Genomic DNA, 115,343 nt, shown 5'->3' with positions numbered 1-115,343 from the left:
ACTTTCTTCCGTTGAGTTTGATTGCGGTTGTTTTATTGTCGCCTATTTTATGGGATATGGGTGGAGGCAACTGGGAATTCTCCTTATTGGAGCGTATTGTACTAGAGGTAGTGATATTGAGTTTGATCGTTATACCGCTGACAACGGTTCTGATTGGCAACGAAATGAGGCTGATTTCTCAGCAAATGTATATTGAAAGCGCAAGGATATTGGGAGGGGACGACCGGCATATTCTCTGGAAGCATATCTTCCCTCATCTTGCCTCGAGGCTGTTTATCCTATTTGGCCAGCAATTTATACAAGTTCTGCTCATATTTGTACACCTTGGTCTATTTCACTTATTTTTCGGAGGAACCCTTGTCTCAGTCAGTGAAACTCCTGATCCGCCACGAAGTGTAACTTTCGAGTGGTCTGGGATTATGAGTGATGCTAAGGATGCAATTGGATATGGCAAGTACTGGCTGGTCGTACCTGCTCTGCTCGCTTTTATGCTTTGTATAATTGCTATGCAGCTCATCGTTCAAGGAGTCAAGGAAGTGCAGCAAAGAAAAGTTGGGGTTCTTGTACCGAAACGAATCAGAGAAAAGCAGGAAAAGACAAGTCAACAGCAGGTTCCATCTGAAACATCATTCTCTCTGCTGGTCAAAAATCATATGGATATCAGTGGCTGATTGGCGCCAGTGAACTTCATAAAAGAATAGGGGGACTATATTTTTGGGTTTGATGGTAAAAGCTATTAGAATTCTTTTCTATTATATACTAGGCATAATCGGTATCTTGTTTGTAAGTATTGTACCAACTGTGATAGCATCCGGTAATATCTATAACATTCCTGTTTATTTACAAAAATTCTATGAGTTTGTAAAAGTGTTCCTGAAGAGTGAAAACTGGATCTATTATTATAAAAACGAGCCTATGCCGATCATTGGATTTCTAAAGGAGCCTTATATTTACTCCGCAAAAATCTTTATCAGTGCCATCCTGATAGGGTTTGTCATAGCTTTATTACTGGCTTTTCTGACGTTTTTACTGCCCGCTTACGTTATGAACCCGGTTAAACGTATATTAAGTATTCTGGAAGCTATGCCGGATTTATTAGTTGCTGTTCTTCTGCAGCTGTCAATCGTTTTTATTTTTAAGAAGACTAATATTCTCCTGTTTAAGTTTGCAGTGGTCGGCGAAGAAACCATTTATATGGCTCCCATCCTAACTCTTTCCATTCTGCCGGCCATTTTCTTGTACCGATTAATTTTGATGCTGGCTGAAGAGGAGTTATCGAAGCCGTATACAGAATATGCATCAGCAAAAGGAATGGGGAGGCTGCGGATATTAAGGGTTCACATATTTAGAAACATCTTTCCTTCCATCTTCCATCATTCTAAGATCGTCATTTGGGGTACTATGTCCTCTTTATATATTGTTGAATATATTTTTAATACAAGGGGGCTTACTTACTATATTGGGTTGGATTTTAAGCCGATGGTGCTGGCAGTAGCACTGCTGTTGATTTACACCCCTTTCTTTATTCTTTATCAAGGCGGGCAGGAGTGGCTGGACAGCCTTGAGGAGAAAAGGAGTTCTGGCAGGGTCAAAAGAAGATTTGCAATTAGCAGCAGCTTTAACCTTAGAAATGCCGTACACTTCCTTTTGAAATCATTGTTCAGCCAGCGGAAAATCATTGCTATGGTTGCTTTATTTGCTGGTTATTGTGCAGTATATCTTCATAACAATGAAGACCCTGTTAAAAAAATGCTTCTTTCAGCAAGTGCCAGAGTGCAGGCGGAGAGCTCCGGCGATCAAAGTATGCTAGTTTCAAATAGTAAAATTAAAAAGCAGCTCCAGCCGATGCTGACTGCAATAAATAAGAATGATGCCAAAACATTTTTATCTTTCCAAAACAAATCCAACAAAATCTTTTATAAAGAACAGAAAAGCTGGATTCGGGATGTAATCAATTTAAAGAAGCATGGCTGGGAGTTTTCCGTTGATATAGGAGCGGTGGATGTAATGTCGGCCAGGCGGGGTACTATTGAGCTGATAGTCGGTTTGAAGGCAAAAGAATCCGAGCCGCAAAACTATAAAGTGACTTATTCTTTAATTAAATCGGATAAAACTTGGAAACTAAACGATCCTCCGTTTAAGAAAAAGTCCTATAATACAATATCCGTCTATTATAGTAAGGATGTTGAAGAAAAGGCAGATAAATCACTTATGGAAGCGATATCGTTAGTCCGCCTGTACGAGCAGGAATTTGGATGGAAACCTGGGGAAATTACAATCAAACTATATCCAACAGTAGAGGAATTGTCCGCTACCGTTCCAACCTTTCCTGCAGATCGATACAGCAGGCCGGGCGAATCAATCAAAGTTTCAGTGGATGAAGAGCAGGGTATGGAAACCACCCTGGCCATACTGGCGGATGAGCTCGCTGATAAAATGCTCGCTGATTTAACGAATGATAATGCCTCAGTCTATATGGAGGAGGGATTTGGGACATTCTTAAAAAATGTTGTTCAAGATGATGGGAATGGGTTTTCTTTTAATTTTGACTTTATGGATGTAACCGAGTCGGACGCTCTTAGAACTGTCAAAATCCCTGTGCCAATAGACCAAATTAATACGCTTACTGGTAAGAATATAGGGAAAATGCTTTCATCGGGCACATTACTAACCAGCTATTTAGTAAGAGAGAAAGGAATTGAAAAGTTCACAGCCTTTGCTGAAGAATTAAAGAAAAATAAACATATCGACAAAGAAGGCTGGGAGAAGGCTGAGGAAACGGATGCGCTCACATTAAAAGCAATAGAGAAAGTATACGGTCCTCTTGATCAGTTATCTGAGGAATACAGGAAGTATTTCATCAGCAAAAGAGCTAATTCATATTAGAAGTTTAATAGTGCAGAGATGTTAGGGACCTATGAAAGGTCCCTCTTTTCTTGGTTCCGCTGTTGGATTCTGTCGTAAAATGTTTTACATTTCGTCGGCTCTTTAAGAAGGACAATATACTTATAATAAAGAATTAAAAAAGTGTTCGGTAATAGGTATTTTATACCAAGGGGGAGAAAGAGATGAATTACAAACAAAAAGCGCTTGGCTTACTGACTGCAGGGGCATTGCTTGCCGCCCTGCCATTTAATGCTGTTGCTAAAACACAGGCAAAGGTTGAAAAACCGCCTGTGCAGGTGCAATATGTAGCTCTAGGAGATTCACTTGCAGCTGGGCAGACGCCTTACAAGTATGTAGATTATGGCTACACAGATTTTATTGCAGATTATTTCGTGAAAAATAAGTACAAGCTGGCTGATTTTGATAACTTTGGAGTACCTGGTTATACTTCAGAAAACGTGAAAAATGATGTTACCAAGAGTAAAAAAATCAGAAAAGAAATTAAAGAGGCGACACATATTACAATCGATATAGGGGCAAATGACCTTTTGCCGAAATTATCTACTGATCCGGCTGGAGCTATTGCAGCTGTGAAAGCTAATCTCCAAACAATCCTAAAGACCATTGATTCGTTAAATCCGCGGGTAAAAGTGTATGTCATGGGATATTACAATCCTTATCCGGGTTTGTCTGCAGCGGAACAGGCTAAACTTCTGCCACTGCTAAAACTATTTAACGCTGAAATTCAAAAGGCTGCTAAAGATAACAAAGATACTTTTGTAGCCACAGACATGCTGATTGCAAAGAAAACCGCTGAATACCTTCCTAACCCGCTAGATATCCATTTAAGTGAAGCCGGATATAAAGCTGTGGCGTCAGAGTTCTGGAAATACATTGCACCAGCTAAAAAGAAATAAGGATTTAATGGATAAAAGCCAGTCTCTAATGGACTGGCTTTTATCGTTGATGAGGTTGGTATTTTTTTCCTAAAATAGGCTTGATAAACGACATCCTTGTCGTTTATAATAACGACAAGGATGTCATTTTATTTAGGGGATGAGAAAATGAAGGCTTTGTTTAAAAGTAAAGAGTATGTATATCTAATCAGCTCACAGGTGGTTTCAAGTCTCGGCGACTGGCTGGATATACTGGCATTAATGGCGCTAGTCAGCATTAATTGGCAGGCAAGCCCGATGGAAATGACCTATTTGATGCTGTGTTTTTCAGTACCTATGATTGTATTCGGCCCTTTTGCAGGTGTGCTTGCTGATAAATATGACCGAAAAAAACTGATGATTATATCAGATATTGTTCGTGCCATTATGGTTTTCGGGGTTGTTTTTGCACCTTCATTGTGGACTGTCTATATACTGCTTTTTATAAAAAGCTCATTCTCAGCATTATTTTTCCCGTCGAAGAATGGAAAGATTAAAGAAATCGTATCTGAAGAGCATATGCAGCAGGCAGTTTCTCTGAGTTCAATGATTGATAATGGGAGTAAAATCATTGGACCAATGATAAGCGGCCTGGTGGTGGCCTCTGTTGGAGTGAAGCCTGCGTTCTATATAGACGCAGCAACCTTTTTGATATCTGCTGTACTGCTTTTAGGAATGAACAGCAGTAACATAGAAAAAGTAAAAGAAAATAAAAATGTAAAAAAAGCTGGAATGTTCAAGGAAATGAAAGCAGGCTTTGCCTTCATTAAAACCATGCCTGCGGTGTTATTTGGATTATTAATCTTAAGTTCGGCTTTGTTAGTGTTACAGATTGCAGATACACAGATCATGATTCTGCTTCGGGAAATTCCAGGAGAACCTGTTAATCTTGTAGGGTATGCCATGTCGGCATCAGGTGCTGGCATGTTCGTGATGTCAGCCTACCTGGGCAAAAAAGAAATTTCATCGGTGAACGGGTATTTGGCATTCGGAGCCATCGGAGTGGGTGCAGCTTTTGCTTCCATCGTCTTTTTAGTTAACCTGCCGATTATTACATTAAATATCGTGATGCCAGCTGTTTTCTTTTTAGCAGGTTTTGCAGCGGCGTCCGTGTTTATTCCATTTAATGTCATGGCTCAAAAAAATACACCCGTGCACATGAGCGGACGGACTTTTGGTACTATTAATAGTGTAGCTACAGCTGCTTCCATCATTGGAATGATTCTAGGCGGGGTCCTTGTGGAAGGAATCGGCGTTAAAGCTGCGTTTATTTTATCCGGCGGACTGCTAGTCTTAATAGGAATTGGGACCGCTATTGTAAAACCAGGAATAAAAGGAAGTGTCACCTTTGCCGAAAGTGAGCCAGGAATACAAAGAGAAGCGTAGGCAGGAGATTCTGGATACCGCAAGAAAAGTGTTTATCCAAAAAGGGTTCGATCAGACAACAATGACAGATATTGTGGAAGCTTCAGGTTTAAGCAGAGGCGGAGTGTATCAGTATTTTTCCAGTACAGATGAAATGTTCCGGCAGATTACGGACCGTAATGATGAGGGATTTGAAAATTGGATAAAAAAGATTATTGGTGAAAGTAAAACGGCCTGGGCTGCTATCGAGAATTACTTAGCAGAAGTGGAGGCCGGATTGTTAGAACCTGGAGTGGGTTTTGGAATTGTCCAATTCGAATACTTTGTTTTTAGTACTCGAAAAGAAGAGCGCTCTTCTTACCTTTTAAAAAGGGGAGAAACTGCCATTCGGAATTTTTCACTTTTAATTGAAAATGGCATGAAGACAGGTGAGTTTAAACCTATCCAGCCGACTGAAGCGATTGTTATGTTTATCATAAATATTAATGACGGGCTTTTGCTTCAGAGTTTAACGTTAAATAAGTATGAGCATGATAGAGTTTATGTTAAGGAACAGATTCAGGGTCTAAAAATGTACTTAAAACAAGTGCTTCAAGTGGAATAGGCAGATGCAATGAAAGGAAAACCTTCTATGTAATTAGAGGGTTTTCTTTGTGGATAAGCAGAACTTTGCCTTACTATATAAAAAACAAAATGAACCAGCTGAGTTGAATGATGCTAAACGATTGAATCGGCAGCCCCATAATAACATTCTTGAAGAAGGAGGGCAGAAATGTAAAGGACTTAGATGCCGTGCACGGGACACCGGTGATGGACATCAAATCAGTGATGAAGAAATTCCTGCCCGGTTGGAGAAATTAGATGCCAGGATGGTTTCAGAGTTGATGAAGAATTATTGGAATTAATCTACTATATAGGGAGTTTTTTTATGGTGGAGATTAAATTAGCGGAAACGGCGGACGTACCTGATATTACTAGGCTATTAAATAAGGTTACAATGGACTTGCACCAAAGAGGAATAAATCAGTGGACCTACCCCTGGGAGAAAGAAGAGATTGAGCGCGATATTAAGCAGGGGAATTGTTATAAATTATTGAACGATTTACAGCTGGCTGGTACCTTCTGTATGAGGGGAATTGACCAATTAAAGTATCTGAACATACCGGCAGACAGTCTATATCTTGCTCAAATAGCTATTTTGCCGCGTTATCAGGGAAAAGGAGCTGGTGCCCAGATCATAAGCTTTGCCCGTACTGCTGCCGAGCTTTTACATAAACCGCTTTTTTTAGATTGCTGGGCCGGCAATGAAAAATTAAAACGATTTTATGTGCGGAATGGATTTTCATATTTAGGGGATTATCCGGAAGAAGATTATTTTGTCAGTGTTTTTAAAGGAAAAAAAGAGCACGGAAACTGGGTAGCTGAAGGACAAAGTGTGCGATTAAAGCATCGATTGATTCATAAGTACCGCCCGAAGTACATGGTGCATGACGGCCTAATAATCGCACGTAAAAATGTAGCGGCACGCTATCCCAAACAACTTCACACCCTTTGACATTTCTCTTAAGATATATTATGATAAGTACAAATAGTCGAATATAGTTCTCCTAAAGGGGAGTAGCTTTTACAGCAGAGTCGTCATTTCGGAGATTTTCTCCCGGCTTTGCTGGCAGCGTATACGTTGTTAGCAAGACCTTTACCCACCCGGTAAAGGTCTTTATTTGTATCCAAAACCTTTACCACACCGCTGGTAGAGGTTTTTTATTTGACTAAATCGCTCTTTTCAGGAGGGCAATATTCAAACATATAATGCGTGATTAATAAAATTAACATGAATGGGAGTGTAGTTACATGAAAAAAAAGAAATTATCTCTGTCTCAGCTTGTAAAGAAAAACAAGGAAGAACTGCTGCAGGATAAAGTTCAGCTTGAACAGCTTGAACGACGCATTGATGACAAATATGTAAGCTATAAATAGTTAGTATCTGTAAAAGTCACTATTAATAATGGAGGAAAACGAATGTTGTTAAGAAAATATATGTCTTTAATAGGAGTAGGCTCAGCAAAGATTGATCTTATTTTACAAAAGGACACGTTTAAGCCAGGTGATGCAGTTCACGGATATTTTCTTATAAAAGGCGGTACAATCGAACAGCAAATTAAACGGATTGATTGTGATTTGGTCATGACGGATAAAGCGGCTGATGCTGAAAACGTGATTGATTCAGCAACCATACTGACAACACAGCTTATTAAAGCAGAGGAAACTAATAAAATATCATTCACATTTAAACTGCCGGATTCTGTTCCTATTTCATCAAAGGAAGTTTCGTACCGATTTAAGACGAAGCTAACTTTTGACGAAGGAGTAGAGAGCCGGGACCTCGATAGGATTCAGATCATTGAATAAACACGGAAGGGGCGATCTATATGTTTCGGTTTCTAAAAAGAATTAAATTTGTTCTGAAGTTTTGGAAGTTCATTCCGTTCTTAAGAGATTTCTTTTTGACAAAGGAAGTTCCATCTAGCAAAAAAGCTTTCGGATTATTATTAATACTCACCTACGCCTTCTTTCCTTTTGATTTAATTCCTGACTTCCTAAGCATTTTTGGAATAGTGGATGATGTCGTGCTGGCCGGTTTTGTTGTAGACCGGATGATTAAAGCGGCTCCCCTGTCCTTAAGAGAGAAACATGGGCTGACCGGCAGATAGTAGTTTAGTGCCAAGAAGAGACGTGCAATAAAGAAAAGAACCAGCATATCCGGGTAATAAGGTTATGCTGTTTTTTTCGTGAATAGAGTTTCCAATTTCTTTGAAAACAGCTATAGTAGGTAAAAAAGAGGTGAAGAGTTGTGTATCTTACGATAAAAGAAACAGCAGACTATCTCGCTATGCCTGAAAATTACATAGAGAGTCTGGTGCTTCAAAAGAAAATCCGGGCTTTGCATGACGGGGAGCAGTATCTCATTAACAAGGACCAATTCTCCACACACCTGGAACAACTGGAAAAGTATAAAAGTCTTTTTGCAGAGTGGCTGAATGAACCGATTCCTGAGGATATGGATGTAAAGGATGAGGATTAGAGTCTGTTGAGAATGAAGCTGGAGGCATCTAATAAATCTATACTGATTATGAGCAGCTTTTCTAGTGTGCATTAAGGTTTAGTTGACATCGCAGGACATTAATGGGCAGCACAACTTGCAGACTAATCGTTAAGTATAGGAGGTCATGATCCATATGCAGCTTGATGGTTCAGTGGATATATGAGATTATTGGTGAACATGATAGGTTAGGAATAAACGTAGACTATAAGAGTGACGTGATAAGCATATACCGTAATATCTAAGCATAACAGGTCCTTGATAAGCATAAAACCATATTCTTAAGCATAAGGGGCTCCTAATAAGCATAGAGAGCTTGCCTATAAGCATAAACCCTTCAAACATAAGCATAAAAGTATGGAAGTTAAGCATAAAACCTGAAAACATAAGCATAAACCTCTAAAACATAAGCATAAGATTCTGCTGTTAGGGTTATTTTGAAGATAACTATACAGATGGAGCGTATTTTCCATTACCCGATTTGCAGAGACAGTCCGAAATGAATAAAACTTTAGGATTTCAATATAAAATCGGGTGTTTAGCCGCTTTTAGCACTCTTTTAGCCCCATTTTGTATATGTAATGGCTGCACCCTCAGATTCTATCACTTCTAGAGCCGGTTACTTAATAAAGGTACAGAGACAGGCGGAAATGAATTATACTTAGGATTTGAATATAAAATCGGGTGTTTTTGCTGCTTATAACCCTCTTTTAACCCTATTTTGGTATGTATAGCTGCACCCTCAGTTTCTATCACTTCTAGAGCCAGTTAATTAATGATAGATATATACTTTAGGAGGAAAATAATCATGAGTACACCAGCTTTTGTGTACGTAACGTACATTGCGGCTACAATAGATGAAGTCTGGCAGAGGATTACGGATGGTGAATTTACCAAAAAATATTTTTTTGGCAGAATCGTTAAATCTGATTGGAAGGAAGGTTCTCGAGTTGCCTATCTTCTTGAAGATGGCGGCCTTGATGTCTCTGGGAAGATACTAAAAATTGAGCGGAATCGCCTTCTTTCTTTTACTTGGGAAGGGGCAGCGGATGATACACCGCGTGAAACGCCTTACGTGGTGACTTTCGATTTAAAGCCTCAGAGTGGGGCCGTTAAGTTGACCCTCAGGCACGAGAATTTACTGCCGGTAGATTATGTGGAAGCGGATGATACGTTTGCCGGGTTAAATAATGGCTGGCCTGCTATTCTAAGCAATCTAAAAAGTCTGCTCGAAACTGGTAAAACCATGCCGGCTATAAGTGTGTAAGGTTCAAGATGTCTAAATTATCAAAAAACATTTGACAGATCTTTCAAACCTCACTATAATCAAGAAATACCTTTAATTATTCTAATAAAATATTAATAAAGCGTTGATGGGAATTATAGTAGTTTTAACTTCACTGTTATAGAGAGCCGGGGGCTGCGGGAAAGCATTCCAAACAGCATGGTGGAAGCCGGTACATATGTTAAGATGAATTTCACTCCTGGAGCTTTCTTCTCTCACTTACTAGGGAAGACGGATTAAACCGTTATTGCAATCAAGAGGTAAACTGTGTTTACAACTAGGGTGGTACCGCGATCATAATCGTCCCTGCTGATTCTTTTCAGCAGGGATTTTTATTTTTTAGAAATTAATGGTTTACTGATACTTTTGGATACAGGAAAAGCAAATCAAATCTATTTACGTGAATAGGGTGGTGTCACATGCAAAGTGATAAGTTACAGAAACAGCTGCTAGCGCGTCATGTTCGAATGATCGCCATGGGTGGCATGATAGGAACCGGAATTTTCAAAGGGAGTGCAGACACAGTTGGGCTGGCTGGTCCGGGGGTCATCTTTTCCTATTTATTTGCAGGCCTTCTGCTCTTGATTGTCATGGCTGCTCTGGCTGAGATGGCCATTGTTTATCCAGGGCAGAATATGAATCAGCTGATCGGAAAGGCACTGGGAGAAAAAGTATCGTTTGTAACGGGCTGGCTGTATGTTATTTTATGGCTTGTGGTTTGTGTGATTGAAGTGATTGCAGCGGGAAGCTTCCTTCAATATTGGTTTACGGATACTCCGCTTTGGGCGCTGAGCCTGCTATGCGCTCTTGGTATCATCCTGCTGAACAGTTTTAGTGTAAAATATTATGGAGAAATAGAGTACTGGTTTGCTGGTCTAAAAATCTTCGTCATTATTGCGTTCATATTATTAGGAACCGCCATTTTATTTGGGATCATTCCAAGCCAAGGGGAAACTCCGTATCTGCAAAATTATGCGGACTTTGTTCCGAATGGATGGGGAGCCGTTTTTTCTACCTTGCTGATTGTGATGTTCTCTTACGGAGGTTCCGAGCTGATCGGTCTTACAATCACTGAAATGAAGGATGCAGAGAAGTCGCTTCCCGGAATCGTGAAGGGAGTCATGTTCCGCGTAGTGTTATTCTATACTCTGCCGATTCTTATCATCTGCGGATTGATACCATGGGATTCAATCGATCAAAGCGGCAGTCCATTTGTACAGGTATTTAAAACTGCTGGGCTGGAAGGCGCATCGCATGTTGTGAACTTCATTCTGATTACAGCTGTTCTATCAGCAGCAAATTCAGGTATATATGGAAGTACGAGAATGATGCATTCTCTGGCTGTTACAGGTGTGGCCCCAAAAAGCTTAAGCTTTGTTTCTAAGCGGGGGGTGCCTGTTGTAAGTTTGATCATCAGTGCGGTCGTCCTGATAGCGGGCGCATACATTGCTTACTTGGAACCTGACAGGGTGTTTGGATACTTAATGGCCATCCCGGGATTTGCCGTTTCATTTATCTGGATCAGCATTTGTCTTGCACAGCTAAGGCTGCGCCGTACTTACAGAAAAGAACCATATTTTAAAGTCTGGGGTTTCCCATTCGCAACACTGTTCGCCATCATTGGTTTAGGAGTAAGCTTTATAGCTTTAATCTTAAGCGAAGCAAACAGGCTAAGCTCCGCTGTCTGTATTGCAATACTTGTGATCCTGACGGTTTTATCGTTTATTATAAAACCTTCTAAGGGCCGCGAATAATAAAAAGCAGGAAACTCTGATTAGGTTTCCTGCTTTTTTACTGTATACATATAAGGAGGCAGCATCCGTTGTGGAAACTGTCTTAATCAACTACGGATCCGCACTTACTATTCTTTTTCCACTCTTCGGCAAGCATACTATAAGTTACAAGATCCTCATAATGGTCATATAGCCATTGTCCATCACGTTTGATGCCTTCTTTCACGAACCCGAGCCGTTCTGGGATGGCTTTGCTCCGTTCATTGCCTGCCGCACATTGTATTTCCACACGGTTCAGTTCAAGATCTGTAAATAAATATAGTAAAAGTCCGTGTACACATGTAGTAATGATTCCGCTGCCCTGGGCTTCCTCTGATAAGAAATACCCAATACTCGTGCTTTTATTTTTCCAATCAATATAATGAAGCCCGATCATACCGGCCAGTTTTCCTTTGTAACGGATTCCAGCATCGAATCCATTATTGTCTGCGTAGTTCTTCAGCCAGATTGGGAAAATTGGTTCAAGATCCGCGGCAGATTTTCTCTTATCTACCCATGAAAGCCATTTGCGAAGATGCTCACGGTTCTTGTCAATCAGCAGAAATAATTCCTCTTTGTGCTGCTGCTGTAAAAGCTCTATGGATATTTCTTCATTGACTTTAAATGAGAACATACAAGTACCTCCAAATTAAGACACTTTTTGGGTGTTTTTCGGTGTAGCCACTTCTCCGCGAGACGATGCTTTAAACAGTTTATCGAGAACTAAACCAAGAATTGCCCCGGCGATGGCCGGCAGAATCCATTGAAGGCCGCTTGCGGAAAGCGGAAGGAAGTCCCTCAAATTTTGTACAAGTCCTAAATCAAGGCCGAAAACCGTTAACCCATCAATTAAGGCAAATACGCCTGTGAATAACACAGTGCTCGCATATACTCTCCGTGAATCCTTGAAGAAGCGGCTGAAGAAAGTAAGAGTGATCAGTACAATTGTCAGTGGATAAGCCATAACAAGAAACGGTACGGATATTTTTAAAATTTGGTTTAACCCCAGGTTAGAAAGAGTAAATCCAACCAGTGTGACTGCTAATACAACTAATTTGTAACTGACTTTTGGCAGAAGGCGGGAGAAGTACTGGCCGCAGGCAGCAGTCAGTCCAACTACAGTCGTAAAACAGGCCAGTGTAAAGATCACACCGAGAAGCGCCGTACCGCTGTTTCCTAAGAGAAGGACAGATGCAGCTGAAAGAAGTTCTGTACCATTAGCGGAGTTTCCTGCAGGCATCCTCGCGCCCATTAACCCGAGTGAAACATAAACAAGAGCAAGCAGTACACCCGCAATCACTGCAGCTTTCAACGTATATGTCGTTAATTGTTTTCGATCGCTTATTCCTTTTTGCCCAATCGCTGTCAGAATAACAATCCCAAATGCTAAAGAAGCAAGAGCATCCATGGTGTTATATCCTTCAAGAAACCCTTTAAAAAATGCACCCGAGGCATATGCGTCAGCTGGTGCCTGTAAAGGAGAATCAAGTTTAAGAAGTCCAGTCACACATAGAACAACCATTGATAGAAGAAGTACTGGTGTAATCCAGCGGCCCATATATTTTTCCATAGAAGAAGGGTTCAAGCTGATTACATAAACAAGTGCAAAGAAAACCAGTGTGAAAATAAATAAGGAAAATCCTGATGCTGAGCTGCCCAAAAATGGCTTTAGACCCATCTCATAGGCCACATTTGCATTTCTTGGTATTGCCAGGAATGGTCCGATGCTTAAGTAAACGATCACCATAAAGGCGGTGCTGAATACAGGATGCACTCTGTTTCCGATCGTTTGGGCTCCTCCTTTAACAAGGGAAACAGCTAACAGCACTGCAAATGGAAGTCCGACGCCAGTTAAAATAAATCCTGCGATAGCAGGCCAGAAGGAGGTGCCTGATTCAGCTCCTAAGAATGGAGGGAAGATAAGGTTACCAGCTCCAAAAAACATGGAAAATAGCATAAGGCCAATAAATAATGTGTCTCTTTTTTTCAATGTGATCGCTCCTTTGATGTATTAAAATAAGAGGCTGTTTTCAAAAAAGATGTTGTTTATTGATTAATTGTTTGACCACAACCCGTTGTCAAATCAAGGTGATTGGAACGGTAGGTGCGAGACTCCTGCGGGAGCAGCGGGTATTGTCCAGCTCCGGACTATCACCTTCGGTCATAAGCCAATCGTCATTAAAAGGCAAAATCGGCCTTTTACTGCCGCTAGTCTTATGCCGGGCTAACGCACGAAGCACAGGATGTGCGAGCCAGGCGGGGCCACAGGACGTGGCGGTTGGAGCGTGGTAAGGGCGACTAAGCTTCTGTCTTCGCTATCGCTAGCCAATCAGCAAGTCTTCTTTATCAGGTGTCTGCTTTTCTTTTAGCGTTTTGCCTCTAGTAAAAAAGATCATCATTCAGCTTTTGGATGGATCTTTTCTTGAAAAGCACCGTCCTCCGCTTTTCGATCAGGTGAGACCCCACAGGCGATACGCCGAGGAGGCTCACCGCACGCCCCGCGGAAAGCGAGCATCCTGGAGTGGAAATAACCTACTTGTTCATTAGCAGACAAATTTGAGAAAACAGCCAAAAAAATAAAAAACCCGCCCCTGTTAAACAGGGACGAGTTTACGCTCGCGTTACCACCCTAATTCTGCATTACAAATCATGCAGCACTCAGTCAACGTACTATCATACGTGTCCCATGGTAACGGAGGAAAAACCGTCAAAGCTTACTAGCTTCAGCTTTGCATCTCAGAGATGATCTTCGGATAAGGACTGAACACCGGCTTTCACCAAGTTGCCTTTAGAAAGCAACAGCGCCGATTCTCTGGGGAACAGAATACTTATCTTACTCTTCTCGTCATTGATTTTAATATGTATTCTAATTTATCAGGGCATGATTGAATTGTCAATCTCTTTTGATGATTTCGTTTATTTTTAGAAAAAAAGAGGCCGTGATTCGGCCTCTTTTTCGGTTACTGTCCTTGCTGTTGAGCTAATTGCTGCTGCGCATAAGCAATCATACGCTTCGTCATTTCTCCGCCGACAGAACCATTAGCACGTGCGGTCGTATCTGCACCAAGCTGAACTCCAAACTCATTAGCAATTTCTTGCTTCATCTGATCTAGGGCATTACCTGCACCAGGAACCAAAAGTTTGTTTCTTGCCAAGATACATCACTCCCGACGGTTATTGAGCATACCATCATGCTCATTAATAAGGTAACCGTTTTGGGTGCAGAGAATTCACCCTGAGCGTGTTAAGATATTTAAAAATCCGCTACGTCCCCTACATTCTCTGCAGGAGCCGCATCGACAGCAATTTGGTACGCTGCTAAAACGTTATCCCGCTCCTCGGGATCATCAATGTTTGTGATATACTGCTCTCCATCTTCTTCCTCTACACCAACAAGAATCGTGTCGTCACCAGAGGTTAACAGAGCATAAGATTGATCCTCCATATCAAATAGTGCTTCAACCGCATACTGCCGTTCTATACCTTCTTCATCTTCGATTGTTACAAAATCCCGTATTTCAGGTTGTTGTTCCAATTCACGTCACCTCCGCATTTTCTTTATTACTTTTTCCAATCAGCTTAAGATTTATGATGTTTTTGAAGATATGAGAGGTTTTCGGGAAGAGAACGAGATGAAGAGGTGGCAGGGGCAGGTTGAAAACCGGGTCTATGAATAGTTCTGGAGATGACTGTAAGGAAAACCAAGTCTTTTGAGCTTGGAACTTAAGTTTCAGCGTCAAATATTTAATTTTATCGGGAAATCCTCAATAATGACTGTTTTCATTGCAATCTCCATCAAGCCCATATCGGAGAGACTCCTAAAGTATAAGTTACCTAAGTTAAACAGAAACACTTATCAAACCACAGTCCAGCTTAAAAAGAGCCGTACTTAAGTTCAGTACGGCCTTTGCCAATCATCAGCATCGGCGGGCAGCAAGATTTTAACCTCGGTACCTTTGCTGACCTCACTATTAAATTCAAGTTTTCCGCGGTGAGCTTCAATGATACGGTAAGTTACGGTCAATCCTAGGCCAGTGCCTTTTTCCTTCGAGGAGTAAAAAGGTTCCCCAAGGTTCTTGATTCTTTCTTTTTCGATGCCGCATCCATCGTCTTTAATCAGAATTGAAACCATGTCCTTTTCCTTTTCAACACTGATTTTGACTTTTTGCGCGGATGCTTCAATAGAGTTTTTAATAATATTAATAAATACCTGCTTTAACTGATTGGCCTCACAGGAAATTAAGGGTAATTCGTTTTTGACGGCGATTATGATTTCAGCGCCGTCATAGTTTGCCTGAGGTTCGAGCAATGCCTTCACATCCGAAAGGAGATGGACCACATTGTGCTTCTTGAACTCTTTTTCCTGCGGCTTTGCCAGAACAAGCAGTTCGCTGACAATCTGATTGATACGGTCCAGTTCATTGAGCATGATACTGTAATAGGTTTGATAGGTCTCATCACTATCTTTTAGCAATTGGACGAATCCCTTCAGCGAGGTTAATGGATTCCTTACTTCATGTGCCACGCTTGCAGCGAGCTCGCCTACAACGGAAAGCTTTTCCGTTTTCCTCAAGCGCTCTGCAGTCTCCCTGATGACCGTGACATCCTTGGCATATCCAATAATTCCAGTGATTTCACCGTCAATCAGCATCGGTACCAAGGTACAGGCGAGCAGGAGCGTTTTGCCGCTGGTAGTAGCAAACTTAATATCTCCTGTTGTAATACCCTCCTTATTTCTAAGGACATATGCAAAAGAATCCCGAAGCTTTTTATCGTCCAGCTCATATCCTGAAACGAACTGGTTAATAGACCTTCCGACTAAACGATCCTGGGACAGGCCGATGGTATACTCGAATTGCGGGTTAATATTGGTGATATTGTTGTTCAAGTCAATCATGAATACTGGATCAGGATTGTATTCGAATAGGGATCTATACTGCTGCTGGCTGTCAGAAAGTTTTTTCTCTGCATTTACTCTTTCCGTAATATCCCGGCCTATGACAACAAGGGCTTTGCGGGAACCATCCGGGTTAAACAGTGGTACCTTAATGGTATCAAATGTTTTCTGATCTCCATTGGGCAGCGGGATAATCTCTTCGCATCGTGTGATTTCTTTTTCAATCCAGGTTTCCTCATCAGACACTTCACAATATTTAAGGGCTTCATTATAAAAATCTGTATATTCCGCCAGTTCAGAATCCTTCAGGCCTATATAATTTACTTGTTCCAGCTGAAATAGCTTAAGGCCGAATGTATTGGCTTTGATCCATCTGCCTTCTCCATCCTTAAAGTTAACAAAGTCGACCATGGAATTAATTAGTGTAGACAGACGCTGTTCTTCTTCCTTCAGCTGTGAAAACTTCTCGTTTTTAGAGAGAAGAACATAAATGAGTGCACCTGTGAAAAATATGAACAATAGGCCTTTTATCTTTTGAATCCACATATATACTGAATGATTTGTTATATATAAATCCACAAGGAAGTCTGTTGCAACGATCCACGTAATACTGGTTAAAAAATAGATGATTAACACCTTTTGTTTTGACATATCTGGCTCCTTCATCTCAAAAAGACTCAAAACATTATATCAGGAATTGTTCAGAAAATATATGTTCCGTGGAAAAGGATTTATTTTTATCATAATAGTATCAGTTTTTTCCATACTTCCTTAATAAAATAGCTATGCCTAAAGGTCATTGTTGATTTTTGCACGATGTTGATTGGAACGGATATGCGAGACTCCTGCGGGAAAAGCGGGGCAAGGGAGACCCCACAGGCGTCAATGCCGAGGAGGCTCCCGGAACGCCCCGCGGAAAGCGAGTGCCTGCTAGCTGCAATCAACAGCCATGTTTAACAGAGTTAATAAAATAAAAGAGCTGGCTCAAGTTTGCTGAGTCAGCTCGTGTTGCAATGAATGATTAAGCTTTTTGTTCATACAGTTTAATGATTTCAATGATTGTTTCGGCAGCTTTTATCATATTATCCACGGAGATATATTCATACTTGCCGTGATAATTTTCCCCACCTGTAAAAATATTCGGTGTCGGAAGCCCCATATAGGAGAGCTGTGAACCGTCTGTTCCTCCGCGGATAGGCTTTACGATGGGCTGGATGCCTAAATTCTCCATCGCTTGATGAGCGATGTCAACTATCTCTATAACCGGCTCGATTTTCTCTCTCATATTATAATATTGGTCCTTCAATTCTAGATGAATGCGGTCTTTGCCGTATCGAACTCTCAATTCATCTACAATCTTTTCAAGGGCTGCTTTTCTTCCGTTGAACTGCTCCCGATCAAAGTCCCGGATAATGTAGCTAAGTTTTGTTTCAGAAACATCTCCTTCTACGGATGAGAGGTGATAAAAGCCTTCGTAGCCTTCTGTAAACTCCGGTGCTTCTTCTGCAGGCAGCATGCTGTTAAGCTCCATCGCAATCTTAGCGGAGTTCACCATTTTATTTTTCGCTGATCCAGGGTGAATGTTACGCCCTGTAATGGTAATCCTTGCTGAGGCTGCATTAAAGCTCTCATATTCCAGTTCTCCAAGTGGTCCGCCGTCCACCGTATAAGCGAATTTAGCATTAAAGGCATCCACATTAAATTTATGCGGCCCTCTGCCTATCTCTTCATCCGGAGTAAAGGCTACTCTTACTTTTCCATGCTTGATTTCCGGATGCTTAATTAAATAATCCATGGCTGACATGATCTCGGCAATACCTGCTTTATTATCAGCGCCAAGGAGAGTGGTGCCATCGGTTGTTATTAAGGTATGTCCTTTATAGCTGCTTAGGTTTGGAAAATCATTTGGTGATAAAACAATATGTAAGTTTTCATTTAAAGTAATATCTGTACCATCGTAATGTTCAACAAGCTGTGGATTTACATTTGCTCCAGTAAAATCAGTGGCTGTATCTACATGGGCAAGAAAGCCAATGGTCGGTACTTCTCCGTCTGTATTAGAGGGAAGGGATGCCATAACATACCCATTCTCATCAATCGTCACTTCTTCCATGCCGATTGATGTTAATTCTTCGACAAGCATATTGGCTAGAGTAAGCTGTCCGGGTGTTGAGGGAGTACTCTCGCTGCTATCGCTGGATTGAGTGTCCACTTTTACATAAGAAGTAAATCTTTTAATGATGTCATCTTTCAAAACTTCCAGCTCCTTTAAGATATTCTTACAGTCTGCCTGGTGATTCCAGAGGAGGTACACAAGGCTGCATCTTTTGTGAAGAGAGTTAATGGAAAATGCGGGGGTGATCTACAAATTCAGAAGCACCCCATTAATTATGAACTAGATTTTTTCGAAATAAAAGAGAATACAAGCCGAAATCACGTATCCTCAATAAATAATAATATCAATTCAGGCAGATTATGCTCAGGAGTCAAAATGAGAGGCGTCCTAAATGCTGCCGGACGCCTGTTCCTTGAAGGAAAGATTATTATTATTAGCTTGTTCCTTCTAAGCTTATTTTAATGTAGCAATCGTAATACCTGATTCCTTTAGGGCAGCTGTGATATTCTTTGCAAAATCTAATGCATGTATTCCGTCTCCGTGAATGCAGACTGTATCGGCCTGGATGGAGACTTCGGTCCCTTGAAGGGAGGTTACGCTGCCTTCCTTTACCATCCGGACCACCTGCTTTACAGCAGCATCATGATTTGTAATAAGTGCTCCCTCAGCACGCCGGGAGGTAAGTGAGCCATCGTCTTGATACGTCCGGTCAGCAAAGACCTCGCTTGCGGAACTCAAGCCTATCTTCTGGGCAGCACGGATCAGTTCACTGCCGGCGAGCCCGAATAATATAAGTTCAGGATCCACTTTGTAGACAGCTTCTGCAATGGCCTCTGATAATATAGCACTTTTCGCAGCCATATTATACAGGGCTCCATGAGGCTTCACATGCTGCAGACTCCCGCCTTCTGATTTAACAAAAGCGTATAGTGCGCCAATTTGATAGATAACAATGTCATATGCTTCCTCGGGCGAAATGTTCATATCTCTTCTTCCGAAGCCGGCTAAGTCCTGCAGCCCGGGATGAACCCCGATTCCAATGTTCTTTTCTAGTGCCAGTCTCACTGTATTTTTCATGGTACGAGGATCGCCGGCATGAAATCCGCAGGCAATATTGGCAGACGTTATATAATCTAATATCTCTTCATCTCTGCCCATCTTGTATGCGCCAAAGCTTTCACCCATATCACAATTAATATCTACAACAACCAAACCAAACTCCTCCTAGCTGGTAAACTTTAGAATAATGCCTTGTTTTAAATGCTGAATTTCTTGTTCTCTTTTAAGGTAGAGATTTTGAGCAGCTTCCAGCGGGATTTCTTCGAATGCAAGGCTATCACCTGGCTTAGCCTGGGCCAGCAGCGGCAAATCGACGGCTGGAACCTGTCCGATTTTTGGATATCCTCCTGTTGTCTGCCGGTCAGCCATAAGTACAATCGGGCTGCCATTGGAAGGAACCTGCACCGTACCGAAGCTTACAGCTTCTGAAATCATTTCTGCCTTATTTTCTACTTCCAGCTTGGAACCATTAAGCCTATATCCCATCCGGTCGGACTGTGGTGTAACTTGGAAAGGGACGGAAAAGAATGCTTTCTGGCTGTCTTTTGTAAACCAATCAAATTGGCGGCCTTTGATGATCCTGATTTTTGTATTCGATTTATAGAAGGAAATCAATCCTGAGGATACGGACCAGTCAAGCTGGCTGAAAGGCTGGTCTGTTTGTTGTTTTCTAAGATAATCCATCATTTTGGCGGATAGAGAACTCTGCATCCCGAAGAGTACCTCATCACCCGTATTAAGGGAACGTCCTTCAAAGCCGCCGATTCCGGCTCTTAAATATGTAGATTTACTGCCCATTACATCTGGAACGGAAAATCCGCCTGCAGCTGCTATATAGGCTCGGCAGCCTGACTGATTTCGGCCAAAAGTGAGCAGACTTCCGCTCTTTATGTATATGGTTTTCCATAGCTGAACAGGAATGCCATCAATTGCAGGGCTTAAATCTGCACCGCATATCGAAATAAGGGTATCTCTTTCGAATCGTAAAGCTGGTCCAATTAATGTGAGTTCCAGTGTGGCCTCGTTTTCAGAGTTTCCGACCAATAAATTGGCAATGCGGTGTGCCAGCTGATCCATCACGCCGCTTGAGATGACTCCGTATTTTTGATAGCCATACCGGCCTAAGTCCTGAATGCTTGTAAGAAGGCCAGGCTTCATTATGCGGATCATTGGCTTTCCTCCTCAAGCGATTTATATTCTTCTAAGCTGATTGGTTTAAATTTTATCTTATCGCCCGCCCTCAGCAAACTTGGAATGTTCTGATCTGGACGGAACAGGGGCAGGGGGGTACGGCCGATCAGCCGCCAGCCGCCTGGCGTCTCAATTGGATATATACCTGTCTGCCTGCCGGCAATACCTACTGTACGCGGCGGGATTTTGAACCGCGGGGATTCTCTCCTTGGTGCAGCAATCGTTTCAGGCATTCCACCCAAATAAGGAAAGCCGGGAGCGAAGCCGATCATATATACGATATAGTCGCCATCAGCATGAATATCTATTACTTTTTCTGGAGTTAATCCGTTATGTTCAGCGACAAACTCGAGATCAGGCCCGAACTCTCCTCCATAGCAGACTGGGATTTCGACGACCCTCGGGGCAGGTGTTTCTTCGATAGTCGCACTGCTTAAGAAGCGCTGAAGCTCGTTACAAACCCATTTATAAGGAGGCAGCCGGTCTTGTTTTGTCAGAGATGAAACCAGCAGGGGGTCGTAAAAAACAGTGACAGTTGAGAAAGCAGGTATGAATTCAATCATCCATTGGGCCGAATGGTTCTCTAAAAGGGAGGATACCCTTTGGACTTTTTTGTGGATATCAATAGTTATTTCTTCTCCGAATTCGATAATGATGGCATTATCCCCTAACGGATGTAATCGAACTTTCATTGTTACACCCTTCCTAATAATTAGTCTATACTTAAAATTCCCATCGTGAGTAAAAGTATTATAGCTCTATGAGTCCGGCTTGTATGTACCGTTTTAAGCTTTGGTGAAGGAGTTCATCTTTTAGTTTCGACATCTTTCGCCATGGTTAAAATTCATTATACTTGAGTAGGTAGAATAGTCAAAAAATTTGAATTCAGGCAGGCAGCGGGTCCGCTCATGCAGACTTGTATTCACGGACAAGAAACGTATATGATGAGAGATAAATGAGGCTGTTTGAAGGATGGAAATTGTGTGAAGAAAACCATTAGGGTTATCGGTGCTGTTATAGAGAATGATAGAGCTTAAGTATTATGCGGATTAAGATCTCCTGTTATGGCGCAGCCGAATGTATGGGAGTTTCCGGGAGGGAAAGTTGAAACAGGTGAAACGGACCAGGAAGCGCTGATCAGGGAAATTAGGGAAGAACTTGGATGTGTAATAGAAGTCTTCAGCCAAATAACAGAAGCAGCCGAGGAATATTCTTCGATTATTGTTCAGCTAATTACATACCGCTCCAAAATAGTAAGCGGTCATCCTTCTGCCAAGGAACATTCTGAATTGAAGTGGGTTCACAAAAGTGAGCTGTCTCTTCTGAATTGGTCAAGAGCGGATAGACCGACCGTAAGGATACTGTCACAAGAATTGTAAAACGCAATTAAGTTTGCAAGGAAGTTGAAAGGAAAATTGCTATGACATTTAAAGAAAAATTATCGCCGCATCTGAAGTCGGAGGATGAGATTGTAAGACTCTTCATCCTGCAGGCTTTGAGAGACTATCCTCTCATTCCTGAAGAATGGACCGTGCAGTTAATCAAAAATGAATCTGCTGCTGGTAGAGATTTAGCTTCTCTTTCATATGAGCTCCAAGGTCATTCACTTAATGAAGAAGCTGTGTCATTGATTATTAAGCATGTAAAAGGAAAAAAAGACTTCGAGCAATATGAGAGTCTGGTGAATCTCATTCCACCAAATAAAGCTCTCCAATATAAAAGTGAGCTTTCACCCTTCATTACTTCCAGCCAATGGGCATTATATGAAGTGCTTGTTAATGGGGAAGAAGATCAGGTATGGGAGGAGTATGGTTCGCATTTAGCGCAGCTTGAAGCTCAGGAAACGTATGATGATGCTTTATATAGGAAAACAAAACTCATTGCTAAGACAATTGCCAAAAAAGGCTGGGTGGATGACAACGAAATTAAATTTCTGCTGAATGAAAACTTAAACGGAGACTGGTTTAATTTTGCCGGCATTTTTGCCGTGTATTGGATCGGTTTACTAAAGAAGAATGAGTATATAAACCTGCTGGCTGGTATGCTTTCGCGCGAAGAGGAAGACTTATTGATGGTAGAAGTGGCGGATACCCTTAATCAATTTCAAAATGATGATGTGATAAAGTCTGTGCTGCCTTATGCAAGGCAGGGAAATGTATATGCACTTTCTGTACTGGCTGAAACAAAATCGTCTCTGGCCGTAATGGAATTGAAAAAGTTATATCAGCAGTTTACACAGCCGGAGGACAAGGAGCTTGTGATTGAAGCCTTAGCCCATCAATTATCGCTTGAAGGCAGGCCGGAGATCGATCAATTTATGAAAAATGAAAGCTATCAGGCAGTAATGATAGACTTAGAAAAGACCGTATATGGTTTTTACAAGCTAGCAGGAATCGTTCATCCGCGTCTTGAATATTGGAAACGGGCAGCTGAACAAAAAGAACTCAGCTATCAGGAATATGTCAATAAACCCGCTGTAACCGAACGAGAAAAAGTGGGGCGCAACGATCCCTGCCCCTGTGGAAGCGGTAAAAAGTATAAAAAATGCTGTGGTCAATAAAAAACAAGGCAGGCACCGGAACCTGCCTTGTTTATTCAATCCAATTCAATTGGAGCCTGTGAATTTTTCCATGCTTTAAAATCGTCTAGATCACTTACCAGCTGTTTGACTGCAAAACCGATCACAGCAGCATCATCAATGAAACCAAGAGCGAAAACAAAGTCCGGTATAGCATCAGTAGGAACCACAAAGTAGAGAAGGACGGCAAGGATAGTCAGGATCGACTTCTTTGGGATCTCTTTGTAGTCCCCCTTTACCCACGCTTGAACCATTTGAAAAAGCAGCTGAAGATTGTCCCATGCTTCGTTCAGGCTGCCCTTTTTATCAGCAGCCTTTACCGCTGCTTCTTTTAATAAACCTTTAACGCGGTCCTTACTGTCCATATATTCCTGTGCTTTTGACAAGAAAACCTTATATCCGCCTGCGAATTTCCTGCTATCTTTCATTTTTCATACCTCCACCGCTGTCTATGAATAACCATTAGGCACGAATACCAAACCAAAAGAGTAAGAAAAATTCAATGGGCCTTATGTTCATAACGTCATAATTCTAGTTTCAAAAGGATGAACAACTGCTAAAAGAAGTAAAAACAAAGTAATCCTTGATACAAGTGATAGCTGTCTTTGATTTAATCATACACACATGCGTGTGGGTGTGTCAATACATTATACATATTTTGGTTATGGGGATTAAAAAAGCTCTGATCAGTAAGTTGCAATGATCGGAGCTTTACAAACTATTATTCGTATTCTTTGCTGAGAAGGGTATACTTTTCTATTTTTTCTAAATTAGGCTTGTAGCCGATTCCAGGTAATTTGGGTACCGAAATCAGTCCGTTTTCTGCTATAACTTCAGGAGTGATTATATCTTCTTTCCAGTACAAGGCAGAACCTGCAGTGTCGCCTGGCAGGATGAAGTTTGGAAGGGAAGTGATGGCAATGTTGTGGGCACGTCCGATCCCGGCTTCCAGCATGCCGCCGCACCACAGCGGAATTCCGCTTTCCATGCAGAGATCGTGGATTTTCCTTGCTTCTGTTAATCCGCCGACCCGGCCTACCTTGATATTAATTATTTTGCAGCTACCTAGTTTTATCGCTTTTCGCGCATCGTCAAGGCTATGGATGCTTTCGTCTAAGCAAATCGGGGTAGAAAGAACAGCCTGAAGCTCAGCGTGATCTATAATATCGTTATGGGCAAGCGGCTGCTCGATCATCATCAAGTTATAAGCATCCAGCTGCCTTAGGCGGTCCATGTCAGACAGCGTATAGGCAGAATTGGCATCAGCCATTAATGGGATCTCAGGATAGACCTGACGCACCCGGTCAATAAGCTCAACATCCCATCCCGGCTTAATCTTTAGTTTAAATCGCTTATATCCTTCCTTCAGCCTTGCTTCAATCACCGAGAGGGAAGCATCTATGGATTCCTGAATGCCAATAGAGACCCCTACCTCAATTTTTTCCTTGGTCCCGCCGAGTGCTTGTGCCAAAGATATTCCTTTTTCCTTTGCATAAGCATCCCATACCGCCCCTTCAATCGCTGCCTTTGCCATATAATTTCCCCTGATATGCTTAAAGAGCTTTTCAGAGACTTCATCCGGATGGCTGATACCTGATTTAAGAATGATAGGGATTAAATAATCTTCGAGTATATGCCAATTGGTTTTTACCGTTTCTTCATTATAAAGAGGATCGAGCATCGCAACAGATTCAGCCCATCCTGTTGTTCCACTTTCAGTCACAGCTTCAACCAGGATAAAATCTTTGTCGTATTCAATGCCAAAGCTGGTTACGAACGGGGTTAAAAGGTCAAGTTTCATATGTCTTAATGTGATCTTTTTAATTTTCATCTGTTTTCACCTCTTTCTTGGAAAGAACATAAAAATGAACAGGACTTTTTTTGTCCGGCTGCTTTAAAAAACGGGAAACCTGCCATCCATTTTCGAATAGCGCTGTAAATATAGTCCGGGTGTGGATCCGCCAGCCCAGGGCCGCTTCTTTATTTATTTCGCGGATGGACCTGTAACTGGAAGGGACAGCGACATACACATATCCATCTTGGGCAGATGGTGCTTCAAGCACTCTTGAAACAACAGGCAGAGAATCAGCGCCCATTTCCCATTGAATCAGTGACTTTGTCTGTGCAGTTTCGAACTCCTGGGGGATTTCTGGAATTTTTGCTTTTATGTCTGTGATATGCCACTCGACTAGGAAACGGTCTGATGGAATGCCGCTGTTTAATAGGTCATCCATCTCTCCATAGCAATTATTGATATAGGTGGAACTAATTCCCCCAAGCTTATGGATGTTTAGGTATCCATTGATGCTTTCCAAAGGATCGTACGTCCAGGTAATCAACGAATAACCGAGCTTTACGGCTTCTATCCGCTGAGCTGCCTTTAATTTCTCACCAATGCCGCGGTTACGGAAGTCTGGATCTGTACCGAGGATATGAGAGCAAAGGTATACAGTCTTTCCATCGTAGCCAGGAAAGCTATACTGAAATCCTGCCAATTGGTCATTATAATAAGCTCCGAGCACCAATCCGCCATTTTTTACAGCAGTGAGCGTTTGATGGGTGGGAACTGAATCCTGCACGCCCCATATCTTTGATTCTAATTTTCTGACATCTTCTAAATCTTCTATGCTGGTAAGTCTGCGGATTTCTATGTCCATACCGTTAGGGTCACATCCTTTCCTGTTCTGAAGCCAGCAGAACGGCTGCAGTTAAAATTTGAGCTCCATAAATTAATGCGTCCTGGTTAAACGTCATTTGCGGATGATGCAGGCCCGGGGACAGTCCGCATCCTAATCCAATCATAGTGGCTTTGATCCCTGGGTTTTCGAGAGTGTAGAAGTGGAAGTCTTCTCCGCCGGGTGAGATACAGGAAGGAATCAGATTTGCGCTTCCTAGAATACTCGTTATTGCACTTGCTGCAAGGTTTTTCGCTGCTTTGTTTTCTATGGCCGCCGGTACGTATTCATCCATTGACCAGCTGATAGTTGCCCCCGTTTCTAAAACAACTTCATCAATGGCTGTTGTGGCAAGCTGCTTAAGTTTGTCCATGGCATTATTGGTCTGTGCTCTTACATCCAGTGAAAAAACAGCGGTTTCCGGGATGATATTGGTAGCATTATTGCCGGATTGCAGCTGCGTCATTTTAATGGAACCGGTTTCTTCTTTAGGAAGCTTAATTTGCTTAAGCTTATATACAAGAAGCGCAGCAGCTTCAATTGCATTGATGCCATCCTCCGGCCTGGCAGCATGGGCCTGGACGCCTTTGATCGTTCCCTTTACCGTACCGGCAGAGCTATGGATGATGATGGGGGAGGCTTTACCGATGGGGACTTCAAAGCTTGGCCGGACATGAAGACCGAATAAATATTGAACGTTTCTTAATGCACCATCTTTCATCATTTGCAGAGCGCCCTGGCCTTTTTCTTCAGCTGGCTGGAAGATAAAACGAAGCGTTCGTTTTGGTATGATACCGCTCAACGCAATCGCCAAAGCTGTGTGCATAACCATCGTGCTATGAGCGTCATGCCCGCATGAATGGTTCGGTCTGACCACCCCGTCCACCTCTTGCAGGAGAGCATCCATATCAGCCCTTAGCGCTACTACTTCTTCTGTCTCACCCGGAATTTCGGCAATGAGCCCATAATGTTGATCAAAGGTACGAACGGAAATCCCTGCATCCGTGAGCCTCTTTCGAATATAAGCAGATGTTTGTTTTTCCTGCCAGCTTGGTTCGGCAAGTTCGTGAAGATTGTGATACGTTTTAAAAAGTTCACCCTGCTTTTGTTCTAAGTAATGAATCGGATTCAATAGCTCTCGCACCTCTTTCATTCGATAAAAATGTCCTGTTTTGAATAAAGTTCTTCGAGCTGCTGCTGATGAGCAAGCACACTTTTGGGAGCCCTTTGATAAATACCCTGTATGATTAATTCAGCTAAACTTATCGCTGAAGCGATAGAATTAGGTGCTGCTTTTGCATCCTCTTCTGTCGTTAAGGCCAAACTTGAGATGCGGCCGACAGGGGACAGAAGACGATCGGTAACAGATATTAATGTAATGCCGCGATCAACTGCGCATTGTGCCATTTCAAGCGACTCACGTGCATACCGTGGCAGTGAGAAAATGAAAACAACAGACTCATTAGTTAAACTGTTGAATTTCTCATAGAAATCTCCTGCGGGGGAGCTTAACACCACGTTCCCCCTAAGCATGCTGATGGTGTGGGAGAACCAGCAGGCCGCTGCAAAGGAAGCACGATATCCCGCAATCAATACCTGATCTGCCTGCAGTAACGCATCGGCAGCCTTCCGAATCAATTGCTCGTCTAAATGCTCCAGCAGATTATTTAGAACATGAATTTCTTTTTTGATCATTTTTGAATAAACATCTGTTTCGTCTGAAGAGGTCAACAGAGACCCAGAAAAAGCGGTGGTCTGAAGCAGCTGCTGCTGAATTCTTGCCTGCATATCTGTATAGCCCTCACAGCCGAGAGCGTACGTTAACCGGATCACAGTTGTTTCACTTACATCCACTTTCCTGCCTAACTGAAAGGCTGTTAAAAAAGCAGCTTCTTCCAGATGCTTGCTTAGATAAAGGGCTACTTTCTTCTGGCCGGCGGATAAACTGTCAAACTTACTTTTTAATAAAGCATGAAATGTTAGTGAATCCATGTTCGTCCCTCTCTTTGAAGTTATTGCTTCATTATTCTTTAAAAATGAAGTTAATACTTTATCTATACTTATATCACAGTTTTTATAATAATTAAATATTAAGAATATTCTCTGAGGGAGTGGTCCTGCTGAAGCTGGTAACAAGTGAATTAGATCATGTACGGGATATAATGAAAAATTGGACGTTTCCCTGGTTGATTTCAGGAGGATGGGCGATAGACCTGGGAATAGGGTACATTACCCGTCAACATGAGGACATCGATATCTGTATATACCGGGAACATACCCGATACTTGCTCGATTACTTTTGTGGATGGGATATATATGCTGCTGTACCAGGGGAGCACCGCCTGGAAGCCGTGAAATCAGCTGCGGATCTCGCGCCACCCGTTTTTTGCCTTCATTTATTCAAAGAAAAACAATTCATTGAAATTCTATTAACCGATAAGATTGGTGACAACATTCTATACAGAAGAGATCCGGACATTCGGATGAGAACAGAAATTTTTGCCAGAACAGATAGGTACGGCCGGGTATTCACAGCTCCCGAGATGCAGCTGTTATATAAGGCCAAGGAAGGAAGAGAAAAGGACCAGCAGGACTTCCTAAACTATTTGCCCTATATGAATTCAGACTCAAGAAGGTGGCTTGGGGCTGCACTTCAGAAGCACCTGCCAGGATCTCCATGGATTCCAGTACTTTCAGCTGAAACATAACTTCGATGCGGGCTAAGAAAAGTGCCACATATCCAGCTTAAAATCGATTCTTTATATATGTTCGCCTAAGTAAAAAGGAAACTATAAAAGTCCATGCAGATCGTAGATAATGTTTAAATATAATGAAAATAATGACTGTCTTCCTTCTTAAAGGGCCTAGATAGTGGATAAGGACATGCATGTAAGACTGTTAAGGGTGAGGTTTATTTATGGGGAAACTTTTCTTTTATAGTGACCAAGTAGTTGAATCGCCTGGTAATCGAAGGTTGGATCATTTACTATTTGATGGAAGGAAGATTTAAAGTATTATGATAGGATATATTCCATCTACCGAAGACGTGGATAGGAAGTATTTCAATACTAAAGCATAATATTATCGTGATTATGGCATTCAAAACATATTGTTCTTTGATCTATATAGTGAATTTAATCCCTTGAAAAATAAGGAGTTACTTAAATGTGACATTATTCATCTTTCTGCTGGGAATCCAATAGAATTCAGAAGGGCGATTAAAAAACGCGAAATGGAAGAAGCTTTACGAACGTATTTTAATCAAGGAGGGATTATTGCAGGTGTAAGTGGAGGGGCAGTTCAACTTGGAAAGTCTGCAAAATTATTTCAGATGTTTATAGGAAATTCTGATGAGAATGGATTAGTTTTTGCCTCATTACAATCGCTGGAATGAGGATTATAAAAGAAAGGTACGTAATTATGCCAAATCAAGTGGGACAACAGTATATGCTGGAAATGATGGAGATGGGATTATTGTTGAAAATAATAAAGTCCAAATGATAGGCGACATCGTAGCGATTAACGGGGACGAATAGATTAAATTCTTATTACATTAAAGAGTACACTTTAATGTAATAAGAATTATGTAAATCCAAGCTTAGAGTGATATTTACTTTGAGCTTTTACGTGTGCTGCGTATTGTGTAAAAGAGCCTATGAATTCAAATGTTAGTTAGTCCATTATTTTAGCGACAAAAACTGACTACTTTCATTATAAGGACTGTTTTTTATTTAGGGGTTTGTGGACCATAGTCCAGCTGTTTTTACAAAGATTCTCGGGTTCATCTTTAATTGGGCGACCATAAATTCAGCAAGATCTTCGGGCTGCATCACTGTTTCTGGATCTCCCTCTGTCAATTTGTTCTCAAAGGCCAGGTCCGTTGCGACAGTGCTTGGAGTCAGGGCAGATACTCTGATATTGTGTTTCCTCACCTCATACATGAGAGATTCGGTAAGGCCGAGCACTGCAAATTTAGACGCGCTGTATGCACTTGTGACAGGCGCACCCTTTTGGCCGGCAGAGGACGAAATATTAATGATATCACCAGACTTAGCTTCTACCATTCCAGGAAGAACTGCACGTGTTACATTATAGACGCCCATTAAATTCACGCGGATAATATTTTCCCACTCCTCTGGGCTTAACTCCAAAAAGCCGCCAAACTTAGCGATCCCCGCATTATTTATGAGGATATCAATCGAACCAAGATCAGACTTGATATGTTCTACCGCACTTGTCACCGATTCCAGGTCGGACACGTCTCCGCGGGCCGCGGACGTTGTTACGTCATAGGCATCTAATTCTTCCGTTACCTTCTCAAGATTCGACATGTTCAAGCCAAGCAGACCTATGTTCACACCTTCTTTTGCCAAAGCTATGGCAGCGGCGCGGCCGATGCCCCGGCCAGCTCCGGTAATAAGGGCATTTTTTCCTTGTAATGAATGCATCCAATCACTCCTCTATTCATTTTACCTTATTAATATACCCCAAGAGCATTTTTTTGTACCCTGATTTGTTTATCCCGTTATAGATCTTAGATGCAAAAGCTGGTTTTAGGGCAGCTTCAAAATCTATTGTGGATTTTTTGGCACTTTGTACCTGCAGGGTCGAATCTTTGTGCAAAAGGACAGGGCGGCCCTCGGGATAGACGAAAAGAGGAGGCTACCAGAATGAGAGTAACAGCTTGGTCTGCCAGAGCCTTTTTTAGAATAAAACAAAAAAAAGCCACCCTGAAAGAATGACTTCCACAATGTTATTTACTTAAGGAGAACAATTTTAAGAATGGATTCTTGCGATTGTCAGTTATTTTTAATTCGTCCAGCAGCAGCTTTTCTTGATGGTCCTCAATCCATTTCTTAAGCTCTTGTTTACCCTGGCATGAGGTATGGTATGTTTCTCCGCCTTTGCCTGTAGCATTAATAACATACCTGCAAGATGTAGTCCCCATAAAGCCCACCTTTTTTAATGTTGTGATTTCATAATGAACATTATAACAAGGTTAATTTTATTTTCCATACTTTTTTTGTAAAAATACTTAAAAAAATAATAGCAGATTTTAACAACATTTGCGCTGCCTAAAATTCTTAAAAGTGACTGCGTTTTCAACTTTATTTTACCTATATAAGCTTTGTATATTTCGAATTTTTGAGAGATAAATTTTTACAAAAAAAACATTTACAATAGGACAAAACGGGAGTAAGATAATCATCAGTTTCATATTTCTATATCGCTTAATCCATTATTGGAGCGGGGGACCCACTTTTGTATCTGGGGTGAATCCTAAAAGTTAGGTAGGGCTACTCTTTAGTCCGAATCCGGCAGCTAACCTCGTAAGCGTAAGAAGAGAGGAAGGTGAGGCTGTGAGACACTGTCATTTAATGTCCGCAGGGCTTCTACACGCCTTGTGGCTTTTTTGCGTCTAGGCTTCTAAAATGTTTTAATTTTGGAGTTACATTGGGGCAGATGGGGAAAATAAAAAAAATATCAAACAATTGGTGGGTGCAGCATGTTATCTTCGATTAAAAGGTTTTTAATCGGGCGTCCCCTGAAATCAACAGAACTCGGGGAACAAAAACTTAATAAAACGAAAGCTCTAGCGATCCTTTCTTCGGATGCGCTATCGTCGGTGGCATACGGTCCCGAGCAGATCCTGATCGTCTTAATTACAGTAAGTGCAGCTGCTTTTTGGTACTCCCTCCCTATAGCATTGGGGGTCCTGTTTTTATTAGCAGCACTCATCCTTTCTTATAGACAGATCATATTTGCGTATCCCCACGGAGGAGGAGCGTATGTCGTTTCCAAACAGAATTTGGGTGAAAATCCGGGTTTAGTGGCAGGCGGTTCATTGTTAGTCGATTATATCCTGACAGTAGCAGTAAGTGTCTCCGCTGGTACGGATGCAATTACATCGGCGTTCCCAGCTTTGCATGAACATAATGTTTTGATTGCAAGTGTCCTTATCGTGTTTATAACACTTCTGAATCTCAGGGGAATTACTGAGTCTGCTTCCATTTTGGCCTATCCGGTCTATTTGTTTGTGCTGGCTCTATTTATTTTAATCGGCGTAGGGTTGTATCATATTTTTACAGGGCATGTACCGGCAGACCTGCATTCACCTGTCGGAACACCTGTAGCCGGAATCTCTTTGTTCCTGCTTTTGCGTGCTTTCGCATCAGGAAGTTCAGCCCTGACGGGTGTAGAGGCCATATCTAATGCGATTCCTAACTTTAAAAGTCCTGCACCGAAAAACGCCGCTGCAACTTTGATGGCGATGGGACTCCTGCTTGCTCTTCTTTTTTCAGGAATTGTATTCTTAGCCTATTACTATGGAATTACGCCAACAGAGAAGGAAACGGTTGTATCCCAGATCGCTTCAGAAACGTTTGGCAGAAACTTTATGTATTATTTCATTCAGGTCACAACGGCCATGATTCTCGTTCTCGCTGCTAATACCGGATATTCCGCATTTCCGCTGCTCGCTTACAGCCTCGCAAAGGATAAATATATTGCGAGAATGTTCACTATGAGAGGAGACCGTTTGGGATATTCAAACGGAATTATCTTCCTGGGCATTACATCCATTCTGCTGATCGTCGCTTTTAGAGGACAGACGGAACAATTAATACCGCTCTATGCAGTGGGGGTTTTCATACCTTTCACCCTGTCCCAGACAGGGATGCTTGTTAAATGGATCCGGGAAAAACCGAATGGATGGCAAGTCAAGCTAACCATCAATGCTATTGGGGCCTTAATCAGCTTCCTGGTAATGATGACATTCTTTATCACCAAGTTTGCTCAAGTGTGGCCTGTACTCATCTTTCTGCCGCTTCTAGTCTTTTTGTTCCATCGAATTAAAAGACATTATGATGCAGTCGGCGATCAATTACGAATCACAACCTGTGAACCGGCTCTGCCGATTGAAGGAAATGTCATCATTGTACCGGTGGCCGGTATCACCCATGTTGTGGAGAATTCTTTAAATTATGCTAAATCTCTAAATGCTGACCAGATTATTGCTGTGTATGTGGCGTTTGAAAGGGAACAGGAACGCACTTTTGAGGAGAAGTGGAAAAAGTGGCAGCCTGATATCAGATTAGTAACGCTGCATTCTTATTATAGAAGCATAATCCATCCGTTAACGAAATTTATCGATACAGTCCAGCATAAAGCGGAAGATTCTAACTACCGAGTAACTGTGCTGATCCCGCAGTTCATTCCTAAGAAGAGCTGGCATAATATTCTTCATAATCAGTCCAGCCTGCTTATCCGTGCGTTTCTTCTATATAGAAGGAATGTCATTGTAACAACTGTTCCATATCATCTTAAACAATAAAGGGAAAGGGAGCTGGATGGATCCAGCTCCCTTTTTAAGCTTATGGAGACATTCTGCTGGTTTTTAATAAATTGGGGACTATTTTGGAAGGTGATTCCTGTTGAATTTGTTGCATGATCCTTCTTAAGGTACTCATGCGTATTGGGGAATTTGTTCGATTCTTTTTTTTGCTTGAAACTACAGCCTTACTACGTATGGTTCGGTCTTGAAATCGGTAATACCTCCATTCATTGTGACTGCCAGACGATACGAGGGGGTTCGGCCATTTTTATGCGGATATTGACTCTAATATTGGCTGCATCATACGTTTCGATCCCTTTTTTGTATGATTTTTAACATGGGCTGCGTAAAAGTAAGTGTGATAAAGGAGGTTTTTACCAAAATAAAAGTATTTAAGAAAGAAGTGAAAGGTTTATGCTTAACTTTAGGGAACTTATGCTTAGGTTTGGGTAGTTTATGCTTAGGTTTTAAGGTATTATGCTTATGTTTTCCATGTTTATGATTATCTCTCTTCTTTCTATGCTTATGTATTTTTGGTTATGCTTATCCTATTGCCTTTATGCTTATCCGGCTCCTTTTATGCTTATACAGCTACTTTTTTTCTTAGTAGTTTCATAAGCATATCGTCAAATTGAGACTCCAGGCACTTTACTCAAACTGCACACGTAAAAAATCCGCCGAGATTTTCTCGGCAGTCTGAAAAGGGGCTGGATAAATCCAGTCCCTATTTTATCAGAGTCCGTCCTTGTTTGGCTCTGTGTCTTGATTCTCCATGCAGCCGCCATACAGCTGGTTGATTTCCTCCTCGAGGGCATCTAAGAACTCGTCACTTAACAGCGGTTTATTATGCTTATCCATAGAACCTCCTGCAATACTTTTGATATATGTATTGTTTACCAGGAGTGCAGGTTTGAAACCTTAAACCTGTTGTTGATAGGCTGTTTTTAAAAACTCTGCTGCTATTGAACAAGAAGTTGATTTCCGCTTCAGGATGCTCGCTTTCCGCGGACTGATTTAACAATAGGGTGATATAACAAAACTTATTAAAAAAAACAATCTTTTAGAAAGGCTGTTTTCGCAAACTTTGTTGTTTTTGAACATGGGGGTTGATTTCCACTACAGGATGCTCGCTTTCCGCGGGGCGGGCGTTGAGCCTCCTCGGCTTCGCCTGTGGGGTCTCACCTAATAGAAAAGCGGAAGTGCCTTGTTCAGACCCGACAAGCATAAGACAAGCGGGCCGTGGAAAGCGGTTTTCCTTTCCATGGACCGATTGGCTTATGACTCGAGGGTCTAGGCGCTGGAGCCGGACATTGCCCGCTGCTCCCGCAGGAGTCTCGCACCTTACGTTCCAATCAACCTGTTTAACAATAGGGTAGGTTCACCGAACTACTAAAAAACAACAATCTTTTAGAAAAGAGCCTTTAGAAAAGAGCCTTTTGATTAGCCAGAAGTTTCCAGGAGGACTTCATCTCTTGTTTAAAAATCAGTATTTGCTAATTCAAAAATGGCCCGGGCATAAATAGAGGATGCTTTTATCAAGTCATCAACTGCTGCGCATTCGTCCTTCTGGTGGGCTGTATCCGGTCTTCCTGGGAACAAGGCACCGAAGGCAACTCCGTTTTGGATTGTGCGTGCATAGGTATTTCCTCCGGTCGTCAAAAGCACGGGCTCTGATAAAGTTTCTTCCTGGTACACCTTCTGCAAGGTCTTGATAAGAGGATGTTCTGCATCCACATGGTGGGGCTTCCTTTCACGAAGTTCATTTGTTTCAAAACCGTATTTGGCCGCTTCTGCCTCTAATTTTTCATACAAATGTTTATAGGAGGTCTTTACCGGACATCTAAGATTCAAGTGGACAAATGCTTCATTCGCATCATATTGAAGAATGCCGGGGTTAACCGTGAGAGGTCCGGTAATGTCATCGCGAAAGGCTATGGATAGCTTCTTCCCGTAATGATCCCCATCCAGGCATTCAGCTAGAAAACGAAGATAATTATGCCCGGTCAGCTCTAAATCCTGTGTCACTAGAAATCCTGCAAGCTTGGTCCCTGCATTTAAACCTTTTTCAGGTTCCATTGCATGTGCAGATTTACCCTTAATAGAAAGCGTAAGAATCCCCTGATCCTCGACACTTCTCCCTTCCAAATTCTGGTCCCTGCAGAAAATCTCAAAAGCAGCCTTCACAGACTCCAAGCCAGCTCCGCTTACACTTGCTACCGCCAGATCAGGTACCACATTTGCCCTCTCCCCGGCCTTAAACGACACCAAGGTGGGGACAGTCCCCATTTCCCGGCCTTCAGCACCCGCGCCAATACTGGAATTCACGCTGTTTTGGGCGGGGACAATCCCTATTTCCCGATTGAATTTCAGACGTATGTTGATCTGCCCCTTTTCAGCATAAATAATGGGGAAATCAGCATCCGGGGCAAAGCCGGCGATAGGATGCGGTTCAAGCTCCATATATTTCTGCATACAGCTCATGCCGCTTTCTTCATCAGTACCAAATATAATACGGATTCTGTGCTTCAGCGGCAGGCCTAATTCCTTCACAAGCTTACATGCATAATAAGCAGCCATGGTCGGTCCTTTATCATCAATGGCGCCTCGTGCATAAAGCATCCCATCCCGTACTTCCGGAACAAAAGGGTCGGACGTCCAGTCCCCGGAGGAGGCCGGCACCACATCAACGTGGCATAATATCCCTATGTAATTTTCTGCATTCTCAGGGCCCATCTCGGCATAACCCGCGTAACCCTCTATGTTTTTAGTCCGGAAGCCATCTTTCTCAGCCTTATCCAGCATAAAGCTGAGTGCTTCACTTATAGCCGCTCCCATCGGTGCCTCCTTGGAAGCTGTGGATAAATCTTTAATACTTTTGATTTTTAAAAGTTCGGTTAAATCAGCCAATAATTCTGATTTTCGGTTAAGAATTTGACCATGCCAATTCAAGATATCTTCCTCCTTATCATTCGAGTTTAATAAATCGTATAGAAAAATTGTAATTTATTGAGGTTGAAAAAGCACGCTGAGTTTCTTTACCGGACGGCTTATTGTGTAAACATGCATTTTGTTGAAGCGGACCTCAGTTGATTTTTAACAAAAGTCACCTATTTGGAAAACAAAGGCTATTTCAACTAATGTATAATAAAGGATACAATGAATGTACTCAAATGAATTTAGCTGATGGAAGATATAAATAGATAAGGGTGATTTATTGAATATGGAGAAGAAACTGGGTCTTGTAGTGGATGTGGAGACGACCGGATTAGGGCCGGACCGCGATGAAATCATTGAGCTTGCCTTAAAGCTGTTTTCTTACCGGGAGGATACCGGGGAGGTAGTGGAGATTATTGAAAAGGATTCATTCTTAAGGGAGCCTCTTTCCATTTCAGCTAAGCGAAACTATAGCAGTGCCTATAGAGTTCACGGGATTCCTTATGATATGGTGGAAGGGAAAAGCTTTCTTGATGAAAAGGTAAGGTCATACTTTGATAGAACAGAGACGGTTTTTGCCCATAATGCTTCCTTTGATAGAAGCTTTTTATTCAGGATGTATCCCGAAGTGAACGATCTTAAATGGTATTGCACCATGAGAAGCATTCCTTGGAAAGGCTACGGCTTTCCAAACAGCAGGCTGCTGACCCTGCTTCAAGCACACGATATCACCAATCACCAGACTCATAGAGCACTTGATGATATTACATACTTGATGGAACTATTAAAGCAGACAAGTCCAAGAGGCGCATTATATCTTAAAGAAGTCATCAACAGCAGGCCGATGAGGAAGTATCAGCCAGAGCCGCCTAAGCGAAAGTCCGTTTACTATTAATGAGAAGCTTAAATATTTTTCTAATTACCAACTTTAAGGTATTTTAGAATCATAGATAAAAAAAGCTTGGGAAATAAAGTATGGACCCCGCAAAACATCAGGAATATCAAGAATTATGTACTGGGAAATGGGGGACAGTCCCCCGAAAAAAGGAGTGATTTTGATGATTGATGTGTTGAATCCGGCGACAGGTGAGGTTGTTGGCGCTGTTCAGAATGGCGGAAAGGCGGAGGCTCGCGCTGCTGTAGATGCTGCTTACGAGGCGTTTAAAAGCTGGTCAAAAAAAACGGCTGGTGAACGAAGTACGCTGCTGATGAAGTGGTTTGACTTGGTAGAGGCACATACTGTTGAGATTGCTGAGATCATGACCAAGGAACAGGGAAAACCGCTGAAAGAAGCAATCGGTGAGGTCACCTATGCAAACAGCTTCATTTCCTGGTATGCCGAGGAAGCGAAGAGAATTTACGGGCAGACCATTCCCGCTTCACACCCAAATAAACGGATTCTTGTACAGAAACAGCCGGTTGGGGTGATTGCCGCAATTACTCCTTGGAACTTTCCGGCCGCGATGATTACAAGAAAGGTAGGTCCTGCTCTAGCGGCAGGCTGTACGGCCGTAGTTAAGCCTGCCGAACAGACTCCCTTAACTGCTATTAAAATCGTAGAGCTTGCATATGAAGCAGGAATTCCTAAGGAAGTTCTTCAGGTGGTCACCGGAGACGCTGCTGAAATTGGGGATGCTTGGATGGAAGATACAAGAGTCCGGAAAATTTCCTTTACAGGATCAACTGAAGTGGGCAAGCTTCTAATGAGAAATGCAGCTCAGACAGTGAAAAAATTATCGCTTGAATTAGGCGGGCATGCCCCTTTCATTGTGATGGAAGATGCGGATATTGATCAGGCAGTACAGGGGTTAATTGCTTCTAAATTCCGAAACGCCGGGCAAACCTGTGTATGTGCAAATCGTGTATATGTTCAGGAAGGAATTGTAGAGGAGTTCAGCCGGAAATTTGCCGAAGAAGTTTCTAAGCTTAAGGTCGGGAACGGGCTTGATGAAGGAGTCGATATTGGTCCGTTAATCGATGAGCAGGCGATAGAGAAAGTGAACAGGCACATACAGGACGCAATTGAAAAAGGCGGCAAAGTTATATCTGGCGGTCAATCCCAGCAACAAACCGGAAGCGGTCTGTTCATCGAGCCTACTGTGATTTCAGGGGCCACTGATGAAATGCTTTGCATGAGCGAAGAAACATTTGGTCCGCTGGCACCGATTGCGTCATTTAAAACCGCCGATGAAGCCGTGGAGCGTGCCAACAATACTATTTACGGATTAGCGGCATATGTGTTCACCAAAGACCTGAGCCAGGCATTTAAGATGATGGAAGAGCTTGAATATGGAATTGTCGGATTGAATGACGGATTGCCGTCTGTTGCTCAGGCTCCTTTTGGAGGATACAAACAAAGCGGTCTGGGCCGGGAAGGCGGACACTTTGGAATCGAAGAATATCTGGAAACGAAATATATCTCCCTGGGCCTATAATCATCCAGGACAGGTTTTTTAAAGCAGGACCCCGTTCCAAATGAAACGGGGTCCATTCTTTATGTAAGCTGAAGCGGAGGCTTAATCCAGATATCCCGGAAGTCCGCCCAGCCAAATGAATTAATAGAAACCCCTTCGAGCAGGCCGTGATATCGCTTCATTCTATCTGAATGGTAATTAAAGATAAAAAGATGTTCCTGCATGATCCATTCTTCAATCTCCCTCATTAAGAGCCGCCTTTTCTCTAATGAATGCTCACTAATAAACTGATTTACTTTCTCGTCAGCCATGTGCCGGTAGGGTTCGGTTAGAAAACGATTGATAAAGCAGCTTGAGTTTTTGAATGCCGCTGTAAAGGAAAAATCGATGTCAGGCTGAAAAATTTCACCCATTAAAATAAGATCGGCAGATTCGGTTTCGGTTTCTTCATAAAAATGTTGAATCGAGAATGGCCTCAGCTCTACATGAATGCCAAGAAAGCGGCACCGTTTCTGGAACCAGGAAGCATCCTCACTGCTGTCTTTCATATCAAAGAAATACAAATAAAGAGTCTCGCCATGATAGCTGCTTTTCTGTAAATACTCTTTCGCCTGTTCAAGGGATTTTCTAATGTTATCCTGCCTGCTGATCCACGGGAAGAAGCTGGATGCGGGAAGTTTTAGCTCTTTTCCCAGTTCGTCTATGAGCGCTTTTGAATCTAATAGTTCAAAGATTGCTTTACGGAAATAGAGATCACGAACAATTCCGGTTTTCTTAAAATTAAATCCGATATATGTACAGCCTACTTCAGGTACAGACAGTTCCCTTAACTGTTCATGGGTGGCTTCATTTCCTGGAAGTTCATAATGAATATCCACTTTTTCCTGTACTGGAATATACCAAAATTCAATTCGATCTATAAACGCTCTTTCTTTAAAATAGGAATCAAAAGCTCCTAAAATGAGGCCGTGTTCATTAAACGACTTGATGAAAAAAGGACCGCTGCCGATTATTTTACTTTGATCAAAGCCCTGGCCGGCTGGAAGGATTGAGGCGTTAGAAGCACATAAATAATGTAAGAAAAGGGTATTTTTTTTGTTCAAAATAATATGGACTACATAAGGCGTCGGTGTTTGAATGCTTATTACGTCTTCCATCAGCCATTTATTGGGAGAATCGATTTCCCTCAATCGTGTAAAGGAATATGCAATATCTTCTGATGTGAGTGATTTTCCATTATGGAACTTGATTCCTTTTCGTATATAGAAGGTCCAGATATTCTGCTCCTCATGGTACTCCCAGGTATGGGCAAGGTGAGGCTCAATAGTTGAAGTCTTATCATTAAAAATAACAAGCGTATCAAAAACCTGTTTAACAATATGACTTTCGGTTGAAATGGATACAAAGGCAGGGTCCATACTGGACAGAGGCCTTTTTAATGAGGTACGGATGACATCCAGTGACTGCTGGCTTGACAACGAGTTTACGTGCCTATGTAATTTTTCTGTCAAAGATTCTTTGAAACTAGCCGGAATGGGCATTTTTAATAGGGCGAGTGCTTCTTCAAATTTTTCTTCTTTTATATAGCTCTTTAGCTGACTTTTTAAATAGTGTTCAAGAGAACAAGTGAATGTGATTGTCGACTTGTTTCCACGGCCTCTTCCTCTGGAATAAATAATGGATTGATTGTCTTCAAGCTTGGTAAGTATCCTTTTTGCATTTTTAGTACTGCAGCAGAGAACTTCAGCAATTTCACCCAGAGATTTAGTGAGCATCCGGTCCCTTTCATCCGAGTAAAACGCAAGCCTCATTTCTAAGTAATAATGATTTGACTTCATAGCTTCCCTCCCAAAAAGGGGACATAATTAATATAATTTTATCCTTTTTATTCCTCTTTTTCTTCATTATATTGTGGATAGGAGGTTGAAAGCTATGACATTTTTTAAATTACACCGCAATATTCAGATAAGAATTCTTACATCTTTTTTAACAAGAATAGTGGGTTCCATGATCTTTCCATTCATGGCCATTTATTTTGCACAGGAGCTGGGCAGCTCTTTAGCAGGTATTTTACTTCTCATAAATGTGGCTGCATCCATTATCTCAGGATTTTACGGAGGCTACATTACCGATAAAATCGGCCGTAAAAAGGTGCTGGTCATGGGCCAGGCCCTCACAACGATATCATTTGTCTTCATGACCTTTTCTAATTCACCCTGGTTTGAATCGGTGTGGCTTACGTTTTTCATGATGCTGATCAACAGCTTAAGTTCAGGGTTTGTCAATCCTGCAGCAGAAGCTATGCTGATTGACGTCAGCACAAAAGAAACAAGGTCCTTCATGTACAGCATTAACTACTGGGCAATCAATGCATCCATTATGATCGGTTCACTGATGGGCGGATTTCTTTTTAAGACCCACAAATTTGAACTATTCATATCGTTAACAGGAGTTTCCGTGCTGACTCTGCTTTTGATTGTGTTTCTAATGACAGATGGATATAAACCAGTCAAAACGGCGGAGAAACTAAATGTATGGAAGGATATGGCCCTTAGCTACCGTACAGTCATGCATAATCGGGCATTTCTTATCTTTTCGCTTGCCAGTATATTTATTTTAGGATTAGAAATGCAGAGAAACAATTATATTTCGATCAGACTAGAGGAAGGCTTTACTCCCGTTTCCCTGGCCTGGCTTGGAACAGACGTCTTCCACATTGATGGAATCAGGATGTTTAGTTTTCTGACAACGGAAAATACACTTATCATTGTTTTATTTACGGTATTCATTGCGGGCTGGATCAGAAAATACCGGGAAAAAGACGTATTATATATCGGAATCATCACACAGGTCATTGGCTATTCAGTTCTAGCCGCTAGCAATTCCATTTGGATTTTGCTGGCTGCTGGTCTTGTACAGACGATTGGGGAAATGATGTACGTTCCCGTAAGGCAGACGATGATGGCAGATTTAATGGAAGAAGATGCGAGAGGTGCCTACATGGCATTAAACGGCCTTGTATTCCAAGGAGCCAAGCTGATCGGGGCCGCTGGAATCATTCTTGGGGCCGCTATTGGATCGTGGGGGATGGCTGCGGTTTACATCCTATGCGGAATCGTGGCAATGGGGTTATTTACTATCACAATAAAAGGCCGTGGAACTGAGGCTGCAAAAAATACTGGTAAGACAAGCAGTGCAACATAACGGATACAGGAAGGACCAGCGGATACCATCATGCTGGTCCTTCAATATGAATTAAAATTCCGTAAGCTCGTCCAAATTATTTTCCTTAATTCCATCGGGTTCACTCCGCAAAATGTCCCGTCCGTACTTGTGGAAAACATCCACATGTGAAAGCCTCCCTGCTTTTGCTTCAGTAAGAGCGGTTATATAATCCAATTCCCTGCCCGAATTAGTTTTAACGGCTATAATGTTGCCCTCTTCATTTTTCCTTACGGCAATGATTTCTTCCTTGTCGGCATTAATGCGACGGGATTCATTTAGGGCCTGCTGTGATCCTTCCTGCATATAGTTGTTATAAGCTTCTTCAAATTTATCCATGTGATCGCCTCCATGACTATATAGTAGGCGGCAGGAGTTAAAATATACTTATGATCCGGAAACTTAAGCTGGGTCAAATTTTTTACACTGTCATCTAACCTGCTTCGCTCTCATAAATTTAATAATCAGGATATTGAGAGGATGATGATATGTTTCATGCGCGGCTCATACAATATAAACTTGGGACAGGAAAAAGACAGACTGCTGAGAATTTAACTAAAAAATTTGACGAGGTAAACAGAGGGCTGTCGGGCTTTCGGGGAAACGTATACTTATTTGATGATCAGAACGGGGAATACCAGGTAATTAACTATTGGGATACGAAAGCAGATGCAGAGAATGCCCAAAGCTTCTTATTTCCTCAATTAGAAAATGAATTAAACGGCATCACCCAAGAAAAACCAACATATAAGTTCTTTGAAGTATATGATCCTTTTGAGAGCGGAGATTTGGTTTCAAAAACCCGATCGTAACGAAACAATGAGGCCAACTAAACGTGTTGGCTTTTTGTTTTAGGCTGTTTTCGCAAACTTTGTTGTTATTGAACTTAATAAGTTCTGGGAACTTATCCTATGTTAAACAGGTTGATTGGAACGTAAGGTGTGAGACTCCTGCGGGAGCAGCGGGACAGGTGAGACCCCACAGGCGAAGCCGAGGAGGCTCGGGCGTCCGCCCCGCGGAAAGCGAGCATCCTGTAGTGGAAATCAACCGAAACATCAATCTTTTAGAAAACAGCCTTGTTTTGTAATAATAAATGTCATATTTTAGAAAAGTAAAAGTACTAGTATGGAGGAGAAACCATGCGTGTTACCAAATTCGGATATAATTATCAGCTTACCACTTTACCCTACCTATTCCCGGTAAATTGTTACTTTGTGGACGAGGGCCACGAATTGAGCCTGATCGATACGGGTCTTTCTTTTAGTTACAAAGGGATATTAAAAGCGGCTGACAAACTGGGAAAGCCAATTACCAGGATTATATTGACTCACGCCCATGAAGATCATCTCGGGTCGCTTGATCGGTTAAAAGATTATTTGCCTCAAGCTAAAGTGTATATCTCTAAGCGTGAATCGAGAATGCTGAATGGAGATACTTCTTTAGACCCCGGGGAACATATGGTGCCTATTCGTGGCGGTGCACCCAAATCGTTAGCAACTAAAGCCGATATCCTTTTAGAAGAAGGCATTAATGGCCTATTCTGCACCTGGCCATACGCCTGGTTCGTTAGCTTTTCTGGATAAAAGAACAGGTGCATTATTTGCGGGAGACTCGTTTCATACCGTTGGGAGCGTGACGGTCGCAGGCAAGATGACTGTAAGATTTCCTTTTCCTGCTTGTGGCACCTGGAGTAAACCAACCGCCATGGCGAGTGCTTGTAGACTAACTGAACTGAAACCTCTATTCCTGGCGGCAGGCCATGGTGCGGTGATAAAAGATCCGGTCGGTGCCATGAATCAAGCAATAATTGAAATTAAGAAAAACTTGGATGAACCTACAGAAAACAAGAAGACCAGTTGACGTTAATGCGCTCTTTAAAAAACGCGGCTATAGAAGTCTCCTTCTCAGGTTTGGATCATTACGAAATGAGTCATTAATTTTGTATGACAGTGGATCCGTCTGTTAGTCGAAAAGTAAAACTTGAAACTTTTATGCCGTGTGTAAAACAAGGCAGCAAATAAAAACTAAGCGTTTTATATAAGCACAAGAGATTACCAAATAAGGTTCCTGTACATATTACATATATGGTATATTTAGCAAAGCGAAATAATTTCATTCCATGAATCTTCCGCTAAACGAGAAGATTTTTTTTTTTGGAAAGATGGATGTTGTTTCTTGCTAAATGGAAGGAACATTGAATTCTAATATGAATAGGGAGGGATTGTAATGTCTATTGAAAAGAAAGAGCGTTTGTGGACGAAATCGTTTATTATGCTTATGATTGGGAATTTATTCGTTTTTATGTCGTTCCAGATGCTGATTCCTACTCTTCCCCCGTATATCAAATCTATTGGAGCTTCAGGCCTACAAATAGGACTTGTAACCTCACTTTTTTCGATCGGGGCGGTAATTGTCCGGCCGTTTGTCGGGTACATGCTGGAGTACAAAGCTAGAAAAGGACTCGTATTAATAGGGGCAGCTGCTCTCCTGCTGATCACAATAATTTATCCGTTATCGCAGATTGTGGTTATATTTTTAGCAATTCGTTTAGTTCATGGGATTTTCTGGGGTCTGTCCACGACGGTAAATGCTACAGCGGCTGTTGATATTGTTCCGAACTCTCGGATTGGAGAGGGAATGGGCTATTTTGGTCTATCTGTGACGATTGGAATGATTATCGCGCCCAGCCTGGGAATTTTCTTGTTTAAGATCACCTCTTTTTCAAACTTAATATACATATCTGGCGTTTTAGGAGTTATTGCATTTATTCTTCTTGCGGTGGTACATTACCAGACACCAGAAGCCGTAAAAAATACAAAGAAATCGGATTTAAACTTTTCTTATCTGGGGTCACTCATTGAAAAAACAAGCTGGTACCCAGCTTTCATCACCTTTATAGCTACTTTTGGCTACGGCGCTATTGTGACTTTTATTGTCATTTTCAGTGAGGAAAGAGGAATAGATCAAATTTTTCTCTTTTATCTGTTTAATGCCATTATGGCTTCGATCATCCGTCCCATCTCGGGGAAATGGTTTGATAAGAGAGGACCAGGGGGATTGGTTGAGATCTGTCTGCTCATCACATTTGCAGGCATTTGGACTCTTTCCCTATCACACTCAGATGTCGGGATAGCAGCTGCTGGAGTGCTGTTTGGAATAGGCTGGGGCTCCCTGATTCCAACTCTTCAATCATGGACTCTTGCCAGTACACCCGCGGAACGCAGGGGAGTGGCGAATGGCATGTATTTCTCTGCAATTGACCTCGGAATTGGAGTAGGCGGGCTGGTATTTGGTTTATTGGCCAGTTCCTATGAAATCGGCACGCTTTTTCAAATATCCAGTGTATTTATCCTTGCTGCAGTTGTTCTTGCCACAGTTGAAAACAGAAAAGTCAAGATACAGAAGCAGCATACACTTTCAAGCTGACATAATACAAGGCTGTCTAAGAATGTTGATACTTAGCGGCCTTTTTATTTAGTTTGGGGGAGGAAACAGTGATTATAGCGGGCAGCACCCAACTTGAATCAGCTCCTGCGATTATGATTTTACCGAATTATCAAATCGAATATGCTATTTGAATAAAATGTTATATAATGTACTCACATTATCTATTGGAGGGTGAGCTTCATTGGCCTCGGTAACAGAAATTGCACAATATCTTAAAGACAATGCCCCTCAGCTCGCCAATGAGTTTGTGGATGATATAGCTCAACGATTTAAGGTCGATGTACCAACAAGCGATATTAATCAAGCGAAAGAGATATATACAGAATTCTTAGGTTTCCTCGGGGAGCTGCTTGCCTGCAAGGAAGAAAAGGTCCCGGATGGCCTTTTAAAATGGAGTAAAGAAAACGGTGAAAGAGAAGCTGCCAATAAAGGGAAAATATCAGATATCATTATCCGATATCCTGATACGAGAGTTGTTTTCACTGAACAGATTTCAAGAATATGCTTTAATTACGGATTATCCTCTGAAGATTTGGTTTCCATCATCACAAGAGTGAACTATTTTCTGGACTTAAGTATAAATGAAACGGTATTTGCCTTTGAACGGTATACAGACCAACTGCTAAAACAAGTTCAAGAGGAAGTGAATTATCTTTCTGCACCGGTAGTGCCGATACAGGATGGAATCGCCATACTCCCGCTGATTGGTTCTATTGATTTAGATAGAGCCACAATGATTCTAGAAAAAGTAGTTCCAAAGGTTACGCGTCTAAAAGTAAACTGCCTCATCCTGGATTTCTCAGGAATACTAACTATAGATGCTGCAATCGCAAAACATATTTTCGATATTCATAATGTCCTGCGGCTGATTGGTGTGAATACGATAGCAACCGGGATTCGGCCTGACTTAGCCCAGCTGGTAGTGAGCGGGGGAATTAATCTTTCTGCCATCACATCGTTTGCAACGGTCAGGCAGGCCATTGACAGTATGAACTAAAGATATAGAAGTGGGAGGCCTTCATTGCAGATGGAGGCTTTTTTCTTTTTATCATTCTCAGGACCTCAAATTAAATTTATCAGCCTTGCAGCCCTTTGAGCTGCAAGGCTGGCAGTTACTTCTTTTGCTGATATATGAATGGATTGCCGCTAATCATTTTTCGAATTTCAGGAGTCATTTCAACAGATCCTGACTTTCTAGGCGAAGTTGGAATGATAAGCTTCCCGCTTCCATCATAATAACTTGGTTTTTGTTGTTCCATCAAATGGCACCTGCTTTTTAAGTTTTTTGTAAGGACTATGCAATTTCTTTTTTAGTGGAAGCTTGGGAAGTATCCTTAAGCTTGAAAAGAACGTTGATCACAAAACAAACAATACCGATGGACATAATACTTGCACCAATGGCAATCACAGGTTCTGCAGATGTAACTCCAGACTCAAGTAAAATTAAACCGGCCATCATAATGGGAAGCCCAACATTGTGCAGCCAGAAATGAATCTTGCCAAGCCTGTTGTCTGCAATAGCAGGAAATAGATAATAAATGATGCCAGCCAAAGCCAAAGAGGTCCAGCCCAATAGATTAATGTGTGCATGAGAAGGAGCATACTGAAACTTAAGGGTGCTTGACATAAAGATACCGAAACCAATCCCAATAAAAAAATAGACCACCGAGATTTTCAGGAACTTAATACCCATAAATAACCTCCTTTTTACCTATTCATATGGTAATTATATAGGTCTTTAGAATTGTTGTATAGAATTTTTTGGGAAATTTAGTTTTTATCCTCTTTGCGCTGGGGTGTGCAAGTTTAATAATCTATTTAGAAATTTTTAAGGATTTAATTATTCTTAGAGCGGTATGACGGGAGGAAAGGTGGAGGAATCTGCAAAGATCAGAAGAACTTAATTTTTTTTGGAATAATAACATAAAGTCTTCCAATCCCTGCAGGTGTGCTTCTTTATCTTTTATATTACATTTTGTGCAAATCCACGTTCCGTGAGATCGAATAAGTGGGAGATGCGAACAGTATCTGCATTGTGCTCCGGTAAGAAGATCACTAGGAACCAAGGAGTAAAGAGGAAGGATATCTGAACCCTCGGTTGAATCAGCTCGTAGCAGAAGTTTATTTAATTTTTTAATTTCCTTTGGCTGCAATAATATAGGTCTATAAACTTTTTCAAAATCAGATATTTTGTTGATTAGATCTGCTGAATGAGAAATTTTGTTAACATATGGGGTAGTTGAAGCATTTTTTATTATTGTTGAAGGATTGCTGATTATAATGAGATATTCTACAGGCAGACGCTTAAAACCATTTTCCTCCAACCACTTAGAAAGCTGCAGCTTATGTCTCTTTGCTTGAAGAATAGGGTCTGGGAAACCTTCTTCTTTTTCATTAATTATCCGAATTAACTGGTTAATGGGTCTATCGAAAAATAAAGTTCCTGCAATATTCTTTATTTCAAGTATTAAAGCATAATGCTGGGAGATTAGAGTATCTATTTGATAACTGAATTCTTTCTTCCATGGCAGTCGAATATCATGAAAAATGAAATACTTTCCTTCCTGAAGAAAACTCAAATGGAAATCAATTGACTATTCTCCTCGAAAACCAGCCCTTCTTTTAGCCAATTCGGTTTCGATATCCCGCTTTTTTATATGTTTGTACGGAAGTCGCCGTAAAAGAGCCTCAAGCTGCTTAATCTTTAGAGAAATTTTTCGTTCTTTTATTATCAAAGTATCACTTCCTTATTTAATTTATTCTACTTTTTCGGTGAGAAGCATAGATATTCCTTCCGGTGGCCAAAGTTTATATTATTAAATTGAGGCATACTAGAGCTCTGCTCGAAAAAATAAAAGTTCCGCGCGAAAACTAGATGGCTCTGCGCGAAATTAGCAAAATAAGCGCGGAAGATTCGCATCTCTGTGCGGAATTTTAAATGTTGGCGCTAAATCGCAAATAGGGCCTTGCCGCAACAACTCCAAGCAGGAATAATTCCCCTATATAAAGAATAGTAAAGTACCTTTTATATAGGAGGTGCAATACTAATGAAATTCTCAAGTTATGAAGAGTTCTGGAAGTTTTATCTCACGCAGCACAGTAAGTCTACTACAAGGGCGTGGCACTTCGTTGGTACTAGTTTCGTGTTTGTGTTCATTATCTGGGCGTTTGTTTCATGGAATTTCTGGCTGGTATTGTTGGCACCGATTACTGCATATGCCCTTGCCTGGATCAGCCATTTCTTTATTGAAGGAAATAAGCCGGCTACCTTTGGCCATCCGGTCTGGTCATTAAGGGCTGATTTTCGTATGTACCGGCTTACACTTTTGGGGCAGCTGAAGGAGGAACTGGACAAAGTCGAATCCCTTTAAGTGCAAATGTAGGCCGGGGCACCATATTACGTGTGAATACTAACAAAAGTCCTCTAGCAGAGGGCTTTTGTTATTTAGTTGACTTCTAATCCAAAAATTTATAAACTTCCTTTGAAACAGACAACCTTCATAAAAAAATTTTTACCGCATAAATTGTTTTGAAACAAACTGTGGTGGAAAAGAAATAGGTAAGAGACTGGAAGATTTATGTACTATCATAGAATATAGCGGAAATCGGGACTATAGCATGGTGTTTTAATACTGTTTCGTAAAATATGTATTGATACTGAAATACTTAGAAATATTTTTGTAAAAAAGTTTTGATAGAATATGGGGATAATAATTTATTCATATTTATTCACTTATTACAGGTACTGTGGAGGTTAAACATGACTTTGGAAAAGCAATTAGTCGAAAAGATATTTTACGAGGCTTTTTTGCAGGATAATAGTTCTGACCATCCCGTTTCATTGCTGGGGGAAGCTCTTTCTCTTAGCCGGCACGATGAGGCCGTGGATGTTTCTAATATTCGTTATGCTCAGGGAGAAGTATACTTCCATAATAAAGACTTTGAATCAGCGATATTCAAATGGCAGAGTGTGTCGAATGCACTTCAATTATGGGCGGGCAAAAATATAGGCGATGCTTATTATGCCCAGGGAGACTTAGCGAAAGCGGAAGAAATTTATCTCTCTATTTCTACGGATGATTTGACACTAAGGTCTGAGATAGCTCTTCAGCTGTTTTCTCTTTATATTAAGGAGGAGAAGCTGGAATCTGCCGATCGAATCATCAAACAAATTGTTGCGGTCCACCCTGACTATCCGACACTTACTGAAATCGCCCGAGTGTTTTATGAGGAAAATAAGGATTGGGATAGTGCAGTTGGGCTCGCAGTCAGTGAATCTGTAAGGACTAAATCTGAAGCTTGGTTTGGAGTGTTAATTTCCTATATTGATTCTGGAGCGGCTGCCAATTTCAAGCCGGATTACTTTAATGAAGCAATCACCACGGCTAAATCTGTAGATTTTACTCTTTTTGAAAGACTGACGGCAGCTTTATGGAGTCTTTACCGGAATAAAACGGAAGCCTTCCTTCCTTGGATTTCAAATATCACCGGCCTTCTGAACGGTTCGGAAGCCGCTACCCATTCTTCAGAACAGTTATCTGCTCATTTTAAAGAGACCTACTTATATTTGGTGAACGGTAACTTTACTCTAAAAATAATTCAGCCCCTTGTACCTGCTCTCGTTAGTAACTGGCTCGGAATGGCTGGGAAATCTGACGTCTTATTTGCATCGGCAGCTGTATTGTCCTGGAGTGAGCTTTTTCCAGAAAGCATCGGTAAGGATGTGATTAACCGGGCTGAAAACCTGATTTATGATTCCGAAAAGCAGTATAATGGCCTTGAAAACGGAATTGAACTGTATCAGTCAATCGTATCCTGGGCAGAAAAGAATGAAGTTGCCATTGACCCTAGAAATGATTGGGTCATACAGGAATTACAGGACCTGGATACAAAACATTTACTGGTAGCCGGTAATTCAGGGAACGGCAAGTTTACTTTCTCCAATTCACTGATTGGGGAATCGATACTGACTCCTGACACGTCGGGAATGATCGCATTTAAAAATCATCAGGATGTGATCATTCAGAGAGTCTCTGACGCTGGAGCAGCGGAAATCACCCATCAAGAATTTTACGATGTGACAGGCCGCAGGCAGAACCGGGACTTGATTGAATTTAAAATTCCTTCTAAATTCTTAAGGGAGAACAGGCTGTCCCTATTAGAATCACCAGCTTTTAATGACCATAATCCTGAAAAGAATCCCGTTTTGAATTACCTTCATTATGCAGATAGTCTGCTTTATATCTTGAACGCAGATGAACCATTTACAGCGAAAGACCGGGAAAATCTTATGTTGTTCAGGGAAAAAGCGCCTGATCTGCCAATCCATTTTATCATTAACAGCCTGGATGCATTTTATGGGAAAGACACGGCCGCGCGTGTGGTTCAGGAAACAGCAAGCAGTATAAACGCTTATTTCCCTAACGCCAATGTTTTTGCTTATTCATCTGAGGCAGGCAGCTTTAAAGATTACAGGGAATTAAGTGAATTCATTCAAGCGGGCTTTGCTCCTGTCAGCCTGGAAAAAGAACGCACCGCAAAACTGCTGTTCTTTATCCGCCAGGCTCTTAGAGGGCTTATTGATAAGAGGCTTGAACTTGAAAAAGGGCTGGATCACACAATCGGCTGGGACGTAGATATGCTGAGCAAGCTGAAGGGCGCCAGCAATCAGCTTAACGATCTTGAGAAAAGTAAGGCTGCCCGGATCCAAAAGTCTTTCTCCTCTATTAAAAGCAAGGTCAGGGCGGAAATGGAAGAGAGAATTCCAAAGATCCTGAGTAAAACGGCTGATATCATTACGGATTCTATGGACGTAGCAGCTATTGAAGCAAAAACGAATGATGAGATGAATTTAAGAGTTGAAAGTTATATTGACCGGGATATCCTGCCTAGATTTTATCTATCGCTTCAGGAATGGATAAAGACAGCTTCTTCAGATTTCAATGAGAGCCAGGTTTTTCTTGATGAAATGAAAGCCGGCTTCAATAAGCTTTACGAAGAAGATCGTTTAGAACTAACATGTGATTTCAAGGTTCTGGATGATTGGCGGCGTGATGCTGACCGCATGACCGGCGGCTTCCGGCTTGAAAAAGTAAACTTCATAAAAGCGTCGCCGCAGGCATTTCTGCTGAAGAGTGCGGGCAAGCTGTTTGGTGCGCTCTCTCAGAACAATTCGATGCTGCATAATAAATATAAACAGTATGTAGAAAATGAAGACTATAGTGAAGCAGCGAAAAGAGTGACCGACAAGTTTCTGATGCAATTCGATATGTTTGAGAAATCAATGGAGCGTGATGTGAAGATGTTCTTTAAAGAACCAAATAAAGAACTAAACAGCACCATTGATGAAACAGAGAAGACTATTGCGAAAAATACAGCAAAACTCGAAAACTTAAAACAAAATCCAGCAGCCTACTTTGATCCGCTTACCTTATTTGAGGTGAGACTCCGTTCGTACGAATGGATTATGATTGTGGATAAAGAAGTTCAATATATATATTAAGTTCAAAAAGGGTGACCCATGTCACCCTTTTTTTTATGAAAAAATTCTAACGCCAAAATAAAGGAAAACAACTTAGGTGACCGAAATATATAAGTGGGAGGGGATTTTTGTGTTCAAGCAATGGAGAAAAATCATAGATCAAGAGTTTTCTGGCAGGCAGGCGTATCGGTACGCTGAACGCATCGGGCAGTATCACAGAATCCAGGCATCGCCAGGGTATAGGGCTGCGGCGAATGAAATCATACCCTTATTAAAACGGGATGGTGTGGATGCTGAGCTGGTCTCCTATCCAGCTCGATATGGTGATAGATTTTTATCTCATTATTCGTTTAAGGAATGGCATTGCCGCTCTGCGGAATTATGGATTGAAACACCGGAGAGAGAAAGAATCGCCCGTTTTGAGGAAGAGGAAATTTCTTTGGTGCAGCGCAGTGTATCGACTCCGAAACAGGGGCTTACAGCGGAGTTGATCGTCATTGAAAATGCCCAGGAGGAAGAAAGCTATAGGAATACGGACATAAAAGGGAAGATAGCCCTAGTACAAGGCATTCCATCACTGGTTCATGCACTGGCAGTAGAGAAGTATGGTGCAGCGGGCTTGATCTTTGAAAATTTAAACGATTATCCGCCGCTGCGGACGAGGATGGACATGCCGGATACCAGGCAGTACACCTCCTACTGGTGGAATACCGATCAGGAGCAGAAGTCATTTGGCTTTGTAGTGTCTCCAAGAATTGGCAGCAGGCTCAAAAGTCTAGCAGGCAGACAGACTGTGAACCTGACAGCCTATGTCGATGCAGAGCTCTATGAAGGAACCTATGAAAATATAGAATATTTTATCCCAGGCAGGAAAAAGGAGGAGATTCTCCTCGTAAGCCATCTATGCCATCCATATCCAGGAGGACAGGATAATGCGTCTGGCCCGGGAACTCTGATGGAAGTGATGCGTACCTTAACACGCTTGATTAAGAATGGAAAGCTGCCGGCTCCGGAGCTTGGAATCCGCTTCTTAATGATGCCGGAGATGTATGGAACCTGCGCTTATTTGGAGCAGCATCCAGAACGAATTCCGAATACGATTGCGGCATTGAATCTAGATATGATAGGTGCCGACCAGAACAAAGGCGGCGGCCCGCTATGTGTGGAGCAGCCACCGATGACTGCTCCGACATTTGTTGACCGCTTTGCATACCAATTAATAGACGAGCTTGCAAAAAATACCGGGAATTTCACCGGTACTTCTACATACAGTACGGTGCACCATTTGAAAACGCGGTTCTCCGGAGGCAGTGACCATTATATTTTATCCGACTCTACTATAGGGATCCCATGCCCTATGCTGATTCAGTGGCCGGACCGTCATTATCATACAACATCAGATACAGTCGCAAATCTAGATCAAAACATGATGAAAATAGCAGGAATGGCAGCAGGTCTCTATGCTTACGGCCTGGCAGAAGGAGCAGAGGAAGACTGGATTTCTTATCTGTTTTTCCATGCTGGAAAAATACAGCAGGAACTGAACGGTGCAAAGGAGTGGATCTTCAAGCAGGAATTTACGGCAGAAGAAACCAGCCATGCTCTCGACTTATTCATTTCATATGAGCAGTATGCAATAGATCAGCTCGAGAAATATGGTGATGTCCGCGGATTCACTAAACTCCGAGAGCTTGCTGTATGGGCTAAAGGTGTGCAGGATGCCGCGGCTCAGACCATCCGGGATATCGCTGAGCAGCAGCTGCAATTCCATGCTGGAAAGTCTGAATCACAAGCTGTTATAGAACCCTGGGAAAAAGCTGTCAATTCCCGTTCAATAATGGGACCCCTTCGGATCACAGATGAATTAAAGGAATATCAAGAAAAAATGGCATGGGTAAGGGATTATGAATCGAAAGTTCCACTCGGTTATTCCGATTTTATTTTTAACTGGATGGATGGGACGCGGACTGCAGGAGAACTGGTTAGAATGACAAAACTCGAAACTGGTTTGTATGACCCTCGATATGTGGAAAAATTACTAGAGCTGAGTTTGGAGTTACACATAATTCAGAAAGTAATGGTACAAACCGAATTAATTGGTGAATTGAAATGAAAATAAGAGACCGTGGAATAATAATCGGCACATTGAAACCGGCCGGTAATAACTGCATAACAGACGTGCCGGGAGTTAAGGTTGGTCACGTAACTCTGGATGAAAAGTTGGAAGGAGAAGAATATGCAGCTACAGGTGTAACCGCCATTCTTCCGCATGGAGGGAATTTATTTCAGCAGAAAGTCCCAGCAGCAAGCTATGTTCTGAATGGGTTCGGCAAAACGACCGGTCTTGTCCAGGTGAATGAGCTGGGGCTGCTGGAATCTCCGATTATGCTCACGAATACATTCGCTGTCCCTGCAGTAACGGAAGGAGCGCTGAAGTTTATGCTTGAGCAGAATCCGGAAATCGGAGAAACAACTGGGACCATCAATATCGTAGCAGGGGAATGCAATGATAGTTATTTAAACTCAATCCGCCATTTTTCTGTGAAACCAGACCATGCGTATGAGGCTATTCAAAAGGCGGGCGGTGGACAGGCACAGGAAGGGGCTGTTGGCGCAGGTAAAGGGATGATCTGTTTTGGACATAAGGGAGGAATCGGATCCTCATCAAGAAAAGTCGATGAGTATACGATGGGCTGTATGGTACTGAGCAATTTTGGCAGGAAGGAAGAGTTTCAAAAAGAACGTTATCGGGCAGCTTCGAGCGTTGAAGGAATCCCTGAAACCTCGGATGGTTCCATTATCATTGTGCTTGCAACAGATGCCCCGCTAAGCGACCGCCAATTGCTAAGGGCTGCTAAGCGGACCGGAATCGGACTTAGCAGAACTGGGAGCCATTTCAGCAACGGAAGCGGAGATATTGTGATTGCTTTTTCCACTGCTCAAACAAGTTCTCACTATTCAGGTGAAAAACAGGAAACCCGGATACAGCTCAGGGACGATCATGCTATAATGAATATGATTTTTACAGCTGCATCAGAAGCGGCTGAAGAAGCTATTCTTAATTCACTCTCACAGGCAGACACGACCAGGGGCAGAAAAGGAAGAGTGGTTTCGAGTTATCCTTTTTAAAAGAATTTAAGGGTGAATGTCTGACTTGATTGTGTGTTGTTACCAATTAAGCCAGGACATCCTTACAAGAGTGAAGGGAGATAACTATGGAAAATAACAAACGTTACAGGGAAGAATTATTAAACAGCGTTGGTACACTGACTGATGAGCAGTTAAATCTTCAGATTGATGAGGGAAGATGGACGATTGCACAGGTATTGGAACATTTATACCTGATGGAGACTTCTATCACAAAAGCAATTGTGGAGGTACTTGCCAGCGAGGATTCCCAGCCTGCAGAGGAAAAGCCGATTCATTTATCGGTAAACAGAGAGCATAGGGTAAAAGCACCTTTATTTGTCACTCCAACCGATGAGTATAAGACCCTTCATGAACTGACGGAAAAATTGAACTCTTCACGCCAGCTTCTAATCAGCATCGTTAATACTGCTGATGAAGCACAGCTTAAGCAAAAGTCTTATCCGCATCCGATTTTCGGCCGCTTAGGTCTCTATCAATGGATTCCATTTGTCGGTTACCATGAAAAGCGGCACATTGAACAGATCGAAGAATTAAAGGCAAAAATGATCAATTAATAACAAAAACCTTACAGTGAAGTAAGGTTTTTTATTTAGTGTAGATGTTCAGGCACTCGGAGTCGATGGTGCAAGATTTCCTTTTAGAGATTGGGGAGATCGGAGAACCTGGAGGAATCCTGCCCGAAAGAGTCACCACTGCGAAAGGACTAGTGCCTTTCGATACAATCAATAAGAATCGCTTTTAGGTTAAATGGTTACATGCAAAGTCTGAAACGACGGATTTAAAATTGCTTTTTAAATCGGCAAATTGTTTATGTCTATGCCCATTGGCTCCTGACGGGTGCGGAAAGTCCCATAAACAGGGAACGGGGCATATGCATTCCTGATCGATTAAGTTTCGCACACAATCTGATACGCCTTTTCCAAGAGGGATAAGCAGGTACGAATTCTCAAGCTGGTTTATTTCCTGTGGGAAAACTTCATATGCATATCTTTTTAAAAGAGGTGAACGTTCGATCGCTGGAGCGTGGCCAGTGTAGTTTTTACCGTTTGAAAAAACAGGATACTTGATGATAGAAGTAGTGTGCAGTAGACGGCCGTGATCACTGAAAAGCTGCTGGGAGCTTTGTATGCCCAGCGCTTCTGGAATTCCGCATAAATCCAGCATGTGAATTAAGTTTTTCCGCATGGATCCTGCAAAACGTGCAGCTTTTTTGACCTCATATGAGAGGTTCGCCAATGAGGTGCCCTGATCTAAGCACACTCTTGCCTGTTCAAATGCCAGCCTCATTTGATTCCAGCCAGGAGTGATGCCGGCAATCACAATCCTTGCCTGCTTATTTATGTATTCATTGTGAGGGGCATAATAGATGTCTAAGCTTCCGCTTTTATCCAGCAAAAAGTCAGGTATGAGCAGATCACTTTTATCAAGCTTCCGATTAGGCAGGCTCTTGATATATGGCAGAAATGTTGCTAGGGATTCAAAAGCACACACAGAAATCACCCTTCAATTTATTAGATAGATAAAAATTTTCAAAATTCTATTGACACATTCGCTTTATGGCCTTAAAGTAAGTTTATCAGTTTTTACAGTAATTAAATAGTTTACGTTCTCTTATCAAGAGTGGCAGAGGGACTGGCCCGATGACGCCCAGCAACCGTTCCTATGGAATTGGTGCTAAATCCTGCAAAACAATTTGTTTGTTTTGAGAGATGAGAGAGGAAGAATCCTGCTAATATGCGATGACACCTCTCTTGTGAAAGAGAGGTTTTTATTTTGTGCGAATGACAATTTTTCACAAATACCAACCTCTCCTATCGAAATAATATTAAAAGGAGAGTTTTTTGATGAAAAACACATTTATTAAGAAGGCTGCAGTGTCAGCTCTGGCTTTGTCACTGCTATTAACAGGCTGTTCATCCAGCCAGGAATCATCACAATCCAAAAAAGCAAACGAAAAGGTTTCCTTAGAAGGAGTGCCAGATAGATTTAAAAAAACGGATGATCCTGTAAAAATCAAAGTGATCCGCAAAATCGGCGGAGATGATCATACGGCCCAATTCCTTGCTGGGGCAAAAGCAGAAGGAGAGTCATTAGGCTTTAAAGTCGATGTGTATACAGCAAATGGTGATACAGCAAAGTTCCACGATGCCATTTCGCAGGCACTAGAAGATGATTATGACGGATTCATAATTTCCCACGGTGATGACGCAGCTACCGTAAATGATATTAAAAAAATTAGAGAACAGGGAAAAAACGTTGTAACATTTGATTCGAACGCTGACCTTGCTAAGGTTGACGGAGTTACGCTGACCTCGCAGGATGATGAGGAACTTGCAAAGCTTGCTTTAGACCAGCTGGTTAAAGACCATGATGGCAAGGCAAACATTGTATACCTTTGGGTTGACGGCTTCCCTCCAATGGTAAGAAGAAATGCAGTATACAAAGAAACGCTTGCAGCAAATCCGGGGATAAAAGAACTAGGACGCTTTGGAGTTGCTGCTGCAGATACTTCAGTCCAGACACAGAATGCCGTGTCAGCTATGCTGAACAAATATCCAAAGGGTAAAATAGATGCCATTTTTGCTACTTGGGATGCCTTCGCGATTGGCGCGGCCCGGGCTATTAAAGAAGCAGGAAGAAACGAAGTGAAAATTTACGGAATTGATGTTTCTAACGCTGATCTTCAGGCTATTCAAGAACAAGGAAGCTCATGGAAGTACACTTCTGCGGTAGACCCTAAATTGATCGGTGCTGTAGATATGAGAATCCTAGCTAAAAAGATTGCAGGTGAAGAGACACCTCAAACCTACGACCTGGAAGCTTCTCTCATTTCACAGAAAGATCTGCAAAGTACAAAAGAGGCAGTGAACATGACCAGCCTTTCAAACATTATAGATGGCTGGGGTAAGTCGGACGCATTCGAAGAAGACTGGATGACGACTCTTAAAAAGGCATATAAATAATGATTGCTCATGCACTCTCTTCCTGTTTCGCAGAAGGAGAGTGCATCCTTTTGTAATCAGCAGGGAAAAGGAGAAGTAAATGATGCTGGCAGAGATGAAGGATATATCAATAGACTTTCCTGGTGTGAAGGCACTGGACCGTGTGAACTTTTCAACAGCCACGGGCAGTGTGCATGCCTTGATTGGCGCAAATGGCGCTGGCAAATCCACTCTAATGAAGGTACTTTCCGGTGCTTACGGACACTATACTGGAGAAATATTGCTGGATGGCACAAAGGTTTCAATCCGGTCTCCTAGAGATGCGGATGACTTTGGGATCCAGACAGTCTATCAAGAAGTGGATACAGCCCTTATTCCCTATTTAACTGTTGGCGAGAATATCCTGCTAAAACATGACCGGACATTCATTAATTGGAAGAAGCTTCACAGGAAAGCCAATGAAATCTTGAAGGATATGAATATACATCTCTCGTCCAAGAAGCTTGTCAAAGATCTGACACTTGCGGAAAAACAAATGGTGCTGATCGCAAGGGCTGTGTCCACAGAATGTAGATTTTTAATTTTGGATGAACCGACTGCACCGCTCAGCCATACAGAAACACGGGAATTATTCCGGATTGTGAACGACCTGAAATCACGGGATGTTGGAATTATTTTTATCTCACACAGACTGCCTGAGATATTTGAGATTTGTGATCAGATTACGATCATGCGGAATGGCAGGCTTGTATCAAAGGATTACATTTCTAAAATCTGTCAAAATGAAGTAATTGAACGGATGCTCGGTGAGAAGCTTGAAGAGCAGTTTCCGGAGCGGAATCTGGATATCGGCGAAACGCTTTATGAAGTAAGAGGGCTGGCGGATTCAGGGAAAGTCCAAGATATCACTCTTACTGCCAGAGCAGGGGAAATCATTGGAATTGCCGGACTTGTAGGAGCAGGCAAAACAGAACTATGCAAGACCCTGTTCGGCTCTGCGAAAATAACGGCCGGTGAAGTATGGCTCCATGGGAAGAAACTCCGTCTGCGCTCACCTCATGAAGCGGTCAAGGAGGGGATTGCCCTCGTTCCTGAAGAACGCAGGAGGGAAGGGATTCTTGTCGAGGAATCCGTTTCGGCTAATCTTTCGGCTGCGAGCCTGGGCCAATTTACGAAAGCGTTCGGCTTTCTTAACGAAAAAGCAGAGAATGAAAAAGCTTGGGGAATAGTCAAAAACTTGGGCATCAAAACACCTGGGCTTGAGACAAAAACGAAAAACCTATCTGGTGGCAATCAGCAAAAAATTGCAATTGGAAAATGGCTTCTGACAGATGCAGAAGTTTATATATTTGACGAGCCGACAAAAGGTGTGGATGTCGGTGCTAAAAAAGACATATTTAAATTAATTTCCGCTCTTGCGAAACGAGGAAAAGCGGTCATCTATGCATCCTCAGAATTATCCGAAGTGATTGGGATTACAAACCGCCTTTATGTGTTATACGACGGGCAAGTCGTAAAAGAACTCCAGACGGACCGCACGAACGAAGAAGAAATTCTATTTTATTCGACAGGGGGGGAAATAAGTGGAACTATCAAAAAATACCCAAACACAGCAAAGAACATTCGACCTTTTTGATTTCTTATATAAATACGGAACCATTCTAACTATTTTAATCCTGATTGCCGTATTTGCTGCTTCCAATCCGGCCTTCATACAAGGAAGTAATGTGATAAATATCCTTCGTTCGATCTCAATTGTCACCATCATTGCAATCGGTATTACGATATCTCTATCAGTGAATGGTTTTGATCTCTCCGTCGGCTCGGTTGCCTCGTTATCAAATGCCATTGTTATCTCAATGTTTGTCTGGTTTTCACAGAACACAGTTATCGCGATCATTTCGGCGCTGGCAGCTTCCCTTATCGTCGGATTGTTGAACTCATTCATGATTGTAAAAATGAAGATTCCAGACATGCTCATGACGCTGGCAACCATGTTTATCATCCAAGGTATCGCACTTACCTATACCAAAGGGGCCACCATCTCCCAAAACATGGTTATGCCGGATGGAACATTCTCAGAGGGCATCATCAGTCAAACCTTCAAGAAAATCGGCCAGGTGCCATGGATCATTGTCATCATGGTCATCGCCGTCGTCCTGGTACACATCTTTCTTACCTATACGAAGCACGGACGATACATGTACGTCATTGGAGGCAATATCGAAGCGGCCAAGCTATCAGGAATCCCAGTGAACAAATACAAAATACTGGCCTACGTACTATCCGCCATATTCGCATCCATCGGCGGCATCGTCCTAGCATCCCGCGTAATGACAGCCGAAATCAACGCCGGATCCCCATACCTCATGGATTCCGTAGCAGCCGCCTTCATAGGATTCTCCGTCCTCGGTTCCGGAAAACCTAACGCAATCGGCACATTTGTAGGAGCCGTCTTAATCGGAATCCTGCAAAACGGGTTGGTCATGATGAGTGTCCCTTATTACTCCATGGATATTGTGAAGGGAACCGTACTCGCCTTTGCATTGGGACTTACTTATTATAAGCAAAAGCATTGATTGCTTGGACACACTGGAGAAATTCAGTGTGTTTTTTTTAGGCTCTTTTCTAACCCTATTGTTTGATTGGAGCGTAAGGTGCCGAGACTTCTGCGAGAGCAGCGGGTATTGTCCAGCTCCGGACTGACACCTTCGGTCATAAGCCAATCGCCATTAAAAGGCAAAATCGGCCTTTCACTGCCGCTCGTCTTATGCCGGTCAGGTGTCTGCTTTTCTTTTAGTGTTTTGCTTTATTTAAAAAAGATCATCATTCAGCTTTTAGATGGATCTTTTCTTGAAAATCACCGTCCTCCGCTTTTCGATCAGGTGTTACGCCACAGGCGAAGCCGAGGAGGCCCAGGCGACCGCCCCCGCGGAAAGCGAGTATCCTCTAGTGGAATCAACCCTTTTTTCAAAACAACAGCTTTTTTTACTAACAAATGGGACTAAAACAGCCGAACTATTGATCAGAATGAGAAGGGGAGAAGGGGGAGTGGTAGACTCTGCCTTTGTTTGTACCTGTATAAGATAGATTTAGGGAATTAAGGATATCCAGAGCAGTGCTTCTTGAAGATAGTTGCAAGAAATGACGAAGCTGCCTGTTTGTTAAACTGGATTGTAACAGTAGAAAGTAATCAGTTATGGTTTCCTCATAGGAGTCTTTAAAGCTCTTGTTACAATTTGGACAGTGCCATTTAGCCTTTTTTCGAATTGAAGGCAAATGACGGCAGGCGGGGCAATGGACGCCTGTTAATATTTCTGAAGGATGAATCTTGTACAATTCGAGAACGTTGGTAGATTGTAATCGGCAGCTGCTTATTAAAAAATTATTTATTTCCTTAAGCTGTTCTTTGGTAAAAAGGTTTGTTTTATAGGAATCTTCTAGTTTATTTATTCTATCAATGAGGCTTGAAGCATGGCATACCCTTTTTACCAGTTCGGGATGATTATTTTGAAACTTTAGTATCGTGGAAGAATTACTTATTACAATCAAGTATTCCATTGGAAAATCGTGCGTAACATAGTCTGCAATAAATGACTTTAGACTCGAGCGTAAACGTCTTGCTTGAGAAAGTGGGTCACGGAAGCCTTCTTCTTGTTGGTTGACACTTCTAATTAATTGATTTGTTTTGGTTTCAAAATATAAAGTTCCTGCAATATTTTTTATTTCAAGGATTAATAAAAATTTAGATGAAAGGAGGAGGGTATCGATTTGGAAGAAGTACTTATCGAAGGGAAGCCTTAAATCGTGTAGAATCATATATTTTTCTTCTGGCATATGGTCAAGATAATAATCTACATCCCGCTCACCTTTGTAACCCGCAGTCCATTTAGCTAAATCACTTTTAATATCAGGGCGTTTTGAATGGGTGGAGGGGATGCGCCTTAGCAAAGCCTCTAAACTCCTTATTCTTAATGGCACTTGTCTTGGCTTTGTGATCAAATTATCACTCCTTATTAAATTCTGTTTAATAAATTCATCCTAGTAGCTTTAAATTCCTTCTATATAATTGGCTTTTGCAGGATTATTTGAACTTATGCAGGATTATAGAAATATTTGCAGGATTTTTGGGATATATGCAGGATAAAAAACTTTTATGCAGGATTTTCGAACTTTTTGCAGGATTTCTTGAAATAACATAAAACCCCGCCAACCAGGCGGGGCCCTCCAAATGTATTATTCGCCTTCACCGCTCGGGCGCACACTTTGCTCTGGGAGTGTGTCCCAAAAGCTGGTGTCTGCTTTTTCGATTGATCCGTCAGCGATGGAGCGCACTGTGGATTCGAGTGTGGTAATGGTTTGTTTGATTAGGTAGCCGTTGCTTTTTTGGCCGAGTACGTAGTCTTCTCGTTCGTGGTCAGACATGCCCCGCATTTCAAAGAGAAGGGTGGAGATCCCGTATTGGACTGCAGCTCCATTCCGGCCGATGCGTTCCTCGGATCCGCCGACATATTTGCCTAGGTGGCCCCAGCCTGTCCGGTCAACGTTTTGGTAAACGACCGCACCAAGTTTCTTCGAGCGCTCCAGTACGTCCGCCTTCACGTTGGGATTAGTCGGGTAAAGGATGGATCCTGATACATATTTACCGTTAATTTGCTGTTCTGCACCTTGGTGGTGAAGGTCAATCATGTAGTCGATGTCGTATTTTTTAAAGACGTTATTATGAAGAGCCTGGGTCTCCGGCTGTGCCTTATCTACATGGTCACGGTTCAAATCTACTCCTACTGCATTATATCTTGTTAAATGGCGGCCGCCGTCTGCAGCGTATTGATCAAGAGGGAAGTTTACATCTCCCATTGCACCATCAGCATTCAGCATCGGAATAACGAGGACGTTCACTTTATCAAGGACACTGTTTAATTTTCCAGTTCCGAGATGCTTGATGAACTCTAGCGCACCTTCAGTAGTAAGCTGTTCATTTCCATGCTGCTGCGTTAGAAACAAAATTGTAGGATTTGCTGGATTGGATATGAATTTCGCCAGATGAATATCACGGCCTTTTACCGTTTTCCCGATAACCTCAAGCTTCATCGCTTCTTGTTTAGCATCCTGTGTCTTCAATTCATCTACAAGATCTGAGTATGTATGTAAGATCGATGTATTTACTGTTTCGTTTCCGCCGTAACCTGGGCCATTTCCGACCGCCAACGCTGGCTGTGCCATAACGTTTACTGCACCCAATGCCATTAAACCGGTGAGTGATATAGACAAAATTTTCTTCTTCGTCATATTCCTCCATTTTTAGAATAATTTGACAACTCCCTTTAATAGTAAAAGAGTTCCCTGATTCTGTTAATAGAGAAAACAGCCTGTTTAATAGAATGGGGAACCTCCTACTAAATGACTAATAAACCTAGGTGAATCAGCCTTTTATGTTTGATAAACCAGTGTGAATTTCATATTTTAAGAACAAAAGTTAAAAATACCTTTAACAATCGGATTAATTTTATAGGACAGAAAGCACACTATAACACCCTAAATCGATTGTAAGATTGTTTTTTCAATAGACAACTTCAATCTATACAGTGAGCCTTTTAGAGCATCTAGTAATTACTTGTAAAATCCATTTCATATGAAGGCAAAAAAAGTGTAGTGTGTATTTGGGATTTAGCATATTTAGCGGAAACTCATTAGTCTCAGGTCAGCCATTACAAAAGTGCAGGTTATGCAGACTGCAGGGGCAGAAGTCAAATTCAAATCAAAAGTTCCTGGACAAATCAACTGAATACTTTATGTACGTCTGAATAAAATAGTAATGTCACTGAATTTTAAAAAAACGGACAAAAAAAGTTCACAATATTGGAAGAAAAAGTTTGACAATATTGTGAACGGGGTAATATGATATATAAAAAAGGAGGATGTTGGAAATGAATATGAATAATAATTTCCTTAAAGCTGTAACGTATGCTGCTGCCCCTATTCTTGTAATTGGGATTGCCCTTTTCTTAAAAGGTTTTTTTGAAAACGGTTCCAGCATATGGACTCCTATTGGTATCGGTGCGGTCATGGGTGCAATTTTTATCTTCGTAATGGGTATGTTTATGATAGCGACGGAAGAGGTCCTGGAAAAGTCATATAAAGGCAGTAAGCTTATATTGATAAAGAATAAAAACGGAGCGCCTTCGTAGGCACTCCGCTTTTTTTTTTGTTTAGATATATCCCCAGATCATACATAGCAGTGTACCAAGAATGGTTACCAGCGCTACGAATACTCCGAAGTAGATGTTGGTGTAAATCGATCCTTTATCTTTGGTTTCCCCAGCGTGCATGAACACAATCAGCTGAAGTCCAGCCTGGATAAATGCAGTAATGAGCAGCAGTGTCATACCTGCTGTAAATGACATGTCCAGGTAGTAAACCAATAGGGCTGCAATAGTCAGGATGAGTGAAAATACAAAGCCCATGACTTGTTTAGCTGGAAATAGCTCTCTCATAATTACATCATTCCTTTCAGGTAGATGAAGCTGAAGATAAAGATCCAAACTACGTCAAGGAAATGCCAGTAAAGTGAAAAGATGAAAGCTTTGTTGGCGTTTTGAGGAGTAATCCCGCGTTTTTTCACTTGCAGGATGATAAATAATCCCCAGAAAAAGCCGAGTGTAACGTGCGCTCCGTGTGTTCCCAGTGTAGTGAACAGGATGGAGGTAAATGCACTGGTTTGTATAGTTGCTCCTTCATGAACATACATAACGAAATCATAAATTTCAACGCTTAAAAAGCCAAGCCCTAAAAGAAGGGTGATTCCAAAGAATGCCATCATGGCTTTCTTTCTGCCAAGACGCATAGCGTGAATTCCAAGCCCAATGGTGAAACTACTTGCTAAAAGCAGGAATGTTTCAATAAGGACCGGAGCAATTTCAAAGAGTTCAGCGCTGTCTGGGCCGCCGGCTGTACGATCAACTAATGTGAAGTATGTTGCGAATAGTGTACCAAACAGCATGATTTCGGCACCAAGGAAAATCCAGAAGCCTAAGACTTTTAGGCTGTTTTCCTCAGTACTGTATTCAAGTGGAAGCGAGTTATCTATTTTCATTAGTTAGCACCTCGCAATTTTGTTTCAGTCTCTTCTATTTCATCAACAGATATATAGTGGCCGTGGTCGATTTCAAATGAACGCAATGCCATACATACAAAGATACCAATTGTTGTAAGAATTAATGGAACCCAAATTCCGAAAACGAATGAGAAGCCCCAGGCAAAGAAGATACAGCCCATGATAAATGGAATTCCGCTATTATTTGGCATGTGAATTTTTTCATAGCTGCCTTTAAATAGTTCTTGTCCTTTTTTCTTTGAATCCCAGAATGGTTCAATTGAAGCAACCTGTGGAGAGATTGCAAAGTTATATTCTGGAACCGGAGTGTGAGTAGCCCACTCAAGTGTACGAGCATCCCAAGGATCGGAACCAATGTCTCTAGAAGCATAACGAATACTGTAATAAATGTTGTAAACGATTAAAGCAAATCCGATTGCCATAATTCCGGCTCCAATGAAGGATGCCATATTCCAAGGTCCATATCCAGTGGATTCAGAATAAGTGTACATACGTCTTGCCTGTCCGTCTAAACCAGTAATATACATTGGCATAAAGGCTAATAGGAAGCCGATGGAAAGCAGCCAAACGGTCCATTTACCGATTCGTTCATTTAACATGAAACCAAACATTTTTGGCCAGTAGTAAGTTAGACCGGCAAGCATAGCATATACTACACCAGGAATAATAACGTTATGGAAGTGGGCAACCAGGAACATTGTATTATGGTACTGATAGTCAGCTGCTGACATCGCAAGCATTACCCCAGTGACACCACCGATAGTGAAAAGCGGTATGAAATGTATGGCGTAAAGCATTGGAGTAGTAATTTCAATTTTTCCTTTATAAAGCGTAAACAGCCAGTTAAAGATTTTAACTCCAGTCGGAACAGCAATTGCCATTGTCGTAATGGAGAATATACTGTTGGTTAATGCTCCCTGGCCCATTGTGAAGAAATGGTGTGCCCATACTAAGAATGAGTATCCAGCGATAACGACCATTGACCAAACCATTGATTTATACCCATAAAGGTTTCGTTTAGCAAAAGTTGAAATGATTTCACTAAAAATACCGAATGAAGGCAGGATCAAAATATAAACCTCAGGATGTCCCCATACCCAGAAAAGGTTGGCCCAAAGCATATCCAAGCCGCCGGCATCCGTAGTAAAGAAATGAGTTCCGAACAGGCGGTCCATGGTACCCAGCGCAAGTGCAACTGTCAGTACTGGGAAAGCAAATACGATGATTACGTTAGCAACAAGGGAAGACCAAGTAAACATTGGCATTTTCATTAATGTCATACCAGGTGTTCTCATCTTAAGAATGGTGGTCATGAAGTTAATACCAGTCATAAGTGTTCCGATACCAGCAATCTGGATCGCAATCATATAATAGTTGGTTCCGACAGATTCGCTGAATTCATTGCCTGCAAGAGGGAAGTAAGATGTCCAGCCTGCATCAGGAGATCCACCGATTACAAAAGAGATATTGAAAAGCATTGCACCCATGAAGAACAGCCAGAAGCTAAGAGCGTTCAGTCGAGGGAATGCTACGTCACGTGCTCCAATTTGAAGCGGAACAACAAAGTTCATAAGAGCCATTATAAATGGCATAGCCATAAACAGGATCATGACAACCCCGTGTGTTGAGAAAATTTCATTATAATGCTGTGCATCCAGAAGTTTGGCTTCAGGAGTAGCCAGCTGTGCTCGAAGCATGATTGCATCGACCCCGCCGCGGAAAAGCATCAATAAGGCGGAGATCAGATACATAATACCAATACGTTTATGATCTACGGTAGTCAGCCATTCACGCCATAGATATCCCCATTTTTTAAAATAGGTCAATCCTGCGATTATGGCGATAACAGTAAGTCCGATGGCAACCATAGATGCATAAATTACCGGGCTAGGATGAGGTATCGCAAATCGATCAAAGAAATCCATGATTTTGACTCCTTCCAGGAAGTATATTTAAATCGGAATTAAATTCTAAATATGATTATTCGTTCATGTCATCCATGTTCATATCTTCGTGCTCCATATTTTCATGGTCTGCATGATTCATGTCTTCTTTATCAGCTTTAGTTGAATTGTGTTCGTGTCCGCCATTTTCAGCTGATGGAGGAGGACTGAATTTTAAGTGAGTTCCGTTATAAGTCGATCTGCCAAGATGTCCTGGTTCTAACAGCTGGTCAAACTTCTTCTCTGAAAGAGGTTTTGCTGTTTCTTTGACTTCCTGTACCCATTCATCATATTCAGCCTGGGACATAGCTTTAACATCGAACGTGTTCTCAGCAAATCCTTTACCGCTGAAGTTAGCATTTCGACCCATAAATTCACCAGGTTCATCAGCTGCAAGATGAAGTGTAGTCACCATGTCACTCATCGCATATTTCTGACCGCCAAGCTGCGGAATCCAGAAGCTTGTAATCGGTCCGTAAGAATAAAGCTTAAATTCTATTGGACGATCAGCTGGGATATACAAGTAGTTAACAGTTTCGATATTTTCTTCCGGATAACTAAAATGCCATTTCCAATCAGATGAAGAAGCGTAAACTACCAGTGGTTTTTGATTCTCATAGCCCTTAGGTGTAGCTTCAACCTCATAGTTTGATTTAACTGACATAATAGAAAGGAATGTAACGATGATAATTGGTACCCCGATACAGATTGCTTCAACAAGCTTGCTTCCCTCAATATGAGGTGGTTCATAATCTTTACTTTGTTTGGAAGCACGGTATTTTACTAACATGTATACTAAGAGTGCAAAAACGACAAGAACGATAAATGCCATAATCCAGATTGTCATGATTATATCGTCTGCTTGAGTTTTGGCCTGCGGTCCTTTTGGATCGAGAACCAATAATCGGTCACATCCCGATAATACGGTAATTACAGTGAACACGATAGCTAATATAGACCATTTAAATCTCATGATATACCCCTTTCTTCCTTTACTAAGGTAAGATGTTAATGATTTGTTAAGTGTTTCACAAACAACGTCTGAACCCAGTTTTTATAAAAATAAGTTCATACTTATATGTGAATAGCACCAGCTGATATGGATTATATGTGAGCAATCCCCACCATCTAGTGTTGCTAATCCATGGATGGAAGGACTAATTACCAAAATAATGCAATATCGAAATAGTGTTAATTTGTTCACATACTCTCTATACATATATTAGTAACTTATAAGGAAAATAACAACTCAAAAAAAGTGACAATTTGGTGAAGGTTCTTGGCTTTGCAGGGATTAAAAGGATAAGGTGTGACAGATTTGTGAACCGGTGTGACAATTGTGTGAACACGTGCCAGTTTCAATAAGAATTCATTTTTTGACTAACATTATTATTCTAGAATAATAATGTTAGTCAAACTAATTGTTTGCTAATCCTAGTGGCCAGTAGTATTATGGAATGTTTGTTTACTTCAGGATGAATACCCTTTATTAAGAGGGATAAAACATAAAGAATAAAGGATTACAGTATAAGTATAACGAGGGAAAATAAGTATTTTTTCTTCTCTATTATTCTGTTAACCATTATAATAAAGAAAAGATTTTGACTCCGATTCAGAGTGAAGCTTTAAGAGGGGGATATCAAGAAATGGAACGAAATTTGAGTAAAGAAATCATATCCTGGATTAAATCAATATTACTGGCTGCAGCTATAGCTTTTATCTGCCGGCAGTTTTTATTTTCACCTGTCACTGTGTATGGTGAATCTATGTCCCCAACCTTCGAGGATAAGAATAAAATCATAGTAACCAAAGTAAGCAAAATCCAGCATTTTGACAATGTGGTGTTTCATGCTCCAGATGCAGAAGAGAATTATATCAAACGGGTAATCGGCCTGCCTGGGGACTCGGTCGAGGTGAGAGATGACGTACTATATATCAATGGCAAAAAATATAAAGAACCCTATTTAGATGAAAATAAGAAAAAGGTTTCCCCAGATGTGAAGCTGACTGGTAATTTCAAACTTGAAGAGCTCACCGGCAAATCAAGGGTTCCCGCAGGCTGTCTATTTGTAATGGGAGATAACCGCTTAAATAGTTCAGACAGCAGAAGATTTGGTTTTATAAAAACAGATTCTGTCATAGGTGAAGTAGTATTTCGATTCCTGCCATTTGATGAGTTGGGAAAACCAGAATAAAGCGAGAAAGACGTCCTTTAGGACGTCTTTTTTTAGAGTGCTTTTTCAATATCGACCCGCCCTGAGAAAAATACGGCGCCGCCGCCCATATCGGATATCCGGTCGGGAGTGAGGGAGTTAACCAGCTGGCTTGAGCCAGGCAGATCGGCCCATAATCCTAAGGATATAACAGCTCCTGGTAAAACGTCGCGGCCCACAGAAGCTTGAAGGGTACACTCGCCGCGGTCATTCCATATTCTTACTGTATCGCCATCCCTGATTCCACGCTGACCTGCATCATCCTCATGTATAAATATTTGAGGTGTTTTCTCCATTTTGATGTGCTTTTCATTATTAGAAAAAGTAGAGTTTAAAAAGTTATGATTTGGTGCTGGAACGAAAAGCAATGGGTAATTTTCTGCTGGAATCGGCATATATGTCGGCAGCGGAGGGTATCCGTCCCGTTCCATTTTTCTTGAGAACAACTCAATTTTACCGCTCGGTGTCGGCAGGTTTTCCGGAAAAAGAGTTTCTCTATCAGCTTTCACAAATTGGTTCTCGGCAAGAGACTCAAAGGTTATGCTGTCCAGATAGGGATTCCCGGGGAAATCTAGAGCCTGACGGATCATCTCCTCCTCGCTATCCTTGAAGCAGCTGTCTGTGAAGTTCATGCCCTCAGCCAGCATGCGGAAAACCTCAACATTTGATTTTGATTCACCCCATGGCTCGATTACGGGCTGCTGCAGCTGCATATAGTGATGCCAGTATGACGTATAAAAATCGGTATTTTCAAAGGATGAAGAGGCAGGTAGGACAATATCGGCAAGCGCCGCTGTTTCTGTTAAAAATAAATCATGAACCACTGTAAATAAATCTTCGCGCAAAAGGCCCTCTCTAACCTTATTCCCTTCTGGAGCCACAACGGCAGGATTGCAGCCGTAAATAAATAGTGATCGAATAGGGGGATCGAGCTCATGCAATGCCTTTCCAATCAAATTCATATTGATGATCCTCGTGTTATGAGCGCTTAGATCCGGTCTTTGAAGGGCTTGAGAGTTGTGTTCTAGGAAAGCTGAGTTTCCTTTAATGGCACCGCCGCCTTTTTTTAACCATTGGCCGGTTAAAGCAGGGAGGCAGGATATGGTGCGGATGCACATTCCACCATTATCGTGGTGCTGGGGGCCATTCCCAATCCGGATAAAAGATGGGGAAATTTTGCCGTACATCCGGGCGAGCTCGTATATATCCTGAACCTTAACACCGGTAATCAGAGAGACGGATTTAGGGTCATATTGAACAACATGCTCTTTCAGCTCTTCAGATCCAACGGTAAACTCTTTCAGGAATGCTGGATCGGTTAAATTTTCTTTAAAGAGAATATGCATGATTCCAAGGGCTAGAGCCGTATCGGTTCCCGGCAGGATGGGAATAAACCAGTCGGCCCATTTGGCGGTCCGGTTATTATGTACATCAATGACTACGATTTTTGCCCCATTTTTTCGTGCCTTCTGAGCCAGGGCAATCTGATGCATATTTGTGCTCACGGCATTAACGCCCCAGAAAATAATCAGTTTGGCATGTACGGTTTCCTCAGGATCAGTTCCGATGCTTCCGCCCATTGTATAGCGATAGCCCGCAGAGCCAGCTGAATTACAAATCGTCCTGTCCAGCCTGCTTGCACCCAGCCGGTTGAAAAAACGCCGGTCCATGCCTTCAGCAGTCAAATTTCCCATGTTCCCATAAAAACTGTAAGGAAGAATACTTTCCGCCCCATAGGATTGGATAAGAGCTTTCCACTTATCCGTAATCGTCTCGATTGCTTCCTCCCAGCTGATCCTTTCAAACTGGCCTGAACCTTTTTTCCCGACTCGTTTTAATGGAAATTGCAGCCGCTTTTTATCATAGAGACGCTCAGGCATATTCCTCACCTTATTGCATATACTTCCCTGAGTCACAGGGTGGTTTGGATCACCCTCGACCCGTACAATTCTCCCATTCTCCTTATAAACAAGCAGCCCGCATTGATCCGGGCAATCCAGCGAACAAACAGAAGGAAACACACCATTCTTTTCATCAACATAAGAAGCCATCATTAAAACCTCCCGTGGGGGGACCCCCCCCATTTCCCGATTATTTCCCAAACATCAATAAGTTAATGGTAAATGACTATGAAGGCTGCATCAAGCAGGAATTGCAGGTTAATAGGTTGAAAGGATATAAGAGTATACTCTTGAGTTAAAGGAGGTAATGAGGATTTGGATGTTAACTTAATAGCGGCAACCCGCGATAATTGGCTTGAGGCAATCGCTCTGAATGTGCATCATGACCAGGCTGACTTTGTACCGTCTGCGGCGGTGTCTCTTGCGAAGGTCCATATTAAACCAGATGGCGATGGTGTCACGTATCTTCCCTTTTGTATTTACCATGAAGAGCATATGGTCGGGTTTATTATGCATGCTTTTGAAGAAGATACAACCAACATGTATTGGATTAACGGCTTTTTTATAGATGCGCGGTACCAGAGGAAAGGATTTGGGCGGTCCGCACTTCTTCAAATGACCGCTTACATACGATCGAGTTTTCCACAATGTGAGGAAATCCGTCTCACCGTCCATAAACATAACAGCAATGCACGCAGGCTGTATGAACAGGCGGGTTTTCAAACCACCGGGGAAGTGTGGGATGATGAGGTTGTAATGGCATTGGACTTGGGGGAATAGTAAGCGTACTGCGACGCGGTCAAGCTTTTGAGCTGCCTTGCCACGTCAGAAGGGAAAATAGAACCGGTCGGAACAGAAGGGTAAGCATAAGGAACAGAAGGTAAAGAATAAGAATTTGGAGGATAAGCATAACACTATAAGGATAAGCATAAAACGTTAATTAAAAGCATAGCGAACTGGATATAAGCATAGTGCAAAGGAACATCAGCATAAACCCTTGAATCATAAGCATAAACTTATCAGACTTAAGCGTAAAACCTTGAAACATAAGCATATATCGAAAAAAATTAAGCATAAGCATGCTGAAAGTTAATGTAAAAGCCAGCTGGCATATAAAGTGATTAATTTACTGCCGGAAAATATAAATCCATACTCAAAAAGGGGTGATTTTTAGATTTTTTTCTAAAATTCACCCCTTTTTTGATTAAAGATTGTTTCTGGCGCAGATTACCTCGAAGACCAACTGGGCTCCTAATTTGACAGTGCGGTCACCTATATCCAGTTTAGGGTTTACTTCCGCTATATCAAAACTCTTAATCTTCGGGTTTGCCGCCAAACGACCAAGGAGAGTTCTGACGAGTTTGGGATGCAGGCCGAAGGGAGAGGGCGCACTCACTCCAGGCGCTGAACTGGCTTCCAGCACATCGCTGCAAAGGGTCAACATGGAAAAATCACTCTTTTTCACAAACTCGTCCGCCTTCTGCAGGCAGTCCTGGATAGATTCCTGGTGGATTTCATCTTCAAGAATGTATTCACAGCCATATTCAGCGGCAGTGTTAAATAAGTAAGAGGTGTTTCCATTTTTCTGAATGCCTGCACAAAAGTAGCTGGCATTTGGATTTTCATCAAGTATCTGACGAAACATGGTTCCAGAGGAAGTCTGATCAGTATATGGCCGCATATCAAAGTGGGCATCGATATTTACGATTCCCATTTTTAGATTGGAGAGTTCCCATTGTTTATATCCCAAGTAATGGCCATAGGCAACTTCGTGGCCGCCTCCTAAAATAATGGGAAAAATATTTTGCTGGAGCAGGCGGGAGACCGCTTCGCCCAGCTCCTTTTGAGCGGCTTCTAATCTTCCATCTTCGCAGATTATATTTCCGAAATCATAGATTGAAGCACCTGGTGGCATGGGAAGCGAAGCTAGATTTTTTCTTAATGCATCAGGGGCTTCAAAACTTCCCGTACGCCCCTGATTCCTTCTCACGCCTTCATCGCACTTGAAGCCTATAATACCCATGCTGTTTTTCCCTAAAACCTGAACATACTCATAAACGCTTTTACACTCTACAGATTGATGAAGGCGGAACATCTCTGGCCTTTCAGTGCTGTCAATACGCCCGCTCCAGATATGTGGCTTAGTCAATTCATACATGATATCCTTCCTTTATAAAAAATTATTAGAATAGTAAAATTTCATATACTAAAATTATAAACTGCCATTGACTATGCTGTCAGCTTTTGGGAATGAGGACTGCCCCCGCAAAAAATCCAGCCGTATCAGCATCCGGACAGCTTGGGAAATAGGGGACAGTCCCCGCAAGAAATCCAGCCGTTCCAGCATCTGGGCAGCTCGGGAAATAGGGGACAGTCCCCACAAGAAATCCGGCCGTACCAGCCTCCGGACAGCTTTGGGAAATAGGGACAGTCCCCGCAAGAAATCCAGCCGTACCAGCATCTGGGCAGCTCGGGAAATAGGGGACAGTCCCCCATCAAAAGGGTGTTAAATGTGTGGGAAAGATTGTATGATTAGTGTATGTGATTAATAGTTGAAGTTCGAGATATTCGTTCGGCTAAGGAATTTAGGTTTGGAGGCTATTGTTATGCGTTTTATGTTTAGATTTTTGAAGGCTTATCGTGCATCTGCGGCAGTGGCCTTGTTTTTTATGCTGGTTGAGCTTGTTGTGGAGCTGTGGCAGCCGCTTATTATTTCAAAGATTATTGATGAAGGAATTATGAATAGTGATATGCCCTTTATCTTTAAGTGGGGAGCAGTGATGCTCGGGATTTCCGTGTTTGCTTTTTTGGGCGGGATCGTCAATTCTTTTTTCGCTTCTCATGTCAGCCAGAGTTTTGCTTATGATATCAGAAACAGCCTTTATGAAAAAATCCAAAGCTTCACATTTGCTAATTTTACCAAATTCCCTACATCATCACTGATCACCAGAATGACAAACGATGTGACCCAGCTGCAAAATACGGTATTTATGGGCCTCCGTATTATGATGCGTGCTCCCTTGCTGATCATAGGCAGCACGATTATGGCATTTACGGTAAATGCTAAGCTTGCTCTAATCCTTACAGCCGTTATTCCGTTCCTGACTCTCTTTCTTGCCTGGATTATGAAAAAAGGCGGAGCGATGTTCCAATCTGTACAGGGAAAGCTTGATAGCGTAAACAGTGTAATGAGAGAGAACTTAACAGCAATCAGACTGATTAAAGCTTTTTTAAGGCGGAGTTACGAAGGACGGCGCTTCAGTCAGGCTAATGCCAATTTAAAGAATGAAACGGTATATGCCCTCCGGATCATGGAAACAGTCAATCCTTTTTTGCTCGTCTTTATGAATATCTGTGTAATGGTTATTCTTTGGCTTGGCAGTGAGCTGGTTCCATCGAATGGAGCAAAAGTCGGTGAAGTAGTAGCCATCGTGAATTATGCAGCCAGGATTACATCAGCATTTTCACCTTTATCCTTTATTATTGCCGCGTTTTCAAGGGCAAGGGCTTCTGCAGGAAGAATTTCCGATGTGCTGGAAACAGCCAATGAAATGGAGGATGCAGATATCTCCATCCATTCGAATAGAGTTATCTGTGGAGATGTAACATTCAATGATGTGTCTTTTGAATATCCCGGAACAGACCGGCCGATCCTTCAAAATTTATCTTTCCGGGCGGATGCGGGAGAAACTATCGCGATATTGGGTGCAACCGGTTCAGGAAAATCTACATTGTTCCAGCTGATTCCCCGGCTTTACGATGCAACGGCTGGATCGGTCTTGATTGACGGATATGATATCCGTTCATATAGACAGGAAAGCCTAAGGAAACAAATTGGCTTTGTGCCGCAGGAAGCTTTGCTTTTTACCGGTACTGTAAAAGACAATATCGCCTGGGGCAAAGAGGATGCATCTATGGAAGAAATCATAAAAGCAGCAAAAGCGGCACAGATACATGAAACCATCGTGAAGCTGCCCCGGAAGTATGAGGCTGTATTGGGCCAGAAAGGGGTCAATTTATCAGGCGGTCAAAAACAACGGCTTTCCATCGCGAGAGCTTTAGTCAGAAATCCTAAAATTCTGATGCTGGATGACAGTACAAGCGCTCTGGATTTAAAGACAGAAGCGATTCTCCTAAAAGCGCTTAAGGAATATAAGTGTACTACATTTATCATCACGCAAAAAATCAGCACAGCGATTGAAGCGGATTCTATTCTTCTCTTGGAAGACGGGCGCCTGCTGGCTGAGGGGAATCATGAGTCTTTATTGAAGGATTCTCCATTGTATGGCCGTATATTTGAATCTCAGTTTGGAGAGGAGGAGCTGGAGCATGCTCAAAGATCTAATTAGTCCTTTTCGATATAAACCCATACTGGATAACGGCGGGATTCAAAAGGGCACTCTCCCTCAAAAGAACAAGCCTAAAGCTAAAAATCAGCAGCAAACATTAAACCGGCTTTGGAAGTATCTTGCTGTATATCGGCTGCATTTAAACTTAGTAATTGCCATGGTTATTATAAGCTCTGTTTTATCCCTGCTAGGGCCATTTTTAGCCGGCAAAGCGATAGACCATTATATTGTAACCAGGGATAGTGATGGGATCCTTACTCTGCTGGCTGGCCTTGCCATTATTTATCTTTTTACTTCTATAACGCTTTTTTTGCAAAACTATTGGATGATCGGCATCGCTCAGAACACTGTTTCGAAGATGAGAAACGATTTATTTAATCACCTGCATAAGCTTCCGATTCCCTTTTTTGATAAAAGACAGCATGGTGAATTGATGAGCCGGGTGACGAATGACATCGAAAACGTCAGCTCTACATTAAACAGCTCAGTAATCCAGGTTATATCTAGTATCCTTATATTGATTGGTACAATCTCGGTCATGCTATACCTGAGCCCTTTATTGACCGTATTGACCCTCATCATTATTCCTTTAATGTTTACAGGGATGAAATGGATCACCAATCGTACGGGAAGGTTATTTAAAATTCAGCAGAGAAACCTAGGTGAGCTGAATGGATTTATTGAAGAAACAATTTCCGGACAGCGGATTGTTAAGACTTTTTCCCAGGAAAAGAAAGTGATTAATGAGTTCATTAATAAGAATGACCAGCTGAAAGGTGCTGGCTTTTGGGCTTCTGCGTATTCAGGATTCATTCCTAAGCTGATGAACGGCTTGAACAATCTAAGCTTTACTGTAATAGCTGCCATAGGCGGCTGGCTGGCTTACAAGGGTCATATTTCGATTGGGACCATTGTGATCTTTGCAGAATATTCGCGTCAATTTACGCGTCCATTAAATGACCTTGCCAATCAATTTAATACCGTCTTATCTGCGATTGCTGGGGCAGAGCGTGTGTTTGATATCTTGAATGAGCAGGAAGAATCGAAGGATGAGCATAACACCACCAATCTATTCTATGTGGATGGTTCTGTAGAGTTTTGCGGTGTTTCCTTCTCTTATGAAAAGGAAGGGAATACGATCTCTGATATTTCATTTTCCGTAACACCCGGGGAGACCGTTGCACTTGTAGGCGCTACAGGAGCAGGGAAAACCACCATTATTAATCTAATCTCTCGTTTTTATGATGCAGATAGCGGCAGTATCTTAATAGATGGAAAAGAGATTAAGCGGATAAAGCGGGAAGAGCTCAGAAAGCATATGGGGTTTGTCCTGCAGGATTCTTATCTCTTCCAGGGAACGATCCGAGAAAATATTCGCTATGGACGCCTCGAGGCCACGGATGATGAGGTAGAAAGGGCGGCCGAGCTTGCAAATGCACATTCATTCATCATGAAGCTTCCAGAACAGTATGAAACTGTGCTAAAGCAGGATGGCAGCGGAATCAGCCAGGGGCAAAAGCAGCTCCTGTCCATCGCCCGTGCCATATTAGCCGATCCATCCATCTTGATATTGGATGAGGCAACCAGCAGCATCGACACGATCACTGAGCTGAAAATACAGGATGCCTTGCAAAGGCTGATGGAGGGAAGAACCAGCTTTGTCGTTGCCCATCGGCTAAATACGATCCAAAAGGCAGACCAAATTATTGTATTAAGTGAAGGACAGATTATTGAGAGAGGCTCGCACCAGGAACTCTTATCCAGAAAGGGCTATTATTTTGGGCTGTTCAACAGCCAGCTTCAAAAAATTTAACCTTTAAGCTCTGTTAAACTTGTTTGTTGATTTCCACTGCAGGCACTCGCTTTCCGCGGGGCGGTCCGGGAGCCTCCTCGGCGTTTACGCCTGTGGGGTCTCCCTTGACCCGCTTTTCCCGCAGGAGTCTCGCACCTTCCGTTCCAATCAACACAGTGCGAAAATCAACAATGAACTTTAACATAGCCAACCTTTAAAAAGAAAGCAGGAGACAAGATGGGTTCCAGGGTGATGCATGCTATTATTTCGGAGAGGATCTTAGAGGAAATCGAAATGAAAGATAAACAGCTATTCTTTCTGGGAGGGATGGCGCCTGATGCGGGAACAAAGGAGAAGACCCACTGGTATTCAGGTAATGAAGAGCAGTATACAAGAATCATTGACTTATCGGTATTTTTAAAACAATATAGCGGTCAAAAAATGAGTCCATTTATCCTGGGATATTTCAGTCATCTAATTGCGGATGAGATTTGGCTGAACGGGTTTTATCTTCCATGGCTGAGTAATCGGCTTAAAGCCGATCCCGCCCTGCTTGCTCGTTATCATGAGGATTTTAAGATTTTAAATGCCAAATTAACGGACATTTATACATTTCAGCTGCCTGAGTATGGAGCATCCCTTTCTCTTGTAGAAGAATTTCCTGAAGGAGTAACTGTCCAGAGTCTGCAGAGTTTATTAGGCGAGCTGCGCCGTGACCTGAAGTTTGATTTAGCTGATATCGGAAAGCCACTGAACGTTTTCACAGAAGAACAAATAATTGGCTATATAGAGACGGCAGTTGAAAAATCGATATTTTATATTAACCAGAATTTGTAGACCTTTTCTCACTTAAGCAGTTCACTCGCTTATGATAATATAAGATGATAAAGTTTTTTATGAAGGAGTCATCAGCTTGTATGAACATAAAAATGATCACAGCTTTGCTTGCGTGTTTCATAATCAGCGGTTGTTCAAATTTACCTGAACAGTTTTCAGGGGATAAAATAGATGCAGGAAGTCAGGAGAAACCTGGATTGAAAAAGGAAATAAACAAAGTACCAGCACCTGTAAAAAAAGCAATCCAGAAAGAAAAAGTACCAGCCAGTAAAATGCTGGATGTGCCGCTTTTTAATCAAATGGATGCACCAAGGCTGTATAATGGATGCGAAGTCACGAGCCTTGCCATGCTTATGAATTTTCGAGGAATACACGTAAGCAAGAATGATTTAGCAGGGGCTATTAAAAGAGTTCCACTCACATTTGATAATGGCCAGAAAGGGAACCCGAACGCCGGATTTGTCGGCAATATGGAAGATGGGCCAGGGCTGGGGGTTTATCATGGACCGATTACAGATCTGGCACGAAAATATGCTGGTAATAAGGTGAAGGACTTAACTGGGAAACCATTTGAAGAGCTTCTTAAGGAAGTGGGCAGCGGTTCTCCTGTATGGATTATCACTACAGCAAATTTTGCGCCTGTCAGCGATTTTATTGAATGGAATACTCCACAGGGTGTTATCCAGGTAACTTATAAAGAGCATAGTGTTGTAATCACGGGTTATGACCAGCAGAACATATATGTAAATGATCCATATGGCCACAAAAATAGAAAGCTTCCGAAAGAAAGCTTTATAAAGGCATGGGAGCAGATGGGCAAGCAGGGGGTAACTATAACAGGATAAGAATCGATTTAAACGAAGGAAGTCATATGATGGCTTCTTTTTTTTAGGCTGTTTTCGCAAACTTTGCTGCTATTGTACAAGAGGTTGATTGGAGCGCAAGGCATGCTCGCGGACCTTAGGGGCGGGCGGTGAGCCTCCTCGTCTTCGCCTGCGGGGTCTCACCTCATAGAAAAGCGGAAGCGCCTTGTTCAGACCCGATAAAGAAGACTTGCTGAGTGGCAAGCGTTAGCGAAGACAGAAGCATAGTCGCACTTATTCGTTAGTCAAGCATAAGACAAGCGGGCCGTGGAAAGCGGTTTTCCTTTCCATGGACCGATTGGCTTATGACTCGAGGGTCTCAGCTTGTAGCTGGATCAAGGAGTCTCGCACCTTACGCTCCAATCAACCTGATTTAACAATAGGTGATGCAACAAAACTTATTAAAAAACAACAATCTTTTAGAAAAGAGCCTTTTTTTATGACCTGGATGAAAATGTTGATATGCGGAAAGGAAGTACCTGGTGAGGTTATCCACAGGCATGTTAAAAAATAACCTAAAAATAGGAACAAGTGTTCTTGTTTTGTGTGCTCGTTTTGTAATACAATAGTAAAAAAGCCGGAAGGAACGACGAATAATGGGGCCCTTGCAGGTGAGTTGATTTACAGGGGATGAGAGGAGCAGGCTAGATGAAAGAGAACCAGCCGCAGTTTACCGAAAAGGAGATTCATAAGCTAGTTATTGCAGAACTGAGGAAATATAAAGTCTTGAAAATTCAGCTGGCTAACCTGAAGGAACGGAACCGAGCCGGAATGTCCGATTTATTTCCTATAATCAGGGAAAGAGATGAAAAAAATTACTTAAAAGTCAATCAAATTGAACGAGCTATCGAGGAGTCTCTTGATACTCTGGAAAGAGAATTAATCGAAAAGAAGTATTTAAGTACGCAGGATCCCACCGACTTGGAGGTTTATCTGGAAATGGGAATTAAAAAAGCTAAATATTATGCTAAGAAAAAAGAAGCATTGAACAGCATAGCAACCGCACTCGGAATGATCTGAGTGTCTTTTTTATGGAGAAATTATGGATATTTTCATGGCCAAACCAGGCACCTTTTATTAAAAAAGAATCTTGTACTATATAGATAAGAACAAATGTTCGATTAAATCTACAAAGAAAAGAGGAGTGCTGGATGGACAAACTGTTTTATTGTGCGGAGGGAATGATTGAATGCGTTGTTAGATTGACCGTTTACCTGTTGGGCGGTCTTGACCGCCTGTTGATTGCCCTGCTGATCCTTGCCGGGTGTGAAGCTGTCAGCAGGACGGCAAAGCTTTGGTATTTGAAGGACACATCTCTTAAAGAAATATACGAAATGATTTTGAAGAAAGGCGCCATGTTTATTCTGTTGATAGCTGCCAACCAGCTGGATCTGGTTATAGGCAGCTCAGATCAATTTATGAGATCGGCCGTACTGATTTTTATGATAGGGAAAGAAGGATTTTTAATTCTTGAGCATATAAAGACGCTTGGTCTGGAAGCACCGGATGTAATGACACACATAGTAGATGAATTCGCTGGAAGCAAAAAGGATGAAGATAAGCCCGAACAGAAATAATGGACAAGCATAATTAAAAGATGGGGTGATGAAGATATGATGAAAATTTTTATTGATCCAGGACACGGCGGGACGGATCCAGGAGCTGCAGGAAATGGACTGCAGGAGAAAAATATTACTCTTTCAATTGCCAGCAGGCTTCGAGATATTTTGTTAAATGAGTATAGTGATGTATCTATCATGATGAGCCGGACGGCGGATACCACCGTCTCATTAACCGAGCGGACCAATGCAGGAAACTTATGGGGAGCAGATTTCTACTTATCCATCCACATTAACTCTGGCGGCGGTACTGGGTATGAAGATTATATTTATCCGGGATCAGGTGCTCCTGCTTCGACCTATCAGAGAGTCATACATGAGGAAGTGATGAAGGTAGTCGCGTTCTCTGACCGCGGGATGAAATCGGCAAACTTTCATGTTTTGAGAGAAACGCAGATGCCGGCATTGCTGACAGAAAACGGATTTATCGACCATGTACATGATGCGGCCAAGTTAGAGAATAGTCCTTTTATCGAGAATATCGCACGAGGTCATGTTAATGGAATTGCAAGGGCCTTCTCGCTTGAAAAAAAGACTACCACTCTCTATAAAGTTCAAATCGGGGCTTTTAGCAGCAAGAATAATGCTGATGTGCTGGCTGCAGATGCCGAAGCCAAAGGTTATGACGCCTATACGGCATTTGACGGGGGCTGCTATAAGGTCCAGATTGGAGCATTTTCAAGTAAAGAAAACGCAGATGCCCTTGCAGAAAGAGCCAGCCTCGCCGGGTTCGATGCAATCGTTGTCGTTTATTAAGACCTGGATCTATCAATGGAATTTTTCGACAAATCCCTCCGGAAGGATTAATGCTTTCTCCAGCGGGTAACTGTATGGTAGAGCAAATTCTAAGGAGGTAATAAATATGAATAAAAGAGTAATCGGAGTTTATGAGAACGGGCACGAAGCGATTCAGGCTGTTGAGAAACTACAGGCTGAAGGATATGCAAGGGATGAGATATCAGTCATTGCCAAAGATCCGGAAGATGCCCGCGAAGTAACTGATGAAACTGGAACTAAAGCAGGGGAGGGTGCAGCAGCTAGCGCGGCGACCGGCGGTGTACTGGGAGGATTGACAGGATTTCTTGCCGGAGTAGGAGCGCTGGCCATTCCAGGTATCGGGCCGATCCTCGCTGCAGGGCCGGTAGCAGCGACTTTAGCAGGTGCCGCAACAGGTGCTGGTGCAGGAGGTATTACAGGAGCGCTGATTGGCATGGGTATTCCGGATGAGGAAGCAGAGCGCTACGAAACGGATATTAAAGAAGGGAAAATTCTAGTTCTTGTAGATGCTGATAAGGGGGTACATGGCGGAACACATGGACTGAGTACCGACGCTTCAATGACGACCGGCACTTCCGGTTTGGGCCGTGATACTTCATTTGCAGGATCAGATAGAGGGAATTCAATGGCAGGCGGTTCAGCAGGTTTGGATAGAGACGTCTCAGCAGGTTTAGATAGAGACGCTTCAGCAGGCCGTTCCGTTGATTTAGATACAGGTGATTCCTATACAGTCCGGTCAACGGGAGTTGAGAATGATTCTTCCCTTAGAAGTCATACGGCCCCTTTGAACAGAGAATCAGATTTGGATCAATCTATGAATGTTGATAATGAAGGTTTCAGGGACCGCACGAACCGTATAGATGACGATGAAATGAATCAACGCCTTGGGCATCTTGAAGAAACAAGGGACCCGCTGATTACTGGAGATCCTGTGGTAGATTCAGCCCGCAGGCCTGAAGATTCCTTAAATCCTTATGATACGAAAAATGGCATTGTGACAGATATAGGCGCGGGACAGGAAGGAAAACCTTTCCGTAAAGACAATGACAGCAGCGACCCGATCGTGTAAGGAATATAATTCAATACTGGCTGGAAAGGGTTGTCCGGATTTTGGACAGCCCTTTTTTGTATGTGATGCATGCTGGGAAATAATTCGGGAAATGGGGGACAGTCCCCACATAAGGGTTTGTTTCTGTACACATAATAAGAGAAAACAGTTAAAGGAGTGCTGGTTTGAAAAGGGTTTTCGCGGCTGGTATGATTATGGTCTCTCTTGGATGCATTATGATGTGGCAGAATGTAATGACTGGATTGGCTTTAGATTCTATTTTGTTCTTTTTTAAGAATTATTTTGTTAATTTAGGAAAAGAGGATTTTCTATCGATCGTGGTATTGCTTTGTGTCTGGATTTTTTATGAGTTTAGAAGCAGGAAACAGGCAAAGCAGAACTGATCCAGTCAAGTTGACTGATTGGTTCTGCTTTTTTTAAATTTAGTTTTAATTATTGCAATGAGCAGCAATAGGACAGGAATGGCGATTTGGAAAGGCAGATGCATGTATATGGGTACGATTTTAAACCCTATATCCATGTGAGTATTAAAGTTTGGTGCTACCAAGACAGCTGATAAAATAATAAGTATCCCCAGGGGGTAAATCATTTTCTTGGGTTCGTTTAAATTAAATAAGTCGCTTATACCTAATAAAGCACAATAAAAGAAGATGAATATTTTTACAAAACCTAAGATCACGAGAATGACCAGCACGATTGCATCCAGGCGCTGAATGAAATTACCTATTTCAACCAACCCTATTTCAGTCAGTATGGGGAAGGTGGACCGGATTCTGACATCTGGACCAATGGCCGCAATATTCATGGCGGTTCTGAAAGATAAATATAATCCACTGACAATAATACCTGCGTACCCTATCTTTTTAGCTGTTTTATGATCCTTTACATAAGGCAGCAGCATGGTGAAAGCAACCATTTCACCAAATGGAACAGTAAGAGTAGAAGGAAAAAAAGCTTTTAAAACAGGCATCCAGCCATTCTCAAGCACCGGAAGAAGATTTGCAGGCTGAAGCAGTTGAGCGGAAAGTTCAAGGATTATGACCGGCATTCCTACAAACAGAAACACAAAGAAGCATACTTGACTTACTCTGGAAAAGACCTCAAACCCTTTAAACATCACATATATTATGGAAGCAATCATATATAACCCCAAAGTAAGGAGGGAAGTGTTATGGTATTGGGAGATAACCAGCAATTCCTCATAGTCCCGCAGTACTCGTACCGCAAGATAACTAAAATAGATCACATAGGCAAACCCTATGCCCCACCCTATATATTTGCCTGCTATCTTCCTTGAATAAGCGGTCAAGGGCAGGTCAGGATATTTCTTGTGAAGGCCAAGATACACAGAGAATAGGATACAGCCGCTCACTATTCCAAATATGATTGTAATCCAAGCAGCCTGCCTGGCTTCCTTTGCCATCCCAAATAGGACCGCACTTCCTAATTCAAAAAGAAATATTAGGCAAAAGAATTGTAAGCTGCCAATTCTGATTTTTTTTTTCATCGTCTCACCGTTGCTTTCTTATTTGTAAGGATAAGGTTCAATCCTCATGCTGGTCCCGTGTAAATTGAAGTTAACATGAATGGATACCTTAGACTTTGAAAAAACATCGTTCCAGCGATTCTCGTTTTTCTTCCATTGCTCAGGATGCTGCCTGTGCAGAATATCTCCAAATCCGAAAATATCACTTTTCTGACTTTTGGCTTGATTTATACCATCTCTTATGTGGCTTAAGATATTATTTGATGTTTTCTGTTCATATTCATGCAAAACATCATAGTCCATGATTTTTCTATTGCATAGCATCTCGTCTAGTACGCCAAGTGCATTCACATGGATGACTATTTCAGGCCTGCCTGAATTCATTCGGACCTTAATTTTACTCCTGGAATCCGTAATACGAACAGAAGTATACTGGTGGCTGTCACATCTGATACTTTCATTTGTTTGTATGATCTGGTTGTTCAGAAACGAAATGGACTTAGATTTTGTTCCGTCCAGCCAGCCTACCAGCTTGCCCTCTTTAATGATTCCCATACCGGAAAGCTTGGTAGCTTTCTTGTTAGGCGAAGACGGGTCCTTCGAAGCAACAACAGAAATTCCCCCGATAGTAGGTTCTGATCCTTTGCTCGAAAGTTGGTTGATGATCTGGTACACTTCCGTTGCTTGATTTTCTCCCTGCATTTTAGCTGAGTTCTTTACCTTTCCGTTAATCGACTCCACCGGATGTTCTGTGGCTGGAATGACTGACAGCACCTCTTTCCCTGAAGTACCCCGGGCAATTAAAACAGGGATATTTGCGCGGATATTAGCATCCCTTTCAAATACATCAAAAATAAAATTTAAGCTTTCAGACTTAGCTAGATCATCTCCTATAATAACGATTCGAACGTGTGAGTAATCCGGCATTCTGGAGAATTTTTTAGATGCCTGGCGGGCAGCCTCGCTTATCGTGCGGCCCTCCGCCATAAATAACGCGCTCCCAGGCGGACCGGAACCTGATCCGGAAGAAGAACTAGACCCCGCGGGACTTGGTGAAAAGGCTTGAAAGGTAATTTGATACCTTTGTTTTTCTTTTAACCAATCAATTCCTATGCCAGCGATAAAGGCAGCATCTCTTAACTCCCGGTAATTAGAACAGCCTGCCAGTAGACAGGCGGTAATGAAAAAGGACAGGATGAATACGAATTTACGTTTCATTCCGGCCGCCTCCTTGTACACGGTTTTTCTCTTCAGGACTTGCAGGTTCTGGCCTTGTCATCTGCTTGGGTAGAGGAAGGCGGATGAACACGTCCTTCTGCGCAAGCAGCTTAAACGGAGTAATAGGGTCAAAGTAGGGAAGTCCAAAACTCCTCAAAGAGCATAAATGAGCCAAGATCACAAACGTGCCAAGCATTATTCCATACATCCCAATATAAGAACCCAGCAGCAGCAGCAAGAATCTGAGGATCCGGGCTGCAATAGCCACATTAAAAAAAGGCATGGTAAAGTTGGCGATTGCAGTAAGTGATACCACAATAACGGTAGAAGCTGAAACAAACCCGGCTTGTACTGCGGCCTGACCCAGGATTAAGGCTCCTACGATGGAAACTGTCTGGCCCACCGCCCGCGGCATCCGCACGCCAGCTTCCCTGAGGACTTCAAAAACCAGCTCCATAATGAGGGCTTCCACGACGATTGGAAAAGGCACTCCCTCCCTCTGTCCAGCAAGGGTAATCAATAAAGTAGTCGGAATCAAGGCGTGGTGATGAGTCATGATGGCAACATATAACCCAGGAATATACAAGGCAATGAAAAAGGAAACAAAACGAAGAATCCTTATAAAAGAACCCATATAATAATTTTGGTAATAATCTTCAGGTGACTGAAAAAATTGTATAAAAGTTGCAGGACCTATTAACACATAAGGAGTTCCATAAACGAATATGGCGAATCGTCCTTCTAGGAGATTAGCAACCACCACATCTGGTCTTTCAGTACTTATAAGAGTTGGGAAAATACTGTTTTTACTATCCTGGATAAACTCTTCAATATAGCTGGATTCCAGAATGGCATCGATCTTTATCTTTTTGATCCGATTTCGAAGCTCTTGTAAAATTGAATCGTCTGCGATTCCGTTAAGATACATAAGTTCAACATTTGTATGTGTTATTTCACCAACATTGAGAGTTTCAATTCTTAACTTTGGATTTGTAATCCGTGCCCTTACAAGGGAAGTATTCGTCCGTAAATCCTCAGTGAAACTGTCTTTTGGCCCGCGGATGACAGTCTGGGATGACGGTTCAGACAATCCTCTTTTATCAATGAGCCTTGTACTGGCAATAAAAACTTGTGAGGTATGGTTGAACAATATTCCGGTATTTCCCTGCAAAATTGAATTAACGACCTTGTCTACATCATTCATTTTTTCTAATTTATTTACTGCTATCAGCCGTCCGAGTACTTCTGCTGAGTTTGGGCTCTCAAGCTGCTCCCTCAGTTGTTCGAAATTCATTTTCGACAGAGGTTCAATGACGGAGAAATCCACTTCCTTTTTGTCAGACATTCCATCCATACGGATCATGGCGACAGAAAAATCGGTGGCAGCATCAATTATAATCTTCCTTACATTCAGGTCCGGGGGGCTGCCCAAGCAATCTTTTATCAAATCGATATTGTCGTCAATGTTATATGTAAGATTCGTAATGTTCGGTTTTATCGTACTTGGCTGACTAGGTGATGACTCCTTTTTAGACTGAATCTTCTTCGTTCCTGTTTTAAAAAAGCTTGGCACAATATCCTGTCCCCCTTACCTCGAGTTTTCTAAATTTTAGTATTTTCCAGGAATTATTTTTTATGTATGCAGCCGTGTCAACCTTGTCTGTTGTTTACAACAAAGGAAGCTTACTTTCCGCGTGTGGTCCGGTGGCCACCTCTCACGTTTACACTGCAGCTCTCTTGATCCTTTCCTTTACAGGAGTCTTTGTCTGCAGCTTATACCAAAATCAACAATGAATTTTTTAAATAGGTAAGTATATACAAGAGCTGAAAAACCAAATAAACGATTCAGCAAGTGCATCTCTTTCGAAAAACAGGTTTGTGACATTTTGGTTAGGGTTAAAATATGTATAAATCTTTTGAGGGAGGGCACAGGCATGCCAAACAATCAAAGCAAGACCGCTGTGGTAACTGGTGGAGGTTCCGGAATCGGTGCAGCAGCCGCCAAAAGGCTTGCAAAGGAAGGGTATAAGGTATGTATCATCGACATCAAAGAGGATAGAGCTGAGCAAGTAAAAGAGGAAATAAGCGGGGCCGGCGGAGAAGCCTTTGTGCTTAATGTGGATGTATCAGACCCGGCAAGAGTGAGCGAGGCCATCGGCAAGGTTCATGAAAAATGGGGCAGCATAAATGTACTCTTTGCCAATGCAGGGATTAATGGGACCGTAACGTCAATCGAAGAAATGGATCCCGATGAATGGGACCAGACGATTACGACCAATCTAAAAAGCACGTTCTTATTTGTAAAATACACAATCCCGCACATGAAAGAGAATGGCGGAAGCATGATCATAACCAGTTCCATTAACGGCAACCGGACATTTAAAAATATTGGCATGTCGGCCTACAGCACCTCTAAAGCGGGACAGACTGCATTTATGAAAATGGCTGCATTGGAGCTGGCAAGATATAAAATCAGAGTCAACGCAATCTGTCCGGGAGCGATTGATACGAATATAGATCAAAATACCTTTACCGAAGAAGGTGTAGAGGAAGTGAAAATTCCAATTGAATATCCGGAAGGCAACCAGCCGCTCGAAAATAAATCCGGATCATCCGAACAGGTGGCGGATCTGGTCTATTTCCTTGCAAGTGACCAATCATCGCACATTACGGGTACGAAAATTTATATCGATGGGGCAGAATCACTGCTATAAGTAAACTGGCTGCGGCCAGTTTTTTTGTGTGCGGGAGTATGGGGCTTGCTGCGATTTCAGCTCAAGAGTCATGGGGGTGACGAAATTTGGTAAATCAGCTTGTGAGGGATTCGAAGGCAGGTTCCGAATGCCTCTGAAGGTGCTCTGCCTCAAGGGGACTCAATGTTTATTGGGGTTGAAAACAGGCTTGAGGGGATTTAATTTTACAGGATTGCGAAATAGTCGGAACCCGTCGTTAGGAAGCTCAGGTGATAGTTGTGGGATTAAAGAGTTTCGGGAGATCAGGATAGTTCCGAAGATAAACGGTGAAGATTATCATAAGCTTCGGAAAAATAATGACGAACGTCTGAGGATACTCATAAGTTTCGAAAGGGTGGGCATCAGTATAAGTTCGAAAACATAATCATATGCTTCATGGGATAAGTTCCGAAACATAAACGGATGGGATTAGCATAAGCAGACAATAGGGTAGGTTCACAGAAACTTATCAATAAACAATAATATTTTAGAAAAGAGCTAAATGAAAAGAACTCCATAAGTATAAGCGCTTTATAGCACCTCGGGAAATAATCCTGGGAAATTGGGGACAGTCCCCATTTTTCGCTCCTCTCCTCTAGTAAAAGACAAATTTCTATTATATTTTGTTAAAATTTATTTTAATAATTCTGAATAATTTGTATAATGGGTAGTGTGATAGTGATTATTTGGGAGGGATTGTGTTGAAAGCGCTTAAATCTATCGTAATCTGGGGGCTTATTTCTGCCCTGGGCGCAGTGGGGTTCGGGGTTCTTGCTTTAAAAAGGGGAGAATCTATCAATGCTATATGGCTGCTCGTAGCGGCTGTTAGCACTTATGCTGTAGCATACCGTTTTTACAGCAGATACATAGCTAATAAAGTTTTTGAGCTGGATGATAACCGAAAAACTCCGTCAGAGCTGCACAATGATGGGAAAGATTATGTTCCTACTAATAAATGGGTCCTCTTTGGACACCATTTTGCAGCTATAGCAGGGGCGGGTCCTCTAGTTGGTCCGATACTGGCAGCCCAGATGGGGTATCTGCCAGGTACGATCTGGATTGTCGCGGGTGTTGTTCTGGCTGGTGCTGTACAGGATTTTGTTATTTTATTTGGCAGTATGAGAAGAAAAGGAAAGTCTTTAGGTGAAATGATCAAGGAAGAAATCGGCCCTGTGACTGGTCTTATTTCCATGGTCGGTATTCTAGGAATTATGATTATATTATTAGCTGTTTTAGCTCTTGTTGTTGTGAAAGCGCTTGTAGGCAGTCCGTGGGGAATGTTTACGATCGCGGCTACTATCCCGATTGCCATCTTTATGGGGATCTATATGCGCTATATCCGCCCGGGGCGGGTTGGGGAAGGGTCTGTCATAGGAATTGTACTCCTGATTCTTTCACTCTATGGCGGGCAGTATGTAGCAGAGCACGAAACACTTGCAGCCATGTTCACCTTCAAAGGGGAAACCATCGCTATCATGATGATTGTCTATGGGTTTATAGCTTCAGTACTGCCGGTATGGCTGCTGCTGGCCCCGAGGGATTATTTAAGTACATTTTTAAAAGTGGGTACGATTGTCGGTTTGGCACTGGGGATTCTAATTGTAGCCCCTGATCTGCAAATGCCTGCAGTTACTAAGTTCATTGACGGTACAGGTCCGGTATTTGCGGGGAATATGTTTCCGTTCTTATTCATTACAATAGCATGTGGAGCAGTCTCCGGCTTCCATGCCCTGGTATCATCCGGTACGACTCCAAAAATGATAGAGCGTGAATCCCATGCCCGTCCAATTGGATACGGAGCCATGTTAACCGAATCCTTTGTAGCGGTTATGGCTATGATTGCTGCATGTGTCCTGACTCCAGGGATCTATTTTGCCATCAATAGCCCGCCCGCAGTCATTGGGGTTGATGCTGCATCGGCGGCTAAAGCAGTAAGTGACTGGGGCTTTACCATTACGCCCAATGATTTAACCACGCTTGCTGATGATGTAGGGGAAGAAAGTATTATCTCAAGAACCGGCGGTGCTCCGACGCTTGCCATCGGAATGGCCTACTTGTTTTCAAATGTTATTGGCGGTAAGGCATTGATGGCCTTCTGGTACCATTTTGCCATTCTTTTTGAGGCATTATTTATTTTAACAACCATCGATGCAGGGACCAGGGTCGGGCGATTTATGATCCAGGATATTCTTGGTCATGTATATAAGCCGCTGGCAAAAACAGATTCATTAGTTGCTAACATCATTGCTACGACGTTATGTGTAATTGGCTGGGGGTACTTCCTGTATCAGGGGGTCATTGACCCGCTTGGAGGCATCAATACATTATGGCCGCTGTTTGGAATCGCAAACCAGATGCTTGCTGGTATAGCCCTGCTTCTGGGTACTACCATCCTATTTAAAATGGGCAAGAAAGCTTATGTCTGGATTACGCTTATTCCAACCACATGGCTGCTGATCGTGACTATGGCTGCCGGCTGGCAAAAGCTGTTCCATGAAAATCCTAGAATCGGATTCCTGGCTCATGGTAAGGTATTCAGCACTGCGCTTGACGAAGGGAAAATTCTTGCACCCGCTGCAAGCAAAGAGCAAATGAAGCAAGTGGTGATGAATGATTATGTGGATGCAGGATTATGTGCGGTTTTCATGCTGGTAGTTATAGCAGTGTTGATCTCTGCAGTGCGGATTTGGATTAAGGTTCTGACCAATAAGAGTGTCACCCTTCACGAAGCACCATATGTCCCGCGGGATCAAGGAGATAAAAAACAATATGCTGGATAAACTGACAAAAGCCTTCGGCTACCGCAAACAATTTATTAGTCTGCTTGTGGGTGTTCCCAGTTATGAAACGTATGTAGAGCATATGTGCGCAAATCATCCAGGGCAGAAAATCCAGTCAAGAAAGGAATTTTTCCGTGAAGCCCAAGAAGCGAGATATAATGCTAAGGGCGGGAAAGTTTCAAGGTGCTGCTAGGAGCCCAGTGTACAGAGTGAATACAAAAAAGCTGATTCGGGAATGATCCTGAATCAGCTTTTTTTGCTTTGGGAAATAATCGGGAAATGGGGGACAGTCCCCATCTTTTAATGCGGAAAATACAGCAGCTGTATAATAAATAGTACGGCGAAAATGTATACCAGCGGATGTACGCTTTTCCATTTGCCCTTGGCGATTTTCATTAATGGGTAGGATATAAAGCCAAAAGCGATTCCGGTCGCGATGCTTGATGTAAGCGGCATGGTCAGTATGACGATGAAGGCAGGGAAGGCTTCGTCAAAATCATCCCATTGAATATGTCTGACATTACTCAGCATCAAGGCACCTACGATTACAAGAGCAGGTGCAGTAATGGCTGCAATCCCTGATACGGCGCTGATTAAAGGGCCGAAAAAGGCAGCTATTACAAATAGGACGCCCACAAAAACGGTAGTGAGCCCTGTACGTCCCCCAGCAGCTACACCCGATGCTGATTCAATGTAAGCAGATGTCGGGGTAGTGCCGAACATTGAACCAATCAGTGTTCCCACCGAATCGGCAATCAGTGTTCTTCTTGCCCTTGGAAGTGTATTTCCTTTCATTAATCCAGCCTGTTTGGTTACTCCGAGCACCGTCCCGGTTGTATCAAAGATTGTGACCAGTATAATGGAAAAAATAGCTGGGTATAAGCTGTACTCAATGACATCTTTCAAGGCAGTGACCGGATTCATGACGATGAGCCCTTCAGGAAGTGTAGGAAGTGAAACGATGCCTTTACTGAACGAAAGCTGCCCTGTGAGACTTGCTATGATACCTGTGATAACAATGCCTATAAATAGGGCACCGGGAATGTTTAGCGTCATCAGGACCAGAGTAATGGCCAGCCCAATTAATGCTAGGACGACTCCTGGGGAATGCAGATCTCCAAGGCCAACAAGATTGGAAGGATGTGCCTTAATGATGCCGGTCAAACGAAGGCCGATAAAGGCAATAAACAAGCCGATACCAGAAGTGATGGCATGTTTTAGGTTTTCAGGAATCACTTCAATCAGGATGGTCCTAAGTTTTGTTAACGAAAGAATGAAGAATAGGATCCCAGTTATGAATAAAGCTGAAAAAGCTTCCTGATAGCCAACGCCATTATTTGACTGGATGACTGTATAGGCAAAATATACATTGGTACCCATAGCGGGTGCGACGGCAATAGGATAATTGGCTGCCAGCGCCATAAATAAAGTGCCGATAACAGCAGCTATGATGGTTGCCGTGAACCCTTGCTCAAATGGGACGCCCACATCTGATAAAATCAGCGGGTTGACCACAATTATGTAAGCCATAGTAAAAAAGGTTGTCAGACCGGCTGTAAATTCGGTTCTAACGGAAGTTTGCTGTTTTTGTAAATTAAACATCTTTATTTCTCCTCTTAGTCAGAGTCGGATATTCATTTGAATAACCCAAATGTATAGATTACCATGAGAGAGAGTGGAGTTCAAGAGAACTCTTAAACGTGAATGGAGAGGGCACTTTCGGTTTACTTATCTGTCCCGCAAGTATATCTTTTCCATGATTATATTAATTAACAAAACTATTATTTCTTGGTATTCTAGAGAGGAATATTGGCTTTTCTATTTAAAAGGGAAGTTTGATATTTTGATATACAATTCTAGAATAGAAAACAGGGGGGGTTTTTATGGATTATGGGATATTGACGTCCATCGGGATTTATATGGTCGGTATGCTCCTGATTGGGTACTTCGCATATAAGCGGACAGCCAATTTAACGGACTACATGCTCGGGGGAAGAGATTTAGGTCCAGCGGTCACGGCTCTCAGTGCCGGGGCATCAGACATGAGCGGCTGGCTTCTGATGGGTTTGCCTGGGGCTATGTTTGTAAGCGGTGTCAGCAGCAGCTGGATTGTTGTTGGGTTAACGCTCGGAGCCTACTTAAACTGGCTTTATGTTGCACCTCGTCTGCGGACCTATACGGAAGTTGCAAATGACTCAATCACCATTCCAGATTTTCTGGAGAATCGATTTAAAGATGGTTCGCATATATTAAGAATTGTTTCTGCACTTGTTATTCTTGTATTTTTTACCTTTTATACTTCCTCCGGAATGGTAGCCGGAGGAGAGCTGTTCAAAACAGCCTTTAACATGGACTATACGATTGGTATCTGGGTAACAGCCGGAGTTGTAGTCTGCTACACATTATTTGGAGGCTTTCTTGCGGTCAGTTGGACTGATTTCGTCCAAGGCACAATTATGGTCATTGCTTTAGTTTTGGTTCCGATTGTAACTCTCGTCAACATCGGCGGGATCGACCGGACTTTTACTGAAATCCATAGCATAGACCCTGCTCTGCTTTCCGTTCTTAAAGGGGCCACTCCAGTTGGAATTATTTCACTTCTGGCCTGGGGGCTGGGATACTTCGGACAGCCGCATATCATCGTTCGTTTTATGGCCATTTCCTCTGTAAAAGAAATGAAGAGTGCCAGACGGATCGGGATGAGCTGGATGATATTTTCCATTGTTGGAGCTATGATTACCGGTCTTATCGGAATTGCCTATTTCCATATTAATGGCCAGACCCTCGATAATCCTGAAACGGTATTTATCGTGATATCCGATCAGCTGTTTCCATCACTTATCACAGGTTTCCTGCTTGCGGCCATTCTGGCAGCGGTCATGAGTACCATATCCTCTCAGCTTCTTGTTACATCAAGTGCTCTGACGGAAGACTTTTATAAGGCCTTCATACGAAGAAATGCTTCTGATCGGGAACTTGTATTAGTAGGAAGACTAGCGGTGCTTGGTATTGCTCTGATTGCCTTATTCCTGGCATTTAATCCAAGCGAAACACTGTTGAATCTTGTCGGTTATGCCTGGGCAGGCTTTGGTGCGGCCTTTGGTCCCGTAATTCTGCTGAGCCTATATTGGAAACGCATGACTAAGTGGGGGGCACTTGCGGGTATGATTACTGGTACCTTAACGGTTATTATCTGGGAACAGATAAAAGCGGTCGAAGAGGTATACGAAATTATTCCTGGCTTTATAGCCTGTGGACTCGCAATCATCCTTGTCAGTCTCTTGACAGCAAAGCCTTCTAAAGACATCCAATCGGAATTTGATGAAGCTGTCAGCAAGCTGAGATAATCTAGATTTGAAAGGCTGCCTGAGGAGACTCGGCAGCCTTTTTGACTCATTGTAAAAATGCTATAGTGAAATTAGTAAGTATAGGGGAGGCGATCCAGTGAACAGTATCAGCCTGCTTAAACAGAATGTAAAAGTTGCCTTGGAGAAGAAAAAACTGAATGGAGTGACTGCCCGGGTAGGCCTTGTACTGGATATATCAGGTTCGATGAGAAAACTGTATAAAAACGGGACCGTTCAAAAAGTAGTAGAAAAAATTCTTGCCGTTGCCAGCCAGTTTGATGACGATGGAACTCTTGATGTCTGGGTATATGATAACGAATTTTCACGATTAAAGCCGGTCACTGAGATTGATTTTAATAATTATGTAGAAGATGTGATACTCTCCAATCCGCTTATACATAAATTTGGCCGGAATGATGAACCGCCTGTTATGGAAGATGTAATCAAGAAATATACCATTGAAACGCAGAGTGCAGAACCGGCTTTTATTGTTTTTATCAATGATGGCGGTTGTAAGAAAACGATAAAAAAACCAGTTGTTGAGTCATCGGTCATGCCGGTCTTTTGGCAGTTTGTCGGAATAGGAGATTCTAATTTCGAAGTTTTACAGAACCTGGATCATATGGAAGGCCGGTTTGTAGATAATGCTAACTTCTTTCACATTGAAGATGTGGAGAAGATAAGTGATGAAGACCTATATAATCAGCTGTTAAATGAGTTCCCTTCTTGGATTGAAGAGGCAAAAACCAAAGGCATTCTATCCTAATAGTCATAATGTAAATGTGAGCCAGCCAAACCAGCATAAAATAAGGGACCTGCCGGAAAGCAGGTCTTTTAGTTTATGCGCGTCAGTATGGCAAAGCTTAATCTTCTTGTATATCAAAAAATGCAGCAATTTTCCTGACCAGGGAATCAAGCTCTTTTTCCTTCCTTAAATTGTGAAGCATCCCTTTAATAACAGGTGCTCTAGGTGCTTCGGAGGATAATTCATTTTCTATCACCTCTAGTGAGACTAAATGCTCCTCTGAATCTTTAAAATCTTCCTTTGCTGATCCTATCGCAATGGTCAGATCCATTTTGTCCAATTTATCAGGGGCTAACGGGAAAGCAATTAAATCTTCCACTTCCTTTGTTGAAAGCATGGGTGGATCTCCGGATTTAAGCAATCCCTCAACTAAATCATCGGTTCTTTTTAAAATATAGGCGGCGAGTTCGTATAAATCTAATTTGGCACTCTGGAAGATTAGCAGCTCAAGATAAGCGGAGAACATTCCTTGCACGAGTATGGTCAGGTCCCACTGGAAGGAGGCTGCTTTTTCACCGTAAAGGGAGCAAATTGTAAATCTGGTATTTTCGGCAGCTTCGATTCTCATATTTTTGATGAATTCCCCGATAGATTCGTTAAAAGGGACAGCCTGCTCGCGGGTCTGCATGATAATAAATTCCTTTTGATTTAAGATAGCCTCGTATTGGCAGACAATATGTTCGATAAAGAGATCTTTAGGAGGAAGGTTTAAGCTTTTTAAATGTTCGATCCTGGCTTTGATCATTTCATAGTTATATTTGAAAATATCTAGGAGTAAGGCTTCCTTGGATTTGAAATGGAGATAAAATGCGCCTTTCGAAATTCCTGCATGGTTGGCAATTTCCTGTATAGAGGTTGCGTCAAAGCCTTTAGCTGCTATTAACTTCATGGCTGAATCCATGATCATTTTTTCTTTTTCTTTCAATGAAATAACACCGCCTAAAAAGCTAGATAAAATTTATTAATTTTTTGTGAATAAGACCGGAGGCGTATTGACGCTGAATGACCGGTCAGATATATTGTTATATATTATGACCGATTGGTCAAGAGGATATCCCATTAGGAGGGTAAAATGAATAGAATTATTAATTTTACGTTGAAAAATAAGTTTGCTGTATGGCTAATGACGCTGATTGTAGTCGCAGCCGGCTTATATTCCGGATTAAATATGAAGCTGGAAACGATTCCGAATATCACAACGCCTATTTTAAGTATAACCACGATTTATCCAGGTGCAACACCTGAAGAAGTAGGCGATAAGATATCAGAACCTATTGAGCAGGCTGTCCAGAGTATGAACGGGGTTAAGGTTGTCAGCTCAACCTCTTATCAAAATGCTTCTTCCGTTCAGATTGAATATGATTTTGAAACAAAAATGGATGAAGCAAAAAATGAGGTAGAAGAAGCAATTTCCTCCATTTCATTCCCGGAAGCAGTGGAGGAACCCAAAATTTCTAAGGTAAGCTTCAACGCTTTTCCAATCCTGTCTCTTAGTGTCTCGAACGACAAGGAATCGCTGGCTTCTTTAACCAAGACGGTTAAAGAAAAAATTGCGCCTGCTCTTGAAGGGATTGATGGTGTATCCTCAGTCCAGATTTCTGGACAGCAGGTGGATGAGGTAGAGTTGAAGTTTGACCAGGACAAAATGAAACAACTCGGACTGGATGAAGAAACAGTTAAGAATATCATCAAAGGTTCCGATGTGACTCTTCCGCTTGGATTATACACCTTTAAGGACACTCAAAAGTCCGTAAAGGTTGATGGGAATATCACGACACTGTCTGATCTTAAGAATCTTGAAATTCCTGCTGTACCATCAGGAGGCGGGACCACGTCCGGCCAGACACCTGCTAGATCTGGAAATCCTGCAGCCGCCGGTACTATGGCAGGCCAGCAGTCCGCAGGATCCGGCGCGGCATCGCAGCAGCCTTCTCCCGGTAATGCACAAAATTCATCCGTGACCAATGGGTCAGTACATAATACAGCTATTCCTACGGTTAAGTTGGGAGAAATTGCTGAAATTAAAGAGGTCGGCAAGGCTGAATCTATTGCCAGGACAAATGGGAAGGAATCGATTGGCCTTTCTATCGTCAAAGCATCTGATGCAAATACGGTAGATGTTGCGAATGATGTAAAAGAAAAAGTTAAAGAGTTTGATAAGGAAATAAATGGACTAAAGACTGTTTTTACCTTTGATCAGGCTGCTCCAATAGAGGAGTCTGTAAGCACCATGCTGAATAAGGCCTTATTTGGTGCTGCGTTTGCGATAGTTATTATTCTCTTGTTCTTAAGGGATATCAAATCAACGTTGATTTCTGTTGTTTCCATCCCGCTTTCTCTTTTAATTGCTATTTTGTTATTAAAGCAGATGGATATAACTCTTAATATGATGACGCTGGGCGCTATGACAGTGGCAATAGGCCGGGTCGTAGATGATTCTATCGTTGTTATTGAAAACATCTACCGCCGCATGTCGATGAAAGGCGAAGTGTTAAAAGGCGCAGACCTGATACGCGAAGCTACGAAAGAAATGTTTATGCCAATCCTTTCATCTACAATCGTGACCATTGCTGTATTCCTGCCTCTAGGTCTAGTAAAAGGCATGATCGGGGAGCTGTTCCTCCCATTTGCATTAACCATTGTTTTCGCTCTGTCAGCCTCACTTCTTGTGGCCGTAACACTCGTGCCGATGCTTGCTCATACTTTATTTAAAAAAGGCATGAAAGAGCATGAAGAAAAGGGACCAGGCAGACTAGCGGCTGGATATAAGAAATTATTAAATTGGACCCTGAACCATAAAGTGATCACTTCCGGACTCGCGATTCTTATGCTGGCTGGAAGTCTGTTCTTAATTCCGATAATCGGGGTAAGCTTCCTATCTTCCGAAGAAGAGAAAATGATGATTGCGACGTTCAAGCCTGACCCTGGTGTAACCCGTGAACAGGCAGCCGAAGTTTCAGAAAAAGCAGAAGATCTGTTCCTGAATAGAGAGGGTGTCAAAACGGTCCAGATGTCACTGGGCAGTGAAAATCCAATGAATCCGGGTGACAGCAATAGTGCGATATTCTATGTTCAATATGAAGATGATACGCCGGATTTTGAAAAGGAAAAAGAAAAGATCATTGAGGATCTTCAATCATTCACCAATAATGGGGAATGGCTGTCTCAAAACTTCAGTTCAAGCGGAGCCAGCAATGAGGTGAAGATGTATGTATACGGAGACAGCATGAAAGATATTGAGCCTGCGGTCAAGGAAATTCAGGACATCATGAAGAGAGACGCTGATTTTAAAAACGTTGATTCAAGCATGGCTGAAACTTACGAGGAGTATACATTCTCAGCTGACCAGAAGAAATTAAGCTCACTTGGGCTTACAGCCGCACAGATTGGTATGGAACTCAGCCCTCAAAGAGACCGTCCAATTTTAACCAAAGTAAGTAAAGATGATGAGGAATTAAATGTCTACATTCAGACAGACGAGCAAAACTACCAATCCGTCTCTGATTTGACAGATAAAACGATAACGTCTCCTTTAGGCAGATCTGTTCAGATAAAGGACGTTGTAGAAGTTAAAGAAGGAGAGACATCTAATACCGTCAGCCGCCGCGATGGCAAAATATATGTGGAAGTCAGCGGCGAGCTAAAGACAGACGATGCTGCCAAAGCTTCCGCAAACCTGCAGAAAAAGGTAGATAAACTTGAAATGCCATCAAGCGTTACGGTTGATATGGGCGGTGTTTCCGAGGATATCAATGAATCCTTTAAACAGCTCGGCCTTGCTATGCTTGCTGCGATAGCCATTGTTTATTTGGTTCTTGTCATAACATTCGGCGGCGGCCTTGCACCTTTCGCGATTCTGTTCTCCCTGCCTTTCACGATTATCGGTGGACTTCTAGGGCTCTTGATTGCCGGAGAAACGTTAAGCGTCTCTGCTATGATCGGTGCATTGATGCTGATCGGTATCGTGGTGACTAATGCCATTGTCTTAATAGACAGAGTCATTCACAATGAAAAAGACGGACTGACTACGAGGGAAGCCTTGCTTGAAGCTGGATCAACCAGACTTCGCCCTATTCTTATGACGGCAATTGCCACTATTGGTGCTTTAATACCGCTTGCACTTGGTATTGAAGGAAGCGGCATTATATCAAAAGGCCTTGGCGTTACGGTAATTGGCGGACTTACAAGTTCAACACTGCTTACCTTAGTCATTGTTCCCATTGTATACGAAGCTCTAAGTAAGCTGAAAAATAGAAAGAGACGAAAAGATAAAGTAGATAGATAACGTATAAACCGCACCAGAGTCGGGTGCGGTTTATTTTTTCTATGTAAAAGTAATCCACTTCGGCTGAAAACCTCATCCCGGTCAAACAAGTGCAGGAGATCTGAACTCTTTAAGGATCCAGGGTGAGATTCATACTCAAGTGAAGTTCAGGGAATATTAACGTGACCGGACGCAGTGGTAAATACACCGAAGCTGCAAGCGGCGATCGATTTTGTAAAAGAACCTAAATTGATAGCAATGAATGTTAGGAGCATTCGGGGAGGACCCAGCTCCAAAATCAATGTAACGCATTAAGACTAAGAAGATCTTAATATGATACTATATGTGTATAACACAGCTGAAGGAGATTTACATGAAACAAACAGAAGATTTCTTACCCAATTTAAAGCCTTTTTTGCAGGAAAACTGGCAGTCAGCGGGATTTAAGGCACCCACAACGATTCAGGAAAAAGCTATTCCTCCCTTGCTTCAAGGAACGGATGTTATTGCGGAATCTCCGACAGGGACTGGAAAGACCCTAGCTTATCTGCTTCCTGTCCTGAACGCGATCAAGGAAGATAACGGATCCATTCAGGCGCTGATCCTTGCATCTTCACATGAATTGGTCATGCAGATAAATGAAGAAATTCAAAAGTGGTCTAAAGGCAGCAAAATCTCTGGGGCATCTTTTATTGGGGGAGCCAATCTGAAAAGACAGCTTGAAAAGCTAAAGAAGCGGCCGCAAGTGGTTGCAGGCACCCCTGGCCGGATTTACGAATTAATTAAGCAGAAGAAAATGAAAATGCATGACGTGAAAACCATTGTTCTGGATGAAGGGGATCAACTGCTGGTACCAGAGCACATTGGCACGATCCAGAATATTGTGAAGAGCACTCTAAAAGACAGACAGGTTGTCCTTTTTTCTGCAACTCTCCCGCCGCAGATTGAAGCTCATGCAAAGGAAATGATGGCAGATCCGGAGCTTGTGATCGTAAAAAGGGAAGAAAATATTCCTTCAAAAGTAGAACATATCTATTTTACGGCTGATCCGAGGGATAAAATTAAAGTCCTGGAAAAAATCAGCCGGCTCGACAGCCTGAAAGGTCTTGCCTTTGTTAAGGATATTGGCTCTTTAAGCGTTTTATCAGAAAGACTTGACTACAACGGTGTTTTGCACGGAGTCCTGCACGGTGAATCTAATAAAAGGGAACGGGAAGCCTCAATGAAAGGCCTGCGTACTGGAGAATACTCATTGCTGCTTGCTACAGAAGTGGCGGCCAGAGGCCTGGACGTGAAAGGTTTAACCCATGTTATTCATTATGATCTGCCAAAAACTAAGGAACAATATATCCATAGGTCCGGCAGAACAGGCAGATCTGGGGCGGAAGGAACAGTCATTTCTATAATTGCGCCAAATGAAGAGCGAGACCTCAAACGACTGTCCCGTGACCTTAATTTCGACATCCAGCCGAAGACCTTTTATAAGGGAGAGATCATTGATATAGCTGAAAGAGCACAGTCAGATAAAAGAAAAAAATAAAAAAAGCAGCCTTGGCTGCTTTTTTTCTTATGTTTACTGTCTTTATAAAAGCGACTCGGACCTGCCTGGGGCGATAATCATTCATGGTTTCCTGCATGGTAAAGGCGAGCCCTGCACGGTCTTCTGCCGGATATAGATGGAAGCGCAGACATTAAACAGTTGATTCCCGGTCGGCAATCAGCATATTCCGGAAAAGAGAAGCATAAAGGCCGCAGGATAAGCATAGAGCACTAGACATAAGCATAGGAAAAAGAGAGATAATCATAAACATGGAAAACATAAGCATAAAACCTAGAAACATAAGCATAAGCCTGCAAAAAATAAGCATATCTCCTTAGAAGTTAAGCATAAACCCTATTGCATATTTCTAAATCCTTTACATTTACTAAAACCTCTTCCAAAAAAGTCTGTTTTTCCAGAGCCGGGAGGCAAACTGCAAAAAAGTTATCAAGATTGGGGTTCTATCCGTAAAAAATACTTGTTTTTTTGGAAAAATGGACCCCAATCTCACAGTCGTTTTACAATCCTTCGCATTATAAAGTCCAACTATAGTGGAATACATAATTAAACCAAATAAGAAATACTATCTTTGAGACATTCCTATAATATTCGCTCTTAGGCAATTGAAGCTGGCAGTTTGATTGCCTCCCGCTGGTCATTCGTATAATTTGATATAGACTTTGCGGCAAATGGGTTTAGTTATGGTGCAAATACAAAGCCTCGCGGATTTTTAGTGACTCAATCATCCCCTGCAGGGTCTTTTAAGCAGGGTTTCTTACTGAACGTAAGAATGAACGCAAATTTATCCGATGCAATCATTTCAAAAAAGGCTTAATATCTTCGATTCTAGCGAATATTTTCCCCAAAAAAATGGTGCAATTAAGCTGCTCTCTATTTTTATTAAGGACCGTCTCCTGATTTTTCGATCTTAAAGCGCAATGTCAGGGCCGAGCCGAACGAGCTTCAATGCCCATTCCAGATATCCTCTACACCCACGCGAAAGATCATTTCCTACGATTTCTTTTTATGGCAGTCCATACAGCTGCAGCCCACATTAGGATCACTGCGGCATAGGAGTAGTTGATAACTGTTGCCGACAAAAAACTCCCAGTATGCAAGAGTGTACGCAGGTTGGTAAGGATAATAATTCCGCCGACCAGCACTCCCAACAAGTGTGCTGGAAGTTTTCGGACAAGCCAGGCTGCGGCAGGAGCAGCAATGATTCCGCCAATCATGATGGCGATCACCCAGGTCCAATTTACTTCTGTCCAGCCAAGTGACACAAGGAATCCAAGAGTAGCTGACAAAGATACAGCGAATTCGCTGGTATCCACAGAGCCAATCACTTTTCGGGGTTCATCGTCATTTTTAGCAAGGAGCACTGGGGTGGTAATGGGCCCCCATCCTCCTCCTCCGGTTGCATCCATGAATCCGGCCGCTAATCCAAGCGGAATTAATTGCTTACTTGAGAACCCTTTTTTCGAAGGCGGTGTGTTGTGGTTTTTAAATGCGAACCTGCAGATAATGTATATACCCAGGCATAACAGAAATCCGGAAATATAAGGTTTCATCACATCCCCTGGCAGGCTGCTCAAAAGACAAGCACCAGCAAAAGCTCCTGCCGACCCTGGGATGATTAAACGTAAGACAGTCTGCTTATTTACATTGCCAAAGCGAATATGTGAGATACCGGAAGCGGCATTTGTTACTACTTCTGCTAAATGAACCGAGGCTGACGCCGCGGCAGGTGCAGAGCCAAGCAAAAGTAGAAGGGAAGTGGATGTAATTCCAAAGCCCATTCCAAGTGAGCCATCTACCAGCTGAGCGGCAAGGCCGATGAATGCCAGGATTATTAACTTTTTCATTGTATACCTCCAGCCTGAAAAATTAGAACCGTATATATGGATATGAAAAGCATCGGGCATTTGTCACGACAGAACAAAAAGTAAAGACATACCAGTAAAGAAAACGCTTACACTATTTTTATTTTCATCATACAATGATAAATAGGCATGCGAATAAATATCGATACATGATTTCGGGAGGCGCTGCAATGGAAAAAAAATATAAGAATATGGAAACGGAAGTCATTCATGCTGGATATGAAGCGAAAAGTCATTTAGGCAGTTTATCTACACCCATATTTCAAACCTCCACATTTACATTCGAAACAGCGGAACAAGGCGAGAACCGATTTGCCGGCAAAGAGGAAGGATATATCTACTCAAGACTTGGAAACCCCACCGTTCGTGCACTTGAGGAAAAAATAGCTGCCCTTGAGAATGCGGAGGATGGAATTGCGTTCGGTTCAGGGATGGCGGCGGTTTCAGCGGTTTTATTTTCCCTGGTTCAAACAGGCGACCATATCATCTGTTCGCAAGGATTGTATGGCTGTACATTCGGTTTATTGGAGCTGATGAAAGAAAAGTTTAAGATCACATACGATTTATCTCCAATGGAGAATGTTCAGCAAATACAGCAGCTGATCAAGCCTGAAACGGTGTGCATTTATGTGGAAACACCGATTAATCCTACAATGAGAATGATAGATTTAGAGATGGTCGCAAGTACGGCCAAGGAACATGCGATAACCGTAGTAGTAGATAACACCTTCAGTTCCCCCTATCTGCAGCAGCCGCTGAACCACGGGTGTGATGTCGTTCTTCATAGTGCAACTAAATATATCTGCGGCCACGGAGATGTTGTGGCTGGGTTAGCAGCCGGAAAGAAGGAGTTTATCCGAAAGCTTGGGATGACTACGTTAAAGGATATTGGCGGGATTATCTCCCCTTTTGATGCCTGGCTCCTATTGCGAGGCTTAAAAACGCTGCCAGTCAGAATGGACCGCCATACCGAGAATGCTAAAAAGCTATATGAAAAGTTAAAAGAACATAAAGCTGTAGAGCATGTCTATTACCCAGGGGACCCCAGCCACAAGGACTACCATATCCTGAAAAAGCAGATGAAGGACGGTGGCGGCCTTATATCCTTTGAAATAAAGGGCGGTAAACAAGAAGCTCAATCCGTAATGAATGCTTTAAAGCTCATAAAAATTGCGGTAAGCCTTGGAGATGCAGAGACACTGATTCAGCATCCGGCCACGATGACTCATGCCGTAGTTCCGGAAGTACAAAGGCTAGAGATGGGGATCAGTAATCAGCTGCTCAGGTTATCGGTGGGCCTTGAGGCATGGGAGGATGTTTGGGAGGATTTGAAGCAGGCATTAGATACAGTGATAGAAAGCCATTCCTAGGATGGCTTTTTTGACTGCAAAAGAGCTTTATCTTTTTACTAGTGTTTTTTTATAGAATTGTGAAATGATAGATATCCCGAAATAGGAAGTCGGATTGTTCTTAATCCGGGGCGGCCCTTCAGCAAATATTAATCCAGGCAGCATGAATAAAAGAATAACCTGCAAAAGCTGGAACACTTGCTTTTGCAGGAGAATCATCCGGGGGATTTTTATAATTTTTTTTAGGATGCGTTCAGAAAAGTAGTATCTGACTATCAAATTTTAGAACCGGACCGTTATAATGTATTCAAACCATCATTCACAGAATGTAATTGTTTACAGAAACTATTAATCCATGCAGGAGGAACCAGGATGAAATTGTTTGCTTCGCCTAAAAAAATCATTACAGGGGAAGGATCTATTAAACAAGTTTCTGAAATTGTAAAAGAATATAAGGCTAAGAGAGTTTTTATCTTTGCCGATCCGATCATCGTTCAACATGGACTGACAAAATCTCTGGAGTCCGGGCTGCGTGAGCTTGAAACAAAATATTCAATATATACAGAGATCCAGCCCGAACCTTCTATTTCGGCTGGCAATCAGGCTGTGCAGGCAGTAAGGGACTTTCAGGCTGACCTTGTCATTGGAATCGGGGGAGGAAGCTGTCTAGATATCTCAAAAGCAGCGTCAGTCCTTGCTGTGAATCAGGGCGAAATCTCTGATTATTTAAATCTGACAGGCACCAGAACCTTTAATCACCCAGGATTGCCAAAGGTGCTGATCCCGACTACTTCAGGTACAGGAGCTGAAGTAACGGACATTGCCGTATTTTCATTGGACGATACTAAAGATGTGATCAGTCATGAGTTCCTGTTGTCTGATATAGCCATCATTGATCCTGAACTAACTTATACGCTGCCTCCAAGAGTGACCGCTGCAAGCGGTATTGACGCTCTGACTCATGCAATAGAGGCGTTTCTGTCTGTGAATGCAACCGTTTTGACTGACACACTTGCACTGGAAGCAGTTTCAAGAATTGCTGCCAATATAAGGACAGCCGTGTGGCAGGGCCGGGATACAGTCGCAAGAAGTGAAATGTCCTGGGGAAGCATGCTGGCGGGATTAAGTTTTTACAATGCTGGAGTAGCCGGAGTTCATGCCCTGGCTTATCCACTCGGCGGACTATTTAAGCTTCCACATGGCGAGTCTAATGCGGTTCTCCTGCCTTATGTACTGGATTATATCTGGCCATCATGTATTTCGAAGATGGCTAGACTGGCAGCTGCATTACATCTTCCAACCCAAAATATTCATCAGAGGGAAGCTGCAATATTGGTCGTACGGGAAATCAGGAACCTTATAAAGGATACTGGCCTGCCGTTAACGCTTAACGAGTATGGGATTACCGAGGATGATATTGACCTTCTCGCGGAAAATGGCATGAAACAGACCCGTCTTCTTGCCAGAAGCCCGAAATCCTTTACAATTGAAGCTGCAAAAAATATCTATCTTTCCGCTCTCAGGGGAGATATAGGACTGGGAAGATAGAGACCGTCTATCATCCGTAAAAGGAGATTATCAATGTTCCATACTATTATTGAGCCGAGGGTGTCTGAAACAGATGGAGTAGGGCACATTAATAATACAACCGTTCCGGTGTGGCTGGAGGCTGGGCGAAATCAAATTTTTGCGTTATTTACACCTGACCATTCTTTTCAAAATTGGAAAATGATCATCGTAAATATGAATGTAGATTATGTTGGCCAAATCTATTTTGGGAAAAAAGTGGATGTCTTTACCTGGGTCAAAAAATTGGGGAACTCAAGTCTGGTGCTATATGAGGAAATCTATCAAGACGGAAGACTATGTGTGAGAGGGACAGCAGCATACGTGAATTATAATATGGAGCTGAAACAATCAGAGCCCATTCCAGCTAATATCCGGGAGATTTTGGAGACCCATTATTATCAAAATGAATGAAAAATAAGCATAAAAACACACCCCGTCTGTATCCAGAAGGGGTGTGTTTTATATTTTATGGTTTCAATACAACCTTTATACAGTCGTCTACATGGTCATTAAATACTTTGTAGGCTTGGGCTGCTTCGTCAAGCGGAACCCGGTGGGTGATAATCTCGGTCGGATCGAATTCTGCTCTTGAAATCATATCAAATAACATAGGCATATAGTGGATTACTGGAGCCTGTCCCATTTTTAGTGAAATGTTGCGCTCGAAAATATTGCCCAGCGGGAACATATTATACATCGAGCCATATACTCCGGTCAGCTGGATCGTACCGAATTTCCTTACAGCATTGAGTCCAATTTGAATCGGGCTGATGGTTCCGCCTTGCAGCTTTAATTTTTGGCCGATCGCCTCAAGCGGTGATTTTTTGCCGTCCATGCCGACACAATCAATGACAACATCAGCTCCGCCATTTGTGATTTCTCTGATATAAGAGCCGGTATCATCATACTTCTCAAAATCTATGACTTCTACTTTATTCTTAGTTTTTGCATGGTTAAGGCGGTATGAAGTATTGTCAACTGCGATTACCCTCTTAGCACCCTTCATCCAGGCGAACTTCTGCGCCATTAATCCGACTGGACCACACCCCAGCACCACTACAGTATCCCCTTTTTTCACGCCAGAGTTTTCTACGCTCCAGTAGGCAGTCGGAAGTACGTCAGACATAAACAGCAAGGCTTCGTCTTCCAGTTCACAAGATTCGGGAATCACGAACGGCATAAAGTTACCGTAAGGAACTCGCAGCAATTCAGCCTGACCGCCCTGATAGTTCCCATATCGTTCTGTAAACCCAAAATAACCGCCTGTATCTAAAACCGGATTAGGATTGGAGTTATCACATTGGCTTTCCATATCATGCTCGCAATAGAAACAGTGGCCGCAAGAAATATTAAACGGAAGGACAACTCTATCGCCTTTTTTAACTTTTGTAACCTCTGGTCCGACCTCCTCGACAATCCCCATAGGCTCATGGCCGACGACATAGTCTTTATGAGTGGGCAGCGCACCCATATAAATATGGAGATCCGATCCGCATATTGCTGTAGATGTGATTCTGACGATAATATCATCGTTTTTTTCTATCTTTGGATCCGGAACTTGCTTAACCTGCATATTCTTTGGTCCCTGAAACGTTACAGCTTTCATACATTCAGCCTCCTAATTGTGGAATACTTCACTTATACCCCTAAATTTCTTAATAAAAGCTAATTTATATTAAAATCTTTGGTAAATAGAACATCCAATATTTTGTTGAACCTATTATGCACTAAACAAGATCTTTCTATTCCTCCAATCTTAAAAATAAAGCAGCTAAATGAAATGTTTTTGCCAAATTGTATGATGACAAATCACCAGTTGGCCATCCTTGTTATCGTATTGATACCGCTCCCTTGTTAACTGAAATGTTCAAACTATATCATCGATCGCTTTTTTCTGCAAAGGAGGAGTTAGATAAGCTGCAGCGAATACATAAGGGGCAAGTGTATCTAAGTTCAGATAAAGCGAGGAATACATAATGGACAGCGAGATCCTTCTTAAGGCAAAAGAAATGTTTGGGGTAACCACTAAGATTAAGCGGGTTACTGAGGGATTCCAGAATATTGTTTACTCATATGGAGAAGGCGGGCGTGAAAAATATTTGCGCATTACTCCTGCAAAGCTGAGAAATATGAATCTGATTGCCAGCGAAATCGCATTTATTCTTGCCTTACATGACGGCGGGATCCCGGTCTCACTGCCGGTGAAGTCTGCAGCCGGGAACTTCATAGAAACGGTTCATCATAAGTGGGGTCCCTATCATCTGGTGTCCTTCGAAGCTGCGTCAGGCTGTCCCGTGGATGTAACTCAGCCGGATATCTGGAATAAGGGCCTATTTAATAAATGGGGCCGAATGATGGGGAACATGCACAAGATTGCCGCAAATAACGTAAAACGAGACCTTGTGAGACCTGTCGGACTGGAGGCGGATGCTTCTATCTTTTGTGGTGTATGTCCCTTTGTTCCGGATATCATTAGGGAGAAGTATCAAGAGCATCTTAAGGTATTATCGGATCTTTCAAGGACACCGGATCTCTTTGGGCTGATGCATAATGATTTTCATCAGGGCAATTTCCGGGTAGAGTCTGGAGAAATCACATTATTTGATTTTGATGACTGTGCTTATTATTGGTATGCAAATGATATAGCTGCCAGCTTCTATCATGCCAATTGGCAGAATACTTCTTTTAATGGAAAAAACGAAAAATTCACAGAACTATTTTTTTACGAATTTTTCGATGGGTATACCAAGGAATTTACTCTACATAAAGAAATGACCGAACAAATACCACTTTTTCTTAAGCATCGGGAATTTTTTCTGCTGGATCTATTCACTAAGAATTGGGATATAGACCAACTTGAAACATGGCAGTCATATACATTGAAGGATTTAAAGGAGCGGATTGAGCAGGAAAAGCCGGTTATTGATCAATTGCTTTTATAGACAAAAAAAGATCAAGACAGTAACTGTCTTGATCTTTTTTTGTTTGTTGTTTTAGGTGGTTTTAAGATTTAAATGTTAATTTTATTATTAATGATTATTGTGGCTTCTGCCGCGTACAGCCTTCATAATGAAGCTAACAATCAGGATTAAGATGATAGCCCCAAGCAGTGCCGGGATAATAGCGAATCCGCCAACATCAGGACCCCAGCTTCCAAAGATTAATCCTCCAAGCCATGCACCGATAAAACCAGCGATAATGTTTCCGATAACGCCTCCAGGGACGTCACGTCCTAAGATTAATCCAGCTAACCAACCGATAATACCACCTATAATTAATGACCATAAAAATTCCATGATAGCATGTCTCCTTTTTGATGATTTTTTTTACTTGGCTTATAAGCTTGTTCTTTTTTTGCCCCAGTTTGGGACATTCTAAACATCATTTTAATTTACAAAATTTCACTTTATTTAAAATTTAGGATACCCCATCTTTTTTTTAGTATGTAAGATCAATCAGATTCCTCGTTTTTTTCTTCGGGGAGTGGTATTAATAAATTGAGTATATAAGAAAGATAATAATGAAAACACAAATCGAAGGGAGCAGGTAAGCATGATGAGTCAAATTGAAATTAAGGAAAAAGAAATTAATCGTGCACTGCTTCTTTTTGTGCTCCCCTTTTCTATAAAAGAAAATCGTATTGTTTCCCTAAAAAAAACGCTGTCTGAACAGCAATTTGAATTATTTAAGCTGGATGATCTTTCGCTCGAGGATAAGTACTACGGAGATTTTCAGATTTCCCATGAAAATATTGAAGGCTATTACCTGCCTTTTACTAATAAAATTTTATTTCCCAGTACGGAAAACCAAGAAGGATTCCACAGGTACTCAAGACCCATGAATCTAGATTGTAAATACAGGACTGAGAAGTTTTCTCTTCCTTTTAAACTTTTATCTACCGATGTCACGCTATGCCCGATTAATGTTGGGTTCATCACCATTCGGCTCCAAATTGACAGAGGAGCAGATTTTTCCGCTGTGATGGATTTTGCAGCAAGGTTCAGGAGTCTAAGTCCCGGGAGGAACTCAGAGAGTGAGATATCCATCCAGGGTAAAGAAGATACCTTCAAAGATGTTAAGGAGTTCATAACCAAGCATATAAATCCTTCCATTACGGATTTTTTTGATAAGACGAACATGGAGGAATCCTATTTTGAAACGTTCCCTTTTTTCGAGGATGACAAGATGTACGTACAATCCATTTTTTCCTTTAGGGAAACTGATCCCTTTGTGAAAATGGATGTTTTCCGTGCAGCGAATCTGGATGGGAGCGACCAGGAAGGAAAACCAAACATAAGCTCCACGAACAAAAGGTATATCAATGAATTCCTAAAGGAAAACAGCTATGACAGATGGGCTCCAGACACGTATTATGTAGTGAAGGAAGACCATTTCTCTTGTATTACCAATGAACAGAGATCTGGCCTGGATGCCATTGTAAGCCAGATGTTTGGAGAATATTATTATGGGACCCTTCTCAATCTTTTTCATAAAATCGTCCTGCTTAAGATTGCCAATGATTACTCGGAAATAAGAGTTGATCGGGACAGGGAGAAAGTAGAAGAACTCATTTATATCGTTAATTCATTTACTGCCAATTATTACTTTATTGAGCTGGCAACCCAATCACAGGGAAGAGATATCTTTCTGCATTTAAGGGACGTCTTTAAGATTGAAGCCATGTATGATGACGGAAAACAGACACTTTACAGTTTGTATCGCTACCAAGAATCTTTTTCTGATAAGAAGAATAGTTTGCTGCTTCTGTATTTAACACTGTTCACCGTAATAAGCGGAATCTACGGAATGAATCAAGTGATTGATGATTTAAAGGGAAATATCAATTGGGAAAGACTTATGAGATATTCCTTATTCGAATATATAGCCTTATTTGTAACCGTAAGCGGGATGATCGTGTCGGTGTATCTAACGATTTCAACGTTCCTTACTTGGAGAAAAGACCGGCTGAAGCATAAGGCATGGGAAAGAAAGACAGCAGTTTCGACCAGGAAACAGTAGGAATTCAAACTGTCCTTAAGTAGAGGGCAGTTTTCTTTATGAAAAAATCTCTTTGTCATCAAAATTGAGAGTGTTATAATGTTTAGCGTTAACATCGGATCCGGCTTTCATGAGAGTTGAAAGTCACTAAAAAGAAGGATGTAAGAGGTGTTCTTTTGTTCAACTTACAAAAAATTAAAAATGAATGGTTTGGAAATGTAAAGGGGGATATATTGTCTGGAGTCCTTGTGGCGCTGGCCCTTATACCTGAGGCTATTGCATTTTCTATCATTGCAGGTGTGGATCCTATGGTCGGGCTTTATGCCTCATTTTGTATTGCCGTTGTAATTGCCTTTATTGGGGGCAGACCAGGCATGATTTCTGCTGCCACAGGGGCTATGGCCCTCGTGATGGCAACTCTTGTAAAGGATCATGGCCTGCAATATTTATTTGCAGCCACCATCCTGACTGGCATTATCCAAATCATACTGGGAATGGCGAAAATAGGCATTTTACTGAAATTTATCCCAAGAAGTGTGATGACAGGCTTCGTAAACTCACTTGCTATCTTGATATTCATGGCCCAGCTGCCGCATTTTTATGGTGAATCATGGGCTATGTATGCTATGGTCGCAGGCTCTCTTGCCATTATTTACATCCTGCCCAGGTTTACAAAAGCTATACCAGCTCCACTTGTTGCGATCATTGTGATGACGATTATAGCCATTACAACAGGAGCTTCTGTCAGGACTGTAGGCGATATGGGAGAGCTGACCCAAAGTCTTCCGGCATTTATGATTCCGCATATCCCGCTTAATCTTGAGACTATTAATATTATCCTTCCTTATTCCATTGCCCTATCTTTGGTCGGGCTTTTAGAATCCCTTCTTACAGCCAGGATTGTGGATGACATGACCGACACCGACAGCGATAAAAACAGAGAAGCAAGAGGACAGGGAGTTGCTAATATAATTGCCGGTTTCTTTGGCGGTATGGCCGGATGTGCGATGATCGGACAATCCGTTATTAATGTAAAAGCAGGAGGAAGAGGCAGATTATCAACATTTATTGCCGGAGCTTTTTTAATGGTTCTTATTATTGCTCTTCAGGATTTATTGGTCCGTATACCTATGGGTGCTCTGGTCGCTGTCATGATTATGGTATCGATAGGAACATTTGACTGGTCATCTCTGCTGAAACTTCACATCATGCCTAAGACGGATGTTATCGTTATGATCGTTACTGTTGTTACGGTTGTCATAACACATGACCTTTCAAAGGGCGTAATCGCCGGCGTAATTTTAAGTGCGGTGTTCTTTGCGGCTAAAATATCCCGAGTCGATGTAAGCAGAAGCGCTGCCAGCGGAAAGACTGTATACCGGGTCAGAGGGCAGCTGTTCTTTGCATCCGTTACAGAATTTATGAGTTACTTCAAATTCAAAGAAGATGACGCAGTTGTGATCGACTTTACCGAGTCTCATCTTTGGGATGATTCGGCTGTCGGAGCCATTGACCGCATCGTTTTAAAATATAAAGAACTAGGCACAGGCGTCACTATAAAAGGATTAGATTCGGCCAGTTCAAAACTAATCGATAAGTTAGCCATCTTTGATAAAGCGGAGCGTAAAGCTGTGAAAAATCATTAATACAAACCAGGGACTGAAAGAATGCTGTCAGTCTCTTTTTTTGTGGTGTGTTAATGGTGGCATTATATAAACTAGATTAGCGTCGATAAAGGGAAGAACGCCTATCGGAACACCTATAAGGGTGGCTATTAATCTGTTTGCTTTAGTAAAAAGCGATAGTTTTATTAATGAGATTTTGCATGATTTAGAATGTGAGATAAGCATAAACCCAGCGGTATAAGCATAAGCCAGTAATTTTAAGCATAAATCCATTTTTTTAATCATAAACCTATCAAAATACGCAAAGGAAAGACTAGGATAAGCATAAAACCACTTAACATAAGCATAAACTGCTAAAACATAAGCATAAAAGTAAAAAAAATAAGCATAAAATCTCCGGACCTAAGCATAAACTTTTAAGTCGGCATCTATTTTTATCGAAAACCTGATATTTGCTGGTGATTGGCGGCTGGATTAATCTTTTTACGTTCCGATTTTTACCAAAACATGCCGTTTTTATAAAAAATAAGACCTTTTTTATTCTAAACTGTGATAGGCCAGCCAAATCTCAAGTGCAGATATCAAAATATTATATCCCATTTGTGATTCTAAACATATATGTGGATGGAAATAAAATCCCCTGTTGCAAATAACAAATCATGTCCCAAATTAACATGATAATACTAAATTTATTATGTGTATGATGCAGCGGAATTTGATTCTGCCGATTCAAAACATTATATCGCAAATTATTTGTGCTACTAACCATCTAGGTAAATGGCGGCGAAATCTCATGTGGCCGATTAGAAGTTATGATGGCCAAAGTTATTTTTGACACATAATGTGGATAGACACAAATCCCCTGCTGCAGATAACAAATATGTCCTGAATCATCTGTAATTTAAAAAATAGCAATTGGATGTCAATGAAATGCGTATGGCATGCTAGAAAAATCAACTAGGCAGATTCCACCAATCCCCTCTATGCAAAATGGTCCTCGAAATAACACTATTCTCCAAAAATCAACAAACTTCTTCGTTGTACAGATTTTCATTTCTTGCTTTTCTTATTTCCTGGTGCTAAAATTCAATTGATTTCATAGAACTTTCAGGCAGAGCCTTGAATCTATGATAAAAAATTTTATATTTTGTCCTTCGGGGTCGGGTGAAAGTCCCAGCCGGCGGTGATGAAGCTTAGCTTACGAGCCCGCGAGCCTTTTTAGGCAGGATTTGGTGTGAATCCAAAGCCGACAGTATAGTCTGGATGGGAGAAGGACATGTGGAACTGGTCTATTTTTGAATCAGTCTATTGTTTCGTAAGTAAACAGAACAATAGGCTTATTTCAACGCACCTATATTATCCATATTCTCCCAACCCCTTATATCATGTTAAGGGGTTTTTATTTTTGTAGCGGAGGGAGACAGATGTTTACAGGAATTATTGAGGAAATCGGCACTGTAAAACTATTGCATAAGCGCGCTAATAGCAGTGCACTTGAAGTATATGCGAAGACTGTCTTAGAAGATGTGCGGCTTGGAGACAGTATTTCCGTTAATGGTGTCTGTCTAACGGTTACCAGCTTCTCTTCTGAGAGCTTTACCGCTGATGTGATGCCTGAAACAGTAAAAGCCACTTCGCTTCACCTATTGCAGCCCGGTTCAAAAGTAAATCTTGAGAGGGCAATTGCCGCAGGGGGAAGGTTCGGAGGGCATTTCGTTACAGGCCATGTTGACGGGGTAGGCAGGATCGTTAATAAGGTGCAGCAAGAAAATGCCGTGTACTATGATATTTTATTGCAGGATGATACAAGCCTGTATTGCATCCCTAAAGGATCGATTGCCATAGATGGTACCAGCCTGACTGTTTTTAAGGTGAAAGAAGATACGATCACGATTTCCCTTATCCCTCATACCCATGAACAAACCGTTTTAGGAAGCAAGGGAAAGGGAGATATAGTCAACATAGAAACGGACTTGTTTGCAAAATATATATTGAAAAAAACCGAATCTGTTAAAAAGTCGTCTTCGTTAAGTATCGATTTTTTACAGGAAAATGGATTTTATTGAGGCGGTGTTAATTTGTTCAGCAGGATAGAAGATGCACTAGAGGATATAAAAGCAGGGAAGATTGTGATTGTTGCTGATGATGAGCATCGTGAGAATGAAGGAGACTTTATCGTAAGAGCAGAAGATGCTTCCCCTGAGGCGATCAATTTCATGGCGACGCATGGGAGAGGACTCATTTGCACATCCATTACAGCAGAGCTTGCAGGAAAACTTGGATTGCATCCCATGGTTGAAACGAACACAGATCATCATGGGACGGCTTTTACCGTTTCGATTGATCATAAAGATACCACAACAGGAATCAGCGCGTATGAAAGATCACACACTGTGTTGAAAATGCTTGACAATCATGCAAAACCAGAGGACTTTAAGCGTCCGGGCCATGTATTTCCCCTCATCGCTAAAAAGGGCGGTGTACTGGAACGGCCAGGCCATACGGAAGCTGCAGTAGATTTAGCTTATTTAAGCGGTGGAAAGCCTGCCGGGGTCATTTGTGAAATCATGAATGCAGATGGCACGATGGCAAGGGTGTCTGAACTGATCAAAATTGCAGAGGAACATGGGCTGAAAATGATCACGATTGCTGATTTGATCTCTTATCGAAAAAAAATCTCAGCAGCAAGCAGTACTTTATAATAATCGAATATTGTTGATATATAGGAGGCTATAGAAATGGGAAGAGTTTTTGAAGGTAATGTTATTGGCACAGGGTTACGAGTAGGTATAGTAGTTGGCCGTTTTAATGAGTTTATAACTGGGAAGTTATTAAGCGGTGCGCTTGATGGACTGAAGCGTCACGGAGTAGATGAAGAAAATATTGATGTAGCCTGGGTGCCAGGTGCATTTGAAATACCCCAGGTGGCAAAACGACTCGCAGCAAAGGGCGGATACGATGCGGTAATTACGCTCGGGACAGTTATTCGTGGTGCAACACCTCATTTTGATTATGTCTGCAATGAAGTCGCTAAAGGTGTAGCATCAGTATCATTAGAAACAGGAATTCCGGTAGTATTTGGTGTTTTAACCACTGAAAATATCGAGCAGGCGATTGAACGTGCCGGAACAAAGGCGGGCAACAAAGGCTATGAGGCTGCTGTTACAGCAGTTGAAATGGCGAATCTTTTTTCATCAATCGATTGATTTACTGCCTGGCAGGCAAACCTGCCAGGTTCTTTTATTTCTTTTTTTATTAACGATGATGCTAATTTTGGGTATATGTTGATTGCGTTTAATCAAGACGGCAATTCATAGTGGTGTAACAATAAATACTTGAAAGCATCGTCTTCCGTTTTTCTTTTGGCTGTTTTCTAAAAGATTGTTGTTTTTTGATACAATTTATTGATTAAACAGGTTGATCGTAGTGGAAGGTGCGAGACTCCTGCGGGAGCAGCGGGTATTGTCCAGCTCCGGACTGACACCTTC

General features: G+C 42.1%; 100 protein-coding genes, 2 pseudogenes, 3 riboswitches and 2 other annotated features (1 of these 107 running past the window's edge). Of the genes and pseudogenes, 62 read left to right on the top strand and 40 right to left on the bottom strand.

Annotated elements, in window-relative coordinates:
• From CUU66_RS06385 to CUU66_RS06325, 13 genes are all read left to right on the top strand, one after another.
• Nucleotides 1-671, top strand: partial view of an ABC transporter permease subunit gene (locus CUU66_RS06385; RefSeq protein WP_101640843.1) — the 3' end only. It extends 1,222 nt beyond the left edge of the window; 671 of the gene's 1,893 nt are visible here — the last part of the coding sequence; the start codon falls outside the window, past its left edge; it ends in the stop codon at nt 669-671.
• A gap of 52 nt (nt 672-723) precedes the next feature.
• Nucleotides 724-2,886, top strand: a complete 2,163-nt coding sequence (locus tag CUU66_RS06380) for an ABC transporter permease subunit (RefSeq protein WP_257967917.1) — start codon at nt 724-726, stop codon at nt 2,884-2,886.
• A gap of 182 nt (nt 2,887-3,068) precedes the next feature.
• On the top strand, nt 3,069-3,803 hold the full coding sequence (locus tag CUU66_RS06375) for an SGNH/GDSL hydrolase family protein (protein ID WP_101640841.1): 735 nt from the start codon (nt 3,069-3,071) through the stop codon (nt 3,801-3,803).
• 147 nt (nt 3,804-3,950) lie between these two features.
• Entirely contained in the window at nt 3,951-5,207 is a 1,257-nt protein-coding gene (locus CUU66_RS06370) for an MFS transporter (protein WP_180955181.1), read from the top strand.
• Nucleotides 5,179-5,790, top strand: coding sequence for a TetR family transcriptional regulator (locus CUU66_RS06365; protein ID WP_257967916.1), 612 nt, complete (start codon nt 5,179-5,181; stop codon nt 5,788-5,790). The genes CUU66_RS06370 and CUU66_RS06365 overlap by 29 nt, the downstream gene beginning before the upstream one ends.
• Before the next feature lie 49 nt (nt 5,791-5,839).
• Nucleotides 5,840-6,091, top strand: a complete 252-nt coding sequence (locus tag CUU66_RS24035) for a hypothetical protein (protein ID WP_101640838.1) — start codon at nt 5,840-5,842, stop codon at nt 6,089-6,091.
• Between the two features lie 23 nt (nt 6,092-6,114).
• Nucleotides 6,115-6,741 carry a GNAT family N-acetyltransferase gene (locus tag CUU66_RS06355; protein ID WP_101640837.1) on the top strand — a complete coding sequence of 209 codons (627 nt, stop codon included), beginning with the start codon at nt 6,115-6,117 and terminating at the stop codon, nt 6,739-6,741.
• A 296-nt stretch (nt 6,742-7,037) separates the two neighbouring features.
• Complete coding sequence (locus CUU66_RS06350) at nt 7,038-7,163, top strand: FbpB family small basic protein (RefSeq protein WP_101640836.1); 126 nt, start codon at nt 7,038-7,040, stop codon at nt 7,161-7,163.
• Nucleotides 7,164-7,205: 42 nt separating this feature from the next.
• A complete protein-coding gene (locus CUU66_RS06345; protein ID WP_101640835.1) occupies nt 7,206-7,595 on the top strand; it encodes a sporulation protein in 390 nt (129 codons plus the stop codon).
• A 20-nt stretch (nt 7,596-7,615) separates the two neighbouring features.
• Nucleotides 7,616-7,897 carry a YkvA family protein gene (locus CUU66_RS06340; protein ID WP_101640834.1) on the top strand — a complete coding sequence of 94 codons (282 nt, stop codon included), beginning with the start codon at nt 7,616-7,618 and terminating at the stop codon, nt 7,895-7,897.
• A gap of 140 nt (nt 7,898-8,037) precedes the next feature.
• Nucleotides 8,038-8,268: an excisionase family DNA-binding protein gene (locus CUU66_RS06335; protein ID WP_101640833.1), complete on the top strand. Its 231-nt coding sequence runs from the start codon at nt 8,038-8,040 to the stop codon at nt 8,266-8,268.
• Between the two features lie 826 nt (nt 8,269-9,094).
• Entirely contained in the window at nt 9,095-9,553 is a 459-nt protein-coding gene (locus tag CUU66_RS06330; RefSeq protein WP_101640832.1) for an SRPBCC family protein, read from the top strand.
• A 94-nt stretch (nt 9,554-9,647) separates the two neighbouring features.
• Nucleotides 9,648-9,882 (top strand) — a binding site (T-box leader).
• Between the two features lie 108 nt (nt 9,883-9,990).
• The gene (locus CUU66_RS06325) at nt 9,991-11,325 is read left to right on the top strand and encodes an amino acid permease (RefSeq protein WP_101640831.1); all 1,335 of its coding nucleotides are present in this window, start codon (nt 9,991-9,993) and stop codon (nt 11,323-11,325) included.
• 82 nt (nt 11,326-11,407) lie between these two features.
• Here CUU66_RS06325 and CUU66_RS06320 read toward each other — a convergent pair whose 3' ends face one another.
• The 9 genes from CUU66_RS06320 to pxpB all read right to left on the bottom strand — a co-directional run bounded on the left by CUU66_RS06320 (nt 11,408) and on the right by pxpB (nt 21,298).
• A complete protein-coding gene (locus CUU66_RS06320) occupies nt 11,408-11,977 on the bottom strand; it encodes a GNAT family N-acetyltransferase (protein WP_101640830.1) in 570 nt (189 codons plus the stop codon).
• Nucleotides 11,978-11,992: 15 nt separating this feature from the next.
• Entirely contained in the window at nt 11,993-13,333 is a 1,341-nt protein-coding gene (brnQ, locus tag CUU66_RS06315; RefSeq protein ID WP_101640829.1) for a branched-chain amino acid transport system II carrier protein, read from the bottom strand.
• A 607-nt stretch (nt 13,334-13,940) separates the two neighbouring features.
• Nucleotides 13,941-14,201: a binding site (T-box leader), on the bottom strand.
• Nucleotides 14,202-14,303: 102 nt separating this feature from the next.
• Nucleotides 14,304-14,498, bottom strand: a complete 195-nt coding sequence (locus CUU66_RS06310; protein ID WP_101640828.1) for an alpha/beta-type small acid-soluble spore protein — start codon at nt 14,496-14,498, stop codon at nt 14,304-14,306.
• A 98-nt stretch (nt 14,499-14,596) separates the two neighbouring features.
• Nucleotides 14,597-14,878, bottom strand: coding sequence for a DUF1292 domain-containing protein (locus tag CUU66_RS06305; RefSeq protein WP_101640827.1), 282 nt, complete (start codon nt 14,876-14,878; stop codon nt 14,597-14,599).
• A gap of 360 nt (nt 14,879-15,238) precedes the next feature.
• Entirely contained in the window at nt 15,239-16,891 is a 1,653-nt protein-coding gene (locus CUU66_RS06300) for a PAS domain S-box protein (protein ID WP_101640826.1), read from the bottom strand.
• Nucleotides 16,892-17,261: 370 nt separating this feature from the next.
• Nucleotides 17,262-18,494 carry a peptidase T gene (gene pepT / locus CUU66_RS06295; protein WP_101640862.1) on the bottom strand — a complete coding sequence of 411 codons (1,233 nt, stop codon included), beginning with the start codon at nt 18,492-18,494 and terminating at the stop codon, nt 17,262-17,264.
• 315 nt (nt 18,495-18,809) lie between these two features.
• Nucleotides 18,810-19,568: a LamB/YcsF family protein gene (locus CUU66_RS06285; RefSeq protein ID WP_101640824.1), complete on the bottom strand. Its 759-nt coding sequence runs from the start codon at nt 19,566-19,568 to the stop codon at nt 18,810-18,812.
• 12 nt (nt 19,569-19,580) lie between these two features.
• Nucleotides 19,581-20,585 (bottom strand): biotin-dependent carboxyltransferase family protein, encoded by a 1,005-nt coding sequence (locus tag CUU66_RS06280; RefSeq protein WP_101640823.1) that lies wholly within the window; start codon nt 20,583-20,585, stop codon nt 19,581-19,583.
• A complete protein-coding gene (gene pxpB, locus CUU66_RS06275; RefSeq protein ID WP_101640822.1) occupies nt 20,582-21,298 on the bottom strand; it encodes a 5-oxoprolinase subunit PxpB in 717 nt (238 codons plus the stop codon). The genes CUU66_RS06280 and pxpB overlap by 4 nt, the downstream gene beginning before the upstream one ends.
• Before the next feature lie 372 nt (nt 21,299-21,670).
• On the opposite strand from pxpB, the gene CUU66_RS06270 reads away from it, so the two are divergent.
• A complete protein-coding gene (locus CUU66_RS06270; protein ID WP_308302467.1) occupies nt 21,671-21,985 on the top strand; it encodes a (deoxy)nucleoside triphosphate pyrophosphohydrolase in 315 nt (104 codons plus the stop codon).
• A 41-nt stretch (nt 21,986-22,026) separates the two neighbouring features.
• A complete protein-coding gene (locus tag CUU66_RS24750) occupies nt 22,027-23,166 on the top strand; it encodes a YecA family protein (RefSeq protein ID WP_257967915.1) in 1,140 nt (379 codons plus the stop codon).
• A gap of 35 nt (nt 23,167-23,201) precedes the next feature.
• Here CUU66_RS24750 and CUU66_RS06260 read toward each other — a convergent pair whose 3' ends face one another.
• The 5 genes from CUU66_RS06260 to CUU66_RS06240 form a co-directional block, all read right to left on the bottom strand.
• Nucleotides 23,202-23,612: a YkvA family protein gene (locus tag CUU66_RS06260; protein WP_101640821.1), complete on the bottom strand. Its 411-nt coding sequence runs from the start codon at nt 23,610-23,612 to the stop codon at nt 23,202-23,204.
• Between the two features lie 293 nt (nt 23,613-23,905).
• Nucleotides 23,906-25,015, bottom strand: a complete 1,110-nt coding sequence (menC, locus tag CUU66_RS06255) for an o-succinylbenzoate synthase (protein ID WP_101640820.1) — start codon at nt 25,013-25,015, stop codon at nt 23,906-23,908.
• A complete protein-coding gene (locus CUU66_RS06250) occupies nt 25,005-25,841 on the bottom strand; it encodes a GNAT family N-acetyltransferase (RefSeq protein WP_101640819.1) in 837 nt (278 codons plus the stop codon). Before CUU66_RS06250 ends, menC begins: the two co-directional genes overlap by 11 nt.
• Before the next feature lie 10 nt (nt 25,842-25,851).
• On the bottom strand, nt 25,852-27,012 hold the full coding sequence (locus CUU66_RS06245) for an amidohydrolase (RefSeq protein WP_180955179.1): 1,161 nt from the start codon (nt 27,010-27,012) through the stop codon (nt 25,852-25,854).
• Nucleotides 27,009-27,851 carry a MurR/RpiR family transcriptional regulator gene (locus CUU66_RS06240; protein ID WP_101640817.1) on the bottom strand — a complete coding sequence of 281 codons (843 nt, stop codon included), beginning with the start codon at nt 27,849-27,851 and terminating at the stop codon, nt 27,009-27,011. Before CUU66_RS06240 ends, CUU66_RS06245 begins: the two co-directional genes overlap by 4 nt.
• Nucleotides 27,852-27,970: 119 nt before the next feature.
• Here CUU66_RS06240 and CUU66_RS06235 point away from each other — a divergent pair, with 119 nt between their 5' ends.
• From CUU66_RS06235 to CUU66_RS24030, 3 genes are all read left to right on the top strand, one after another.
• Entirely contained in the window at nt 27,971-28,567 is a 597-nt protein-coding gene (locus CUU66_RS06235) for a nucleotidyltransferase domain-containing protein (RefSeq protein WP_101640816.1), read from the top strand.
• 434 nt (nt 28,568-29,001) lie between these two features.
• Entirely contained in the window at nt 29,002-29,253 is a 252-nt protein-coding gene (locus tag CUU66_RS06230; RefSeq protein WP_101640815.1) for a Type 1 glutamine amidotransferase-like domain-containing protein, read from the top strand.
• A complete protein-coding gene (locus CUU66_RS24030) occupies nt 29,228-29,395 on the top strand; it encodes a hypothetical protein (RefSeq protein ID WP_180955177.1) in 168 nt (55 codons plus the stop codon). Before CUU66_RS06230 ends, CUU66_RS24030 begins: the two co-directional genes overlap by 26 nt.
• 195 nt (nt 29,396-29,590) lie before the next feature.
• Here the strand turns inward: CUU66_RS24030 and CUU66_RS06225 are convergent, their stop codons facing one another.
• Together CUU66_RS06225 and CUU66_RS06220 are read right to left on the bottom strand one after the other, a co-directional pair.
• The gene (locus tag CUU66_RS06225) at nt 29,591-30,307 is read right to left on the bottom strand and encodes a 3-ketoacyl-ACP reductase (protein ID WP_101640814.1); all 717 of its coding nucleotides are present in this window, start codon (nt 30,305-30,307) and stop codon (nt 29,591-29,593) included.
• A 305-nt stretch (nt 30,308-30,612) separates the two neighbouring features.
• Nucleotides 30,613-30,807: a hypothetical protein gene (locus CUU66_RS06220; RefSeq protein ID WP_101640813.1), complete on the bottom strand. Its 195-nt coding sequence runs from the start codon at nt 30,805-30,807 to the stop codon at nt 30,613-30,615.
• 270 nt (nt 30,808-31,077) lie between these two features.
• A riboswitch (cyclic di-AMP (ydaO/yuaA leader) is annotated at nt 31,078-31,212 on the top strand.
• Between the two features lie 153 nt (nt 31,213-31,365).
• On the opposite strand from CUU66_RS06220, the gene CUU66_RS06215 reads away from it, so the two are divergent.
• Nucleotides 31,366-33,192 (top strand): APC family permease, encoded by a 1,827-nt coding sequence (locus tag CUU66_RS06215; protein WP_101640812.1) that lies wholly within the window; start codon nt 31,366-31,368, stop codon nt 33,190-33,192.
• Nucleotides 33,193-33,924: 732 nt separating this feature from the next.
• Here CUU66_RS06215 and CUU66_RS06210 read toward each other — a convergent pair.
• Together CUU66_RS06210 and pepV are read right to left on the bottom strand one after the other, a co-directional pair.
• Complete coding sequence (locus CUU66_RS06210) at nt 33,925-34,050, bottom strand: hypothetical protein (RefSeq protein WP_101640811.1); 126 nt, start codon at nt 34,048-34,050, stop codon at nt 33,925-33,927.
• Between the two features lie 618 nt (nt 34,051-34,668).
• The gene (gene pepV, locus CUU66_RS06205) at nt 34,669-36,141 is read right to left on the bottom strand and encodes a dipeptidase PepV (RefSeq protein ID WP_101640810.1); all 1,473 of its coding nucleotides are present in this window, start codon (nt 36,139-36,141) and stop codon (nt 34,669-34,671) included.
• Nucleotides 36,142-36,412: 271 nt separating this feature from the next.
• Between pepV and CUU66_RS06200 the strand changes: the two genes are divergently transcribed.
• Together CUU66_RS06200 and CUU66_RS06195 are read left to right on the top strand one after the other, a co-directional pair.
• A complete protein-coding gene (locus tag CUU66_RS06200; RefSeq protein ID WP_257967914.1) occupies nt 36,413-37,021 on the top strand; it encodes an exonuclease domain-containing protein in 609 nt (202 codons plus the stop codon).
• 163 nt (nt 37,022-37,184) lie between these two features.
• Nucleotides 37,185-38,561 carry an NAD-dependent succinate-semialdehyde dehydrogenase gene (locus CUU66_RS06195; RefSeq protein ID WP_257967913.1) on the top strand — a complete coding sequence of 459 codons (1,377 nt, stop codon included), beginning with the start codon at nt 37,185-37,187 and terminating at the stop codon, nt 38,559-38,561.
• Between the two features lie 59 nt (nt 38,562-38,620).
• On the opposite strand, the gene CUU66_RS06190 is transcribed toward CUU66_RS06195, so the two are convergent.
• The gene (locus tag CUU66_RS06190; RefSeq protein WP_101640808.1) at nt 38,621-40,378 is read right to left on the bottom strand and encodes an SgrR family transcriptional regulator; all 1,758 of its coding nucleotides are present in this window, start codon (nt 40,376-40,378) and stop codon (nt 38,621-38,623) included.
• A 94-nt stretch (nt 40,379-40,472) separates the two neighbouring features.
• Here CUU66_RS06190 and CUU66_RS06185 point away from each other — a divergent pair, with 94 nt between their 5' ends.
• The gene (locus CUU66_RS06185; RefSeq protein WP_101640807.1) at nt 40,473-41,744 is read left to right on the top strand and encodes an MDR family MFS transporter; all 1,272 of its coding nucleotides are present in this window, start codon (nt 40,473-40,475) and stop codon (nt 41,742-41,744) included.
• A gap of 51 nt (nt 41,745-41,795) precedes the next feature.
• Here CUU66_RS06185 and CUU66_RS06180 read toward each other — a convergent pair whose 3' ends face one another.
• A complete protein-coding gene (locus tag CUU66_RS06180) occupies nt 41,796-42,101 on the bottom strand; it encodes a DUF3892 domain-containing protein (RefSeq protein WP_101640806.1) in 306 nt (101 codons plus the stop codon).
• A gap of 149 nt (nt 42,102-42,250) precedes the next feature.
• Here CUU66_RS06180 and CUU66_RS06175 point away from each other — a divergent pair, with 149 nt between their 5' ends.
• From CUU66_RS06175 to CUU66_RS06160, 4 genes and pseudogenes are all read left to right on the top strand, one after another.
• Nucleotides 42,251-42,574, top strand: coding sequence for a hypothetical protein (locus CUU66_RS06175; RefSeq protein ID WP_101640805.1), 324 nt, complete (start codon nt 42,251-42,253; stop codon nt 42,572-42,574).
• Between the two features lie 327 nt (nt 42,575-42,901).
• Nucleotides 42,902-43,622: pseudogene (locus CUU66_RS06170) on the top strand (MBL fold metallo-hydrolase).
• 366 nt (nt 43,623-43,988) lie between these two features.
• On the top strand, nt 43,989-45,188 hold the full coding sequence (locus tag CUU66_RS06165; RefSeq protein WP_101640804.1) for an MFS transporter: 1,200 nt from the start codon (nt 43,989-43,991) through the stop codon (nt 45,186-45,188).
• Between the two features lie 202 nt (nt 45,189-45,390).
• Nucleotides 45,391-46,206: an STAS domain-containing protein gene (locus CUU66_RS06160; protein ID WP_101640803.1), complete on the top strand. Its 816-nt coding sequence runs from the start codon at nt 45,391-45,393 to the stop codon at nt 46,204-46,206.
• Nucleotides 46,207-46,321: 115 nt separating this feature from the next.
• Here the strand turns inward: CUU66_RS06160 and CUU66_RS24025 are convergent, their stop codons facing one another.
• The 3 genes from CUU66_RS24025 to CUU66_RS06150 all read right to left on the bottom strand — a co-directional run bounded on the left by CUU66_RS24025 (nt 46,322) and on the right by CUU66_RS06150 (nt 47,788).
• Nucleotides 46,322-46,468: a hypothetical protein gene (locus tag CUU66_RS24025; protein WP_180955175.1), complete on the bottom strand. Its 147-nt coding sequence runs from the start codon at nt 46,466-46,468 to the stop codon at nt 46,322-46,324.
• Between the two features lie 35 nt (nt 46,469-46,503).
• Entirely contained in the window at nt 46,504-46,902 is a 399-nt protein-coding gene (locus CUU66_RS06155) for a cbb3-type cytochrome c oxidase subunit I (RefSeq protein WP_101640802.1), read from the bottom strand.
• Between the two features lie 121 nt (nt 46,903-47,023).
• Complete coding sequence (locus CUU66_RS06150) at nt 47,024-47,788, bottom strand: nuclease-related domain-containing protein (RefSeq protein WP_180955174.1); 765 nt, start codon at nt 47,786-47,788, stop codon at nt 47,024-47,026.
• 468 nt (nt 47,789-48,256) lie between these two features.
• Here CUU66_RS06150 and CUU66_RS06145 point away from each other — a divergent pair, with 468 nt between their 5' ends.
• The 5 genes from CUU66_RS06145 to CUU66_RS06125 all read left to right on the top strand — a co-directional run bounded on the left by CUU66_RS06145 (nt 48,257) and on the right by CUU66_RS06125 (nt 55,394).
• Nucleotides 48,257-48,580 carry a DUF962 domain-containing protein gene (locus CUU66_RS06145; RefSeq protein ID WP_101640800.1) on the top strand — a complete coding sequence of 108 codons (324 nt, stop codon included), beginning with the start codon at nt 48,257-48,259 and terminating at the stop codon, nt 48,578-48,580.
• A 389-nt stretch (nt 48,581-48,969) separates the two neighbouring features.
• Nucleotides 48,970-51,711 (top strand): GTP-binding protein, encoded by a 2,742-nt coding sequence (locus tag CUU66_RS06140; protein ID WP_101640799.1) that lies wholly within the window; start codon nt 48,970-48,972, stop codon nt 51,709-51,711.
• 109 nt (nt 51,712-51,820) lie between these two features.
• A complete protein-coding gene (locus CUU66_RS06135) occupies nt 51,821-53,803 on the top strand; it encodes a DUF4910 domain-containing protein (RefSeq protein WP_101640798.1) in 1,983 nt (660 codons plus the stop codon).
• Nucleotides 53,800-54,819, top strand: a complete 1,020-nt coding sequence (locus CUU66_RS06130) for a DmpA family aminopeptidase (RefSeq protein ID WP_101640797.1) — start codon at nt 53,800-53,802, stop codon at nt 54,817-54,819. The genes CUU66_RS06135 and CUU66_RS06130 overlap by 4 nt, the downstream gene beginning before the upstream one ends.
• 86 nt (nt 54,820-54,905) lie before the next feature.
• A complete protein-coding gene (locus CUU66_RS06125; protein ID WP_101640796.1) occupies nt 54,906-55,394 on the top strand; it encodes a DinB family protein in 489 nt (162 codons plus the stop codon).
• A 184-nt stretch (nt 55,395-55,578) separates the two neighbouring features.
• Here the strand turns inward: CUU66_RS06125 and CUU66_RS06120 are convergent, their stop codons facing one another.
• Nucleotides 55,579-56,331 (bottom strand): hypothetical protein, encoded by a 753-nt coding sequence (locus tag CUU66_RS06120; protein ID WP_101640795.1) that lies wholly within the window; start codon nt 56,329-56,331, stop codon nt 55,579-55,581.
• Nucleotides 56,332-56,448: 117 nt separating this feature from the next.
• Nucleotides 56,449-56,556: riboswitch (SAM riboswitch) on the top strand.
• A 128-nt stretch (nt 56,557-56,684) separates the two neighbouring features.
• On the opposite strand from CUU66_RS06120, the gene CUU66_RS06115 reads away from it, so the two are divergent.
• From CUU66_RS06115 to CUU66_RS06105, 3 genes are all read left to right on the top strand, one after another.
• On the top strand, nt 56,685-57,803 hold the full coding sequence (locus CUU66_RS06115) for a sugar ABC transporter substrate-binding protein (RefSeq protein ID WP_101640794.1): 1,119 nt from the start codon (nt 56,685-56,687) through the stop codon (nt 57,801-57,803).
• 79 nt (nt 57,804-57,882) lie between these two features.
• Nucleotides 57,883-59,418 carry a sugar ABC transporter ATP-binding protein gene (locus CUU66_RS06110; protein ID WP_257967912.1) on the top strand — a complete coding sequence of 512 codons (1,536 nt, stop codon included), beginning with the start codon at nt 57,883-57,885 and terminating at the stop codon, nt 59,416-59,418.
• Complete coding sequence (locus CUU66_RS06105) at nt 59,366-60,361, top strand: ABC transporter permease (RefSeq protein WP_101640793.1); 996 nt, start codon at nt 59,366-59,368, stop codon at nt 60,359-60,361. The genes CUU66_RS06110 and CUU66_RS06105 overlap by 53 nt, the downstream gene beginning before the upstream one ends.
• 439 nt (nt 60,362-60,800) lie before the next feature.
• Here CUU66_RS06105 and CUU66_RS06095 read toward each other — a convergent pair whose 3' ends face one another.
• Nucleotides 60,801-61,784 (bottom strand): nuclease-related domain-containing protein, encoded by a 984-nt coding sequence (locus CUU66_RS06095; RefSeq protein ID WP_101640791.1) that lies wholly within the window; start codon nt 61,782-61,784, stop codon nt 60,801-60,803.
• A gap of 234 nt (nt 61,785-62,018) precedes the next feature.
• On the bottom strand, nt 62,019-63,071 hold the full coding sequence (locus CUU66_RS06090; RefSeq protein ID WP_101640790.1) for a M14 family zinc carboxypeptidase: 1,053 nt from the start codon (nt 63,069-63,071) through the stop codon (nt 62,019-62,021).
• 638 nt (nt 63,072-63,709) lie between these two features.
• Here CUU66_RS06090 and CUU66_RS06085 point away from each other — a divergent pair.
• A complete protein-coding gene (locus CUU66_RS06085; protein WP_257967911.1) occupies nt 63,710-63,970 on the top strand; it encodes a hypothetical protein in 261 nt (86 codons plus the stop codon).
• Nucleotides 63,971-63,991: 21 nt separating this feature from the next.
• On the opposite strand, the gene qoxD is transcribed toward CUU66_RS06085, so the two are convergent.
• From qoxD to qoxA, 4 genes are read right to left on the bottom strand one after another with little or no spacing between them, the layout of a single operon-like run.
• On the bottom strand, nt 63,992-64,276 hold the full coding sequence (qoxD, locus tag CUU66_RS06080; RefSeq protein ID WP_101640789.1) for a cytochrome aa3 quinol oxidase subunit IV: 285 nt from the start codon (nt 64,274-64,276) through the stop codon (nt 63,992-63,994).
• Nucleotides 64,277-64,278: 2 nt separating this feature from the next.
• Complete coding sequence (qoxC, locus tag CUU66_RS06075; RefSeq protein ID WP_101640788.1) at nt 64,279-64,875, bottom strand: cytochrome aa3 quinol oxidase subunit III; 597 nt, start codon at nt 64,873-64,875, stop codon at nt 64,279-64,281.
• A complete protein-coding gene (gene qoxB / locus CUU66_RS06070; protein ID WP_101640787.1) occupies nt 64,875-66,821 on the bottom strand; it encodes a cytochrome aa3 quinol oxidase subunit I in 1,947 nt (648 codons plus the stop codon). The genes qoxC and qoxB overlap by 1 nt, the downstream gene beginning before the upstream one ends.
• Nucleotides 66,822-66,876: 55 nt before the next feature.
• The gene (qoxA, locus tag CUU66_RS06065; RefSeq protein WP_101640786.1) at nt 66,877-67,812 is read right to left on the bottom strand and encodes a cytochrome aa3 quinol oxidase subunit II; all 936 of its coding nucleotides are present in this window, start codon (nt 67,810-67,812) and stop codon (nt 66,877-66,879) included.
• A 673-nt stretch (nt 67,813-68,485) separates the two neighbouring features.
• On the opposite strand from qoxA, the gene lepB reads away from it, so the two are divergent.
• Nucleotides 68,486-69,034 (top strand): signal peptidase I, encoded by a 549-nt coding sequence (gene lepB, locus CUU66_RS06060; RefSeq protein ID WP_101640785.1) that lies wholly within the window; start codon nt 68,486-68,488, stop codon nt 69,032-69,034.
• 32 nt (nt 69,035-69,066) lie between these two features.
• Here the strand turns inward: lepB and CUU66_RS06055 are convergent, their stop codons facing one another.
• On the bottom strand, nt 69,067-71,103 hold the full coding sequence (locus tag CUU66_RS06055; RefSeq protein ID WP_101640784.1) for a molybdopterin oxidoreductase family protein: 2,037 nt from the start codon (nt 71,101-71,103) through the stop codon (nt 69,067-69,069).
• Between the two features lie 165 nt (nt 71,104-71,268).
• Between CUU66_RS06055 and CUU66_RS06050 the strand changes: the two genes are divergently transcribed.
• Nucleotides 71,269-71,733, top strand: coding sequence for a GNAT family N-acetyltransferase (locus CUU66_RS06050; protein ID WP_101640783.1), 465 nt, complete (start codon nt 71,269-71,271; stop codon nt 71,731-71,733).
• A gap of 424 nt (nt 71,734-72,157) precedes the next feature.
• Here CUU66_RS06050 and hutG read toward each other — a convergent pair whose 3' ends face one another.
• Nucleotides 72,158-73,111, bottom strand: coding sequence for a formimidoylglutamase (hutG, locus tag CUU66_RS06045; protein WP_101640782.1), 954 nt, complete (start codon nt 73,109-73,111; stop codon nt 72,158-72,160).
• Nucleotides 73,112-73,559: 448 nt separating this feature from the next.
• Between hutG and CUU66_RS06035 the strand changes: the two genes are divergently transcribed.
• From CUU66_RS06035 to CUU66_RS05990, 9 genes are all read left to right on the top strand, one after another.
• Complete coding sequence (locus tag CUU66_RS06035; protein WP_101640780.1) at nt 73,560-75,302, top strand: ABC transporter ATP-binding protein; 1,743 nt, start codon at nt 73,560-73,562, stop codon at nt 75,300-75,302.
• Nucleotides 75,283-77,115, top strand: coding sequence for an ABC transporter ATP-binding protein (locus CUU66_RS06030; RefSeq protein ID WP_101640779.1), 1,833 nt, complete (start codon nt 75,283-75,285; stop codon nt 77,113-77,115). The genes CUU66_RS06035 and CUU66_RS06030 overlap by 20 nt, the downstream gene beginning before the upstream one ends.
• A gap of 216 nt (nt 77,116-77,331) precedes the next feature.
• Nucleotides 77,332-77,931 (top strand): zinc dependent phospholipase C family protein, encoded by a 600-nt coding sequence (locus CUU66_RS06025; RefSeq protein WP_101640778.1) that lies wholly within the window; start codon nt 77,332-77,334, stop codon nt 77,929-77,931.
• An 86-nt stretch (nt 77,932-78,017) separates the two neighbouring features.
• Nucleotides 78,018-78,776 (top strand): C39 family peptidase, encoded by a 759-nt coding sequence (locus CUU66_RS06020; protein WP_374702975.1) that lies wholly within the window; start codon nt 78,018-78,020, stop codon nt 78,774-78,776.
• A 666-nt stretch (nt 78,777-79,442) separates the two neighbouring features.
• The gene (locus tag CUU66_RS06010; protein WP_101640775.1) at nt 79,443-79,814 is read left to right on the top strand and encodes an ArpU family phage packaging/lysis transcriptional regulator; all 372 of its coding nucleotides are present in this window, start codon (nt 79,443-79,445) and stop codon (nt 79,812-79,814) included.
• Between the two features lie 131 nt (nt 79,815-79,945).
• Nucleotides 79,946-80,371, top strand: a complete 426-nt coding sequence (locus tag CUU66_RS06005) for a phage holin family protein (RefSeq protein WP_101640774.1) — start codon at nt 79,946-79,948, stop codon at nt 80,369-80,371.
• Nucleotides 80,372-80,407: 36 nt separating this feature from the next.
• A complete protein-coding gene (locus tag CUU66_RS06000; RefSeq protein WP_101640773.1) occupies nt 80,408-81,169 on the top strand; it encodes an N-acetylmuramoyl-L-alanine amidase in 762 nt (253 codons plus the stop codon).
• 106 nt (nt 81,170-81,275) lie between these two features.
• Complete coding sequence (locus tag CUU66_RS25195) at nt 81,276-82,259, top strand: general stress protein (protein WP_180955172.1); 984 nt, start codon at nt 81,276-81,278, stop codon at nt 82,257-82,259.
• Nucleotides 82,260-82,423: 164 nt separating this feature from the next.
• Complete coding sequence (locus CUU66_RS05990; protein WP_101640771.1) at nt 82,424-82,642, top strand: hypothetical protein; 219 nt, start codon at nt 82,424-82,426, stop codon at nt 82,640-82,642.
• 5 nt (nt 82,643-82,647) lie between these two features.
• Here CUU66_RS05990 and CUU66_RS05985 read toward each other — a convergent pair whose 3' ends face one another.
• The 3 genes from CUU66_RS05985 to CUU66_RS05975 are packed head-to-tail and all read right to left on the bottom strand — an operon-like array spanning nt 82,648 to nt 86,536.
• Nucleotides 82,648-83,766 (bottom strand): GerAB/ArcD/ProY family transporter, encoded by a 1,119-nt coding sequence (locus CUU66_RS05985; protein ID WP_101640770.1) that lies wholly within the window; start codon nt 83,764-83,766, stop codon nt 82,648-82,650.
• 18 nt (nt 83,767-83,784) lie between these two features.
• Nucleotides 83,785-84,963 carry a Ger(x)C family spore germination protein gene (locus CUU66_RS05980; protein ID WP_101640769.1) on the bottom strand — a complete coding sequence of 393 codons (1,179 nt, stop codon included), beginning with the start codon at nt 84,961-84,963 and terminating at the stop codon, nt 83,785-83,787.
• On the bottom strand, nt 84,953-86,536 hold the full coding sequence (locus CUU66_RS05975) for a spore germination protein (protein WP_180955170.1): 1,584 nt from the start codon (nt 86,534-86,536) through the stop codon (nt 84,953-84,955). Before CUU66_RS05975 ends, CUU66_RS05980 begins: the two co-directional genes overlap by 11 nt.
• Nucleotides 86,537-86,897: 361 nt before the next feature.
• On the opposite strand from CUU66_RS05975, the gene CUU66_RS05970 reads away from it, so the two are divergent.
• The 3 genes from CUU66_RS05970 to CUU66_RS05955 all read left to right on the top strand — a co-directional run bounded on the left by CUU66_RS05970 (nt 86,898) and on the right by CUU66_RS05955 (nt 90,668).
• On the top strand, nt 86,898-87,677 hold the full coding sequence (locus CUU66_RS05970; RefSeq protein WP_101640767.1) for an SDR family oxidoreductase: 780 nt from the start codon (nt 86,898-86,900) through the stop codon (nt 87,675-87,677).
• A 719-nt stretch (nt 87,678-88,396) separates the two neighbouring features.
• Entirely contained in the window at nt 88,397-90,475 is a 2,079-nt protein-coding gene (locus tag CUU66_RS05960; protein WP_101640765.1) for a carbon starvation CstA family protein, read from the top strand.
• On the top strand, nt 90,465-90,668 hold the full coding sequence (locus CUU66_RS05955; protein WP_101640764.1) for a YbdD/YjiX family protein: 204 nt from the start codon (nt 90,465-90,467) through the stop codon (nt 90,666-90,668). The genes CUU66_RS05960 and CUU66_RS05955 overlap by 11 nt, the downstream gene beginning before the upstream one ends.
• A 107-nt stretch (nt 90,669-90,775) precedes the next feature.
• On the opposite strand, the gene CUU66_RS05950 is transcribed toward CUU66_RS05955, so the two are convergent.
• Nucleotides 90,776-92,077, bottom strand: coding sequence for an NCS2 family permease (locus CUU66_RS05950; protein ID WP_101640763.1), 1,302 nt, complete (start codon nt 92,075-92,077; stop codon nt 90,776-90,778).
• 281 nt (nt 92,078-92,358) lie between these two features.
• Here CUU66_RS05950 and putP point away from each other — a divergent pair, with 281 nt between their 5' ends.
• Together putP and CUU66_RS05940 are read left to right on the top strand one after the other, a co-directional pair.
• Nucleotides 92,359-93,822: a sodium/proline symporter PutP gene (gene putP / locus CUU66_RS05945; protein ID WP_101640762.1), complete on the top strand. Its 1,464-nt coding sequence runs from the start codon at nt 92,359-92,361 to the stop codon at nt 93,820-93,822.
• Between the two features lie 97 nt (nt 93,823-93,919).
• A complete protein-coding gene (locus tag CUU66_RS05940; protein WP_101640761.1) occupies nt 93,920-94,588 on the top strand; it encodes a vWA domain-containing protein in 669 nt (222 codons plus the stop codon).
• Nucleotides 94,589-94,685: 97 nt separating this feature from the next.
• Here the strand turns inward: CUU66_RS05940 and CUU66_RS05935 are convergent, their stop codons facing one another.
• Nucleotides 94,686-95,552 (bottom strand): TetR/AcrR family transcriptional regulator, encoded by an 867-nt coding sequence (locus CUU66_RS05935; RefSeq protein ID WP_101640760.1) that lies wholly within the window; start codon nt 95,550-95,552, stop codon nt 94,686-94,688.
• Between the two features lie 147 nt (nt 95,553-95,699).
• Here CUU66_RS05935 and CUU66_RS05930 point away from each other — a divergent pair, with 147 nt between their 5' ends.
• The gene (locus CUU66_RS05930; RefSeq protein WP_101640759.1) at nt 95,700-98,912 is read left to right on the top strand and encodes an efflux RND transporter permease subunit; all 3,213 of its coding nucleotides are present in this window, start codon (nt 95,700-95,702) and stop codon (nt 98,910-98,912) included.
• 352 nt (nt 98,913-99,264) lie between these two features.
• Nucleotides 99,265-100,431 (top strand): DEAD/DEAH box helicase, encoded by a 1,167-nt coding sequence (locus tag CUU66_RS05925; RefSeq protein WP_101640758.1) that lies wholly within the window; start codon nt 99,265-99,267, stop codon nt 100,429-100,431.
• A 1,004-nt stretch (nt 100,432-101,435) separates the two neighbouring features.
• Here CUU66_RS05925 and CUU66_RS05920 read toward each other — a convergent pair.
• Nucleotides 101,436-102,296 carry a sulfite exporter TauE/SafE family protein gene (locus tag CUU66_RS05920; protein WP_101640757.1) on the bottom strand — a complete coding sequence of 287 codons (861 nt, stop codon included), beginning with the start codon at nt 102,294-102,296 and terminating at the stop codon, nt 101,436-101,438.
• A gap of 188 nt (nt 102,297-102,484) precedes the next feature.
• Between CUU66_RS05920 and megL the strand changes: the two genes are divergently transcribed.
• The 3 genes from megL to CUU66_RS05900 all read left to right on the top strand — a co-directional run bounded on the left by megL (nt 102,485) and on the right by CUU66_RS05900 (nt 105,643).
• Entirely contained in the window at nt 102,485-103,684 is a 1,200-nt protein-coding gene (gene megL / locus CUU66_RS05915; protein WP_101640756.1) for a methionine gamma-lyase, read from the top strand.
• A gap of 351 nt (nt 103,685-104,035) precedes the next feature.
• Nucleotides 104,036-105,211, top strand: a complete 1,176-nt coding sequence (locus tag CUU66_RS05905) for an iron-containing alcohol dehydrogenase (protein WP_101640754.1) — start codon at nt 104,036-104,038, stop codon at nt 105,209-105,211.
• Between the two features lie 33 nt (nt 105,212-105,244).
• Nucleotides 105,245-105,643, top strand: coding sequence for an acyl-CoA thioesterase (locus CUU66_RS05900; RefSeq protein WP_101640753.1), 399 nt, complete (start codon nt 105,245-105,247; stop codon nt 105,641-105,643).
• 55 nt (nt 105,644-105,698) lie between these two features.
• Here CUU66_RS05900 and CUU66_RS05895 read toward each other — a convergent pair whose 3' ends face one another.
• Nucleotides 105,699-106,838, bottom strand: a complete 1,140-nt coding sequence (locus CUU66_RS05895; protein ID WP_101640752.1) for a zinc-dependent alcohol dehydrogenase — start codon at nt 106,836-106,838, stop codon at nt 105,699-105,701.
• A 370-nt stretch (nt 106,839-107,208) separates the two neighbouring features.
• On the opposite strand from CUU66_RS05895, the gene CUU66_RS05890 reads away from it, so the two are divergent.
• Nucleotides 107,209-108,174, top strand: coding sequence for a phosphotransferase enzyme family protein (locus CUU66_RS05890; protein WP_101640751.1), 966 nt, complete (start codon nt 107,209-107,211; stop codon nt 108,172-108,174).
• Between the two features lie 87 nt (nt 108,175-108,261).
• Here CUU66_RS05890 and CUU66_RS05885 read toward each other — a convergent pair whose 3' ends face one another.
• Nucleotides 108,262-108,528, bottom strand: coding sequence for a GlsB/YeaQ/YmgE family stress response membrane protein (locus tag CUU66_RS05885; RefSeq protein ID WP_101640750.1), 267 nt, complete (start codon nt 108,526-108,528; stop codon nt 108,262-108,264).
• A 256-nt stretch (nt 108,529-108,784) separates the two neighbouring features.
• On the opposite strand from CUU66_RS05885, the gene CUU66_RS05880 reads away from it, so the two are divergent.
• The 5 genes and pseudogenes from CUU66_RS05880 to ribH all read left to right on the top strand — a co-directional run bounded on the left by CUU66_RS05880 (nt 108,785) and on the right by ribH (nt 115,061).
• On the top strand, nt 108,785-110,251 hold the full coding sequence (locus CUU66_RS05880; protein ID WP_142383702.1) for a hypothetical protein: 1,467 nt from the start codon (nt 108,785-108,787) through the stop codon (nt 110,249-110,251).
• Nucleotides 110,252-110,406: 155 nt separating this feature from the next.
• Nucleotides 110,407-111,876 carry a SulP family inorganic anion transporter gene (locus tag CUU66_RS05875; protein ID WP_101640748.1) on the top strand — a complete coding sequence of 490 codons (1,470 nt, stop codon included), beginning with the start codon at nt 110,407-110,409 and terminating at the stop codon, nt 111,874-111,876.
• Nucleotides 111,877-113,001: 1,125 nt separating this feature from the next.
• Nucleotides 113,002-113,134: riboswitch (FMN riboswitch) on the top strand.
• Between the two features lie 145 nt (nt 113,135-113,279).
• The gene (ribE, locus tag CUU66_RS05870; RefSeq protein WP_101640747.1) at nt 113,280-113,921 is read left to right on the top strand and encodes a riboflavin synthase; all 642 of its coding nucleotides are present in this window, start codon (nt 113,280-113,282) and stop codon (nt 113,919-113,921) included.
• A 12-nt stretch (nt 113,922-113,933) separates the two neighbouring features.
• Nucleotides 113,934-114,524, top strand: a pseudogene (gene ribB, locus CUU66_RS05865) (3,4-dihydroxy-2-butanone-4-phosphate synthase); the annotation flags it as partial.
• A 69-nt stretch (nt 114,525-114,593) separates the two neighbouring features.
• The gene (gene ribH, locus CUU66_RS05860) at nt 114,594-115,061 is read left to right on the top strand and encodes a 6,7-dimethyl-8-ribityllumazine synthase (RefSeq protein ID WP_101640745.1); all 468 of its coding nucleotides are present in this window, start codon (nt 114,594-114,596) and stop codon (nt 115,059-115,061) included.
• Nucleotides 115,062-115,343 lie beyond the last annotated feature (282 nt).

It is taken from the genome of Peribacillus deserti (assembly GCF_002863585.1).
In the GTDB taxonomy this organism is placed as follows: Bacteria; Bacillota; Bacilli; order Bacillales; family DSM-1321; genus Paraperibacillus; species Paraperibacillus deserti_A.
The sequence above is the reverse complement of the archived record's forward strand: the minus strand, read 5'-3'. Positions and strand labels throughout refer to the sequence as shown.

Coding starts and splice junctions, on each gene's coding strand:
- CUU66_RS06380 (WP_257967917.1), top strand. CDS start 724: ATGGTAAAAGCTATTAGAATTCTTTTCTATTATATACTAGGCATAATC.
- CUU66_RS06375 (WP_101640841.1), top strand. CDS start 3,069: ATGAATTACAAACAAAAAGCGCTTGGCTTACTGACTGCAGGGGCATTG.
- CUU66_RS06370 (WP_180955181.1), top strand. CDS start 3,951: ATGAAGGCTTTGTTTAAAAGTAAAGAGTATGTATATCTAATCAGCTCA.
- CUU66_RS06355 (WP_101640837.1), top strand. CDS start 6,115: ATGGTGGAGATTAAATTAGCGGAAACGGCGGACGTACCTGATATTACT.
- CUU66_RS06350 (WP_101640836.1), top strand. CDS start 7,038: ATGAAAAAAAAGAAATTATCTCTGTCTCAGCTTGTAAAGAAAAACAAG.
- CUU66_RS06345 (WP_101640835.1), top strand. CDS start 7,206: ATGTTGTTAAGAAAATATATGTCTTTAATAGGAGTAGGCTCAGCAAAG.
- CUU66_RS06340 (WP_101640834.1), top strand. CDS start 7,616: ATGTTTCGGTTTCTAAAAAGAATTAAATTTGTTCTGAAGTTTTGGAAG.
- CUU66_RS06330 (WP_101640832.1), top strand. CDS start 9,095: ATGAGTACACCAGCTTTTGTGTACGTAACGTACATTGCGGCTACAATA.
- CUU66_RS06325 (WP_101640831.1), top strand. CDS start 9,991: ATGCAAAGTGATAAGTTACAGAAACAGCTGCTAGCGCGTCATGTTCGA.
- CUU66_RS06320 (WP_101640830.1), bottom strand. CDS start 11,977: ATGTTCTCATTTAAAGTCAATGAAGAAATATCCATAGAGCTTTTACAG.
- CUU66_RS06300 (WP_101640826.1), bottom strand. CDS start 16,891: ATGTCAAAACAAAAGGTGTTAATCATCTATTTTTTAACCAGTATTACG.
- CUU66_RS06280 (WP_101640823.1), bottom strand. CDS start 20,585: ATGATCCGCATAATGAAGCCTGGCCTTCTTACAAGCATTCAGGACTTA.
- pxpB (WP_101640822.1), bottom strand. CDS start 21,298: ATGAAAGTTCGATTACATCCGTTAGGGGATAATGCCATCATTATCGAA.
- CUU66_RS06270 (WP_308302467.1), top strand. CDS start 21,671: ATGGCGCAGCCGAATGTATGGGAGTTTCCGGGAGGGAAAGTTGAAACA.
- CUU66_RS24750 (WP_257967915.1), top strand. CDS start 22,027: ATGACATTTAAAGAAAAATTATCGCCGCATCTGAAGTCGGAGGATGAG.
- CUU66_RS06260 (WP_101640821.1), bottom strand. CDS start 23,612: ATGAAAGATAGCAGGAAATTCGCAGGCGGATATAAGGTTTTCTTGTCA.
- menC (WP_101640820.1), bottom strand. CDS start 25,015: ATGAAAATTAAAAAGATCACATTAAGACATATGAAACTTGACCTTTTA.
- CUU66_RS06250 (WP_101640819.1), bottom strand. CDS start 25,841: ATGGACATAGAAATCCGCAGACTTACCAGCATAGAAGATTTAGAAGAT.
- CUU66_RS06245 (WP_180955179.1), bottom strand. CDS start 27,012: ATGAAAGAGGTGCGAGAGCTATTGAATCCGATTCATTACTTAGAACAA.
- CUU66_RS06240 (WP_101640817.1), bottom strand. CDS start 27,851: ATGGATTCACTAACATTTCATGCTTTATTAAAAAGTAAGTTTGACAGT.
- CUU66_RS06225 (WP_101640814.1), bottom strand. CDS start 30,307: ATGCATTCATTACAAGGAAAAAATGCCCTTATTACCGGAGCTGGCCGG.
- CUU66_RS06220 (WP_101640813.1), bottom strand. CDS start 30,807: ATGGGGACTACATCTTGCAGGTATGTTATTAATGCTACAGGCAAAGGC.
- CUU66_RS06215 (WP_101640812.1), top strand. CDS start 31,366: ATGTTATCTTCGATTAAAAGGTTTTTAATCGGGCGTCCCCTGAAATCA.
- CUU66_RS06210 (WP_101640811.1), bottom strand. CDS start 34,050: ATGGATAAGCATAATAAACCGCTGTTAAGTGACGAGTTCTTAGATGCC.
- CUU66_RS06200 (WP_257967914.1), top strand. CDS start 36,413: ATGGAGAAGAAACTGGGTCTTGTAGTGGATGTGGAGACGACCGGATTA.
- CUU66_RS06195 (WP_257967913.1), top strand. CDS start 37,185: ATGATTGATGTGTTGAATCCGGCGACAGGTGAGGTTGTTGGCGCTGTT.
- CUU66_RS06190 (WP_101640808.1), bottom strand. CDS start 40,378: ATGAAGTCAAATCATTATTACTTAGAAATGAGGCTTGCGTTTTACTCG.
- CUU66_RS06185 (WP_101640807.1), top strand. CDS start 40,473: ATGACATTTTTTAAATTACACCGCAATATTCAGATAAGAATTCTTACA.
- CUU66_RS06180 (WP_101640806.1), bottom strand. CDS start 42,101: ATGGATAAATTTGAAGAAGCTTATAACAACTATATGCAGGAAGGATCA.
- CUU66_RS06175 (WP_101640805.1), top strand. CDS start 42,251: ATGTTTCATGCGCGGCTCATACAATATAAACTTGGGACAGGAAAAAGA.
- CUU66_RS06165 (WP_101640804.1), top strand. CDS start 43,989: ATGTCTATTGAAAAGAAAGAGCGTTTGTGGACGAAATCGTTTATTATG.
- CUU66_RS24025 (WP_180955175.1), bottom strand. CDS start 46,468: ATGGAACAACAAAAACCAAGTTATTATGATGGAAGCGGGAAGCTTATC.
- CUU66_RS06155 (WP_101640802.1), bottom strand. CDS start 46,902: ATGGGTATTAAGTTCCTGAAAATCTCGGTGGTCTATTTTTTTATTGGG.
- CUU66_RS06145 (WP_101640800.1), top strand. CDS start 48,257: ATGAAATTCTCAAGTTATGAAGAGTTCTGGAAGTTTTATCTCACGCAG.
- CUU66_RS06140 (WP_101640799.1), top strand. CDS start 48,970: ATGACTTTGGAAAAGCAATTAGTCGAAAAGATATTTTACGAGGCTTTT.
- CUU66_RS06130 (WP_101640797.1), top strand. CDS start 53,800: ATGAAAATAAGAGACCGTGGAATAATAATCGGCACATTGAAACCGGCC.
- CUU66_RS06125 (WP_101640796.1), top strand. CDS start 54,906: ATGGAAAATAACAAACGTTACAGGGAAGAATTATTAAACAGCGTTGGT.
- CUU66_RS06115 (WP_101640794.1), top strand. CDS start 56,685: ATGAAAAACACATTTATTAAGAAGGCTGCAGTGTCAGCTCTGGCTTTG.
- CUU66_RS06110 (WP_257967912.1), top strand. CDS start 57,883: ATGATGCTGGCAGAGATGAAGGATATATCAATAGACTTTCCTGGTGTG.
- CUU66_RS06090 (WP_101640790.1), bottom strand. CDS start 63,071: ATGACGAAGAAGAAAATTTTGTCTATATCACTCACCGGTTTAATGGCA.
- CUU66_RS06085 (WP_257967911.1), top strand. CDS start 63,710: ATGAATATGAATAATAATTTCCTTAAAGCTGTAACGTATGCTGCTGCC.
- qoxD (WP_101640789.1), bottom strand. CDS start 64,276: ATGAGAGAGCTATTTCCAGCTAAACAAGTCATGGGCTTTGTATTTTCA.
- qoxC (WP_101640788.1), bottom strand. CDS start 64,875: ATGAAAATAGATAACTCGCTTCCACTTGAATACAGTACTGAGGAAAAC.
- qoxB (WP_101640787.1), bottom strand. CDS start 66,821: ATGGATTTCTTTGATCGATTTGCGATACCTCATCCTAGCCCGGTAATT.
- qoxA (WP_101640786.1), bottom strand. CDS start 67,812: ATGAGATTTAAATGGTCTATATTAGCTATCGTGTTCACTGTAATTACC.
- lepB (WP_101640785.1), top strand. CDS start 68,486: ATGGAACGAAATTTGAGTAAAGAAATCATATCCTGGATTAAATCAATA.
- CUU66_RS06055 (WP_101640784.1), bottom strand. CDS start 71,103: ATGGCTTCTTATGTTGATGAAAAGAATGGTGTGTTTCCTTCTGTTTGT.
- hutG (WP_101640782.1), bottom strand. CDS start 73,111: ATGTATGAATTGACTAAGCCACATATCTGGAGCGGGCGTATTGACAGC.
- CUU66_RS06035 (WP_101640780.1), top strand. CDS start 73,560: ATGCGTTTTATGTTTAGATTTTTGAAGGCTTATCGTGCATCTGCGGCA.
- CUU66_RS06030 (WP_101640779.1), top strand. CDS start 75,283: ATGCTCAAAGATCTAATTAGTCCTTTTCGATATAAACCCATACTGGAT.
- CUU66_RS06025 (WP_101640778.1), top strand. CDS start 77,332: ATGGGTTCCAGGGTGATGCATGCTATTATTTCGGAGAGGATCTTAGAG.
- CUU66_RS06010 (WP_101640775.1), top strand. CDS start 79,443: ATGAAAGAGAACCAGCCGCAGTTTACCGAAAAGGAGATTCATAAGCTA.
- CUU66_RS06005 (WP_101640774.1), top strand. CDS start 79,946: ATGGACAAACTGTTTTATTGTGCGGAGGGAATGATTGAATGCGTTGTT.
- CUU66_RS06000 (WP_101640773.1), top strand. CDS start 80,408: ATGATGAAAATTTTTATTGATCCAGGACACGGCGGGACGGATCCAGGA.
- CUU66_RS25195 (WP_180955172.1), top strand. CDS start 81,276: ATGAATAAAAGAGTAATCGGAGTTTATGAGAACGGGCACGAAGCGATT.
- CUU66_RS05985 (WP_101640770.1), bottom strand. CDS start 83,766: ATGAAAAAAAAAATCAGAATTGGCAGCTTACAATTCTTTTGCCTAATA.
- CUU66_RS05980 (WP_101640769.1), bottom strand. CDS start 84,963: ATGAAACGTAAATTCGTATTCATCCTGTCCTTTTTCATTACCGCCTGT.
- CUU66_RS05970 (WP_101640767.1), top strand. CDS start 86,898: ATGCCAAACAATCAAAGCAAGACCGCTGTGGTAACTGGTGGAGGTTCC.
- CUU66_RS05955 (WP_101640764.1), top strand. CDS start 90,465: ATGCTGGATAAACTGACAAAAGCCTTCGGCTACCGCAAACAATTTATT.
- CUU66_RS05950 (WP_101640763.1), bottom strand. CDS start 92,077: ATGTTTAATTTACAAAAACAGCAAACTTCCGTTAGAACCGAATTTACA.
- putP (WP_101640762.1), top strand. CDS start 92,359: ATGGATTATGGGATATTGACGTCCATCGGGATTTATATGGTCGGTATG.
- CUU66_RS05930 (WP_101640759.1), top strand. CDS start 95,700: ATGAATAGAATTATTAATTTTACGTTGAAAAATAAGTTTGCTGTATGG.
- CUU66_RS05925 (WP_101640758.1), top strand. CDS start 99,265: ATGAAACAAACAGAAGATTTCTTACCCAATTTAAAGCCTTTTTTGCAG.
- CUU66_RS05920 (WP_101640757.1), bottom strand. CDS start 102,296: ATGAAAAAGTTAATAATCCTGGCATTCATCGGCCTTGCCGCTCAGCTG.
- megL (WP_101640756.1), top strand. CDS start 102,485: ATGGAAAAAAAATATAAGAATATGGAAACGGAAGTCATTCATGCTGGA.
- CUU66_RS05905 (WP_101640754.1), top strand. CDS start 104,036: ATGAAATTGTTTGCTTCGCCTAAAAAAATCATTACAGGGGAAGGATCT.
- CUU66_RS05900 (WP_101640753.1), top strand. CDS start 105,245: ATGTTCCATACTATTATTGAGCCGAGGGTGTCTGAAACAGATGGAGTA.
- CUU66_RS05895 (WP_101640752.1), bottom strand. CDS start 106,838: ATGAAAGCTGTAACGTTTCAGGGACCAAAGAATATGCAGGTTAAGCAA.
- CUU66_RS05890 (WP_101640751.1), top strand. CDS start 107,209: ATGGACAGCGAGATCCTTCTTAAGGCAAAAGAAATGTTTGGGGTAACC.
- CUU66_RS05885 (WP_101640750.1), bottom strand. CDS start 108,528: ATGGAATTTTTATGGTCATTAATTATAGGTGGTATTATCGGTTGGTTA.
- CUU66_RS05880 (WP_142383702.1), top strand. CDS start 108,785: ATGATGAGTCAAATTGAAATTAAGGAAAAAGAAATTAATCGTGCACTG.
- ribE (WP_101640747.1), top strand. CDS start 113,280: ATGTTTACAGGAATTATTGAGGAAATCGGCACTGTAAAACTATTGCAT.
- ribH (WP_101640745.1), top strand. CDS start 114,594: ATGGGAAGAGTTTTTGAAGGTAATGTTATTGGCACAGGGTTACGAGTA.